At 63.1% G+C, this 113518-nt stretch carries 103 protein-coding genes, 1 tRNA gene, 2 rRNA genes and 2 pseudogenes (2 of these 108 cut by a window edge); 39 read left to right on the top strand and 69 right to left on the bottom strand.

The annotated features are described in order from the left end of the window. Window positions 1–187: the 3' end of an aryl-sulfate sulfotransferase gene (locus tag E5E97_RS06385; RefSeq protein WP_162902051.1), read on the top strand. The gene continues 1343 nt to the left of window position 1, outside the view; 187 of the gene's 1530 nt are visible here — the last part of the coding sequence; its start codon lies off the left edge, out of view; its stop codon occupies window positions 185–187. Between the two features lie 32 nt (window positions 188–219). Here the strand turns inward: E5E97_RS06385 and E5E97_RS06380 are convergent, their stop codons facing one another. Together E5E97_RS06380 and E5E97_RS06375 are read right to left on the bottom strand one after the other, a co-directional pair. Further along, a complete protein-coding gene (locus E5E97_RS06380; RefSeq protein WP_045528837.1) occupies window positions 220–693 on the bottom strand; it encodes a hypothetical protein in 474 nt (157 codons plus the stop codon). Window positions 694–778: 85 nt separating this feature from the next. Then, entirely contained in the window at window positions 779–1195 is a 417-nt protein-coding gene (locus E5E97_RS06375; RefSeq protein ID WP_162902052.1) for a hypothetical protein, read from the bottom strand. 90 nt (window positions 1196–1285) lie between these two features. Between E5E97_RS06375 and E5E97_RS06370 the strand changes: the two genes are divergently transcribed. Beyond that, window positions 1286–1954, top strand: a complete 669-nt coding sequence (locus E5E97_RS06370; protein WP_162902053.1) for a response regulator transcription factor — start codon at window positions 1286–1288, stop codon at window positions 1952–1954. A gap of 43 nt (window positions 1955–1997) precedes the next feature. Beyond that, the gene (locus tag E5E97_RS06365) at window positions 1998–3209 is read left to right on the top strand and encodes a HAMP domain-containing sensor histidine kinase (RefSeq protein WP_016349214.1); all 1212 of its coding nucleotides are present in this window, start codon (window positions 1998–2000) and stop codon (window positions 3207–3209) included. A gap of 74 nt (window positions 3210–3283) precedes the next feature. Here E5E97_RS06365 and brnQ read toward each other — a convergent pair whose 3' ends face one another. From brnQ to metH, 3 genes are all read right to left on the bottom strand, one after another. Beyond that, a complete protein-coding gene (brnQ, locus tag E5E97_RS06360) occupies window positions 3284–4618 on the bottom strand; it encodes a branched-chain amino acid transport system II carrier protein (RefSeq protein ID WP_171279998.1) in 1335 nt (444 codons plus the stop codon). Window positions 4619–5006: 388 nt separating this feature from the next. Next, on the bottom strand, window positions 5007–5903 hold the full coding sequence (gene rimK / locus E5E97_RS06355; protein WP_016349212.1) for a 30S ribosomal protein S6--L-glutamate ligase: 897 nt from the start codon (window positions 5901–5903) through the stop codon (window positions 5007–5009). 239 nt (window positions 5904–6142) lie between these two features. Further along, a complete protein-coding gene (gene metH, locus E5E97_RS06350) occupies window positions 6143–9826 on the bottom strand; it encodes a methionine synthase (protein ID WP_171279997.1) in 3684 nt (1227 codons plus the stop codon). A gap of 203 nt (window positions 9827–10029) precedes the next feature. Between metH and E5E97_RS06345 the strand changes: the two genes are divergently transcribed. Both E5E97_RS06345 and E5E97_RS06340 read left to right on the top strand, forming a co-directional pair. After that, complete coding sequence (locus tag E5E97_RS06345; protein ID WP_024945658.1) at window positions 10030–11307, top strand: sodium:proton antiporter; 1278 nt, start codon at window positions 10030–10032, stop codon at window positions 11305–11307. Window positions 11308–11778: 471 nt separating this feature from the next. After that, window positions 11779–11955 carry a hypothetical protein gene (locus E5E97_RS06340; RefSeq protein WP_017408838.1) on the top strand — a complete coding sequence of 59 codons (177 nt, stop codon included), beginning with the start codon at window positions 11779–11781 and terminating at the stop codon, window positions 11953–11955. 123 nt (window positions 11956–12078) lie between these two features. Here the strand turns inward: E5E97_RS06340 and E5E97_RS06335 are convergent, their stop codons facing one another. Continuing rightward, entirely contained in the window at window positions 12079–12600 is a 522-nt protein-coding gene (locus tag E5E97_RS06335; RefSeq protein ID WP_118882051.1) for a GNAT family N-acetyltransferase, read from the bottom strand. A gap of 117 nt (window positions 12601–12717) precedes the next feature. Next, a complete protein-coding gene (locus E5E97_RS06330; RefSeq protein ID WP_024945656.1) occupies window positions 12718–13539 on the bottom strand; it encodes an HDOD domain-containing protein in 822 nt (273 codons plus the stop codon). A 173-nt stretch (window positions 13540–13712) separates the two neighbouring features. Here E5E97_RS06330 and E5E97_RS06325 point away from each other — a divergent pair, with 173 nt between their 5' ends. Next, a complete protein-coding gene (locus E5E97_RS06325; RefSeq protein ID WP_118882052.1) occupies window positions 13713–13976 on the top strand; it encodes a hypothetical protein in 264 nt (87 codons plus the stop codon). A 107-nt stretch (window positions 13977–14083) separates the two neighbouring features. After that, window positions 14084–14929 carry a neutral zinc metallopeptidase gene (locus E5E97_RS06320; RefSeq protein WP_118882053.1) on the top strand — a complete coding sequence of 282 codons (846 nt, stop codon included), beginning with the start codon at window positions 14084–14086 and terminating at the stop codon, window positions 14927–14929. A gap of 64 nt (window positions 14930–14993) precedes the next feature. On the opposite strand, the gene aphA is transcribed toward E5E97_RS06320, so the two are convergent. Beyond that, window positions 14994–15704, bottom strand: coding sequence for an acid phosphatase AphA (aphA, locus tag E5E97_RS06315; RefSeq protein ID WP_162902054.1), 711 nt, complete (start codon window positions 15702–15704; stop codon window positions 14994–14996). A gap of 221 nt (window positions 15705–15925) precedes the next feature. Here aphA and E5E97_RS06310 point away from each other — a divergent pair, with 221 nt between their 5' ends. Next, the gene (locus E5E97_RS06310; protein WP_118882055.1) at window positions 15926–16345 is read left to right on the top strand and encodes a nuclear transport factor 2 family protein; all 420 of its coding nucleotides are present in this window, start codon (window positions 15926–15928) and stop codon (window positions 16343–16345) included. Here the strand turns inward: E5E97_RS06310 and E5E97_RS06305 are convergent. Further along, window positions 16311–17003: an AraC family transcriptional regulator gene (locus tag E5E97_RS06305; protein WP_118882056.1), complete on the bottom strand. Its 693-nt coding sequence runs from the start codon at window positions 17001–17003 to the stop codon at window positions 16311–16313. The genes E5E97_RS06310 and E5E97_RS06305 overlap by 35 nt on opposite strands. A 148-nt stretch (window positions 17004–17151) precedes the next feature. Between E5E97_RS06305 and E5E97_RS06300 the strand changes: the two genes are divergently transcribed. The 5 genes from E5E97_RS06300 to E5E97_RS06280 are packed head-to-tail and all read left to right on the top strand — an operon-like array spanning window position 17152 to window position 23641. Beyond that, window positions 17152–18372, top strand: a complete 1221-nt coding sequence (locus E5E97_RS06300) for a PAS domain S-box protein (protein WP_171279996.1) — start codon at window positions 17152–17154, stop codon at window positions 18370–18372. Window positions 18373–18381: 9 nt separating this feature from the next. Further along, window positions 18382–18756 carry a sigma-B regulator RsbS gene (locus E5E97_RS06295; RefSeq protein WP_011704395.1) on the top strand — a complete coding sequence of 125 codons (375 nt, stop codon included), beginning with the start codon at window positions 18382–18384 and terminating at the stop codon, window positions 18754–18756. A 6-nt stretch (window positions 18757–18762) separates the two neighbouring features. Beyond that, window positions 18763–19833, top strand: a complete 1071-nt coding sequence (locus tag E5E97_RS06290; protein WP_171279995.1) for an ATP-binding SpoIIE family protein phosphatase — start codon at window positions 18763–18765, stop codon at window positions 19831–19833. After that, entirely contained in the window at window positions 19834–22500 is a 2667-nt protein-coding gene (locus E5E97_RS06285) for a response regulator (RefSeq protein ID WP_171279994.1), read from the top strand. Then, a complete protein-coding gene (locus tag E5E97_RS06280; RefSeq protein WP_171279993.1) occupies window positions 22439–23641 on the top strand; it encodes an HD-GYP domain-containing protein in 1203 nt (400 codons plus the stop codon). The genes E5E97_RS06285 and E5E97_RS06280 overlap by 62 nt, the downstream gene beginning before the upstream one ends. Here the strand turns inward: E5E97_RS06280 and E5E97_RS06275 are convergent. Further along, the gene (locus tag E5E97_RS06275; RefSeq protein WP_171279992.1) at window positions 23638–24309 is read right to left on the bottom strand and encodes an adenine nucleotide alpha hydrolase; all 672 of its coding nucleotides are present in this window, start codon (window positions 24307–24309) and stop codon (window positions 23638–23640) included. The genes E5E97_RS06280 and E5E97_RS06275 overlap by 4 nt on opposite strands. Window positions 24310–24557: 248 nt before the next feature. Between E5E97_RS06275 and E5E97_RS06270 the strand changes: the two genes are divergently transcribed. The 7 genes from E5E97_RS06270 (at window position 24558) to E5E97_RS06240 (ending at window position 31634) form a co-directional block, all read left to right on the top strand. Then, entirely contained in the window at window positions 24558–25874 is a 1317-nt protein-coding gene (locus E5E97_RS06270; RefSeq protein WP_043160913.1) for an MFS transporter, read from the top strand. Window positions 25875–26009: 135 nt separating this feature from the next. After that, entirely contained in the window at window positions 26010–26726 is a 717-nt protein-coding gene (locus E5E97_RS06265) for a MarC family NAAT transporter (protein ID WP_016349179.1), read from the top strand. A gap of 160 nt (window positions 26727–26886) precedes the next feature. After that, a complete protein-coding gene (locus tag E5E97_RS06260) occupies window positions 26887–27090 on the top strand; it encodes a hypothetical protein (protein ID WP_005308127.1) in 204 nt (67 codons plus the stop codon). 264 nt (window positions 27091–27354) lie between these two features. Then, entirely contained in the window at window positions 27355–28251 is an 897-nt protein-coding gene (gene murQ / locus E5E97_RS06255) for an N-acetylmuramic acid 6-phosphate etherase (RefSeq protein ID WP_171279991.1), read from the top strand. Between the two features lie 99 nt (window positions 28252–28350). Then, window positions 28351–29805 (top strand): PTS N-acetylmuramic acid transporter subunit IIBC, encoded by a 1455-nt coding sequence (gene murP / locus E5E97_RS06250; protein ID WP_042066887.1) that lies wholly within the window; start codon window positions 28351–28353, stop codon window positions 29803–29805. A 101-nt stretch (window positions 29806–29906) separates the two neighbouring features. After that, a complete protein-coding gene (locus E5E97_RS06245) occupies window positions 29907–30980 on the top strand; it encodes a porin (RefSeq protein ID WP_041216656.1) in 1074 nt (357 codons plus the stop codon). Window positions 30981–31028: 48 nt separating this feature from the next. Then, on the top strand, window positions 31029–31634 hold the full coding sequence (locus E5E97_RS06240) for a DUF2057 domain-containing protein (RefSeq protein WP_171279990.1): 606 nt from the start codon (window positions 31029–31031) through the stop codon (window positions 31632–31634). 88 nt (window positions 31635–31722) lie between these two features. Here E5E97_RS06240 and E5E97_RS06235 read toward each other — a convergent pair whose 3' ends face one another. The 28 genes and pseudogenes from E5E97_RS06235 to mshI all read right to left on the bottom strand — a co-directional run bounded on the left by E5E97_RS06235 (window position 31723) and on the right by mshI (window position 62096). After that, window positions 31723–32583 carry an SIS domain-containing protein gene (locus E5E97_RS06235; RefSeq protein WP_011704383.1) on the bottom strand — a complete coding sequence of 287 codons (861 nt, stop codon included), beginning with the start codon at window positions 32581–32583 and terminating at the stop codon, window positions 31723–31725. 32 nt (window positions 32584–32615) lie between these two features. Then, entirely contained in the window at window positions 32616–34064 is a 1449-nt protein-coding gene (tldD, locus tag E5E97_RS06230) for a metalloprotease TldD (RefSeq protein WP_171279989.1), read from the bottom strand. Window positions 34065–34214: 150 nt separating this feature from the next. Then, window positions 34215–35021, bottom strand: coding sequence for a carbon-nitrogen hydrolase family protein (locus tag E5E97_RS06225; protein ID WP_118882065.1), 807 nt, complete (start codon window positions 35019–35021; stop codon window positions 34215–34217). 19 nt (window positions 35022–35040) lie between these two features. Continuing rightward, complete coding sequence (locus E5E97_RS06220) at window positions 35041–35628, bottom strand: nucleotidyltransferase domain-containing protein (protein WP_171279988.1); 588 nt, start codon at window positions 35626–35628, stop codon at window positions 35041–35043. Next, complete coding sequence (locus E5E97_RS06215; protein ID WP_171279987.1) at window positions 35625–35957, bottom strand: Dabb family protein; 333 nt, start codon at window positions 35955–35957, stop codon at window positions 35625–35627. Before E5E97_RS06215 ends, E5E97_RS06220 begins: the two co-directional genes overlap by 4 nt. A 34-nt stretch (window positions 35958–35991) precedes the next feature. Further along, entirely contained in the window at window positions 35992–39891 is a 3900-nt protein-coding gene (locus tag E5E97_RS06210) for a YhdP family protein (protein WP_171279986.1), read from the bottom strand. Beyond that, window positions 39892–41361: a ribonuclease G gene (gene rng, locus E5E97_RS06205; protein ID WP_011704378.1), complete on the bottom strand. Its 1470-nt coding sequence runs from the start codon at window positions 41359–41361 to the stop codon at window positions 39892–39894. Window positions 41362–41547: 186 nt separating this feature from the next. After that, the gene (locus tag E5E97_RS06200; protein WP_043160924.1) at window positions 41548–42135 is read right to left on the bottom strand and encodes a nucleoside triphosphate pyrophosphatase; all 588 of its coding nucleotides are present in this window, start codon (window positions 42133–42135) and stop codon (window positions 41548–41550) included. Window positions 42136–42186: 51 nt separating this feature from the next. Next, window positions 42187–42672, bottom strand: a complete 486-nt coding sequence (mreD, locus tag E5E97_RS06195; RefSeq protein ID WP_005308115.1) for a rod shape-determining protein MreD — start codon at window positions 42670–42672, stop codon at window positions 42187–42189. Next, entirely contained in the window at window positions 42672–43577 is a 906-nt protein-coding gene (gene mreC, locus E5E97_RS06190) for a rod shape-determining protein MreC (protein ID WP_011704376.1), read from the bottom strand. The genes mreD and mreC overlap by 1 nt, the downstream gene beginning before the upstream one ends. 42 nt (window positions 43578–43619) lie before the next feature. Continuing rightward, the gene (locus E5E97_RS06185; protein ID WP_005308111.1) at window positions 43620–44660 is read right to left on the bottom strand and encodes a rod shape-determining protein; all 1041 of its coding nucleotides are present in this window, start codon (window positions 44658–44660) and stop codon (window positions 43620–43622) included. Window positions 44661–44864: 204 nt separating this feature from the next. Beyond that, entirely contained in the window at window positions 44865–48575 is a 3711-nt protein-coding gene (locus E5E97_RS06180; RefSeq protein WP_118882066.1) for a DUF6701 domain-containing protein, read from the bottom strand. A gap of 2 nt (window positions 48576–48577) precedes the next feature. Beyond that, window positions 48578–49045, bottom strand: coding sequence for an MSHA biogenesis protein MshP (locus E5E97_RS06175; RefSeq protein WP_171279985.1), 468 nt, complete (start codon window positions 49043–49045; stop codon window positions 48578–48580). Then, window positions 49035–49856 (bottom strand): MSHA fimbrial biogenesis protein MshO, encoded by an 822-nt coding sequence (mshO, locus tag E5E97_RS06170; RefSeq protein WP_118882068.1) that lies wholly within the window; start codon window positions 49854–49856, stop codon window positions 49035–49037. Before mshO ends, E5E97_RS06175 begins: the two co-directional genes overlap by 11 nt. After that, window positions 49856–50418 (bottom strand): annotated as a pseudogene (gene mshD, locus E5E97_RS06165) (MSHA fimbrial minor subunit MshD). Before mshD ends, mshO begins: the two are co-directional and overlap by 1 nt. Next, window positions 50405–50896, bottom strand: coding sequence for an MSHA fimbrial minor subunit MshC (gene mshC, locus E5E97_RS06160; RefSeq protein WP_118882329.1), 492 nt, complete (start codon window positions 50894–50896; stop codon window positions 50405–50407). The pseudogene mshD and the gene mshC overlap by 14 nt, the downstream one beginning before the upstream one ends. 63 nt (window positions 50897–50959) lie before the next feature. Beyond that, a complete protein-coding gene (locus E5E97_RS06155) occupies window positions 50960–51397 on the bottom strand; it encodes a prepilin-type N-terminal cleavage/methylation domain-containing protein (protein WP_042066868.1) in 438 nt (145 codons plus the stop codon). A 14-nt stretch (window positions 51398–51411) separates the two neighbouring features. Continuing rightward, window positions 51412–52083 carry an MSHA fimbrial major subunit MshB gene (gene mshB, locus E5E97_RS06150; RefSeq protein WP_113995438.1) on the bottom strand — a complete coding sequence of 224 codons (672 nt, stop codon included), beginning with the start codon at window positions 52081–52083 and terminating at the stop codon, window positions 51412–51414. 77 nt (window positions 52084–52160) lie between these two features. Beyond that, complete coding sequence (locus E5E97_RS06145) at window positions 52161–52622, bottom strand: hypothetical protein (RefSeq protein ID WP_043125773.1); 462 nt, start codon at window positions 52620–52622, stop codon at window positions 52161–52163. 110 nt (window positions 52623–52732) lie between these two features. Next, window positions 52733–53953 (bottom strand): MSHA fimbrial biogenesis protein MshG, encoded by a 1221-nt coding sequence (gene mshG / locus E5E97_RS06140; RefSeq protein WP_171279984.1) that lies wholly within the window; start codon window positions 53951–53953, stop codon window positions 52733–52735. Between the two features lie 53 nt (window positions 53954–54006). Continuing rightward, on the bottom strand, window positions 54007–55716 hold the full coding sequence (mshE, locus tag E5E97_RS06135; protein WP_011704368.1) for an MSHA fimbrial ATPase MshE: 1710 nt from the start codon (window positions 55714–55716) through the stop codon (window positions 54007–54009). Window positions 55717–55748: 32 nt separating this feature from the next. Next, on the bottom strand, window positions 55749–56864 hold the full coding sequence (gene mshN, locus E5E97_RS06130; protein WP_171279983.1) for an MSHA fimbrial biogenesis protein MshN: 1116 nt from the start codon (window positions 56862–56864) through the stop codon (window positions 55749–55751). Beyond that, window positions 56861–57751, bottom strand: coding sequence for an MSHA fimbrial biogenesis protein MshM (gene mshM / locus E5E97_RS06125; RefSeq protein ID WP_041216125.1), 891 nt, complete (start codon window positions 57749–57751; stop codon window positions 56861–56863). Before mshM ends, mshN begins: the two co-directional genes overlap by 4 nt. 77 nt (window positions 57752–57828) lie before the next feature. Beyond that, complete coding sequence (gene mshL, locus E5E97_RS06120; RefSeq protein ID WP_118882071.1) at window positions 57829–59502, bottom strand: pilus (MSHA type) biogenesis protein MshL; 1674 nt, start codon at window positions 59500–59502, stop codon at window positions 57829–57831. A gap of 70 nt (window positions 59503–59572) precedes the next feature. Next, window positions 59573–59899: an MSHA fimbrial biogenesis protein MshK gene (gene mshK, locus E5E97_RS06115; protein WP_118882072.1), complete on the bottom strand. Its 327-nt coding sequence runs from the start codon at window positions 59897–59899 to the stop codon at window positions 59573–59575. Continuing rightward, complete coding sequence (mshJ, locus tag E5E97_RS06110) at window positions 59892–60539, bottom strand: MSHA fimbrial biogenesis protein MshJ (RefSeq protein WP_118882073.1); 648 nt, start codon at window positions 60537–60539, stop codon at window positions 59892–59894. The genes mshK and mshJ overlap by 8 nt, the downstream gene beginning before the upstream one ends. Beyond that, window positions 60539–61132: an MSHA fimbrial biogenesis protein MshI1 gene (gene mshI1 / locus E5E97_RS06105; RefSeq protein ID WP_016349153.1), complete on the bottom strand. Its 594-nt coding sequence runs from the start codon at window positions 61130–61132 to the stop codon at window positions 60539–60541. The genes mshJ and mshI1 overlap by 1 nt, the downstream gene beginning before the upstream one ends. 100 nt (window positions 61133–61232) lie before the next feature. Further along, on the bottom strand, window positions 61233–62096 hold the full coding sequence (gene mshI / locus E5E97_RS06100; protein ID WP_118882075.1) for an MSHA fimbrial biogenesis protein MshI: 864 nt from the start codon (window positions 62094–62096) through the stop codon (window positions 61233–61235). 105 nt (window positions 62097–62201) lie between these two features. Here mshI and E5E97_RS06095 point away from each other — a divergent pair, with 105 nt between their 5' ends. Then, window positions 62202–63113, top strand: a complete 912-nt coding sequence (locus E5E97_RS06095; RefSeq protein WP_162902106.1) for a 1-aminocyclopropane-1-carboxylate deaminase/D-cysteine desulfhydrase — start codon at window positions 62202–62204, stop codon at window positions 63111–63113. Between the two features lie 87 nt (window positions 63114–63200). On the opposite strand, the gene E5E97_RS06090 is transcribed toward E5E97_RS06095, so the two are convergent. Then, the gene (locus tag E5E97_RS06090) at window positions 63201–65129 is read right to left on the bottom strand and encodes an RNase E specificity factor CsrD (RefSeq protein ID WP_171279982.1); all 1929 of its coding nucleotides are present in this window, start codon (window positions 65127–65129) and stop codon (window positions 63201–63203) included. 546 nt (window positions 65130–65675) lie between these two features. Here E5E97_RS06090 and E5E97_RS06085 point away from each other — a divergent pair. Beyond that, window positions 65676–67205 carry an EAL domain-containing protein gene (locus tag E5E97_RS06085; RefSeq protein WP_171279981.1) on the top strand — a complete coding sequence of 510 codons (1530 nt, stop codon included), beginning with the start codon at window positions 65676–65678 and terminating at the stop codon, window positions 67203–67205. A gap of 161 nt (window positions 67206–67366) precedes the next feature. Next, on the top strand, window positions 67367–68464 hold the full coding sequence (locus E5E97_RS06080) for a calcium:proton antiporter (protein WP_017408799.1): 1098 nt from the start codon (window positions 67367–67369) through the stop codon (window positions 68462–68464). A 141-nt stretch (window positions 68465–68605) separates the two neighbouring features. Here E5E97_RS06080 and hutH read toward each other — a convergent pair whose 3' ends face one another. The 10 genes from hutH to ftsY all read right to left on the bottom strand — a co-directional run bounded on the left by hutH (window position 68606) and on the right by ftsY (window position 80731). Further along, window positions 68606–70138: a histidine ammonia-lyase gene (gene hutH, locus E5E97_RS06075; RefSeq protein ID WP_011704356.1), complete on the bottom strand. Its 1533-nt coding sequence runs from the start codon at window positions 70136–70138 to the stop codon at window positions 68606–68608. A 4-nt stretch (window positions 70139–70142) separates the two neighbouring features. Next, window positions 70143–71852, bottom strand: a complete 1710-nt coding sequence (gene hutU, locus E5E97_RS06070) for a urocanate hydratase (protein WP_118882077.1) — start codon at window positions 71850–71852, stop codon at window positions 70143–70145. A 54-nt stretch (window positions 71853–71906) separates the two neighbouring features. Then, a complete protein-coding gene (gene hutG / locus E5E97_RS06065; RefSeq protein WP_171279980.1) occupies window positions 71907–72851 on the bottom strand; it encodes a formimidoylglutamase in 945 nt (314 codons plus the stop codon). Next, window positions 72844–74079, bottom strand: coding sequence for an imidazolonepropionase (hutI, locus tag E5E97_RS06060; protein WP_162902060.1), 1236 nt, complete (start codon window positions 74077–74079; stop codon window positions 72844–72846). Before hutI ends, hutG begins: the two co-directional genes overlap by 8 nt. Before the next feature lie 155 nt (window positions 74080–74234). Beyond that, window positions 74235–74939 carry a histidine utilization repressor gene (gene hutC / locus E5E97_RS06055; protein ID WP_118882080.1) on the bottom strand — a complete coding sequence of 235 codons (705 nt, stop codon included), beginning with the start codon at window positions 74937–74939 and terminating at the stop codon, window positions 74235–74237. A gap of 11 nt (window positions 74940–74950) precedes the next feature. Next, a complete protein-coding gene (gene can, locus E5E97_RS06050) occupies window positions 74951–75610 on the bottom strand; it encodes a carbonate dehydratase (protein ID WP_005308055.1) in 660 nt (219 codons plus the stop codon). A gap of 200 nt (window positions 75611–75810) precedes the next feature. Then, complete coding sequence (gene rpoH, locus E5E97_RS06045; RefSeq protein ID WP_016349143.1) at window positions 75811–76665, bottom strand: RNA polymerase sigma factor RpoH; 855 nt, start codon at window positions 76663–76665, stop codon at window positions 75811–75813. Between the two features lie 452 nt (window positions 76666–77117). Then, complete coding sequence (ftsX, locus tag E5E97_RS06040) at window positions 77118–78071, bottom strand: permease-like cell division protein FtsX (RefSeq protein ID WP_011704350.1); 954 nt, start codon at window positions 78069–78071, stop codon at window positions 77118–77120. Continuing rightward, a complete protein-coding gene (ftsE, locus tag E5E97_RS06035; RefSeq protein WP_011704349.1) occupies window positions 78071–78739 on the bottom strand; it encodes a cell division ATP-binding protein FtsE in 669 nt (222 codons plus the stop codon). Before ftsE ends, ftsX begins: the two co-directional genes overlap by 1 nt. Window positions 78740–78829: 90 nt before the next feature. Next, window positions 78830–80731 (bottom strand): signal recognition particle-docking protein FtsY, encoded by a 1902-nt coding sequence (gene ftsY, locus E5E97_RS06030; RefSeq protein ID WP_118882081.1) that lies wholly within the window; start codon window positions 80729–80731, stop codon window positions 78830–78832. Window positions 80732–80841: 110 nt separating this feature from the next. Here ftsY and rsmD point away from each other — a divergent pair, with 110 nt between their 5' ends. Together rsmD and E5E97_RS06020 are read left to right on the top strand one after the other, a co-directional pair. Then, entirely contained in the window at window positions 80842–81471 is a 630-nt protein-coding gene (gene rsmD, locus E5E97_RS06025) for a 16S rRNA (guanine(966)-N(2))-methyltransferase RsmD (protein WP_016349138.1), read from the top strand. Further along, on the top strand, window positions 81455–81766 hold the full coding sequence (locus tag E5E97_RS06020; RefSeq protein WP_171279979.1) for a DUF1145 domain-containing protein: 312 nt from the start codon (window positions 81455–81457) through the stop codon (window positions 81764–81766). Before rsmD ends, E5E97_RS06020 begins: the two co-directional genes overlap by 17 nt. Window positions 81767–81804: 38 nt before the next feature. Here the strand turns inward: E5E97_RS06020 and E5E97_RS06015 are convergent, their stop codons facing one another. Together E5E97_RS06015 and fabR are read right to left on the bottom strand one after the other, a co-directional pair. Continuing rightward, entirely contained in the window at window positions 81805–82170 is a 366-nt protein-coding gene (locus E5E97_RS06015) for a YijD family membrane protein (RefSeq protein WP_171279978.1), read from the bottom strand. Between the two features lie 20 nt (window positions 82171–82190). Next, window positions 82191–82811 (bottom strand): HTH-type transcriptional repressor FabR, encoded by a 621-nt coding sequence (fabR, locus tag E5E97_RS06010; protein ID WP_005308043.1) that lies wholly within the window; start codon window positions 82809–82811, stop codon window positions 82191–82193. Window positions 82812–82960: 149 nt separating this feature from the next. Between fabR and E5E97_RS06005 the strand changes: the two genes are divergently transcribed. Beyond that, entirely contained in the window at window positions 82961–84079 is a 1119-nt protein-coding gene (locus E5E97_RS06005) for a fatty acid desaturase (RefSeq protein ID WP_171279977.1), read from the top strand. Between the two features lie 479 nt (window positions 84080–84558). Here E5E97_RS06005 and E5E97_RS06000 read toward each other — a convergent pair whose 3' ends face one another. After that, window positions 84559–85812: a phospholipase D family protein gene (locus tag E5E97_RS06000; protein ID WP_171279976.1), complete on the bottom strand. Its 1254-nt coding sequence runs from the start codon at window positions 85810–85812 to the stop codon at window positions 84559–84561. A gap of 77 nt (window positions 85813–85889) precedes the next feature. Here E5E97_RS06000 and E5E97_RS05995 point away from each other — a divergent pair, with 77 nt between their 5' ends. Then, entirely contained in the window at window positions 85890–86036 is a 147-nt protein-coding gene (locus E5E97_RS05995; RefSeq protein ID WP_168755950.1) for a hypothetical protein, read from the top strand. A gap of 7 nt (window positions 86037–86043) precedes the next feature. Here E5E97_RS05995 and E5E97_RS05990 read toward each other — a convergent pair whose 3' ends face one another. The 3 genes from E5E97_RS05990 to tatA all read right to left on the bottom strand — a co-directional run bounded on the left by E5E97_RS05990 (window position 86044) and on the right by tatA (window position 88172). Continuing rightward, entirely contained in the window at window positions 86044–87468 is a 1425-nt protein-coding gene (locus tag E5E97_RS05990) for a lytic transglycosylase F (RefSeq protein ID WP_171279975.1), read from the bottom strand. A gap of 225 nt (window positions 87469–87693) precedes the next feature. Next, the gene (locus E5E97_RS05985) at window positions 87694–87996 is read right to left on the bottom strand and encodes a YfcZ/YiiS family protein (protein WP_171281197.1); all 303 of its coding nucleotides are present in this window, start codon (window positions 87994–87996) and stop codon (window positions 87694–87696) included. A gap of 14 nt (window positions 87997–88010) precedes the next feature. Continuing rightward, window positions 88011–88172, bottom strand: coding sequence for a twin-arginine translocase TatA/TatE family subunit (gene tatA, locus E5E97_RS05980; RefSeq protein WP_041217014.1), 162 nt, complete (start codon window positions 88170–88172; stop codon window positions 88011–88013). A 273-nt stretch (window positions 88173–88445) separates the two neighbouring features. Here tatA and E5E97_RS05975 point away from each other — a divergent pair, with 273 nt between their 5' ends. Continuing rightward, window positions 88446–89414: a LysR substrate-binding domain-containing protein gene (locus tag E5E97_RS05975; protein WP_011704340.1), complete on the top strand. Its 969-nt coding sequence runs from the start codon at window positions 88446–88448 to the stop codon at window positions 89412–89414. A 100-nt stretch (window positions 89415–89514) separates the two neighbouring features. Here the strand turns inward: E5E97_RS05975 and E5E97_RS05970 are convergent, their stop codons facing one another. Beyond that, window positions 89515–90114, bottom strand: coding sequence for a YhgN family NAAT transporter (locus E5E97_RS05970; RefSeq protein WP_010635400.1), 600 nt, complete (start codon window positions 90112–90114; stop codon window positions 89515–89517). A gap of 102 nt (window positions 90115–90216) precedes the next feature. Further along, window positions 90217–90462 carry a YecH family metal-binding protein gene (locus E5E97_RS05965; RefSeq protein ID WP_016349130.1) on the bottom strand — a complete coding sequence of 82 codons (246 nt, stop codon included), beginning with the start codon at window positions 90460–90462 and terminating at the stop codon, window positions 90217–90219. Window positions 90463–90670: 208 nt separating this feature from the next. Between E5E97_RS05965 and E5E97_RS05960 the strand changes: the two genes are divergently transcribed. Continuing rightward, on the top strand, window positions 90671–91954 hold the full coding sequence (locus tag E5E97_RS05960; protein WP_026080178.1) for a dicarboxylate/amino acid:cation symporter: 1284 nt from the start codon (window positions 90671–90673) through the stop codon (window positions 91952–91954). A 14-nt stretch (window positions 91955–91968) separates the two neighbouring features. Here E5E97_RS05960 and E5E97_RS05955 read toward each other — a convergent pair whose 3' ends face one another. Both E5E97_RS05955 and E5E97_RS05950 read right to left on the bottom strand, forming a co-directional pair. Next, window positions 91969–92283, bottom strand: a complete 315-nt coding sequence (locus E5E97_RS05955) for a DUF2007 domain-containing protein (RefSeq protein WP_011704337.1) — start codon at window positions 92281–92283, stop codon at window positions 91969–91971. A gap of 56 nt (window positions 92284–92339) precedes the next feature. Then, window positions 92340–93242, bottom strand: a complete 903-nt coding sequence (locus E5E97_RS05950) for a LysR family transcriptional regulator (RefSeq protein WP_011704336.1) — start codon at window positions 93240–93242, stop codon at window positions 92340–92342. A gap of 96 nt (window positions 93243–93338) precedes the next feature. Between E5E97_RS05950 and E5E97_RS05945 the strand changes: the two genes are divergently transcribed. Both E5E97_RS05945 and E5E97_RS05940 read left to right on the top strand, forming a co-directional pair. Beyond that, window positions 93339–94391: an HlyD family secretion protein gene (locus E5E97_RS05945; RefSeq protein ID WP_011704335.1), complete on the top strand. Its 1053-nt coding sequence runs from the start codon at window positions 93339–93341 to the stop codon at window positions 94389–94391. Continuing rightward, on the top strand, window positions 94391–95938 hold the full coding sequence (locus E5E97_RS05940; RefSeq protein ID WP_171279974.1) for a DHA2 family efflux MFS transporter permease subunit: 1548 nt from the start codon (window positions 94391–94393) through the stop codon (window positions 95936–95938). The genes E5E97_RS05945 and E5E97_RS05940 overlap by 1 nt, the downstream gene beginning before the upstream one ends. 90 nt (window positions 95939–96028) lie before the next feature. Here E5E97_RS05940 and E5E97_RS05935 read toward each other — a convergent pair whose 3' ends face one another. Beyond that, window positions 96029–96655, bottom strand: coding sequence for a lysoplasmalogenase (locus E5E97_RS05935; protein WP_011704333.1), 627 nt, complete (start codon window positions 96653–96655; stop codon window positions 96029–96031). Between the two features lie 188 nt (window positions 96656–96843). On the opposite strand from E5E97_RS05935, the gene E5E97_RS05930 reads away from it, so the two are divergent. Beyond that, window positions 96844–96984 (top strand): hypothetical protein, encoded by a 141-nt coding sequence (locus E5E97_RS05930; protein WP_016349126.1) that lies wholly within the window; start codon window positions 96844–96846, stop codon window positions 96982–96984. A 9-nt stretch (window positions 96985–96993) separates the two neighbouring features. Next, window positions 96994–97116 (top strand): hypothetical protein, encoded by a 123-nt coding sequence (locus E5E97_RS23670; protein WP_257620799.1) that lies wholly within the window; start codon window positions 96994–96996, stop codon window positions 97114–97116. Window positions 97117–97175: 59 nt separating this feature from the next. On the opposite strand, the gene E5E97_RS05925 is transcribed toward E5E97_RS23670, so the two are convergent. The 6 genes from E5E97_RS05925 to E5E97_RS05900 form a co-directional block, all read right to left on the bottom strand. Beyond that, window positions 97176–99728, bottom strand: coding sequence for a TRAP transporter permease (locus E5E97_RS05925; RefSeq protein ID WP_118882087.1), 2553 nt, complete (start codon window positions 99726–99728; stop codon window positions 97176–97178). 102 nt (window positions 99729–99830) lie between these two features. Continuing rightward, complete coding sequence (locus E5E97_RS05920) at window positions 99831–100802, bottom strand: TAXI family TRAP transporter solute-binding subunit (RefSeq protein WP_016349123.1); 972 nt, start codon at window positions 100800–100802, stop codon at window positions 99831–99833. A 415-nt stretch (window positions 100803–101217) separates the two neighbouring features. Beyond that, window positions 101218–103371, bottom strand: coding sequence for a S9 family peptidase (locus E5E97_RS05915; RefSeq protein WP_162902061.1), 2154 nt, complete (start codon window positions 103369–103371; stop codon window positions 101218–101220). 224 nt (window positions 103372–103595) lie between these two features. After that, a complete protein-coding gene (locus E5E97_RS05910; protein ID WP_011704327.1) occupies window positions 103596–104027 on the bottom strand; it encodes a DUF411 domain-containing protein in 432 nt (143 codons plus the stop codon). 49 nt (window positions 104028–104076) lie between these two features. Then, the gene (locus E5E97_RS05905; RefSeq protein WP_011704326.1) at window positions 104077–104400 is read right to left on the bottom strand and encodes a hypothetical protein; all 324 of its coding nucleotides are present in this window, start codon (window positions 104398–104400) and stop codon (window positions 104077–104079) included. Window positions 104401–104487: 87 nt separating this feature from the next. Further along, window positions 104488–105210 carry an SDR family oxidoreductase gene (locus tag E5E97_RS05900; RefSeq protein WP_162902062.1) on the bottom strand — a complete coding sequence of 241 codons (723 nt, stop codon included), beginning with the start codon at window positions 105208–105210 and terminating at the stop codon, window positions 104488–104490. A 143-nt stretch (window positions 105211–105353) separates the two neighbouring features. Between E5E97_RS05900 and E5E97_RS05895 the strand changes: the two genes are divergently transcribed. The 6 genes and pseudogenes from E5E97_RS05895 to E5E97_RS23750 form a co-directional block, all read left to right on the top strand. Next, window positions 105354–106196 carry a LysR family transcriptional regulator gene (locus E5E97_RS05895; protein WP_024946235.1) on the top strand — a complete coding sequence of 281 codons (843 nt, stop codon included), beginning with the start codon at window positions 105354–105356 and terminating at the stop codon, window positions 106194–106196. Window positions 106197–106274: 78 nt separating this feature from the next. Further along, window positions 106275–106874 (top strand): NAD(P)H-dependent oxidoreductase, encoded by a 600-nt coding sequence (locus E5E97_RS05890; protein ID WP_016349118.1) that lies wholly within the window; start codon window positions 106275–106277, stop codon window positions 106872–106874. 70 nt (window positions 106875–106944) lie between these two features. Next, entirely contained in the window at window positions 106945–108801 is a 1857-nt protein-coding gene (locus E5E97_RS05885; protein ID WP_118882091.1) for a monovalent cation:proton antiporter-2 (CPA2) family protein, read from the top strand. Further along, window positions 108798–109184: a SirB2 family protein gene (locus E5E97_RS05880; protein ID WP_016349116.1), complete on the top strand. Its 387-nt coding sequence runs from the start codon at window positions 108798–108800 to the stop codon at window positions 109182–109184. Before E5E97_RS05885 ends, E5E97_RS05880 begins: the two co-directional genes overlap by 4 nt. 303 nt (window positions 109185–109487) lie before the next feature. Continuing rightward, the gene (locus tag E5E97_RS05875) at window positions 109488–110474 is read left to right on the top strand and encodes a YafY family protein (protein ID WP_005308002.1); all 987 of its coding nucleotides are present in this window, start codon (window positions 109488–109490) and stop codon (window positions 110472–110474) included. 1085 nt (window positions 110475–111559) lie between these two features. Then, window positions 111560–111685, top strand: a pseudogene (locus E5E97_RS23750) (phosphoribosylaminoimidazole carboxylase); the annotation flags it as partial. A gap of 91 nt (window positions 111686–111776) precedes the next feature. On the opposite strand, the gene E5E97_RS05870 reads toward E5E97_RS23750, so the two are convergent. From E5E97_RS05870 to E5E97_RS05860, 3 genes are all read right to left on the bottom strand, one after another. Then, window positions 111777–111853: transfer RNA gene (locus E5E97_RS05870), tRNA-Asp, on the bottom strand. Window positions 111854–111950: 97 nt separating this feature from the next. After that, a 5S ribosomal RNA gene (gene rrf / locus E5E97_RS05865) occupies window positions 111951–112065 on the bottom strand. 78 nt (window positions 112066–112143) lie between these two features. Next, a 23S ribosomal RNA gene (locus E5E97_RS05860) occupies window positions 112144–113518 on the bottom strand (it continues 1514 nt past the right edge of the window).

Raw genomic sequence — 113518 nt, 5'->3', positions numbered from 1 at the left:
CAGGCTGGCAACTCAAGGGGATCTTCTTATCAACTATGCGGCTGCAGATAACAGATCCCGTGCCATCATTCAGGGAATAAACAAGGACAAGCAAAAACTCTTCGAGTTTACCTATCCAAGTACAAAGCCCTGTTATACCTCCTGGAACGCCATCCAGATCCCCCTCGAAAACATCCACTTTCAATAAACAGCAGAGCAGCGCCCCCGTGGCGCTGCTTTTTATTCATCTTCCGGATTGGCGATCAGGATCTCGGTCAGGCGGCCCTGCTCGTTACGACTGAGCACCAGCTTGCGGCCTGGTTGCAGGTCGGCCGGGCTGCCATTCAGCCAGCGGGTATCGTCATCGAAGGCCAGCACGCCGAGCCCCTGCAGCCGCAGGGCGCGGCCCGTGACCGCCAGCAGGGAGGCTTCGGCCCGGCGCCACTGGCTGGTCGGCAAGAATCCGGCGATGGCGTCGGCCATGCCGATCCGCTCGGCGACTCCGTCACGGCTGAGGATGGCCAGACGCATGCCGGGTCTGAGCTCATCGTTGCCAGCCACCCCGCTCAGCGCGGCGTTGCCGAGCTCGAGTTCGGCGCCCTGAAACTGCAGGCGCAGGCCATCGTTGTGTTCCAGCTCCACCAGCCAGAGCTCGCCATCGGCGGCCAGAGCGCAGAGCGGCAGTGTCAGCAACAGCAGGGAAGTACGTGTCATAACAAAGGGCCCATGGTCAAACCGTGCGAGGTTTAACTATGGACCCAGCTGTACCATTTTTCCGCCAGCGCCACGCCGGCCTGGCTCAGTCATCCTCGCGGCAGCGGCTCAGACGCATGCCGTCAAACTTGCACTCCAGCTCCAGCCAGCGTCCTTCGAACGGGGCCAAGCTGTCGTCCGAGGTAACATAACCCCAGATCCGCCCCCGCTCCACCGGCCCTTCCAGATCCATCTCGTCATCCTCCTCCAGCTTCTCGACCTCCCGGATCAGCCGCAGCTCGCCCTCGACCACCCCTTCCAGGTCAACCCAGGTACCGCCGAGATCGTCCTCTCTCAGCCCGTCCTTGAAGCGGGTCTGTTCGTCGAGCACAAAGGGAATGCCGTTGACCATCAGCTGGCCCAGCTGCCAGGTGGTGCGGCCGGTCAATTTGAACTCTGCCGACTGCGCAGCGCCGAATGGCAGCAAGATCAGCAGCAGGAGAGTGCAGAGAGACTTCTTCATCGGGGATCCTCGGGGTTACACTGCCACACAGGATGCCTCATCCGGTGTGAGATGACCGTGAAATGCCGGTCAAGACCAGGAGATCAAAGCATGAAAATACTGGTGGTGGAAGACAATCCCCAGGTCACGGAAACCATCATGGATTATCTGGAGCTGGCGGGCCATAGGCTGGACTGTGCCTACCACGGCCAGGCGGCCCTGCAACTGCTGGCCGAGCAGCGCTTCGACGTCATCATCATGGACGTCATGATGCCGCGCCTCGACGGCCTCAGCACGGTGGCCCGCCTGCGGGAGCAGGGGATCCCGACTCCCGTGCTGTTTCTCACCGCCCGCGACAGCCTGGACGACAAGCTGGCGGGCTTCAAGGCCGGCGGTGACGACTATCTGGTCAAGCCGTTCGCCATGGAGGAGCTGGAAGTGCGGTTGCAGGCGCTGGCCCTGCGCGGCCCCCGCAGCGACATGGGGGCGCTGTGCGTGGGCGAGCTGACCCTGGATCCCGCCAGCGGCCGCGCCACCCGGGCCGGGGTCGAACTCAAGCTCGGCAAGATCCCGTTCCAGATCCTCACCCTGCTGGCCCGCCGGGCCCCCGCCCTGGTCACCCGCCAGGAGGTGCTCGACATCGTCTGGGGCGACGAGGAGCCGGACTCCGACGCCCTGCGCAGCCACATCTATGCCCTGCGCAATGCGCTCGACAAGCCCTTCCCCGCCCCCATGCTGGAAACCCTGCACGGTCAGGGCTATCGGCTGGTGACCCCATGATGAGCCGCCAGCGCTGCCTGACTTCGCCAACAGGGAGGCCATCATGAGCCTGCCCAGCCTGCGCCGTCGCCTGATCCTCACCCTGAGCGGCGCCGGCCTGCTGCTGCTGGTCATCATCAGCCTGCTGATGGTGGTGGCCGAGGACAAGATGGAGGAGCTCAGCCTGCGCCACTGGCTGGAGGCCGAGGTGACCCGCTACAGCGACGACTGGCTGCGGCTCGGCATGGCGGCCCCCGCCCCCAGCCCACGTCAGTTCTCCAGCTACTGGACCGAGGCCGGCCGCCTGCCGGTCTGGCTCAAGCCCTACCAGCGCCCGGGCTTCTACGAACACGTGCTGGGGGACGAGGACAAGCACTTCCTGGTGCGGCCCCACCCGTCCGGTGAGGGGCTGCTCTACCTGGTGTTCAACGACGACGCCGACGACTACCTGGATCCTTACGAGGATCAGCTGCACCTGGCGACCCGGCTGATCGGGCTGGCCCTGCTGCTCGGCTGCATCGGCTTCGGCATTTGGCTGGTGCGCCACATCACCCGGCCGCTGCAGCGGCTGCAGCAGCGGGTCGCCCATCTCACCCCGGATCAGGCGGACTTCGTGCCCGACGCCCCCTGGCAGGAGCTCAGGGACATCGAGCTGGCGCTGCTGGCCGGCAAGCAGGAGGTGGCCGCCGTGTTTGCCCGCGAGCAGGAGTTCAGCCGCTTCGCCAGCCACGAGCTGCGCACCCCCAACATGGTGATCCAGGGCTCGGCCGCCCTGCTCGGCAAGGTGAGCGATCTGCCCGCACCCGCCGCCCGCGCCACCACCCGCATCCGCGCCGCCGCTGACGAGATGGCGCTGCTCACCGAGACCTTTCTGCTGCTGGGCCGCAAGGAGCCGGTGGAGCGCCCGCCCCAGCAGGTGGCGCCGCTCATTCGTCAGGAACTGGCTCGCCTCGCCCCGCTGCTGCAGCGAGAGGAGCTGGATATCCGGTTGCAGCTGGACGATGAGAGCGAGGCGCTGGCCCCCCTCTCCCTGCTCGCCATTGCGCTCGGCAACCTGCTGAAGAATGCCCTCAGCTACGCCGAGGGGCACATCGACATCGAGCTGGCCGGCCCCGTGCTCACCATCAGCAACCCCACCGCGGCCGCGCCGGATCAGATCCTCGGCTACGGCTGCGGCCTCACCATTATCCAGCGCATCTGCGAGAAGCTGGGCTGGCAGATAGAGACCCGGCTGGAGGGCGGCATCTTCAGCGCCAGACTGGCGATGCGGGAGTAAAAACGACAAGGCGCCCGAGGGCGCCTTGTGCATTGTTTCAATCACCAAAACCGGCCAAAAGGCCGGTTTTGCATTCAGACCGCGCTCTTACTGACAGACGCCACCTGTGGACGACCCTGCAGGCGATCCCAGAGGGCCGCCAGCAGCAGGGCACACAGCGAGGGCGGCAGCCAGGCCAGCCCCTGCTCGTTCAGGGGCAGGGCGAGGCTCCATGCCGGCAGCAGGCCGGCCAGGGCCGAGGCCTTGAGCCCGTCGATCAGACCGAACAGCAGGCTGATCAGCATGACAGGCCCCACCACCCGGGTGCCGTTGCCCCACCAGCGCAGGGTGAAGCTCAGCACCACCAGCACGATGCAGGGGGGGTAGATGGCGGTCAGTACCGGCACCGAGAGCTGGATCAGGTGGCTCAGTCCCAGGTTCGAAACCAGCATGGAGAAGCCGCCCAGCAGCAACACCAGGGTACGGTAGGAGAGCGGCAAATACTGGGCGAAGAACTCGGCACAGGCGCAGGTCAGGCCGACGGCCGTCACCAGACAGGCGATGAAGATGAGCAGTGCCAGGAAGCCGCTGCCCATGCTGCCGAAGGTGTGCTGGACGTAGGCGTGCAGGATCTCGGCGCCATTCTGGGCGTGGGGCACCAGTTCACCGCTCACCGAGCCCAAGCGGAACAGGCTGAGATAGACCAGCGTCAGACCCATCCCGGCGATAAGGCCGGCCAGTACGGTGTAACGGGTCAGCAACTTGGCACTGCTCACCCCGCGCGAGCGGGCCGCATTGACGATGACGATGCCAAACACCATGGCACCCAGCGTGTCCATGGTGAGGTAGCCATTGACGAAACCGTTGGAGAAAGGCTGATGCTGGTAGCTTTCGACGGCAGGGATGGCAGAACCGGCAGGCCACAGCAGAACCGCAAGACCCAGCGCCGCCAGCGCCAGGATCTTGATCGGTGCCAGCACGTGGCCCACGGTGTCGAGCAGCCGGCCCGGATAGAGGGAGATGCCGATCACCAGGCTGAAGTAGACCAGGCTGTAGATCAGCAGGGCCGAACCATCGTCACCAAACAGCGGCGCCAGCCCCACCTCGTAGGAGACGGTCGCCGTACGCGGGGTGGCAAACAGCGGCCCCACGGCCAGATAGCAGACGGTGGCGAGCAGCAACCCGGCCTTGCGGCCGATGGGCGCACTCAGGGCATCCACACCGCCCCCGACCTTGGCCAGCGCCACCACGGTGAGCACCGGCAGGCCGACCGCCGTCAGCAGGAAGCCGGCGGCGGCGCCCCACACCTGTTCACCGGCCTGCAACCCCACCATGGGCGGGAAGATGATGTTGCCGGCACCGACGAAGAGCGCGAAGGTCATGAAACCCAACGCGACTATGTCTCTGGATGTTAATTTTTGGTTATTCATGCTGCGTAATCTGCCTATGACAATGTCAAATCATGACGGAAGTCGGCACGAATGGTTTATTCGTGCAAAAAATCCGCAGATAGTTTTATTAAATTTTTATGTTTCGCGACCTGCGAAGGGCGACAAGTAGAGCGTTTGTGCCAACTGGAGGCAAGTGCGGCACGGCAATCCAGTCACTTCATCCAGAAAATAATTAAGCAATGGTGTTTGATATTGGTGTGGTGCAATTTTGCAACAGATGATAACGCCACAACCAGCGTCATTTGTTACCTGTCTTGCCGTTCGCGGCACCCGCAGGTTCAAGCCACCCGCCCAGCCGAGCGATGAGCCCAAAAACAACAGGGCGCCCGAAGGCGCCCTGTGTGATGGAGTGGCGGCAAGCCCGGCGTCACTCCGCCGGCTTGTGCTTGCGACTCGCCTTGAGCTCGAGAAACTCGATGATCTTGCCGGCTACGTCCTTGCCGGAGGCCGCTTCCACCCCCTGCAGGCCGGGGGAGGAGTTCACCTCCAGCACCAGCGGGCCGCGGGCACTGCGCAGGATATCCACCCCGGCCACGTCCAGCCCCATGATCTTGGCGGCCTGCACCGCGGTGGCCCGCTCTTCCGGGCTTATCTTGATCGCCTCGGCGGTGCCGCCCCGATGCAGGTTGGAGCGAAACTCTCCCGGCTGGGCCTGGCGGCGCATGGCGGCCACCACCTTGCCGTTGACCACCAGACAGCGGATGTCGGCGCCGTTGGCCTCGCGGATGTACTCCTGCACCAGGATGTTGTTGTTGGTCTGGATGAAGGCCTCGATCACGCTCTCGGCGGCCTTCTGGGTCTCGCACAGCACCACGCCGATCCCCTGGGTTCCCTCCAGCAGCTTCACCACCAGCGGCGCACCGCCCACCATGGTGATGAGGTCGGGCACGTCGTGGGTGCTGTGGGCATAGCCGGTCACCGGCAGGCCGATGCCGTGGCGGGAGAGCAGCTGCATCGCCCGCAGCTTGTCGCGGGAGCGGGAAATGGCCACCGAGCTGTTGAGCGCCATGGTGTTCATCATCTCGAACTGGCGCAGCACGGCGGTGCCGTAGAAGGTGATGCTGGCCCCGATGCGCGGGATCACCGCATCATAGCTCTCCAGTTCCCGTCCTTCGTAGTGGATGGAGGGGTTGTGGGAGGCGATGTTCATGTAACAGCGCAGGGTGTCGAGCACCTCGACCTGATGACCGCGCGCCTGCGCCACCTCGACCAGACGGCGGGTGGAGTAGTTGTTGGGCTCACGGGATAAAATGGCGATCTTCATGACAATTCCGCTAGAAGGCAGTGCCTGGGCAGGATGGGGCGGGAGAGTATAAGGTGCCACAGCGCCAAGACAACGCCAATTGTTTCTCCTGACAACAAGACAAACCACACAGAAACCTGCGCTGCCATCCCGCTGTCACCAGATTGTCAAACGGCGGCACCAGACTGGTCTGTCCCCCAGTACAGGATGCCGCCGTTGTTCATCCAGGATCAATCGGGATTGACCCGGTTGCCACCCCTTTAATGCAGGTTCGGCCCCAGCCAGCGCTCGGCTTCGGCCAGCGTCATCCCCTTGCGCTGGGCATAATCTTCCACCTGATCCTGCTGGATCTGCGCCACCGCGAAATACTTGCTGTCGGGGTGGGAGAAATACCAGCCCGACACGGCCGCCCCCGGCCACATGGCGTAGGATTCCGTCAGCTTCATGCCGATGGCCTGCTCCACCCCCAGCAGCTCCCAGATGCTGCCCTTCTCGGTGTGCTCGGGGCAGGCGGGGTAGCCGGGGGCCGGGCGGATGCCACGGTAGTTCTCGCGGATCAGCTCCTCGTTGCTGAGCGCCTCCTCGGGGGCATAGCCCCAGTGCACTTTACGCACCTGCTCGTGCAGATACTCGGCGAAGGCCTCGGCCAGGCGATCGCATACCGCCTGAATGAGGATGGCGTTGTAGTCGTCGTGCTCCGCCTTGTAGGCCTTGGCGATAGCCTCCTCGCCGATGCCGCCGGTCACCGCGAAGGCACCGACCCAGTCGGGCTTGCCGCTCTCCTTCGGCGCCACATAGTCTGCCAGACAGTAGTTGGGGAAGCCCTGCTTCTCGCTCTGCTGACGCAGATGGTGCAGCACCTTGCGCACCTCGCTGCGCGACTCGTCGGTATAGACCTCGATGCTGTCGCCCACGGCGTTGGCGGGGAACAGACCTATGATGCCGGCGCAGCGCACGCTCCGATCTTTTTCCAGCTGATCCAGCATAGCGTTGGCATCGGCGTAGAGGCGCGTGGCCTCCTCCCCCACTACCTCATCTTCCAGGATGCGGGGGAACTTGCCCGCCAGCTCCCAGCTCAGGAAGAACGGCGTCCAGTCGATGTAGGGGCGCAGCACCGAGACCGGCACATCCTCGAAGATCTGCACGCCGGGTTCGCGGGGCTTGGGTGGCTCATAGCCAGCCCAGTCCAGCTGATGGCGGTTGGCACGGGCGTGGGCCAGGCTGACCGGCTTGGAACGCGGCTGCTTGCGAGCGTGCTGCTCGCGGGCAATCTCGTACTCCTTGTCGATGCGGGCCACGAAGGCGGGCTTGAGCTCCGGGCTCAGCAGACTCTGGGCCACCCCCACCGCGCGCGACGCGTTGGAGACATAGACCACGGGTTCGGAGTAGTTCTGCTCTATCTTCACCGCGGTGTGGGCCTTGGAGGTGGTAGCGCCGCCGATGAGCAGCGGCAACTTGAAGCCCTGGCGCTCCATCTCTTTCGCCACGTGCACCATCTCGTCCAGCGACGGAGTGATCAGGCCCGACAGGCCGATGATGTCGGCATTGACCTCCCGCGCCGTCTTGAGAATGGTCTCGCAAGAGACCATGACCCCGAGATCGACGATCTCGTAGTTGTTGCACTGCAGCACCACCCCGACGATGTTCTTCCCGATGTCGTGCACGTCCCCTTTCACGGTAGCCATCACGATTTTGCCGTTGCTGGAACCGCCGGACTTCTCCGCCTCGATATAGGGCTGCAGGTAGGCGACTGCCCGCTTCATCACCCGCGCCGACTTCACCACCTGGGGCAGGAACATCTTGCCGGCGCCGAACAGATCGCCCACCACGTTCATGCCGTCCATCAGCGGCCCCTCGATCACGTGCAGCGGCTTCTCGGCCTGGCTGCGCGCCTCCTCGGTATCCTCCTCGATGAAATCGGTGATCCCCTTGACCAGCGCGTGCTCCAGCCGCTTGCCCACCGGCCAGCTGCGCCACGCCTGATCCCGCGGATCCTCCGCCTGGGCACCACCACCGCGATAGCGCTCGGCGATGGCCAGCAGCGCCTCGGTGGCGTCCGGATTGAGGTTCAGCACCACCGCCTCGACCTTCTCTTTCAGATCGCTCGGGATGTCTTCGTAGATGGCCAGCTGGCCGGCGTTGACGATCCCCATGTCCATGCCGTTCTGGATGGCGTGATAGAGGAACACCGCGTGGATCGCCTCGCGCACCGGCTCGTTGCCGCGAAACGAAAACGAGACGTTGGAGACGCCGCCGGAGATCATGGCGTGGGGCAGGTTCTGCTTGATGTCCTTCACCGCGTCGATGAAGTCCACCGCGTAGTTGTTGTGCTCGTCGATGCCAGTCGCCACCGCGAAGATATTGGGGTCGAAGATGATGTCTTCCGGCGGGAAGCCCACCCGGTCCACCAGAATGCGGTAGGCGCGCTGGCAGATCTCGAACTTGCGCTCCCGGGTATCGGCCTGGCCCACCTCATCGAACGCCATCACGATGACGGCTGCGCCGTAGCGGCGCAGCAGCTTGGCCTGCTGGATGAATTTCTCCTCCCCCTCCTTCATGGAAATGGAGTTGACCACCGGCTTGCCCTGCACGCACTTGAGGCCGGCCTCCAGCACTTCCCACTTGGAGGAGTCGATCATCACCGGCACCCGGGCGATGTCCGGCTCGCCGGCAATCAGGTTCAAGAAGCGCACCATGGCCGCCTCGGCGTCCAGCATCCCCTCGTCCATGTTGATGTCGATGATCTGGGCGCCGCTCTCCACCTGCTGCTTGGCGACGTCGAGGGCCTCGTCGTAGAGCCCCTCCTTGATCAGCCGCTTGAACTTGGCCGAGCCGGTGACGTTGGTGCGCTCCCCCACGTTCACGAACATGGATTCGGGGGTGATGATGAGAGGCTCGAGGCCCGACAGCCGGCAGGCTACCGGTAGCTCGGGCAGGGCGCGCGGCTTGATGCCCGCCACGGCGTCCGCCATGGCGCGAATATGGGTCGGGGTGGTGCCGCAGCAGCCGCCCACCAGGTTGAGAAAGCCGCTCTGGGCCCACTCGCGGATATACTCGGCCATCTCATGCGCGTCTAGATCGTACTCGCCGAACGCATTAGGCAACCCGGCGTTGGGGTGGGCGCTGACATGGGTCTCGCTGATGCGCGACAGCTCCTCCACGTACTGGCGCAGCTCATCCGGCCCGAGCGCGCAGTTGAGACCGAACGAAACGGGTTTGACGTGGCGCAGCGAGTGGTAGAAGGCTTCGGTGGTCTGGCCCGAGAGGGTACGGCCGGAGGCGTCCGTGATGGTGCCCGAGATCATCACCGGCAGGCTGTATCCCAGCGCCTCGAACACCCCTTCCACCGCGAAGGCGGCGGCCTTGGCGTTGAGGGTATCGAAGATGGTCTCGATCAGAATGATGTCGGCGCCGCCCTCGATCAGAGCGTGGGTCGATTCGGTGTAGGCGGCCACCAGCTGGTCATAGGTGACGTTGCGCTTGCCGGGATCGTTCACGTCCGGCGAGATGGAGGCAGTGCGGTTGGTCGGGCCCAAGACCCCTGCCACGAAGCGCGGCTTGTGGGGCTCTTTCGCCGTCCACTCGTCGGCCACTGCGCGCGCCAGCCGGGCAGCCTCGCGGTTGATCTCGGCCGAGAACTCTTCCATCTCGTAGTCGGCCATGGCGATGCGGGTGGCGTTGAAGGTGTTGGTCTCGAGGATGTCGGCGCCGGCGGCGCAGTACTGCTCGTGGATCTCGCGAATCACGGCGGGACGGGTCAGCACCAGCAGGTCATTGTTGCCCTTGATGTCGGTATGCCAGTCGGCGAAGCGCGCGCCGCGATAATCGGCCTCACCGAGCTTGTACCCCTGGATCATGGTGCCCATGGCGCCATCGATGATCAGGATCCGCTCCTTGAGACAGGCTTCCAGTTTGTTTGTCACATCCGACTTTTTGTTCGACACCGCTCGTTCCTCTTACATCCATGCAACTGCGTAAACAGCATCCTAACAGCAAACAAATCAAATGGAAATCTAGCCGTCTATCTGTCTATATCAGCGACCTATATACTCATAAATAGGTAATGAGTAACATGTGACCCAAGAGTACCCTATGCCCGTCCTCAATCCGGACACGTGCTTGCTGTTTACTAAAGAGAAAAATAACTATGAGCGTCTACTACACACTCTGCTTCCTGGCAGCGTTGGCGATCTTTATCGCCTTTGCCAATCAGTATGTTGTGAAGATCCAGACCACCATCGCCATCACCGCGGGCTCCATGCTGATCTCCGCGCTGCTGGTGCTGTTCGGTAAGCTGGGCTGGTTCAATCTGGAACCCCTGGCCGTCAAGACCATGGAGAGCATCGACTTCCAGAATTTCCTGCTGAAGGGGATCCTGGGCTTCCTGCTGTTCGCCGGCGGTCTCGGGATCAATCTGAAAGCCCTGCGCAGCCAGAAGTGGGAGATCACCATTCTCTCCATCGTGGCGACCCTGCTCTCCACCTTCATGGTCGGCTACGGCTTCTGGTTCATCGCCAAGCTGCTGGGCTGGGAGCTGCCGCTGGTCTATTGCATGCTGTTCGGTGCCCTGATCTCCCCCACCGACCCCATCGCCGTACTGGCCATCGTCAAGAAGATGAAGGCACCGCCCCAGATCGCCATCCAGATCGAAGGGGAATCGCTGTTCAACGACGGTGTCGGCCTGGTGATCTTCGCCACCGTGTTCGCCGTGGCGTTCGGCGGCGTCGAGCCCACCTTCGGCAGCGTGGCTGGCCTGTTCCTGCATGAGGCCCTCGGCGGCATCCTGTTCGGCGCCGTGCTGGGCCTCATCGCCCACGTGATGATCAGCGCCACCGACGACGGTTCGCTGGAGCTGCTGTTGACCCTCTGCATCCCCACCGCCGGCTTCGCCTTCGCCAACATGATCGGCGTCTCCGGCGCCCTGGCCATGGTGGTGACCGGCATCATGATCGGCAACTGGACCCGTCATTCCGGCTTCTCCGAGCAGAGCAGCCATCACCTGGATCACTTCTGGGAGTTGATGGACCAGTTCCTCAACGCCCTGCTGTTCCTGCTGATCGGTCTGGCGCTGGTGCTGCTGGATCTGGCCTGGCGTGACTGGATCCTGCTGGTCATCGCGGTACCGCTCTGCCTCGCCTCCCGCTTCATCAGCGTGTCGCTGCCCTATATGGCCTTCCGCCGCTATCGCAGCTACAACAAGTTCTCGGTGCGGATCCTCACCTGGGGCGGCCTGCGCGGCGGTCTGGCCATGGCCATGGCGCTGGCGCTCCCCTCCGGCGTCATGATGCTGCCGGAACACGGCGTCGACCTGCGGGAAGTGATCCTGGTGATGACCTACTCGGTGGTGATGTTCTCCATCGTGGTACAAGGCATGACCATCACTCCGATGATCACCGCCGCCAAGAAGGCCAGCGGCCACTATTGAGTCACCGGCTGACGTCACCTGGTGATGAAAAAGGGCTCCCTCGGGAGCCCTTTTTGTGGCCGACAGACGACCCTCAAGGAAAAACTGCAAATAATTGTTTGCTTTTTACTCATGTCGAGGAGAGAATGCGCGCCGGCTAGTTAATCAGCCCTGATTATGTTTACCCTGAAATGCTTCACCTCACGATGAATCCTGCCAGTACCCGCATAACCTTCTTCTGATTTACTCGCCTTGAGAACCGTTCAGGCTGTCTGCCTGCGTTGCCCGGCTCTCACGGTGCAGACCCGATCTGCCCACTCCCAAGTAGCATCATGCATCCGCGTGGTCCTTGGCGCATTCCTTGAAAGTGCAGACGCCCCTGAACCGGGCTGGGTATTCCTGCGCGCTCGTCCGCAATCGTGCTGACCGCGCCCATTGACCTGACATTTGCCAATACAAGGAGCAAACACCTAATTGATATAGAGAAATACCATGATGAAAGCAGTACAAACACACAAACCCCTGCGTCGCAGCAAACCCATCAACCTGCCCGTGCAAGAGCACGATGACGACGGGTTCCTGATCCAGTTCAGCACCCGCTTCAGCGGCGGTTTTGCCATCTCCTGTGACGGCATCGCTGGCGAGTTCTCCATCGAAGACCTCAACTGATCCTGCCTGCCCAACGGCAGCGACTGATGCAGACAGGCCGCAACTCACGGCGGCCTCTTTGTCTCACTCCCACAAATTTTCCCTACATCACCTAGCCAACACCCGCACTCTTGGCCGGTACTCTCAGACCCGGCAGGCCTGCGCTCCTTCCGCCTCCAGCAGCAGACACTCATCCGCATCCTCGGCCAGCTTGACCAGCCTGCTCTGCACCAGCCCCAGCTTGGCCAGCAGCGCCACCGAGCGCTCGTTGCCCGGGGTGACGATGGCGACCACCCGCTTGATGCCGAGCCGCTCCCGACCATCCTGCAGCGCCGCCTGCGCCGCTTCGATGCCATAACCCTGAGCGCGATAGGCGGGCAGGAAGGCGTAGCCGATGTCTTCACAAGGCAGGGTATCGCGCTTGATCAGCCCGCAGATGCCGAGCTTGGCGCCGTCGCTGCGCCGGGCCACCAGATAGAGGCCGTGACCGTGGCGGGCATAGCTGACCGCCGGCCCCTGCTGGATGTAGTTTTCGGCATCCTGCAGAGTGCGGATGCCCCGATCGCCGATGTAGCGGTGAAAGTCGGGGTCGTTGAGCAGTTCGACAATGAAGGGGGCATCGGCAACGGTCAGTTCGCGCAGTTCCAGGCGCTCGGAGAGAATCATGACAAGGGCTCGCATAGAAGAGACAGGCCCCAAGACTGCCCCCGCCACCGGCTATTGGCAAGGCCGTCACCATGAAAAAGGGCCGCAGCGCGGCCCCGGTCAATGAAATCAGCCGCGTCAGGCCGCCAGCAGCCCGGCGTAGCCATTGCCCTGCTCGCGCAGCGCCACGAACACAGCCGCGCAGTCGGACCAGGAAAGACCGAGCCGCTCGGCCACCTGGGCGGGCCACTCGGGCGGTGCCTCATCCCCCACGTCGGACTGCGCCGCCAGGGCGATGGCCAGATGGATGAGGGCAGCCTCGACAGAGAACTCCTTGGCCAGCAAGGGGTTGTAGTGATACTCCACCGCATGGCAGATGCTCAACGGGAATTGCCAGCGCCTGGCCATCTCGGCCCCGGTCTGGGCATAGTTGAAGCCGACCACCAGCTCCTCGGCCTTGGCGCGCCCCTTGCTGGGCTCCAGATCCTTGATGTGGTTCACCATGTTCTCCGGCAACCCTACGTGCATGATAAGCCGCCCCATGTCGTAGAGCAGGGCGCAGGTGAACACCTCCTCCCCCTTCATGCCCTTGAGCTTGGCCAGCCGTCTGGCCAGTTCGGCCACGTCGAATACCTTGCCCCAGAAATGCTTGAGATCGATGCCGGGCACCGCATTGATAGAGCCGGTCAGGCCGCAGGCGAGCACCATGTTGCGCACCACGTCGACCCCGAGCCGCACCACAGCTTCGTTGACGGTGGCGACCTGGCGACTGCCGCCAAACTTGGCGGAGTTGGCCAGCCGCAGCAGCTTGGCGGAGATCACCGGATCCTTGTTGATCTTCTTGGCAATCAGCAGGATATCCGGCTCTTTCTCGTTGAAGGTCTGCACCAGTTCGCGCATGACTTCCGGCACGTTGGGCAGGTTCTGGGGCTTGGATAACAGCGAGTCTATGGTGGGCATATTGATATCCGTCCATGCGATTTTATGATGGTTGTTGTTTGCCGACAGCAAACCCACATTAATTATGGGTAACAAAAACCGCCCCTACCGAAATGTTTTTATCGAAATATTTCAATGTGTTAATAGCTATCTCGCTATACTGGCATCCTTTATGACATGACGAGGCACAGCACATGAACGAACCCACCGAGTTCTTCGACGAACAAACCCTGCTGGAGATGGTCGACAACCAGCTGAGCGACGGCCACCCGCTGCAGGTCAAGGCGACCCTGATGCGGCTGGTAATGAAGGGCACCCCCCGTGAAGAGGCGCTGCAATATATCGCCTGTGCCCTGGGGGCCGAACTGATGGCGATGGAAGCGGATCAGGGCCCCTTCAACCTCGAGCGTTACGGCCAGTTTCTGGACTCCCTGCCCGAGATGCCCTGGGCCGAATAAACGCCCACTCCCGCCGCCGGCGACCCGGTCGCCGGCCTGCTCCCGTTAGGCAAGCCACCCCGCCAGCCATTATCATTACTGCCACCGGACAGCAGGGGAGCAAGCATATGCGCTGGCAAGATCGCCGTGAGAGCAACAATGTGGAAGACAGGCGCCAGCAGAGCGGCGGGGGCGGCATCCCCATCGGCGGCAAGGGGCGCCTGATCCTGCTGGTGGTAGTCATGGTGGCCGGCTACTACGGGGTGGACCTCTCCCCCCTGCTCAGCGAGCCGACCACCCAGAACCAGCCCCAGCGTCAGGAGATGTCTCAGCCGGCCAAGGATCCCCTCGCCAGGTTCACCTCGGTGATGCTCGCCTCCACCGAGGATGCCTGGGGCGAAATCTTCCAGCAGAGCGGCAGCCGCTATCAGGCCCCCAAACTGGTGCTTTATCGCGGCTCAACCCGTACCGGCTGCGGCCAGGGCCAGTCGGTGATGGGCCCCTTCTACTGCCCGGCGGATCGCACCGTCTACATCGATCTCTCCTTCTATCAGGAGATGCGCGACAAGCTGGGGGCCGACGGCGACTTCGCCCAGGGCTACGTGGTGGCACACGAGGTGGGCCACCACGTGCAGAACCTGCTCGGCATCGAGCGCAAGATGCGTGAGCAACAGCAGGGGTTGAGCCGGGCCGAGCAGAACAAGCTGTCGGTCAAACTCGAGTTGCAGGCTGACTGCTTTGCCGGCGTCTGGGGCCACTACATGGAGCGGGAGCAGGTGCTGGAGCATGGCGATCTGGAAGAGGCGCTCAACGCCGCCCAGGCCATCGGCGACGACCGTCTGCAGCAGCAGAGCCAGGGCCGGGTGATCCCGGACAGCTTCACCCACGGCAGTTCGGCCCAGCGCTACGCCTGGTTCAAACGCGGCTTCGACAGCGGCAAGCCCGCCAGCTGCAACACCTTCGCCGCCCGCTAGACGCCCAAAAGAAGGGCCGGATCCTGACAGGATCCGGCCCTTTTTCCATTCATCATGAGGAACGTCAGTACTGGGAGTTGACGATCACCTCCTCCCCCAACGCGCCAGCCAGCGGCAGCGGCCGGTAGGTGGAGTTGGCCGAGCGCAGCAACCGGATGCCGCGAATGCCGAGCTCCTGCGCCGCCTTGATGTCGCCATCGGCATCGCCGTAGAAGATCTTCATCTGCTTCTCCTTAAGCCACTGCACCTTGGTGTTCTGGCCCGGCTGATCGCCGGCGAAGATCACCGGGTTGAGCTGGTCGGCTGGAATATTCATGGTCTGCTGCAGGGTCTTGCTGACGGTTTCGGTCTTGGTGGCCGAACGGCCAGTGACGAAATAGATGTGATCGCCGCGCTCAAGGTGCATGGCGATGAGCGCCTTGCCCACCTCTTTCGGCACGCTGAACGCGTCCCAGCCGTTGTTCATCTTCTCCCAGAAGGCCGGGTTCTTCAGGTAGCTCTCGTCGTTGGGGGAGAACTCCTGCTTGCCGCGATAGAACCCCGGGCTGGAGAAGAGCAGGGTGTCGTCGATGTCGAAACCTACCGCCATCGGCGGCAGCCCATCCAGGCTCTTGGCAATCTGCGTCACCGACACCCAGTGAATGGGGGCCTGCTGGGCCAGGGTCACCGCAGTGACACCGGCGGCACTGGCCGGGGCTTCGACCGCCACAGCGGGCAGGGTCAGGCTGGCGGCGACCAGGGAGGCAAGCAGGGCAAAACGGGGAGATAAGGACATGATACGGCTCGTGACATGAAGGAAACAGGGGGCCGATCCTGCCCCATACCGGCACCGGAAACCGTGAAACCCGCCACAAAACAGGGCCAAGTGGCACGCATCGCCACGGCAAGCCCCCATCTTGATCTTGGCGCAATCGCCAAACAGGATGGCGTGGGCACCAAGGCCGGAGCCGACGATGCGCCCCATACTGGCCACTCCCATCCACTCAGGAACTCATCATGGATTACAAGCAACGGCTGCAAGCCTGCCTCAACCGGATCATCTGCGATCCCGATTTCACCCCGGCCGAACTCGATCACTGGTTCTGCCCGGACTATGTCCAGCTGGTGGATGACCAGCAGCTGGATCGCGCCGCCTTCGAGCAACATCTGCTGGTCCTGCGCCAAAGCCTGGCCCGCAGCGAGATCCGCTTTGTCTCGCTGCTGGCCGAGGGAAACCGGGTGCACTCCCTGCATCGGGTGCGGGCCTGGCGTCACGACGGCGCCCAGATCGAGTGCAAGGTGAGCGCCCTGTTCACCTTTCAGGGCGAACGCCTGAGTCACACCGACGAGCTGACCTGCCTGCTGGCGGGGGAGCCGGCCGACCGGGATCTCGGCTCCCGCCTCACGGCCCCGCCGGTTCCCGCAAGAAGCGATTGAAGGCGTGAGAAAAAGCGCTGAAATCCCCGTAACCCAGTTCGAGGGCTATCCGCGACAGCGGCTGGCCCTGTTGCTGCAACTGGCGGGCCCGTCCCATCACCACCTGTTGCCGCCATTGCCGAAAGCTGCAGCCCAGCTGCTGGCTGAACAGCCGGTTGAGGGTGCGCACCGAGGCACCTGAATCGGCCGCCAGCTCCGCCAACCCGTATTCGATGGAAGGGTGCCGGCAGACCCGTTCCAGCACCCGCAGCAGCCGCACGTCCAGCGCCGCGCTCAGCATGAATCCAGCCGCCACCGGCGCCTGTCGCAACTCGGCCGCCAACACCGTCAGATAGGCATCCCTGAGCCCCGGCTCCGCCATGTCCGCCAGTCGCTCGAACAGGCCGGCCAGCAGCGGGCTCACCTGGTGGGTCGTCAGTTCGCTCCCCCCATCCGGGTCATCCAGATAGATCAGACTGAGCCGGGAGTGACGCAGCACCCTGAACTCATGGGCCAGCCCGGCCGGGATCAGGCAGAGCTGGCCCGCCACCAGCAGCACGCCTGCCGCCTCACTGCTGATCACGCCACCACCCCGATGCAGGTAGCAAAACTGTGAGCCGCCGTGACAGTGGAGGGCGGTGAGGGCGCCTTGCGGGTAGTCGCGATACAAGAGGTTCATGACGAACTCCCCAGGCCCAAGGCCCAAGGCCCACCCACCAGCAGGCTCTTTCGGCACTTCTTGTCCCCCGCTCTCGCCCCGGTGGGCTATAACTGCTGTACGCCTTCTAATGACATTCAAATCAATTGCACCATTTATTGGAGATGCCATGGACGTGCACACCGCAGCTGCCCATTCGAACACCACCACTCCCGCTTCACCCCAGGCCAGACTGGAGGCCGTCGACCAGCTGATGGCACGGCTCGAGCTCGCGCCAGACGGCTTGATTCTGGATGCCAATCCCCGTTTTCTCGCCATCATGGGATATCAGCTGGCCGAGCTCAAGGGTCAGCACTACAGCATGCTGCTCCCCGCTGAGGCAGAAGAATCCGCCGACGAGGCCGCCCGTTGGCAGGCGCTGCGGACGGGGCAGGCACAGGAGGGCGAGTTTCACCGGCTCGATCGCCAGGGCCGGGACATATGGCTGCGAGGCAGTTGCAGCCCACAGCTGGATGAACAGGGCGCGCTGGTCCAGGTCATCGAATACACCATGGATCTGACCGAGCAGAAGCAGCTGAACGCCAACTTCGAAGGGCAGCTCAACGCCCTCAGCCGGGTCATGGGCAAGGTGGAGTTTTCACTGGATGGCATCATCCTCGATGCCAATGCCCGCTTTCTGGAGACGGTGGGCTATCAGCTGGAGGAGCTGAAGGGCCAGCACCACCGGCTGCTGGTCGATCCTGACTACGCCCAGTCGGCCGACTATCGCAGCTTCTGGGAAACCCTGCGCCGCGGTGAATACCTGGCGGGAGAGTTCTGCCGGCTCGGCAAACAGGGGGAAGAGATCTGGATCCAGGGCTCCTACAACCCGGTGCTGGATCTCACCGGCAAGCCTAGCAAGATCGTCAAGTTTGCCACCGACATCACGGCCCAGGTGGCGCAGCATCGCCAGCTCAAGCGCGCCATGGAGGAGGCCGAAGAAGCCGCCAGGGTGCGCGAGGAGCTGCACAAGTCGCTGCAGGAGATGTCGACCCCGGTCACCCCCATCTGGGACGGGATCCTGCTGCTGCCCCTGGTGGGGATCATCGATTCCATGCGCACCGCCGACGTGATGAACAAGTCGCTCACCAAGATTGCCGAGACCCGGGCCCGGGTCTTCGTGCTGGACATCGCCGGGGTCGCCACCGTGGATACCGGCGTCGCCAACCAGCTGATCAAGATCACCAAGGCGACCCAGTTCATGGGGTGCGAGGCCATCATCTCCGGCGTCTCGCCGGCCATCGCCCGCACCATGGTGGAGCTGGGGGTCTCTGTTGGCGACATCCGTACCACGGCGACCCTGCGGGATGCCTTCGAGATCGCCCTCAAGCGGGTCGGATCCACCCTCTAGGAGAGATGCATGCTGCTCAACAATGATCTGGGCATCGCCGACGTGGCCGACTGCATCGTGGTCAGCATGCGCCCCGACCTCGGTGACGAGGGCATGCAGCAACTGATGCAGGCCCTCTCCCAGCGGCTGATGCTGGGCCGCCAGCACGCGGTATTGCTCGACTTCTCCGGGGTCATGCTGCTCGATCACCACGAATTCAGGCAGGTACGCAAACTGGCCGAGGTGTGCCGCCTGCTCGGCGCCGTCTGCCTGCTGGTGGGGCTGAATGCGGGGATCGCAGCCTTTCTGGCGTTGGCCGATGCCGAGCCCGGGCCGCTGCGCTGCTTTCTCGACATGGACGATGCCTTCGCCCATGTTCGCACGACGCTCAAGGATGAGGAGTAGCGCAGCATGCAGTTGGAACAGAGCGTGCAAGAGGCCAGCTACCCGCTGCGCCACGACATCGACCTGCACCTGACGGTGATGGCGGTACGCCGCCTCCCCTTCATCGCCAACCTGTCCGAGGTGGACCGTGCCATGCTCTCCACCGTGGTCTCCGAGCTTGGCAGCAACATCCTGAAATACGCGCAGCGGGGGGAGATCACCCTCACCCTCCACCATCCCAGAGGGCGCCCCTGCATCGACATCGTCGCCCGCGATCAGGGCCCCGGCATTGGGGACGTGCATCAGGCCATGCAGGATCACTACAGCACCTCGGGCACCCTGGGCCTGGGCCTGCCCGGCGTGCGCCGCATGATGTCGGAACTCACCATCAGTACCCCGCCGGAAGGGGGGACTCTGGTGCAGGCCCGCAAGTGGCTGGGCGCGGCGCCTCTGGTATCCAGGCCAATCGCCCCCCTCGCCTGTGCCGGCCAGCTGCACGCCGGCCTGCAGCTGGCATGGGCCAGCGAGAACCGCCCCTGCTATCCGGAACGGGTCTCCGGCGATCTGGCCTTCATCCGGCCAGGGCCTGAGGGGGTGTCGCTGATCCTGATCGACGTGAGCGGCCACGGCGCCTCGGCCAACAAGCTGGTACAGGTGCTGGAGGCGGCGCTGCAGCAGACCCGCGAGCAGGAGCCGGCCCGCCTGTTGCAACTGTTGCACCAGCACTGCATCGGCACCCGGGGCGCCGCCGCCGGCGTGGCCCTGGTCAACGGCGAACGGGGTGAGCTGAGCTATGCCGGCATCGGCAATACCCGCATCTGCCTGCGCGGCCGCGAGCCCTGGCGCGGCATCTCCCGCGATGGGGTGCTGGGAGAGCGCTTCCCCACCCCCTTGCTGCAGCGCCAGCCACTCGTCGCGGGGGACGTGGTGATGCTCTATTCGGACGGTATCAGCGAATCCCTCAACCTGCGCGACGGTGCGCTGGATCTGGCCGCCGAGCCCGCCCAGCTGGCACGCCAGGTGATCGCCCACAGTGGCCGCAGCACCGACGATGCCAGTTGCATCGTGCTGCGGGTGCTGGCAGGAGAGGAGGACTAGATGCGGCAACTGATCGGTGAAACCCTGCTGTCAGGGCCGGCGGCGGCACTCACCGCCCGGCGCAAGGTGATCCAGGTACTCACCTGCCTCGACAGAAGTCCCACCTTCGTGGCACCGCTGGCAGGCGCCACCTCCGAGCTGGTACGCCAGCTGGTGGCGAACGCTGAGCCGCTGCAACTGCAAGTGTGGCTGGAGCCACACGCGCAGGAGTTGTGGCTCTCGCTCTTGTCTGATGCCCCCATCTCCCCCGAGCCGGATGGCCGCCATTCACGTGGCATCCGGCTGGTAGCCCACGCGGACAACGCCATCGCCCTGGTCTACCGCCTGCCCCGCTGGCCCGATGAACCGCTGCTGCAACAGATGCAGCGGCAGTTCGCCGAACCGACCAGGGACGAGCTGTTTGCGGTGATGCAGGCCAAGAACCAGGAGCTGGAAGTGGCCTATGAGCTGGCGGAGAGCGCGACCCGGGCCAAGAGCGATTTTCTCGCCAACATGAGCCACGAGATCCGCACCCCCATGAACGCCATCCTCGGCATGTCCCATCTCGCCCTGCAGACCCGGCTCGATCCGCAGCAGTTCGACTACGTCAGCAAGATCCAGCGTTCGGCCCAGCATCTGCTCGGCATCATCAACGACATCCTCGACTTCTCCAAGATCGAGGCCGGCAAACTGGATCTGGAGCGGATCGAATTCGATCTCGACCATGTGCTGGAAAATCTGGCCACTCTGGTGGGCGAAAAGGCAGAGGCCAAGGGTATAGAGCTGCTGTTCGAGGTCGACCACCAGCTCGACACCCTGCTCTATGGCGATCCCCTTCGCCTCGGCCAGATCCTGATCAACTACGCCAACAATGCCGTCAAGTTCACCGAGCAGGGGGAGATCCTGGTCAAGGTCAGCTGCCTGGAGAAACAACCCCAGGAGGTGTTGCTGCACTGCTCGGTACAGGACACCGGGATCGGCATGAGTCAGGAGCAGCAGCAGCGGCTGTTCCAGTCATTCCAGCAGGCGGACAGCTCCACCACCCGCAAGTACGGCGGCACCGGCCTCGGCCTCGCCATCTCCCGCAAGCTGGCGGAGCTGATGGGCGGCGAGGTGGGGGTACAGAGCGAACCGGGCCAGGGCAGCACCTTCTGGTTTACCGCCCGACTTGGCCGGGGCAGGCGCAGATCCCGCTATCTGCCGAGCCTGGATCTGCGCGGGCGCCGCATGCTGGTGGCCGACGACAGTGCCAGCGCCCGTACCATCATGGCCGCCCTGCTGCGCAGCATGAGCTTTGTGGTGGACACCGCCGAATCGGGCCAGCAGGCACTGCAGATGATCGCCGGCGCCGAGCAGGAGGGGCAGCCCTACGAAGTGGTATTGCTGGACTGGCACATGCCGGGGCTGGATGGCATCGAGACCGGTCGCCGCCTCATCGCCCGCGGCATGGGCCAGCGTCCCTACCGGGTCATGGTGACCGGCTACGGACGGGAGGAGGTCTTTCGCCAGGCCGATACCGCCGGCTTTGATCGGGTGCTGGTCAAGCCGGTATGTGCCTCCGTGCTGTTCGATACCGTCATCGGCCTGTTCGGTCAGCAAGCAAGCCCTCTCATCTTCAAGCCACCCCAGGCGACCCACCACTACCGCTTCGACGGGCTCAGGATCCTGCTGGCGGAGGACAACGAGCTCAATCAGCAGGTGGCGCTGGAGCTGCTGCGGGCGGTCGGCGCCGATGTCAGCATCGCCGGCAATGGCGCCATCGCGCTGGAGATGGTGGCCCAGACCCACTACGACCTGATCCTGATGGACATGCAGATGCCGGTGATGGATGGCCTGGCCGCCACCCGGCTGTTGCGCGAGCGGGAAGACGTCGGACAACACACCCCGATCCTGGCAATGACGGCCAACGTCATGGCTGGTGACCGCGAACGCTGCCTCGCTGCTGGGATGGACGATCACATCGCCAAGCCCATCGACCCCGACAGGCTGTATGCGGCCCTGCAGCGCTGGGCAACCTCCTTCAGCCGCGAGGTCAGCAGCAGACTCACTGTCTCGCGCGCATCCCCCGCCACCGCCTTGCTGCCACAGCTGCGGGCGCTCGGGCTCAACGCCGAAACCGCCCTGCAACGCTTGATGCACAACTGGGAGTGGTATCGGGATCTGCTGCAACGTTTCGCCCGCCAGGGGAGTCAGCCGATGGAAACCCTGCTGGCCGCCCTGCAGGCGAATGACCGGGAAGAAGCGCATCGCCAGGCCCATACCCTCAAGGGCATAGCCGCAACGCTGGGGGCCGGGTCGCTGCAGGAAGTCTCGGCCCGGCTGGAGAGTGCCCTCGCCCGGGGAGACGATGCCGCCAGCCTGCTGCCGCTGGCCGAATTGGGGCTGCAACAGCAGCAGGAACTGGCCGCCGGCCTGCTGACACTGCTGCCGGCCCCTGCCGCCCCCGGCTTGCCGGAGGCTACCCCCGCCGAGCTGGCCCCCCTGCTGCACCAGCTGACCGGGCTGCTGCTGGAAGACGATGCGGAAGCCTTCATCCTGTTCCAGCGCAATCAGGCCAGGCTCACCCCCTTGCTGGGCGAGGCGGCACCGGCCATGCACGATGCCATGACCCGTTTTCGCTTCGCCGATGCCCTGGCACATCTGCAACAAGTCCGGGCCCTCAGACCCGATCTGTTCAACCAAGAGTGAGGCCACCATCATGCTCAACTTGCTGGATCCCGATACCAAACCCACCCTGTTGGTGGTCGATGACACACCGGAGAACCTCTCCCTGCTCAGCGCCCTGCTCAGCCCCCACTACCGGGTCAAGGTCGCCATCAGCGGCCAGCGGGCGCTGGAGATCCTCTCGGCCGGCACCCGGGTGGACCTGATCCTGCTCGACGTGGTGATGCCCCAGATGGATGGCTATCAAGTGATGCAGGCGCTGCAGGAGATGCCGCAGGCGCGGGAGATCCCGGTGATCTTCCTGACCGCCAAGGTGGAGGAGAGTGCAGAGGCGCACGGCCTGGCACTGGGGGCCGTCGACTACATCCACAAACCGATCACCCCCGCCATCGTGCTGGCCCGGGTTAGAAACCACCTGGAGCTAAAAGCGGCGCGAGATCTGCTGCACGACCAGAACGCCTTCCTGGAGCAAGAGGTGGAGCGCCGTACCCGGGAGAACGAACTGATCCAGAACATCACCATCCACTCCCTCGCCTCGCTTGCCGAAACCCGCGACAACGAGACCGGCAACCATATCCTGCGCACCCAGCACTATGTGCGGCTGCTGGCGGAGACCCTCTGCGAGCACCCCCGTTTTCGTGCCGAGCTGACCCCCAAGACCATCGATCTGCTGTTCAAATCGGCCCCGCTGCACGACATCGGCAAGGTTGGTGTGCCGGACCGGATCCTGCTCAAGCCCGGCAAGCTGGATGCGGACGAGTTTGCCCAGATGAAGCATCACTCCATTCTCGGCAAGGAGGCCATCGTCCATGCCGAGGAGGCGCTGGGGGTAGAGGTGGAGTTTCTGCGACTGGCCAAGGAGATCGCCTGCTACCACCACGAGAAGTGGGACGGCACCGGCTACCCCTATGGCCTGATCGGCGACGAGATCCCCCTCTCGGCCCGTTTGATGGCGCTGGCCGACGTGTACGACGCCCTTATCAGCAAGCGCTGCTACAAGGCCGCCATGTCCCACCAGGAAGTGGTGCCCATCATACTGGCGGGGCGGGGCAATCACTTCGATCCCGACATCACGGACGCCTTTGCCCGCATCCACCAGCAATTCCACGAGATCGCCCTGCGCTACAACGACGACAAGGGCGAGCGGGAGCCCAACCGCGACTAGGCGGTGGCGGGCAGCAGGTCGGTAAAGACGAAGCCGTCCCGCTCCACCGTCTCCCCCACCCGGATGGCCAGCGGCCGCTGGAACATGGGGCCGTCCCAGGCCAGGGTATGAAACTCGCCGTTCTCGCCGCAGGGGTCCACCCCGGCGGGCAGGGCCGCCAGCAAGGCCGCGTCAAACTCATGCCCGCCGAGGGTGGCGGGCAGTTTGCGCGGATCCAGGGTGCTGATCCTGGCCCTGAGCCCTGCCGCCATCATCTCGCCTGCCAGCTCGTCGGTCTTGCTGCCCCACAGCGGAAACAGCGGCGTGATCCCCGTCCCCGCCAGCTGCCGCTCCCGATAGGCACGCACATCCTCGAGGAAGAGATCACCAAACGCCATGTGGCGGATCCCCTGCGCCACCACGTCCGCGATCAAGTCGGTCATGATGCGGGCGTAATCTTCATTGCTGCAGGGCCAGGGCAGGTCGATGGTAGTCAGCGGCAAGCCCACGCACTCGGCCTGTGCCAGCAGCAACTGCTTGCGTACTCCGTGCATGGCCACCCGTTCGAACGCCTGGTTGAGGGTGGTGAACAGTCCCACCACCTCGATGGCCGGATCCTGCCGCAGTGCGTGCAGCGCCCAGGCGCTGTCCTTGCCGCTGCTCCAGGAGAGCAGCACCTTGGTCTTCATATGATTTCTCCAGCTATCTTGAGGTCGGAGCCAGCAAGGCGCCGGCCATCGTCCTGATTATTCGCCCCGAGAGATGAGCCCGGCGCTTGAGCGTGTCGCTCCGTCTCACTGCACCAAAAAGCTGCAAGACAGTGTTGCGAATTGTGCGATTTACATCACGGGATGCAAAAGCATACCCTCGGTAATGAGCGTGTCCCCTGCAAGGATGGGGGAACAATAACTAAAAAAACTATGGGAAACATAAGGATATGACGACAGTCACACCAGCTTACGACCACAGCCGTCCCCTCAACCGACAGGATTACAAGACCCTGAGCCTGGCCGCCCTCGGCGGAGCCCTCGAGTTTTACGACTTTATCATCTTCGTCTTCTTCGCCGTGGTGATCGGCGAGCTGTTCTTCCCGGCCGACATTCCCGAGTGGCTGCGCCAGTTCCAGACCTTCGGCATCTTCGCCGCCGGCTATCTGGCCCGCCCGCTGGGCGGCATCATCATGGCCCACTTCGGCGATCTCATCGGCCGCAAGCGGATGTTCACCCTCAGCATATTGCTGATGGCACTGCCGACCCTGCTGATCGGTCTGTTGCCCACTTACGCCACCCTCGGCATCGCCGCGCCCCTGCTGTTGCTGCTGTTGCGGATCCTGCAAGGGGCCGCCATCGGCGGTGAAGTGCCCGGTGCCTGGGTATTCGTGGCAGAGCATGTGCCGGCCCGCCGGGTCGGTGTCGCCTGCGGCACCCTCACCGCCGGGTTGACGGCCGGCATCCTGCTCGGCTCCCTGGTGGCCACCGCCATCAACCGCGGCATGAGCCCAGGCGAGGTGAGTGACTGGGGCTGGCGGCTGGCCTTCGTGCTCGGCGGGGCGTTCGGCATTGTCGCCATGTACCTGCGCCGCTGGCTGCACGAGACCCCGGTCTTTGCCGAGATGCAGGCCAACAAGGCGCTGGCGGAAGAGCTGCCGCTCAAGACGGTGCTGCGCAGCCACAAGGGCAGCGTCGTGGTCTCCATGCTGCTCACCTGGCTGCTCTCCGCCGGCATAGTGGTGGTGATCCTGATGACCCCCACCTACCTGCAGAAGGTGCACGGCATCAGCCCGGCCGATGCGCTGACCGCCAACTCGCTGGCCATTCTGGCGCTCACCTTCGGCTGCATCGTCTATGGCCGGCTGATCGACGCCCTCGGCAGCGGTCCCACCTTCATGCTGGGCTCCTTGCTGCTGGCCGGCGCCAGCTACGCCTTCTATCACGGGCTGGCGACCGACACCAGCCAGCTGGTGCCGCTCTATGCGCTGGCCGGTTTCTCGGTGGGGATCGTCGGTGCCGTGCCCTACGTCATGGTCAACGCCTTCCCGGCGGTGGTGCGCTTCTCTGGGCTGTCGTTCTCCTACAACGTGGCCTACGCCATCTTCGGTGGCCTGACGCCCATGCTGGTCACGCTCTGGATGAAGGAGGACGTGCTGGCCCCCTCCCACTACGTAGTCAGCCTGGCTGCGCTCGGCTTCGTGCTCGGCCTGCTGCTCTGGCTGCAGCAGCGCAGCCAGCGCCAGAGCGCGCCGCAGGCCGCCTGAACCATTCCGAGCCCCGCCCAGTGCGGGGCTTTTTTCATATGGCTGGTGTTCAGCCAGGCCGACATAAGATAGCCTCCCTCTCGGGCCCCTCGACGGCCCGGGACACTCCTCCACCCTAGTCATCCGAGGTTCATGATGTTCTTTCAGGTCGTATTTCTCGCCTTGCTGGCGCTGCTGCCCATGGTCAACCCGCCCACCACGGCCACCCTGTTGCTGGGGCTGAGCAAGGGCATGTCGCGCGAGCACGTGCGCCGCCAGATCAACCTGGCCGCCATCTATCTGTTCTGCACCCTCTGCGTCAGCTTCTTCATCGGCTCCTCCATCCTGGATCTGTTCGGGATCTCCATTCCCGGCCTGCGTCTGGCCGGCGGTCTCATCATCGCCTTCATCGGCTTTCGCATGCTGTTCCCGGCACCGAGCCAGGCGGCCGGGGTCGACATCAACCAGAGCATCGCCTTCGTGCCGCTCACCATGCCCAGCATGTGCGGGCCGGGCACCATGGCGCTGGTGATCAGCGGCGCCGCCCAGATCGCCGAGCTGCCGGACGAATACAACCGCTTCACCATCTATGCCGCCATGGTCACCGCCTTCGCCCTGATGAGCCTGCTCAGCTGGGGGGTGCTCAAGCTGGCGGATCCGGTCTGCAAGATCCTCGGCGCCACTGGCATCGATGCAATGACCCGGATCATGGGCTTCTTGCTGGTCTGCATGGGTATGCAGTTCTGCATCAACGGCATCAAGGAAGTGGCGCAGGATCCGGTGTTCCACGGTGCGCCGGCGGCACAAACGGCCCCCGCGTTGCCACACGTATCCGGCGCCCTTGATCAATTGCCGGACCCGCGCCAGCCCTGACTGAAAACGGTGTCATAAAAGCGCAGGAATCGTCGCTGATCTTGCGCCTGATCATGTTGTTGACACATAAATGAGTTAGTGTGTTTTTCATACAGATTCGATTCAGAGAGTGCTTGGTAGGTTTATGGATGGACACCCACTCACTTCAGGAGATGTGCAAATGGAAAAGATGCTGACCGAGATTGGAAGCTACAGCCTGTTTCATGAATATCTGAACGTGGTCGGTGCCGCCAGCCCCGCTCTGACCCGGATCAAGAGCCGGTGGGAGTACAAGCAGAGCGATCGTCTGGTTGCCCAGATCAGGGTCGATCAACAAGGCAACGCGCGCTTCTTCATCGACGCCCGCGCCATTTCGGTCAACTGACCGAGCCCCGTATCTGCAGCCCCGGCCCTTGCCGGGGCTTTTTATTGGCTGGCGCTCACCCCCTCCTCGGCGCAATCAGCACCACCCAGCTCCCCCCATGGATGTCACCGTGTAGGAATTTTCATAACTTAAAAACAAAAATAAATGGAATAATTAATTATGCGACATTGATCTCATCATAGAAATCAAAAATCGATAATCATGCCTGTCATCAAGAGGGATGTTTTACGCCGGGAGTGGCGATGACCTTAAGCAGAGGAAACGATGACCATTGACCTATCAAGCATGATTACCGAGACCCGCAACCCGGCCAGCGTCGAGATCGACCAGTTGCCGACCCTGGAGATGCTGCGCGTCATCAATCAGGAGGATCAGCAGGTCGCGCTGGCGGTCAGCCAGTTGCTGCCCGAGATCACCCGGGCGGTCGATGCCATCGCGGCAGCGTTCGGCAAGGGAGGCCGGCTGGTCTACATCGGCGCCGGCACCTCGGGCCGGCTCGGCATTCTGGATGCCAGCGAGTGCCCGCCGACCTACGGCGTCTCTGCCGAGCAGGTGGTCGGCCTGATTGCCGGCGGCCACAAGGCCATCTTGCAGGCGGTCGAGAACGCCGAAGATGACGCCGAACTCGGCGCCCAGGATCTGAAAAACATCCAGTTCTGTGCCAACGACGTGCTGGTGGGCATCGCCGCCAGCGGCAGAACCCCCTACGTACTGGGTGCCATGGCCCACGCCAGAGCGGTGGGCGCCACGGTCTGCAGCATCAGCTGCAACCCGGGCAGCCCGCTGGCCCAGGCGGCCGACATCAGCATGGTGGCGGTGGTCGGCCCCGAGATCGTCACCGGATCTTCCCGCATGAAGGCGGGCACCGCGCAGAAGCTGATCCTCAACATGCTCTCCACCGGCGCCATGATCCGCACCGGCAAGGTCTACGGCAACCTGATGGTGGACGTGGAAGCCACCAACGCCAAGCTGGTGGAGCGGCAAAAACGCATCGTGATGGAGGCCACCGACTGTGAGCGCGCCGTGGCGGAGCGGGCGCTGGCACAGGCGGACAACCACTGCAAGACCGCCATCGTGATGATCCTGGCAGGACTCACGGCCGACGAAGCCCGCACCCGCCTGCAAAGCAGAAACGGCTTCATCAGCCAGTGCACCCACTGATCGGCCAACCGCACATTGGCCGGGCCAGGGACGGCAATACCACAACAAGAACGGGGTGCCCAGGCACCCTCATGACACAACAGACTGACTGGGTTCTTTATGGCAAAAATAACTGACACCATGGTTGGCCAGCTCATCCAGGCCATCGGTGGCCGCGACAACATCACCCACTGCGGCCACTGCATGACCCGGCTGCGGCTAAGCCTGGCGGACAGCCTGCATGCCGACCGGGATACCATCAAGCGCATCGCCGGCGTGATGGGGGTCATCGAGAGCGACGACCAGTTCCAGATCGTGCTGGGGCCGGGCAAGGCCCAGACCGCCTGCGAGTTGATGAACGGCATGCTGAGCGCGGGGCTCGGCGCACTGGAGGCGCCAGCCGCCCAATCCGCCGATCTGGGCGAGATCGCCGCCGCCAAGAAACAGGCGCTGAAGCAGAAACAGACCAGTGCGGCCCACCGCTTCCTGGCCAAGTTTGCCACCATCTTCACTCCGCTGATCCCCGGCTTCATCGCCGCCGGCCTGCTGCTCGGCTTCGCCACCCTGATCGAGCAGACCCTGCTGCTGGAAGGCCAGCAGGCGGGCGGCATGCTGGCCGAATTCGTCGGCTACATGAAGCTGTTCAGCAAGGGCTTGTTCAGCTTCCTCAGCATCCTCATCGGCTACAACGCCCAGAAGGCGTTCGGCGGCTCCGGGGTCAATGGTGCCATCCTCGCCTCGCTGTTCGTGATGGGCTATGACCCGCAGGCCACCAGCGGCATCTATGCCGGGGTCAGCGACTTCTTCGGCCACCAGATAGATCCGCGCGGCAACATCATCGGGGTGCTGATCGCCTGCATCATCGGCGCCTCGGTGGAGCGTCAGGTACGCCGCTTCATACCCGACAGCCTCGACATGATACTCACCTCCGGCATCACCTTGCTGATCATGGGAGCCGTCACCTTCGTCCTGATCATGCCCCTCGGCGTGCAGCTCTACAACGGCATGTCCTGGCTCTTCATCCACCTCAACGGCAATCCGTTCGGCACCGCCATCCTGGCCGGCCTGTTCCTCATCTCGGTGATGTTCGGCATCCACCAGGGATTCGTGCCCGTCTACTTCGCGCTGATGGATGCCCAGGGCTTCAACTCCCTGTTCCCCATCCTGGCGCTGGCAGGGGCCGGCCAGGTCGGCGCCGCCCTGGCACTCTACAGCCGCGCCGGCAAGGACTCCCTGCTGCGCACCCAGGTCAAGGGCACCATCATTCCCGGCATCCTGGGAGTCGGCGAGCCGCTCATCTACGGCGTCACCCTGCCGCGGGTCAAACCCTTCATCACCGCCTGCTGCGGCGGCGCCCTCGGCGGCTTCCTGGTCGGCCTCATCTCCTGGCTGGGCCTGCCGGTCGGTCTCAATACCGTGTTCGGCCCCTCCGGCATCGTCGCGCTGCCGCTGATGACCTCGGCCCAGGGGATCTTCCCCGGCATGCTGGTCTACGCCGCCGGCCTCGCCGTCGCCTACCTCGGCGGCTACCTCATCACCCTGATGTTCGGCTGCAAGAACGTCGATCTGAGTTAATCCCCCCTCCGGATTTATCGCCAAGGTCTGGCCCCGAGCAATCGGGGTCACGGCCAAACTCACCCCGGCTCTGGCACAGAGCCCACACAGGAAAGACAACAATGAAACAGTCCATGCTTGCCCTGGCCATTCCTGCCCTGCTTGCCGTCGGTACGGCGCAGGCCGCCGTCATCTATCAGGCCGATGACGGCTCCAACGTCGATCTCTACGGTCGCCTCGGCTTCAACATCTCGGACAAGAAGAGCGGCAACGATCAGGGCGACTTCGACGGCCGCATCGGCTTCACCGCCCGCCAGACCGTCAACGAGCAGGTAGCCGTGATCGGCATGGCCCAGTACCAGGTCAATGCCGCCGAATACGCCAACAACGTGCAGAAGAACAGCAGCGATCTCACCGCCCGTTACGTCTGGGCCGGGCTCGATGGCGGCCAGTGGGGCAAGCTGACCGGTGGCCGGGTCTCCTCCGGTCTCATCATGTTCACCGATATCGGCGACGTGTTTGCCGCCTCCGATGTCTCCATGGCGCGCCAGGCCAGCAAGGTGGACTCCACCGCCGTGCAGGTGTTCCGTCAGGACGGCACCCTGCAATACCAGAACACCCTCGGCAATCTGGACTTGTCGCTGGCCTACATCCTCGGCAACGGCACCTCGGATCTCGACTACGGCTACAACGGCGCCCTGCGCTACACCTTCGATCTCGGGGCGGCGGGCAAGCTGGCGCCGGTCATCGCCTACCAGCAGAGCAAGGCGGCCCAGACCGGGGCCGGCAAGGTCGACCCCAATGCCGACGAGTACCGCTTCAGCGGCATCGGCACCCGCTACACCCTGGGCCCGCTGATGCTGGGGGCCCTCTATGCCAAGGATCAGGTGAGCTATCGCAACGGCCAGGCGGACAGCGAAGACAAGGTGTGGGAGCTGACCGCCGTCTACGACATCAACCAGAAGTGGGCCGCCCGCGCCGGCTACCGCCACCTCGACAACGACGGGGGAGACGGCATGAGCCTGCGCGACACCACCCTGGAGCTGCAGTACAAGCTCACTCCGCGCTCCTCCCTCTACAGCGCCTACGTGTTCCGAGGCGGTGAAGACGGGCTGGCCGGCAGCACGGTCACCAGTTTTGGCGGCAGCAGCAACAGCGAGGATTTCTACCACCTCGGACTGCGCTACGAGTTCTGATCCCCTGCCGGCCAGTCGGCCGGCTTTTGCTTTCTGCTGGAGCCCCCCATGATCCGCCTCCCACTGCTCACCACCCTACTGCTGTTGCTGGCCCTGCCAACCCAGGCCGCCCGGCTGGAGCTGGCAGACAACCTCACCCTGCTGGCCTCATCCCGGGGCAAGGCCTCCCCCTTCGAGCGCGCCCTCACGCTGCCCGCCGGTGAGACCCGGCTGCTGGTACGCTTCGACAGCCCGCTCGATCCCGGCTCCACCAACGAGAGCCAGGGGCGCGCCCGCTCCGCCCCGCTGCTGCTGACACTGACCCTGCCGGCCAACGGCACCCTGCGGCTGGTCACCCCGCCACTGCCCACCCCGCAGGCCATTCGCCGCTTTGCAACCAGCCCGGCTCTGCAACTGGCGACCGCTGACGGCACCCGCCCCTTGCTGACCACTGCGCTGCCGCGCAGCCAGGACAGTCTGCTGACCGACTATCAGGCGCTGCTGGCCCGTTACGACGGGTCGGCCAGCGCAGCCACCGCCCTGCCCGCCGTCACGCCCGTGCTGCCCGCAGTCACCCCGGGCGCCGTGCCCGTCGACCCTGAACTGCAACGGCGCTACCTCGCCGCCGACGAGGCCCAGCGCAAGGCCTTCCTGCGCTGGGCCCTCGCCCTCTGAACCGGCACTGGCCCATAAAAAAACCACCCGCAGGCGGGTGGTTTTTCTTTCTCGGCAGGTCTCGGCGTCTGTTGCAGCCAGCCCTGCTTCACTCCTTGTTGAGCCGGTCGATGGCACCCCGGGTGCCGTCGATCAGCGCCCAGGCCTCGTCGCGGCGCTGCACCAGGCCGAGGAACAGGATATCGGTGATGGTGTTCTGGGCGGTACGCGACGAGATGGAGGAGATGCGCAGCTCGTTCTCGTCGGCCACCGTGTCCAGCACCATGTCGGCCATCTGCCGCAGAGGGGTGTTGCGAAACGAGGTGACCGCGATCAGGGTGGCGCCGTTGCGCTTGGCCAGCTCGGCCGCCGCCAGCACGTCCCGGCTGGCGCCGGAATAGGAGACCACCAGCTGCACGTCCCCCGGGCCCAAGGTCTGGGCGATGGAGATCTGCACGTGGCTGTCCTGGGCGAACAGAGTGGTGACCCCGATCTTGAGCAGCTTGTACCAGAGATCCTTGGCGGTCAGCGCCGAGCCACCGATCCCCACCAGCTGGACCCGGCCAGCCTGGTTGATGACGTCCAGCACCCGCGCCAAAGTGGCATTGTCGAGGGCCTGGGTGGTCTCCACGATGGAGTTGATCTTCTCCTGGGCCAGCTTCTTGGCCATGGTCTCCAGATCGTCGTCGCGGCCGATGCCGTTGTAGAGATCCCCTACGTTGTCGGTCTTGATGGCGTGCTTGCGCCCCAGATCCTCGCTGACCGCCAGCTTGAAGGCAGTGAAGCCCTTGAACCCGATCTTCTGGGTGAACTTCACTATGCTCGACTGGCTGACGTCAGCCTGCTGCGCCAACTCCTGGGAGGAGAAGTGGGTCACCTGCTCCGGGCAAGCCAGGATGTAATCGGCGATCTTGAGCTCGCTGGGGGAGAGCTGACTGCGGATATTGGAAATTTTCGACAGGGTAAGCATGGGTTCTCTCTGCTGCTTGTTCTGCGGCGCCCTTACTGGGTGCCGCCCACGGTGAGCTGATCCAGCTTGAGGGTGGGCTGGCCGACACCGACCGGCACGCTCTGCCCCTCCTTGCCACAGACCCCGACCCCGCGATCCAGCGCGAGATCCTTGCCCACCATGGAAACCTGGCTCATCGCCTCGGGGCCGTTGCCGATCAGGGTCGCCCCCTTGATGGGTGCGGTGATCTTGCCATCCTCGATGAGGTAGGCCTCGGAGGCGGAGAAGACGAACTTGCCGGAGGTGATATCCACCTGACCGCCGCCGAAGTTGGGGGCGTAGATCCCCTTCTTCACCGAGGCGATGATCTCGGCCGGATCATACTGACCCGCCAGCATGTAGGTGTTGGTCATGCGCGGCATCGGCAGGGCGGCGTAGGATTCGCGGCGGCCGTTGCCGGTGAGCGGCACGCCCATCAGACGGGCATTCTGCTTGTCCTGCAGGTAACCCTTGAGGATGCCGTTCTCGATCAGCACGTTGTAGCCGCCCGGCGTCCCCTCGTCGTCGATGGAGACGGAGCCGCGCCGACCCGGCAGGGTGCCGTCATCGACGATGGTGCAGTGCTTGGAGGCCACCTGCTCGCCAATGCGGCCGGCAAAGGCCGAGGAGCCCTTGCGGTTGAAATCCCCCTCCAGACCGTGGCCCACCGCCTCGTGCAGCAGCACACCGGGCCAGCCGGCACCGAGCACCACCGGCATGGTGCCGGCCGGGGCATCGATGGCGTCGAGGTTGACCAGCGCCTGACGCACCGCCTCACGCACATAGCCAAATGCCCGGCTCTCCAGCCCGTCCAGCTCGAGGAAATAGTCGTAGCCGAAGCGGCCACCGCCACCGGCGCTGCCGCGCTCGCGACGCTCGCCCTTCTCGGCGATGACGGTCACCGAGAGGCGCACCAACGGCCGCACGTCGGCGGCCAGGGTGCCGTCGGTGGCGGCTACCAGCACCTCTTCATAGACGCCGCTGATGGAGGCCATCACCTGATTGATGGCGGGATCCAGACTTCTGGCGAACTTGTCCATCTGCTCCAGCAGGGCGATCTTCTGCTGCTTGTCGAGGGTCTGCAGCGGATCCAGCGCCGGGTAGAGCAGGTTTGCTTCGGTGCGAGCCCACGCCTTCACCTTGCCCTGCGCACCGGCGGCCGCGATGCCACGGGCGGCGGTCACCGACTGTTGCAGCGCCAGCAGGCTCAGCTCGTCAGAGTAGGCGAAACCGGTCTTCTCGCCGCTGACGGCGCGCACCCCCACCCCCTGATCGATGTTGTAGCTGCCATCCTTGACGATGCCGTCCTCCAGCATCCAGGACTCGTGCCAGCTGCGCTGGAAATAGAGGTCGCCGAACTCCACCTGATGGCTCATCAGGCTGCCGAGCAGCTGCTGCAGCCGCCCTTCGTCGAGGTCGTGGGGGGCCAACAGGGAGGCACTAACCTGGCTCAATAGACTCAATCTTTCTCTCCACTCTCGATGCGAGATGTCGTAACGGTTAAATCCCAGACCGTGGGTTCGCTTGGCGAAACGTCAGCGGACGTCCAACCCACCATCGGGTTTGCAAGCGTCCGACTCCCCCACCACAGGGCGAATCGAACCTGCACATGTTCATAGCAGACGGGCATGGCCCAGCACCGGCATGGTGCGTTGCAGTTCGTCGACAAGACCGGGGTCCAGCGGCGCCAGCACGGTGCCGCGCCCGCTGTCCAGGCTGGCCAGCACCCGACCCCAGGGGTCGATCACCATGCTGTGGCCCCAGGTCTGGCGCCCCGTCTCGTGGGTGCCGCCCTGGTTGGCGGCTACCAGGTAACACTGGTTCTCGATGGCGCGGGCCCGCAGCAGCGGCTCCCAGTGCGCCTCGCCGGTCACGGCGGTGAAGGCGGCAGGCACCAGCAGCACACGGGCGCCGGCGCGGGCCAGCCGGCGGTACAGCTCGGGAAAGCGCAGATCATAACAGATCGAGAGGCCGAGGGGACCAAACGGGGAGTCCACCAGCACAGGCTCCTCACCGGGGCTGAAGGTTTCCGATTCCCGGTAACGGCCGTGATTGTCCGCCACGTCCACGTCGAACAGGTGGATCTTGTGGTAGTGGCCCTTGCGCTCGCCGCTGGGGTCGAACACCAGGGTACTGGTGTGGATATGGTCGGAACCGGCGATGGTGGTCGGCATGGCCCCCGCCACCAGCCAGATGCCGTAGTCACGGGCCCATTCGGCCAGTTGCTGCTGGATCGGGCCCTCACCGATGGTCTCGGCCCCGTCCAGATAACCCTGCCGCTCGCCAAACAGGGCGAAATTCTCCGGCAGCAGCACCAGCAGTGGCCGCTCACTCGGCAACAGGGCCAGCTCGGCGGCGATCTGCTCCCGGTTATCCTGCCAGTTGCGGCCCGATACCAGCTGTATTGCGGCTAACCACATGGTTCTCTCCTTGTCCGCGTTACTCGCGATCCACAATATCCGGGTCTTTATCCATCTCTGCCAACAGTTTACGCAGATGATGCCTGACTAATCCCCGTTGGCCCCGCTCCGCCCATTTGAGGCAATCGAACAGCTCCCACACCAGACCATTACCGTCCCCCATGTAGGCAGGGAAATCCCAATGGCTGGGCGCGGGCCCCGCGACCTCCAGCGCAGATAGCGAATGGGTTTTATCAAAAAGAGTCATGTAAGGCTTGGCAAGCGGGAAACCGGCATCGCGATCAAGGATATGGATCTCGATGCTGGACATATCCAGGAAGATATAACGCCAGTAGGAACAGACATCTTCATGTTTTCCTTGCCAACAGTGGAACACCGCACGTTCACCGACAATGGAACGAACCAGCGCTTCCCCATGCTGATGAAAACCCGGCTCGGCCAGCAACAAGACATCGACATCAGAGACCCGGTCCGCCTTTCCTTTGGCAAGCGAACCAACCACCACCCCGGCACCAATGGCTGGATGGGCTTTACCATGTTCCACCACGGCTCGCAACAACGCCAATTGCAGCGGTGGAATCTTGCCCCAGCGCTCATCCTCCATCATGACAGCGTCCCAACAGCAACCGCATCGCCGGCCTGCAGGGTGTAATCCAGCACTATGATACGTTCCAGCACCGGGCGGAAGATGGCCTTGAGGGCATCGTGATCCGGGTGGGGCAGATAGTGCTGGCGGGCCGCCTCGTCGGCAAAGGTCATCAGCACGCTGTGGGTGAAGCCCTCGGCCCGCCCTTCCGGGCTGTCATCCCGCCCCCACTCCACCGCCAGCACGCCGCTGACCTGATGGGGGATGGCGAGAAAGGCCGCGCGCACCGCGTCTATCTGTGCGGGCAGAGTGCCCGGCTTGAAGGCGATCAGCAGGATATGTCGGATCATGGCTCACTCCTTGTGATGGTGCCGGGCCGCTCGTTCAGCGCTGGGCGGGCCCCGCGTGTTTGGGGGTCAGCAGGAAGGGGGTCACCTCCTGCGTCGGCAGGTTGGGGGCCACCGCGTCGACCGCCTCCTTCTGCTGCTGATTAAGCTTGATACGGGCCCGATCCCGTCCCGCTTCGATCAGCTTGGGATCGTCGAGCGGGCCGGAGACCCGGAAATCGATACGGGTGACCACATCCACCACCGGCTCCAGCAGTTTGGAGAGCGCCAGCACGTAGAGCCCGGTGATCGGGGTCAGCGAGAAGGCCGCCACCACCGGCAAGGTGCCGCCCAGGTTGGGGGAGAAGCTCAGCTCGTAGTCGAGCCGCCAGCGCACCAAATCGGCGATGCCCTCGCCGCGCAGGTTGCCGGCCGCCCCCTTCATGTAGAAGTCGCGGTTGTCCACCACCCCCTGCTTGATCTTGGCGGAGGCCGACATGGACTCGAAGTAGAAGCCCTTGTCGAACACGTCGCGAAAATCGAGGCGCAGCTTGCGCAACAATGAATCCAGGCTGAGCAGGGAGAGCAATCGCGCCCCCTTGTCGTTCACCTCGCGCAGGGTGCCGCCTTCCAGCTGGTAGTCGGCGGTGCCGCTCAGGGTCGGCACGTTCGGCCGATAGGGCACATCGCGCCAACTCAGATCCAGCGCCATCTTGCCGGGCGCATCGCCGATGGGCGAGGTGTAGCCGAGCCGCTTGAGCAGCAGCTCGCTGTTGTTGCTGCTGATGTGGGCGCGGGCGCGGGTCTGCATGCCATCCGCCCCGGCCAGCCACTCGGCGCTACCGTTCAGCTGGCTGCCCGCCAGCCGCATCTCCAGCCCCTTGAGGCTCAGCTTGTCAGCCCCCGGGATCAGCTCCCCCTTCACCTCCCCCAGCGGCAACTCGCCGAAGCGGCAGTCCACGCAGCTGAAGGTGAGCCAGGGGATGGCATCCATGATGGCTCTGTCCTGTCTGGCATCGGGATCCGGACTCAGATCCGAACTCTTGCCGGACCAGTGGATGCGGGCAAATTTGGCGTCGATGGGCTGACGCTCGGACACCGGCAGGCGCACCACCCCCATCACGTCCGGGCTGTCAATCATCACCTCGGTGGCCTGATTGACCGGCCCCACGGTGAAATGCACCGCCTTGAGGTTGGCGCTGCCGATGTCGGCGCGGGCCAGGCGGCCGTCCACCCACCACTCCTGCGGCAAGAAGGAGGGGCCCACCACCGCATTGCCACTCGGCGCCGTGCTGGCTGGCAGCCACTGCTTGAGACGAGCCAGCCAGCCGGCCACGTCGGCCTGCTGCTGGTTGATGGCGAGTAGCATGGGCCGATCGCGCAGCACCCGGGCGCCGGGCTGCCCCACATCCACCCGCACCCGGCTGAGGTAGGGCACGCCATCGCCGTACACCAGCCGGCTCTGCATATCCACGTCGGCCCCCAGCACGGCGCGGATGTCGGCACTGCCGTCGCGGCCACGGGCGGTCACCTTGAGTGGTAGCCGGCTGCCGGCCGCCTTGGCGAGCGGCGCGGGCAGATCCAGCCCCATGCCCTGCAGGTTGGAGTCGAGCGCCAGCTGGAAGCTGAACGGCTGATCGCTCGGCAGCGTCAGCCCCAGGCTGCCGGCCCAGTTGCCGCGCCCCTTGAGGATGTCCAGCGCCGGGATGTCCTGCCGCTGGCGGCGGCTGTCCCACTGCCCCTTGAACTTGAGATCGACCTGATAGCGATTGGGCTGCTGGCGGCCCTGATAGTCGAGGGTGAGCGGCTGGTTCCACAGGCTCGCCTTGAGGTTGCTGAAGCGGGTCTGCTCGTTGTCATACTCGAGCCGTCCCTGCACCTGCTCCAGCGGCAGATCCAGGCTGGTCACCCGCACCTTGTTGTTGCTGAACAGGGCGTCGCCGCTGGCCTTGACCTCGCTCTCGCCATCCAGCGGAATATCCAGCTTCACCGAGCCCTTCATGGGGCCGCGGATCTCCACCTCCCGCAGCGCCTGGCCGACCGAGCCGCCGAGCGGCGAGTCCTGCAGGTAGTCGCTGATGGCCTTGCCCTCGCCCTCAACCTTGGCGTCCACGTAGAGGTGGGCCCCCGGATAGAGATCAGGGATCCAGGCGTGCACCGAGTCGGAGCTGGCCTTGCCGAGCTGGGTGGCACGGCTGTTCATGTCGAGGCTGGCGTTCTGGAACAACAGATCGATCTGCAGGTCGGTAAGCGGTTGCCAACCGGGGAAGAATTCGTAGGAGGCCTGCTGCAGCGGCACCGCCACTTGGAAGATGCCCTCGCCCTTGCGGTAGGGGAAGTCGCGGAACTCGCCATACCAGAGCAGGTCAGCCCCCTTGGCCTTGCCCCCCTTGATGGCCCCGCTCAGGTAATCCACCAGGCTCTTGTCCATCACCTGCAGCGGATAGTAGCGATCGGCGTTGGCCGCATTCTTGACGTCGATGCGGCCGGTCAGAGCGAGGAAGGGGTGCTCGAACAGATCGAGCCGAAAGCGGCTGGCGAGGCTCAGATCCGGGTTGTCCAGCACCAGATCCTGGCCATAGAGCACCCAGCCCTGCGGCACCTGCCACCAGTCGAGCCGCGCCGAGAAGCTGCCGATGGGGATCGGCTCCTTGAAGTGACGGGCCGGATCTATGGCATCGTTTGCCAGTTGCAGCCGGGCGCTGCCACCGGTCGGGGTGAGCCAGAACTCGCCGTTGAGGTCACGCACGCCGGGCACGTCGTTCCAGGCGTTGACCCGGATGTGGGACAGCTGGCCGCTGACGGAGAGCCCCTGCCAGCCGGCATCCGCCTGCAGGATTAGATCCTCTATCTTGCCGGTCGGGCGGGTGCGTTTGAGGGTCTCGGTCAGCTCGGGATAGATCCCCGACACCAGCTGGCTCAGGTTGGCGATCTGGTCCAGATCGATGGCCGGTACATAACCCTGAATGCGATCGCCGACCCGCTCGAGCTGCAACCGGCTGTGCAGCCAGGGCTTGCCGTCGAGCTTGAAGGTGACGTCGTGGCTGGCAAACTGCCACTCCTTGCCGTCCCGGCGCAGCTGGATCTTGCCCCCCTGCAGCCCAAGCCGGTGCAGATCACCCTGTTTCTCATCCTGCCAGATCAGATAGTTGTCGCCGAACGCCAGCAGCGAATCCCCCAGCTGACCGGCCTTGAACTCGCTCCAGAGCTGGAAGTCGAGCTGGCCGCTCACCTTGGGCTCCCCTGAGTGGGTGCGGGCCAGCATGGGGCTGATGTCGAGCTGGCGGGCCCCCAGGTAGAGCTGACCCTTGAGCCGATCGAGCCGCACCTGGGGGGCATCTACGTCGACGATGAGATCTAGGGTGCTCTCGCCCACCCCGTTGATGAGATAGGCCTTGCCGACCCCCTGATGACGCTTGCCGCGGTTCTGCCAGCGCAGCTGGGCGATGTCGAGGGCGCGCACCTCCCCCAGCGCCGTGGTGAGGCTGAGGCGGGTGTCATGGATATCGAAGGTGGAGAGCTGGGTCAGCAGAAAGCGCAGCAGAGCCTGCTGCTGGTCGCTGCCGTTGCCGCTTTCCGGCTCCGCAGGCTGGCCCAGATCCAGCGCGATGTCGCCATCGCTCAGGATCAGCTGGCCAAATACCGGCTTGAGTTCGTTGAGGGAGCGCCAGAAGTCGAGGTGGGCCCACACCTTGCCAAGCCGCAGGGCGAAGCGACCCGAATTCGGCGCGATCACCAGTTGCTGCAGTTCGAGGGCCGGGCCACGCTGAGTCCAGTCCAGCCCGATGCGATCGACGCTGGCCTCCAGCTTGCTGTCGGCCAGCAGGGTATTGAGCAGCGCCTGTCGGTGCTGATTGAGCAAGGGGCCGCCAAAGCGCACCAGACTGACCAGGATGGCCAGCAGCACGAAGAAGACCCCGAGGGCCAACCAGCCCCGACTCAGCCAGCGATAGACCAATTACATCATCACCACGTCGAACTGCTCCTGCCCGCAGAGGGGCTCGCTCACCACCCTGACCTGCTTGCCGATGAACACTTCCAGTTCGGCCAGGCTGTGAGACTCCTCGCCCCGCAGGTAGTCGGCCACCGCCGGGGCGGCGTAGACGGTGAACTGATCCGCGTCGTAAGCCCGGTTGACCCGGATGATCTCCCGCAGGATCTCGAAGCAGACCGACTCCACCGTCTTGACCCGACCGCGCCCCTTGCACTCGGGGCACTCGGAGCAGAGCACGTGCTCCAGGCTCTCGCGGGTGCGCTTGCGGGTCATCTCCACCAGGCCGAGCTGGGAGAAGCCGTTGACGTTGGTCTTGGCGCGGTCCTTCGACAGCGCCTGCTCCAGGCTGTGCAGCACCCGCCGGCGGTGATCCTCCGACTGCATGTCGATGAAGTCGATGATGATGATGCCGCCGAGGTTGCGCAGGCGCAGGTGGCGGGCGATGGCCGCCGTCGCCTCGACGTTGGTGTTGAAGATGGTCTCTTCCAGGTTGCGATGGCCGACGAAGGCCCCAGTGTTGATGTCCACCGTGGTCATGGCTTCGGTCTGGTCGATGATGAGGTAACCGCCGGATTTGAGCTCCACCTTGCGCTCCAGCGCGCGCTGGATCTCGTTTTCCACATCGTAGAGATCGAAGATCGGCGACTCGCCGGAGTAGTACTCCAGCTTGTTGGCAAGCTCAGGCACGTACTCCTCGGTGAAGCGCTTGAGCTGATCGAAGCTCTGGCGCGAGTCGACCCGGATCTTGTCGAGCTCGGCCCCGACGAAGTCGCGCACCACCCGAAAAGCCAGGCTGGGATCCTCGTAGAGGATCTTGCAGGGGGGGTACTTCTGCTTGCGTTCCAGGATCTTGCGCCACAGGCGCTTGAGGAAAGCAGCATCCTGCTCCAGCTCCTGCTCACCCACCCCTTCGGCGGCGGTGCGGATGATGTAGCCGCCCAGCTCGTCCACATAGCCGGCCACGGTGCGTTTGAGGCGCTCGCGCTCCGCCTCGGACTCGATGCGCTGGGAAACGCCGACGTGGGCACTGCCCGGCATGAACACCAGATAGCGGGACGGCAGGGTGATGTCGGTGGTGAGGCGGGCGCCCTTGGTACCCAGCGGATCTTTCACCACCTGCACCATGATGTCCTGCCCCTGGCGCACCAGCTCGGCGATGTTGCCGGCCTGGAACTGCTCTTTCTCCTTCACCGCCACGCACTCGGTATGCGGCACTATGTCGGAGGCGTGCAGGAAGGCCGCCTTGTCCATGCCGATATCGACGAAAGCCGCCTGCATGCCGGGCAGTACCCGGCTGATCTTGCCTTTGTAGATGTTGCCCACGATGCCGCGCTTGGCCTGACGCTCCACGTGCACTTCCTGCAGCAGACCGTTTTCGACCAGGGCAACCCGGGTTTCGGAGGGGGTGACGTTTACCAGCAGTTCTACCGACATAAGTTACCTTGCCTTTCTAGTTTTAAATTCTGGCAGCCAAACCGGCACGTGCCCGGTGAGTAACGCAGTAAGAAACAGCCGGTGCATGTCACCGACCTATGCCTTGCCTGTGATGGCTTCAAATTCTGATCGCCTTGCTGCGAGCGGTTCGCGGAACCGGCCCTGCGCAACAAGGCAGCGGTTGGATTACCGGGACTGTTCCAGATGATGCTTGATCAGCAGGTCTGTTTCCAGCAGGGGCAGGCCGACCACGGCGCTGTAGCTCCCCTCGATGCGGCTGACGAACTTGCCGGCAATGCCTTGAATCGCATAGGCACCGGCCTTGTCACAGGGCTCACCCGTGCGCCAGTAAGCCTCGATCTCGGCCTCGTCCAGCTTGCGAAACGCCACGTTGGTGGTGACCAGCCGCACATCGCAGCGCTCCGGGGTGGCCAGCGCCACCGCCGTCATCACCTGATGTACCTTGCCGGAGAGCGCCTCCAGCATGTCCTTGGCGTCGAGCAGGTCGGACGGCTTCTCCAGCACCCGATCACCCAGCACCACTATGGTGTCGGCGCCCAGCACCGGCAGCGCCGTGGGCGCGGCGGCCACGCCGGCCGTGGCCTTGTCGCGGGCCAGCCGGCAGACATAGTCCTGGGGCTTCTCGCCCTCTTCCCGCTGTTCCGGCACATCCAGCCTGAGTACCTCGAAGCGGTAGCCCAGCTGGGTCAGCAGTTCGTGACGGCGGGGCGAGCCCGAGGCGAGATAGAGTTGCAGTTCGTTGTGCTTGTTCATAATCACTTCGCGAGCCAGGGTACGGTTACAATGAGTTGTTTTTACTCATATTCACTTGATATTGAAGCGCCGGCGCACCTTGCGCAAGACCAGGAAAACCCAGGGCCATATTAGCATCGTGCTCAGGGTCGACCAAAAGTAGGCGAAATTGAGGCTGGCGCGGCTGAACAGGTGCTCGGCCCAGAAGATGGTCACCTTGCCCACCAGCGAGAGGCAGCCGATGATCAGCGCCTGTTGCCAGAGGGAGAAGTTGCGGATCTTCTGGAACTGGAACGCCGCCAGATAGGTGGTGATGGCCATCGCCATGGCCCGCACGCCGAGGGTGCTGCCGAGCAGCACGTCCAGCAGCAGGCCCGCCACCCAGGCGGTGCCGACGTTGGTCCGGTGTGGCAGCGCCAGCGCCCAGTAGATAAGCACCATGGCGAGCCAGTCCGGCCGGAAGGGTTCGAGTTGGAAAGGAAGCGGCAGGATCGACAGACTAAGGGCCAGCAGGATCGAGATCCAGATCCAGATCCTGCCGCTGGCGGGTTGCAACATCAGCGCGTCGCTCCCGCAGCCGAAGGCGCCGCAGCCGGGGCTGCCGCAGGGGTCGGCGCCTCTTCATCGTCATGCACTTCCGGTTTCTTGTCGGTCCACAGCAGCAGCAGATAGCGCAAGCGATCCAGCGCCACCAGCGGCTTGGCCTCGACCTGGGCGAAGGGCTTGCCCTCCACGTAGTCGGAGCGGGTCACGGTCGCCACCGGATAACCTTCCGGGAAGCGGCCGCCGAGGCCCGAGGTGACCAGCAGATCGCCAACCTGGACGTCGGTGTTGCGCGGCAGGTTGCGCAGCTCCAGCTTGTCGAGCTCGCCGCTGCCGGAGGCAATGGCGCGCAAGTCGTTGCGCAGCACCCGCACCGGGATGCCGTGGCTGGAGTCGGTGATCAGCAGGACGCGGCTGGTGGTGGAACCCACGTGCAGCACCTGACCGATCACCCCCTGATCGTTGATCACCGGCTGACCGTTGTAGACACCGTCCAGCGCCCCCTTGTTGATCAGCACCTGATGGCTGAAGGGGTCGGAATCCACCGACAGCAGCTCGGCCACCATCTTGCGGGACTCCTTGTGCACCGGCGAACCCAGCAGCTCGCGCAGGCGCTGGTTCTCGTGCTCCAGATGATCCATCTTGAGCAGGCGCGAGCGCAGGGTGAACAGCTGTTGTTCCTGCTGCTTGGTCTGCTCGATGAGGCCGGCCCGGGTCTGCACCTGGGTCGACATGGTATCGAGCATGATCCCCGGCGCATTGGCCATGTATTGCAGCGGGCTGACGAGCGAACTGAGGTAGACGCGGACGTGGCTGAACACACCGAAGCGGGAGTCCGCTACGATGGCAGCAATGGAGATGATGACGGCGAGAAACAACCGTAACTGAAGCGAAGGGCCTCTACCAAAAATGGGTTTCATGGGTCGTCAAAAAAGAGCCGGCACGCTGGCCGGCTTTGGGTCTTATTCGTAGTGGAACAGATCGCCACCGTGCATATCGATCAGCTCCAGTGCCTTGCCGCCACCACGGGCCACGCAAGTCAGCGGATCTTCGGCAACCACCACCGGGATACCGGTCTCTTCCATCAGCAGACGGTCGATATCTTTCAGCAGGGCACCACCACCGGTCAGCACCATGCCGCGCTCGGAGATGTCGGAGGCCAGCTCGGGCGGAGACTGCTCCAGCGCCACCATCACGGCGGAAACGATACCGGACAGCGGCTCTTGCAGCGCTTCCAGGATCTCGTTGGAGTTGAGGGTGAAGCTGCGCGGCACACCTTCGGCCAGGTTGCGACCACGCACTTCGATCTCGCGCACCTCTTCGCCCGGATAGGCGGAGCCGATCTCGTGCTTGATGCGCTCGGCGGTGGCTTCCCCGATCAGGCTGCCGTAGTTGCGACGTACGTAACTGATGATGGCTTCGTCGAACTTGTCGCCGCCGATACGGACGGACTGGGAGTAAACCACACCGTTCAGGGAGATGATGGCCACTTCGGTGGTACCACCACCGATATCGACCACCATGGAACCGGTCGCTTCGGAGACCGGCAGGCCGGCACCGATGGCGGCAGCCATGGGTTCATCGATCAGGTAGACCTCGCGGGCACCGGCACCCAGAGCGGATTCCTTGATGGCGCGACGTTCCACCTGGGTGGAGCCGCACGGCACGCACACCAGCACGCGCGGGCTGGGGCGGAAATAGTTGTTGTCGTGAACCTGCTTGATGAAGTGCTGCAGCATCTTCTCGGTCACGTAGAAATCGGCGATCACGCCGTCTTTCATCGGGCGAATGGCGGAGATGTTACCAGGGGTACGACCCAGCATCTGCTTGGCGGCATGACCGACGGCAGCGACCGATTTGGCGTTCCCGCGCTCTTGGCGAATGGCGACAACTGAGGGTTCGTTAAGGACGATCCCTTGATCTTTTACATAGATCAGGGTGTTGGCAGTTCCCAAGTCGATCGACAGATCGTTGGAAAAGACGCCTCTGAGCTTTTTGAACATGGCTACGGGAAATCCTAAGAATTTGGAGGTGCAGAAAACCGGCTAACTTTACCAATGCCCACCCCAATCGGCAAGCGCTCAAACTGTCGCCAACCCATCAGGCGCGACAAAAATGCGAGTCATCACTCACCCGCACAAGCCGACAAACGCTAATAAACAAGGGGATAGGGGGGCGAAGGTGACAGATCCGCCCCGACTCCCCGCTCAGTGCATCACTTCGCGCCGATAAATAATTCTGTCATTACCCCGGCTGGAGCCGAAAATGGCCTCACCCAGCAGGCTGTTCGGGTTCCCCGGATCGGCCAGCCAGCGCGGCTGTTGCGGTTGTTTTTCCAGCACGATGTGATATGGCACGCGGACAGCGAACTGAGGAGCGCCAAAGTGGAACAGCAACTCTCCCTTGTCGGCCTTCCCTACGACGGCCCCTGGCGAAGGGGCTCCCAGACCCACCGTGATCCTGGTCGCCGTTCCCAACACCAGATCGCCACTGGCCACATCATAATGCTGGGTATCATCGGTAAAGAGCACACCGTCATTGGCCAGCGAGAGCGTGCTGCACACATCTGCCTTATTGCTGCTCCAGGCGCCGTTCTGGTAGTGCTGCATCAGCAAGGAGAGCGACAGCGGCTCGCTGGCGGCGCCACGATCCGTGCCGGCCAGCACCCTGCCGTAGTAGGCAACCATGGTGTCATCAACCACTGCCGGGATGCTCAGCTGCTTCGCATTGCAGGTCACTCCGACTTGGCAGTCACCCGACACGCCTGTGTTCATGTTCATTCCGGTCAGGGTCGTGATCGACGGGTTTTCACCATCGATGACGCGCAACCCGAACCGTAGCTTGAAAAAGGGCTCTTCCGGCGTGGTGAGCGACGGCGTCCGCTCTGCCAGACGGGCAAACCGGCTGCTGCCATCGAAAATGACCTCGCCAGCCTGCCAGTTGGTCGCCAGGCTGCCGATCCGATCGGTTCGATCGATGCCGTCCTTGTTGTCGGCACCGACCAGATAGACCAGCCCTCTGGCAAAGGCATCGCGGTAATTGAGAGTCACCCCGCCCTGCTTGTTGCGAGCCTGCAGACGCATCTTCACGCCAAACGGCTGACTCATATAGCTGAAACCGCCACAGGCGGGGGTCACAGTCCCGCTGAACAGATTAAAGTCCCAGGGTACGAAGCGGCCCACCGGCACGCTGCTGGCGGGAGGGATGGTGTAGCCGAAATAACCCGTAGATACAGTGCTTCCCTCTGGCTGCATTGCCACCGGTGGCGTCGCCGTCATCCGGAATACCCCGACCTCGTTGACCGACTGGCCGACACTGTTGAGGCTATTGCTCGCGGGAACATGGTTATAGGTAGCCGTTCCCACCGCTGCATTGGTGCCCGGGCTGGGTGCTACCAAGGTGCTGCCCAGGGCAATATTGGGCAGGACGAAGTTGGGCGTGGTCTGGTTCCCGACACAAATATCCCCATCATTGGCCGATTCCCAGGCCATCGCCTTGATGTCTATCTGGAAGCTATCTCCCGCCTTCTTGAACACCGGGCAACTGCTGTCACCTGCCGCGCAGACTCCTTGCGGGGGCGTAATGCACAAGCCGACCGGACGCGCCACAAACTGGTCGGCGCCGGTCATCACCAGCCCCGCCTCAATGCCCGTGCCGTCGTAGCGGGCATCCAGCTGAACCTTGCCGGCATCCGGATACTTGACCGTGATGGTCGACTGGCCTTGCGCGTCGAAAGCGAGCGGCACCAGGGTAGCGCTGCCCAGATCGGTACCGATCACACTGCTGTTGACGCTTATCTTGCTGTTGTAGTTATTGCTGGTCGGCAAAACGTAGCTGCTCCAGAACTTGACGCTCTTGCTCTGATTGGCAAAACCCGGCACGCACTGCTTGGTCACGTCGCTCTTCTTGACCGCCTTGATGGCCACTGTCTGCGGCTGGTTCGAGTAGGTGTCGGGCACGTCAAAGACGAAGCCACTGTCGGCAAAGGTGAGAGTACAGGCGGCGCTGCTGAGCGCCCCGCCGCCCGACCGGCAGAGGGTGGTGCTGAGCGGTTTGGTCGAGGGCGTCGAGCCGCTGACCCCCACGGTAACCGATCCGGCCGTGTTGTTTCTGAGCTGCAGCGTAGTGGTGCCGCCGCTGAAGCTGACCACATTGCCCCCGATCCAGCCACCACTGGTACTGCTGGCAGGAAGCAGGCTGGCGCTGACCTGATCGGTGATCAACTGGCTGCAGTCCGGATTGGCGCAGGCCCGGATGGTAAGGGTTTCCGGGTTGCAGGTCAGCGCATTGCCACTGTGGTCAAATTCGAAGTGATCGATCTGGGTACCCACCGGGTTGGAGCGCAGGGCACAGATCCGCACATTGTCTATCTCGTGGAAGTTGGTCACCGAGCCGGTGGAGCCGGTCAGGGAGAGCAGGAAATTGGCCGGCACCGCCGCCTGACCGCTCTGGCTCGTCATGTTGATGGGGCCAACCAGGGTGCTGTACCCCGCGCCGGTATCCCGCTCGACGGTGGCCAGCGAGTTGCCTGCGGAGCGGGAGTCGACCGTGATGCGATAGCGATGGGGGCGATTGCTATTGGTTCCGCTGTCGACGGGCGGATTCAGGTTGCTGGCCGTCCCCGTCAGATAGCGATAACCCGAGGTGCCCGACCCCGAACCACGGATGGAGACCGCCTGCGGCCGCGACCCCAGGTTGGTACTTCCCCCCTCGTTGGCATAGTTGCCGTACTCGTCGAGCCCCACCCCGAGCCAACCGCCGGCAAAGCCGCTGATCCCTGTCTTGTAGCCATAGCCCAGCGGGCCGCCAAACGCCCCCGGTTGCGGCGTCAGGGTGGCATCCGAAAGCACCACCGCCATGCCGTCCGCCCCGCTCGTACCGGAAGTCTTGTAGGCGTATTGATCGAATTCGACCGTCACCAGGTTGCCAGCCCCCGGGAAGAGGCGCTGGAAGGTGGCCGAAGTGGCCTGATCGGTAATGTTCTGGGTGAGGCGCAGACGGCCGTTCTGTACCGATGGCAGGGTGCTGTTGTTGCGCTGGGCCACCACCCAGCTGTCCGGATTGATCTGGGCGCTGTCGAAGCCATCGGCAAAACAGGTCAGCATGGGCGGCAACACCGCCGTATTGATGCTGGATTGGGCATCCATCTTCAAGTAGCCGGCCGTCACCTTGCCATAGACGGTGGCATTGTTGTTCATGTTGAGCAGCCCGTCGGTATAGAGGTAACCATAAAACGTGGTGCTGTTGTCGATCACCATGTTGTTGTAGTTCACCCAGATGAGGCTGCCCTGATTGTTGGCGTTGATGCTGACCGTATTGACCAGCTTCACGTCCTGGTTGACGAAGATCCGGGTGGTCCCGCTACCGGAGAGACGGATGGTGCCGTTGTCCAGGTTCAGGCGGTCGATGAAATAATCCCCCTCGCCCAGCACCAGGGTCGCGTTGTTGCGCACCGTCAGCGTTTTGAACTGATAGGTGCTGCGGCTGGGGAAAGTCATGGTGCAGCTTTCCACCGTCATGGTGTCATAAGCCGCGCTGGAAGCACTCTGCGAGCCGGACGAGCAGGACTGGGTCGTATTGGCATTGTTGGAGGGGAAGGCGTTGTTGCCGTTCAGCGCCAGCCCGCGAATGTCACTGCCGGTGACGGTACAGACCTTGTAGCCGCCAGCACCATCGTCGCAGCGCCGCGTGTTGTTCTGATCCGGCTGGATGGAGCAGAAGTTGAGTGGCAGCCCGTCGCTACCATTGATCTTGGCGTTGTTGAGCTGGATCAGCTGGTATCCGTTGATCTGGTGGCAGGCATCGTTGTTGTTGCCATGATGGCCCTGCACCACGGCCGGGAAGAGCGAGCCGGTATCGATGGGATCGAACGCCCAGACCTGGCTAGTGAAGAGGGCCAGCGCCCACAACCATTTCATCATCAGCCTCCGTCATACGCTTCGACCATCAGGGTGCGGCTCACCCTGAAGTCTGGACTGGCGCCATCAAGATTGTCGTTGCCACAGCTGCCGACGCTCTCGAGCCGATAACCGGTGCTCGTCACGCCGTTATAGGTAGTGGTCACGGTGCTGCACTGCACCACCGCCTGACAGTCAACCAGCCCCGAATTGCCGGTGAAGCTGATCGGCTTGCTGGGCTCGCACACCGCAGGTGGCTGGGGCTGGGCGGCCGTCCGGTTGGGGAATAGCCGATAGAGCGCTACTTCCAGCCCGCTCTGGGCCGCCAGCAAGGCACGCACGCTACGCACCTCCACCGTATTCTTCTCGCTGCTGTCGAGCAAAAAGCGCCCCATGACCGCCGCCAACATGGCCATCACCACGATCACGAACAGGGCGATCATCAGGGCACTGCCCCCCATCTTCTTGCTCTGGCGCCGCTCAGGGAACATTGAAGACCCCCAGCTTGTGGTTGAAGGTGACCGCTTCGCCCTGGCGTTCGAACACCAGCCGCACGCCAAACGCCCCTTCGGCATTGAAGGCCGAGACCTCCCGATAGAAGTTGCCGGCACGAAGCGACTCAGCCATCAGCACACCCGCTGCAACAGGGGTATCGATCGCGGCACTGGATCGCGTCATCGTGCTGCCTTCCACGCAGTAGCGTACCTGCTGATTGGCAAAATAGACCCGGCTGCCGGGCGAGATCCCGGCCAGGGTCTCGCCACTGGTATAGCGAACGGTCTGCGCCCCCGATACCGGTGCCAGCACCTCGGTGACCCTGGCGACACAGCGGCCATATTCACAGCCATTGACCAGTGAGCCGGCCGCTGACGTCGGCATCGGGAAGACCACCATCAGGTCCCCCGCCTTGACCGCACCGGCATCCGGACTCATGGGATCGACGGCCGAGGCAGGGGTCGCCATCACCAGTTCCAGGGTGGATGTGCTGCCGGACTGGGCACGGTTGAGTGCAAGATAGCGGCTGGAGGTGCTGATGGGCCAGAAACGCAGGCAGGGACCGCTGTCATCCCAGCTGCCATCCAGGGCTTCAATCCGCTCGGAGCCCGGCAGCGCATCGCGCACCTCGCGGTTGAGCCGCTCCATGGCGAAGCGGGCATCGCTCATCAGCTGCTCGCGGCTGCTGGCATCGCCGTAGATCTGGGTGCCGATGCCGATGAACTGGCTGGCGAAGGTGGCCATGATCCCCAGCAGCAGGATCACCATCACCAGTTCGATCAGGGTAAAACCGCTCGCCGTCCGCATCAGTAGTTGCCCCGATAGAAGGAGAAGTCGAGCACGCTCTCGTCAGGCAGGCGCACCTGCAGATCGATGCGCTTGCCCACCGAACAGGGGCAGTACAGGTGTTTTTGAATGTTCCATCGCTGAAGTCGACCGGGCTCACCGCAATCCGGACTTGATAGTTGCGATACTCGTCGCTGGCGATGATGCCGCCGCTCTGGGTGTAGAAGCTGGCATCTTTCCAGCTGCCAGCAGTATCGAAATCGTCCACGTCGTTGAACATGTAGGGGGCAGGCTCACCGTCCGGGCCATAGTGGGTCGAGCAGGCCTGAATGGTGACGCCGGCCACCACCTCACCACAGCGATAACGGCCACCGTTGTGATCCGACTGTTCATCGAACGATGTTTGCTGGATCTCGCCGGCCAGGCGCTGGGCCAGCTGGGCGGCCCGCACCTGCTGCACCGGATCCACCGCCTGGGGAGCCTGATTGATCAACAGCCCCAGAATGCCGGTCAGCGCCACCGCCAGCAGCACTATGCCGACGATCAGCTCGATCAGGGTAAAACCGCGCTCAGGGGCTCTCATGGATATAGCCCTCGGATTCGATATTGATGCGGCCGGTTTCCCGGCCATCGCTCACCAGCAGGGTACAACCCGTGGCACAGCTGCCGAGCGGCCTGCCCATCTGATCAAAGCGGATCACGAAACTGCTGGCGTTATTGAGGGAGACCGCCATACCGGCGGAAGGGGTCACAAGGCGGCCACGGGTGCGCTGATTGTCGCTCCAGCCGGTCATGGGGCCGGGAGCCGGACATGCCGCACCGGCAACCGCCAGCGTGATATGGGCAAAACGGGAAGCCTCCACCACCAGCTGGGTACAGCGGTCGGCGGGCTCATGCATGTTGATGGTCTGCACCAGCCGCAGCCGGGTCAACAGCTCATCACGAAGGGTTTGGGTTTCAAAGCCGCCTTTGCCCAGCAATTTGGGCACGGCAAAGGCGGCCAGAATCCCTAGTAACAGGATCACGATAACCAGTTCAATCAGGGTAAAGCCCTTGGTTATGGGCATGCCTGTTCTCATTAGGGGCATAGAGAAAGCGAGGCCGAAACCTCGCCTTCCTAGTCATTACTGACCGCAGTCAGTGCTGACGGCGATGGAGGGGACACCGCCCACTGCCGTGATGGCATTACTGTAAGTCACGGCACATTTGCTGTTGGGCTCGTTGCTCGGTTTGAAAGTACCAGCAGAGCCAGACACCTCGCTCCAACCGTCCAGTGCGACTGTCTTGCCGGCATCGGCAGTCACCGGATAGCCAAACTTGGTATTAATGGTTGTACCGGCGACAGAAACGGCACCGGAAGTGCTCTCGATGCCCTGAATGGCTGCCTTGCTGTATACCATCTGGGAGGCACTCTGCAGGGATGCCTTCACGCCATTGGCTGCGGCCAGACGCGCATCATCCTGCAGATTCAGGAACTTGGGAGCAGCGGTCACTGCCAGGATACCCAGAATGATGATCACGATGACCAGTTCGATCAGGGTAAAACCCGCCTGTTTTTTCATATTGCTTTCCTCTGTCAATTGATATTGGTGGTCACCTGACCGGAAGCCGGACGGTAACTGAAACTCATGAATGCATCAGTACTGCCTTGCGGATCCTGATACTTGCCATCACTACCCTTACTCAAACTATTGACCAGATAGTAGCGGCAGACCGAGTCCAGGCCGTTATTGGTCACACTGACATAGTATTTCAGGTCATTGCCGCTACCACGCACCTCGCTGAAGCTGGCGGTAGCCTTGGGCGGATTCTGCAGCAGACCCTCCCAAATCTTGAGACAGCGCGGGGCCGTCAGGTTGGCCGGATCCACGTCGATGCCGCCACCGGCCGAGGTATCCATGGGATAGCCGGGTGACAGCTCGCCGTTGCTGACCTGGGTGTCGGTCGGCGTGGTCAGATAAAAGCGTGAACCGTCATAGAGTACGGTGTTGAGGCTGTCCTGCTTGGCGCGCCCTTCGGCCTCCCATTGAGCCCGCACCAGCGACACGCCGGTGGCAAATCCGCCGGAGACCCCCTCCACACTGGCTTTCTTGGCTTCGTCCGTGACATCGAGAAAACGGGGCAAGGCGGTGACCGCCAGGATCCCCAGGATGACGATGACGATCACCAGCTCGATCAACGAGAAACCCGCCACCCGATGGGGACTCGCCACACCGGAATATCTTGGTACCAGTCGCGTTGTTGTCATGGACCCTCCGTAATAACCCGCATTATTTCATGCAGATATAAAAAAATCATTTAGCTGAATCGCAAAATAAGCCTCATTCAGGGCTTTTGTTGCACTCTGCCGTCAGAAAATTGATAAATCAGCCAATTATTCTCCCAGCCGAACTGGCACCCTTCACCATCCAGGCTCGCCAAGGCCTGCACCGGCGGCTGGGTCGACGCTGCCGTACCGATGAGTTGCTCCCACAGCCAACGGCAGTTTTCCGACGGCGTCATCACTGTACCGGCACCCAGTGGCCAGCCACGTTCATCAAACTGCCAGGCCATTCCATCGGCATGCAGCACGGCGGGACGCCGCTGATCGAGCCAGAGCCCATGCAACCTTTGTGCGCGCTCGGCAAATTGCTCCCCCAGCAGGGTCAGGCTGACGGCCAGCGCCTCCTCCCGGTGGACAAGATAGCTTCGGGCCAGGGTCGCCACCATGATCAGCAACAGGATCCCCACGGCCAGCCGCCGATAGCTCCCCAGCCAGTGCTCATCCTGTTGTGACTGTCGACTCACCCATCTCGCTCCACTCTCTGCCGCTTACCCATACCGCCCGCCTCATTGCCCGGTTACTTGCCACGCACGGCCCCCATCATGTACCGCCTCAGTGACGGTAAAGATACCGGTTATTTGCCGCGCACGGCCCGCATCATGTCCCACATGGGCGTGAAGATGCCCAGCGCCAGGATCAATACCATGACCGCCACGATCCCGATCAGGATCGGCTCGATCCGGGCGGTAAGGCTCTTGAGGTCATAATCCACCTCCCGCTCGTAATACTCTGCTGCCTCGTGCAGCAGATCATCCACCTGGCCGGTCTCTTCCCCCACCGCGATCATCTGCATCACCAGCGGGGTGAACAGGCCGCTGCTACCAGCGGTGCGCAGCAGGCTCTCGCCCCGCTCGATGCCGGCCCGCATGTCGCGGATCCGGCCCGCCATCCAGGCGTTGTCCACCGCATCGGCCACCAGGCTCAGCGCCGTGTTGAGCGGCACCCCGGCCTTGAGCATCATGGAGAAGCTGCGGGCAAAGCGGGCCAGCAGGGAGCGCTCTATGATGGTGCCGACGATCGGCAACTTGAGCTGCCATCTGTGCCAGGTCAGCTTGCCCTTGACCGTGCTCACCCAGCGCCGCCAGCCAAACACCATGGCCAGCAACACGCCGAGCATCACCCACCAGTAGTGCACGAAGAAGTGGGAGGTGGCGAGCAGGATCCGGGTCGCCAGCGGCAGCTCGACGCCAAACTTGGCGAACATGCCGGCAAAGACCGGGATCACCATGATGTTGAGGATCACCATGGCGATGCCGATGGCAATCAGCACGAAGCTGGGGTAGCGCATGGCGGTCTTGATCCGCTTGCGGGTTTCCAGCTCCAGCTCGAAATAGTTGGCAAGCTGCAAGAACGCCTCTTCCAGCTGACCCGTGTTCTCCCCCACGTGGATGATGGCCACGAACAGGCTGCTGAACACCCTGGGATGGGCCTGCATCGAGCTCGACAGCGGCCGGCCGTTGCCCAGATCCTCTCCCAGCGCGTGCAGCGCCCGCTTGAGCGGCTTGCTGTGGGCACTCTCCTCCAGCCCGGCGATGGCGCGCAGGATGGGGATGCCGGCCCGGGTCAGGGCATACATCTGGCGGCTGAACACCACCAGCTCGTCCAGCCGCACGCCCCGCTCCAGCAAGAGCGACCAGTCGAGGGCGGCCGCCTTCGCCTTGCCGGGTTTCAACTCGGTCGGCATCACGCCGCGGCGCATCAACTGCTCGGCCGCAGCCATCTCGGTGGTCGCTTCCATCACCCCGCTGACGGCATTCCCCTGGCTGTCGCGCCCCTTGTAGGCGAAGCTGCTCATGGGGTGCCTCGCGCCAGCCGGCCGTGTTCATTGCCGATGAAGTTGGTCATCACTTACCCCAGGTCCTCCGCCAGCCGCAGCACCTCGTCCACCGAGGTGATCCCCTGGCGGGCGTAATCGAGTGCGGTCAGCGCCAGCGGCCGGTAGTGCGGGTGCTGGCGGGCCGCCTTGGCAAACCCTTCGGCGTCGTTGCGGCGCAGGGAGTCCATCATGGGCTGATCCAGCTCCAGCAGCTCGTACACCCCGATCCGGCCGGCATAGCCGGTGAAGTTGCAGCTCTGGCAGCCGCGCCCCTTGTGATAGACGTGCTGGCCCGGCGCTTCGCCGGAGAGCACGGTCAGCCAGGTGGCCTGGCCTTCATCCGGCGCCTTCTCCTCGACGCAGTGCTCGCACACCCGCCGCACCAGCCGCTGGGCCACCACGGCCCGCAGCGCGCTCGCCACCAGATAGCCCGGGGCCCCCATGTCGATGAGACGCAGGGCGCTGGTAACCGCATCGTTGGTGTGCAGCGTGGTCAGCACCAGGTGACCGGTGATGGCGCCGCGCAGGCCGATCTCCACCGTTTCGTTGTCCCGCATCTCGCCCACCAGCAGGATGTCCGGGTCCTGACGCAAAGTGGAGCGCAGCACGTGGGAGAAGGTGAGCCCGATCTTGGGATTGACCTGTACCTGATTGACCCTGGGCAGCCGGTATTCCACCGGATCTTCCACCGTGATGATCTTCTGGCTGGCCTGGTTGAGCTCGGAGAGGGCGCCATAGAGGGTGGTAGTCTTGCCGCTGCCGGTCGGCCCCGTCACCAGGATCATGCCGTGGGGTCGCTTGAGCTGGCGCCGGAAGCGGGTCAGGATCTCCGGCGGCATGCCGGTCTCGGTCAGCGACAGGATGCCGGAGGATTGGTCCAGCAGTCGCATCACCACGGATTCACCGTACTGCACCGGCATGGTCGACATCCGCACATCCACGTCGCGGCCGCGCACCTTCATGTTGAAGCGGCCATCCTGCGGCAACCGCTTCTCGGAGATGTCGAGGCCGGCCACCAGCTTGAGGCGCAGCACCAGCGCCTGGGCGATACGCACCTCGCTCAGGATGTTCTCGTGCAGGATGCCGTCGATGCGCTGGCGAATGCGCAGCACCTTCTCATCCGGTTCGATGTGAATATCGGAGGCTCCCACCTGCACCGCATCCTCGAACAGGGAGCGCAGCAGCTTGGCCACCGTCGCCTCCCCCTCGTCACCGGCCCCCAGATTGCTGGAGCCCAGCTCGAAGCCGGCGTCCTGATACTCCTCATGCAACTGTTCGGCGAAGCTCTCGATCTCACGGGTGCGGCGATAGAGGCGATCGAAATACTCCAGCAGCTGACCTTCCCGCGCCACCGCCAGCCCCATCTCCCGCGGGCGCAGCAGCGCCGCGATGGCGTCGAGGGCGCTCAAGTCGGCCGGATCCGACATGGCCACCGTCACCTTGTTGTCGGTGAGGTTGACCGCCAGCGCGCGGTAGCGGCGCGCCTGCACTTCTGGCAGCAGCGGTACCGCCGACGCATCTATGGTGAGGTTGTTGAGATCGAAGAAGGGTACATCCAGCTGGCGGGCGAGAAACTGCAGCAGTTGCACCTCGCTGATGAAGCCGAGATCGATCAGGGTGGTGCCCAGCTTGCGGCCGGTCTGACGCTGCTGCTGCAGGGCGAGCTGCAGCTGATCATCCGAGATGATCTGCTCTTGTACCAGCAGGTCGCCGAGGCGCATTTTCAGTCTGGGTTGTGCCATGCAAACTCCAAAAAAGTGATCCCGGCCGCCCGTCAGGGGGCAAGCTGGGCAATCCGCTGTTCGAGCCAGCTGGTCGACGCCTCGCCCAGGTTGCCGTGCAACTGGGCATTGCGATAGGCATCCAGCGCCCGCTGGCTATGGCCCTGGCCATCTTCGGCCACACCGAGCCCGAGCCACCAGCGGCCCTGATCCGGCTGCTGGCGCAACAATTTCACGTAAAGATCCGCCGCCTCGGCATGCTGACCCAGCTCCTGGCTGAGCCCGGCCCAGGTGGCGTAATAATCCAGATTGCTGGCCAGATCCGGTCGATGGCCGGTTAGCCACCCGAGCGCCTTGAGCTGATCGCCACCGCTGATGGCGAGCCGCGCCAGCAGCAGCCGGAAATCGGCCTGTTCGGGATCGAATCTGAGCCCCTCTTCCAGCAACTGGCTCGCCTCGCTCAAACGACCCTCGCCGTAGAGCAGGCCCGCCAGTTGCTCGCGCGCCCCCTGATTGCGGGGATCGTGGGCCAGCACCTGATAGTAGTTGTCCTGGGCATCGCGCAGTTGCCCCTTGGCCATGGCGGTGGTGGCCTTGCGCTCGGCCAGGGTGGCCAGTTCGGCCTCGGAGAGGTTGACCGTCTCTATCTTGAGCACGCCGGGCTTGCGCGGCGCGGCCGCGGGGGCCTCCTGCTCCGCCGCGAGCTCGGCATAGAGATCGGGTTGCAGCTCCTCATCGCTCGGCCCCTCCTCATCGATGGCGGCCACGTCGGCGTCATCGGCAGCGCGCTCCTCCGCCTCCTCCGCCTCCTCCGCCTCCTGCGGCTCGGCGGTCGGCGGTGCGGCAAGGTGGCGCGGGGTTGGCAGCGCCACCACCTGATCCACCGGCTCTTGTTCTGTACTGGCCGGCACCGCTGCGGGAACCGCACGGGCGATGGCGTCCGGTGTGGGCTCGCCGGCCGCCTGCAGCTGGCGGGCCTCGACGACCCGCTGGCTCTGCTGCCAGTAGATCCAGGTGCGCCAGCCCAGAATGCCGAGCGCCAGCCCGCAAATCAGGGTCAGCAGCAGCATCCACCAGCCCTGCTGGCGCACGGGTGGCACATAGACGGCCCCCTCGCCCCCCTGCTGGCGCTGTTCCAGATCCTTGAGCATCTGATTGATCACGCTCATTGCCAGACTCCATAGGCGAGGGCACAACCCAGCAGCAGCACAAGAGGCCACCAGCGCCGTGGCACGAAGCGGCGGGCATCGTCGGTGTCGCGCACGGCCAACCGCACCAGCCGGCTGTCGATCTGGCGCGCCCCCTGGCCATAGGCCAGCATCAGGCACTTCTGCGCCAGTATGTTGATGAGTCGCGGAATGCCGCGCGAAGCGCGCCACAGCTGGCGCAGCGCCCGGCCGCCAAACAGCGGGGCCCCGCGGTAACCGGAAATCTGCAATCTGTGCTCCAGGTAGGCCCGGGTTTCATCGAAACGCAGCGGCCGCAGGCAGTAGGAGAAGCCGATCCGCTGGCGCAGCTGGCGCAGATGGGGCTTCGCCAGCCTCGCATCCAGCTCCGGCTGGCCGAACAGCACTATCTGCAGCAGCTTGCTCGATTCGGTCTCCAGGTTGCCAAACAGCCGGATCGCCTCCAGCGTCTCGTCCGGCAGCGCCTGTGCCTCGTCGATCAGCACCACCACCCGGCTCCCCTGCTGGTGCAAAGCGATGAGGTGGCGATGGATACGATCAGTCAGGTCCAGCTCGCTCTGATCCCGCACCGCCAGTCCCAGCTCCAGCGCCAGGGCGATGCGCAGCTCGGCCGGGTTGAGATGGGGGTTGGGCAGCCAGGCCAGACGCACCGGCCGCTCCTCGGAACCCAGTTCGCTCAGCAGCTTGCGGCAGAGCAGGGTCTTGCCGGTGCCGACCTCGCCGGTCACCTTGATGAAGCCCTCCCCCTGCGCCAGCGCCCAGTTGAGCACCTGCAGCGCCTCCTCGTGCGGGGGCAGCCCGTAATAGAAACCGGTGTTGGGGGTGAGGCCGAAGGGAGCCTCCTGCAAACCGAAGTGGTTCAGGTACATGGGCAATCACCTGCCCTCTCTGCCAGGGAGCCCGTGATGGCCCCCGGCACGTGATCAAACCGGTCCAGGATCATGACTCAGCCCTTGGGCGGATACCATTTGTCGAGCAGCTCGGAGGAGCGCTGCAGTTCGTTCTGCCAGGTGTCCTTCTCCACCACGGTTGGCTTGAGCAGGATCACCAGCTCCACCTTCTTGGTGCTTTCGCGACGATTGGTGAAGGCCTCGCCGACCCAGGGAATGTCCCCCAGCAGCGGCACCTTGCTGACGATCTCCTGCTTGTCGGTCTTCATCAGGCCGCCGATGACGATGATGTCGCCGTTGTTGGCCTGCACCACGGTATCGGACTCGCGGATCGAGCTCTTGGCCAGCGGCAGTTCAAGCTTGCCGCCTGTGGTGCCCATGTCGATCACCTTGTTCTGCTCTTCGGTGTCGATGACGGAGGGGTGGATATGCAGCAGCACCTTGCCCTCTTCGTCGATCTGCGGCGTCACGTCCAGCGCGATGCCGGAGAAGAAGGGGGTCAGCTCCACATTGGGGGTCTTGTCGGACACCCCGGACGAGTTGGTGGTGATGGTGGTGGAGGCGTTGGTGACGAAGTACTCGTCGGTCCCCACCTTGATCACCGCCTTCTGGTTGTTGGTCGCCGTCACCCGCGGGCTGGAGAGGGTATTCACATCCCCCTGGGTCTTGAGCAGGTTGACCGCCACGTTGAAGTTGCCGTCAGAAATCTTGAAGCCGGCCCCGCCGCCCAACGCGCTGAAGATCTGGTTCGGGGTGGTGGGCAGTTGGGAAGGTGCTGCCGAACCACCGCCGGTAATGCCCTTGTTGCCATCCCAGCTGGCGGAGAGACCACTCCAGTCCACCCCCTGCTCGTAACCCTCGTTGAGGGCCACCTCCAGGATCCGCGCCTCCAGCACCACCTGACGCTTCAAGTGGCTCTCTGACTGATTGAGGAACTCGCGCACCGCCTTGAGCTCCTTCGGATAGGCCCGGATGGTCACCAGGCCCGCCTGCGGGCTGGTGATGACGGCGCGGCCGTCACCGCTGCCGATCAGGGTCTGCAGGGTGTCACGCAGATCGGTCCAGTAGTCGCTGTTGGTGTCGGTCTCGATGCGGGTGCCGTTGCTGTCGCTGTTCGAGCTGCCGTTGGACGAGCGGTTGCTGGTACTGTTGTTGGTGTTGTTAGAGTTATCAAAGTTGTTGTTATTACTGCTGTTGTTGTCGTTAGAGGCCACCCCGCCGGTGCTGACCGAGGTACGGGAGAGACCGCGCCGGGACATCATCAGGTAGTTGACCGGGATGGTCTCGGTACGCAGCCCGGCCGGATAGACGTGGAACACGTTGCCCTTGCGCTGCACGTCGAAGCCGTACATGTCGCCCACCACCGCCAGCACTTCGGTCAGGGTCACATCCTTGAGCTCGACCGAGATCTGGCCGGCCACCCCGGGGTGCACCGCCACGCTGTAGCGGGAGCCCTTGAACAGGGAGCCGAAAAACTCCACCGCATCCACGTCGTGGGCGGCAATGCGCAGCCGCGGTTCCGGCATGCTGATGGCCTGGGGTGGACGATTGAGCTGCAGCAGTTCGCTCTGTACCGACTTGGGTACGCTGGTCAGCGCCCCGCCCTTGTTCTGCTCGGTCATGGCATGCCTGAGTGCGTCCTTGGCCTGCACGGGTTCGGGGTGCCGGTAGCTGGTACAGCCTGCCGTCAACACGGCGGCGGAGATCAGGCAGAGATGATGTTTTTTCATGTAATAAGTGCACCCTGACTTGCAATTAAACTCGACAAACCTGGCTCTACCCATCCCGGGTGGAGCGCGTTCAGATCCGGACCTTGCTGGCAAACAGGGTCAGCGACTGGTGCTTGCCCCCCTTCTCCAGCACCACGGCATCTGCACCTATGGCTACCACGCGATAACCGTCGACCTGCTGGCCGACCCGATAACTGCTGCCGTTGAGCACCGCCAGTGCCGGGCCGTTGCCCAGCATGATGCTCTGCAGCCTGGGCAGACCGGCCTCGCGCTGGCCGGTTGCACTGGCGCCGCTGGTCGCGCCGCTCAGTGGTGCGGTGGGGTCCTGCAACAGCTCGGGCTGCGCCTGGGCCAGCAGACTGAACAGACACGCCCACAGGGGAAACCATCTAGCCACGGATAAACTCCTTGCTGGTGCTGAGGGTGTAGATCTCCATCTCCACCACCGCCTTGGGATACTCCTGCACCTGGTAGTCAAACTGCTTCCAGTAGAAGTGGCGCGGCAGCCCCTCCAGCGCCTTGAGATACTGATACACATCGAAATAGCCGCCCTCTAGCTTGAGCCGGATGCCGTGCTTGAACAGGTTGATGCGCTGCTCGCCCGCCATCAGCGGCTCCGGCGTCAGCGAAGTGAGTGCCACCATGTGCAGATTGGCGGAGCGCGACAGCAGGGCCTCCAGCACGGCCGGCATCTCGTGGGCCTGGATCAGATCCACCGTCTGGGCCTTCAGTTCGGCGTCCAGCTTGCCCAGCTCGTCATCCAGCTGTGCCAGCTGGGTACGCACGTGCAGATCCGGATCCCGCGCCAGTTTGGCCTGCTTGCCCTGGTTCTCGAGATCCATGATCTCCAGATCCCGCTGGGCAGTGCTCAGCGCCAGCCGCTCCTGCTCCAGCCGCACCGCCGCCCCATCCAGCCAGCCATAGATGGCAACGGCGCCAACCACGACCACCCCGGTCAGCAGGATCAGTACCCGCTCGCGCTGGCTGAGGGCGGCGATCTTGTCGGCCCAGGCCTGCCACTGCTCTTTCAGGCTCATCAGGGCTTCTCCCGCTCGATGCCGCTGAGCTGGAAGGCCAGCCGACCCTCCTTGTCACGGCTTAACGTCAGCTCACCAAACTGCTTGCCCGCCAGCGACGGGGTCTGCTTGAAACGGTTGACCCAGGCCGGCACATCCTGGCTGCGCCCGGCGAAGCCGGACAGGTTGACGTAGCCGTCGGCGATCTCGATCCGCTGCAAGGAGAGCTGCGGATCGCGGATGCGGGACAGATCGGCCATCAGCCCGGCATAGCCCTGGGATTTTTGCAGCGCCAGGCTGCCCAGCTGCCGCATCAAGCCCTGCTTGGCGGTCAGCTCCTCCTGCTTGGTGGCAAGCTGCTGTTGCAGCAGGCCATCGGCCTGGTGACGGGCCAGCTCGGCGTCCAGCCGCTGCGCTTCGCCGCGCTTGATCTCCAGCGCCGCCCGCACCTGCACCAGCTCGCGCCCGACAACGTGCTGCTGCCAGGCGATAACACCGGCGGCGCACAGCAGCAACAGCACGCTGCCGCCCCATACCAGTGCCATCTGGTTGAGGCTGGCCCACTGTCGTCTGGGCCGAAACTCGGCGCCGTAGAGGTTGATCTGGCGTTTCATCAGGCATCCTCCCCCAGGACAGTTTCATAGGCCGAGAGATACTCGATGCCAGACAGTAACTCGGACTTGCTGGCCTTGGCAGTCGACATGGCAAGCACGCTCATTGCTCACCTCCCAGGGCGGCTGCATAAGCCGAGAGATATTCTACGCCGGAGAGGATCGCCTTGTTGGCCATGGCAGAGACGGCAAAGCCGAAGGTCTGCTCCATGTGGCGCACCAGAGTACCGATGAAGGGCGAGGCGATGGCGAGCTGCATCTGGCCGAGTTCCGGCAGCTTGAGCTGGCCCACCAGATAGTCGAGGGAGCGCTGGATCTCCAGCGCCAGCGAATCGAGCAGCATGGCGTCAGGCTCGTGCTCGCCGGTGAGGGCACCAAAACCGCGCAACTGGCGGGAAAAGCAGAGCCCCCCCTGATGGAACACCAGCAGTTGCAGATCCTGCCCCTTCGGCTGCCACAGCAGCATGCGCACCGTCTGATCCGGCTCGTACAGCGCGGTCATCGCCAGCTCGTCGCTGACGATGGCGTCCAGGCTGGCGATGCCGTTGACCGCATCCGCCAGCTGCTGTACTCGCGCCTTGGGCACGCAGATCACGTTGATGCGCGGCCGGCCCGCCGGCGGGGTGGGCAGATCCACATAATCCATGGCGAGCTGCAGCACGGATTCGCTGACGTAATCCTTGATTGCCCAGGGCAGGGCACCGGCCATTTCGGCATCGGGAACGGCGGGCTTGTCGATCTGGACCTGTTGATAAAGGCTGGCCGCGAGGGCGACTCGCACCTTAGACTTGGCGAGGCCGTGGCGGCTGAACAGCTCGGCCATGGCCTGGGGCCACTCTTGCGGGCCATTGATGGTGCGGGTGGCGAAGATGGGCGGGTTGCCGAGCGAAGCCAGCATGATCCGATCGCTGGCCAGCAGGAGTCCTACCTGACGGCTGGGGGTCGAACGTCTGAAAAGTTGTTTCATTGAAACCCGCACCTGGCTGCCCAAAACGGATTAAACCTTAGCATAAACAGAGCATTAGCCTCCAGATAAATGACCGATTACTCATTGTCACCCCAATCGCCCCCGATGCTGCTGCCGACTCTGCAGCCCGCCTTGGTGCCTTCGCCGCTGCAAGCTGTCTCGCACCCACTGTTGAGCGCCTATGGAGTCCAGCTCTGGTGCAAACGGGACGATCTGATCCACCCCGCCATCTCGGGCAACAAGTGGCGCAAGCTCAAGTACCACCTGCTGCATGCCAGGGAGCAGGGCAAACGCCATCTGCTCTCGTTTGGCGGGGCCTACTCCAATCACATCCATGCCCTGGCGGCGGCGGGGTGCCAATCTGGCCTGCGCACTACCGGCATCATACGCGGGGAGCCGGAAGCCGTCAGCAACTGCACTCTGAGCGCGGCAAAAGGCTGGGGCATGGATCTCGTTTTTGTCGACCGCCAAAGCTACCGGCTGCGGCAGGATCCCGCCTGGCTGGCCCAATTCGAGGATGAAGAGACCCTGATAGTGCCGGAAGGGGGCAGCAGCCCGCTGGCCATTCCCGGGGTGGCCGAGCTGGTCGATGAAGTGCCCTTCTCGCCGGATCTCTGGGTGCTGCCCTGCGCCAGCGGTGGCACCCTGGCCGGGCTCATCGCCGGCACGCGGGCACCACAGCAGATCCTCGCCATCGCGGTGCTCAAGGGGGGGAGCTTCATCGCCGACGAGGTGCGCCGGCTCCATCCTGCCGCCGCTGACACGCCCGGCTGGCGGATCGCGCTGGATCACCACGACGGTGGCTATGCCAAATTCAGTCCGGCGCTCTGGCAGTGGGTGCAGGCCTTCAGCGCCGAGACGGGCCTGCCGCTGGAGCCCATCTACAGTGGCAAGGCGATGTGGGGGCTGTTTCGCGAACTGGCGGCAGGCCGTATCCCGCGCGGCAGCAAGATCGTCTTCATCCACACCGGTGGCATGCAGGGGCTGGCGGGGCTGAGGGAGCAGGGGCGCCTGTGACGGCGTGCCGGGCGCAATACCAACTCTGAACCACCACGCTGAACCACAAAAAGAGAGGGTCGCCCAGGCGACCCTCTCTTGCATCCATCAGGCGCCGGCCGGCTCCAACACCAGCCGTTCCGGCTCGGCAAACCAGGGGCCCTGCCCGGCGTGCACCCCGAGGTGGCGCAGCATCTTCCACTCGTCGCCGCTCTCCACCCCCACGGCGATGACCCGGGTGCGGGTGTTGGCACAGCCCCCCACCAGGCTGCGCACCGCCATCTGGTTGACCTGGCGGGTATGGATCTCGCGCACCAGGCTGGGGTGCAGCTTGAGGAAGTTGATCTCGAACTCCTTGATGTACTGGGTGCTCACCACATCCTGGCCGGCATGATCGATGGCCAGCTGGCAGCCCAGCATGCGCAGCGCCCGCAGCGGCCGCTTGAGCGCCTCGTAGTGGCGGGTGACCTGAGCCTCGGAGAGTTGCAGGATCAAGCGCTCGTTGGTGCTGCGCGGCAGCTGGAACAGATCGAAGAACAGCCAGCGCTGAAACTCCCGGTGCAGCAGGCTCTGGGCGCAGAGGGTCAGGCTGATGGGGTAGCTCTGTTCGGAGCGCTGGCGCAGCAGGCCGAGGGTCTGCTCCGCCACCAGCCGATCCAGCGGCAGCAACAGCCCCGCCTTCTCCGCCATCGGCATGAAGACGCCGGCCTGCAGCTCCCGCCCCTGCTCGTCGTGGATCCGGATCAGCAGATCCTGCTGCAACACCACCTGATCCCGCTCCTGCTGCACCGGTTGCACATAAAAATCGATGCCGTGCTCTTCGATGCGCCGGCCGATCAGGGTACGCCAGCGCACCGTGCCCTTGCTGCTCTGCTCCTCGTCCAGCTGTTTCTCGTAGAGGAACCAGCCGGTGTGGCCCTGCAGCCGCGCGCTCTTGAGCGCCAGCTCCGCCTCCTCCTGCACCTTGAGCAAGGAGTCCTCGGCCTGATAGCAAACCGCGCCGAGATAGACGGCGGTGTCTGGATTGACCGCCTCGGGCCAGTGCAGCCGCTGCAGGCTCTTGTGCAGCTGGCCGGCGCCATCCACCATCTCGCTTTCCGACATGTTGGGCAGCAGCACGGCAAAAACCTGGCCGGCATAGCGGGCCTGCAGGGCACCGTTGTGCTTGCGCACGAAGGCGGCGATGGAGGCACTCGCCTCCATCAGTAGATCCTGGCTCTGACGGCCGTTCAGCTCGGGATCCAGCTCCTCCAGGCCGGCCAGCTCGATCAGCAGCACGCCGCCGCTCATCACGCTCGCCTCCATGATGGCGCTCTCCAGCCGGTTGTCGAAAAACAGCCGGTTGCCGATGCCGGTCATCTTGTCGACGAAGGCGTTGCTGCGGATGAAGTTGTCGAAGCGGCTGCGCTCCTTGCGGGCATCCGCCAGCTCGGCCAGCAGATAGTCGAGGGCCTGGCTGGCCGGCTGCGGCCACTCGTCGGCCGGATCATGGGCCAGCTTGGTGAGTTTGTTGTCGAGGATCAGCTGGGCGCGCTCGGCCAGCAGCTCGGCACCCCGCAACTGCAATCGCAGCCAGCGGATGGAGTACCAGAGGCCGAATACCACGATGAAGACGCCGAGGGAGATGCCGGACATCGCCTTGATGGAGTACTCGAACTCCTTGAACGGCCGCTCCAGCTTGAAGTCGGCCTGCATGCCCGGCTGATGGGGCATGGGCTGGTGATAGGGGATCAGCAGGCTCTCGTCGGTCGGCTGCTGTACGTCGCGAAACCAGTAGATCCGCTGCTTGTCCTGGCGGATCTCCAGCTCCACCACGTGGGCCGAGCGCAGCAGGGTCGGCAGCCAGCGGGTGAGATCCTGATGATCGTCGGCCACCTCCAGTTGCTTGTCGATGATCTCGACCAGCGAGTTGACCTTCTTCTGTTGCATCTCCATGCCCAGCTCACGAAAGCTGAACACCCCGCCAAGCAGCACCATGGCCATGGCCGCAATGACACACAGGGTAATAAACGAGACAAGCTGAGTGGTCAGTTTCATGTGCCTTTCCGTATGCCCGACAACATCCATGTGGCTTCATCGTATCAGCCAACCTCGAAGCGCGCCTATGGACGAAGATCCCGCTTCTGGAATTAAGCGGGCGAGCATACCCAAACCGGTACGAGAACACCAAGCCCCGGGCGGGGTGACGGCCAAAAAATGACGGATGACAGGAAGAAACGGGAGGGAACTCAGCGCACTGGCTGAACGGCGGGCAGAAAAATGGTCCCACAAAGGGGACCAAAAGAAACACTCATATCAAAACTAACACTCTGTGCTACTGACAAAAAAACAGATACAGGAGTATTGAACACACGGTGAGTCAAACCGCACGGCTACTCTAGCCACTTCAGATAAGCTGGACAATTGTCATTTATGACAGGTCAGCGATTGAATCTTCAGCAGTCGATTTTATAAAACCATTATTTATCAGCAGATTATAAATCTGCTGCACAAGTGTGATCGCCTCCGCTCAAATCGATGCAGCTAATGCACTATGATGATGCCACCCATATGCATCCCACCCACACATCAGGCAGGTATCCCTTGCGACCCATCTCCCCCCTCTGGCTCAGTTTGTTGCTGTTCTGCCTGCCCCTGCTGGCCAGCCTGCCCCTCAGCCAGCTGCTTGGCAGCCCGCTGGCCCACCAGCTATTGCAGGAGAAGAAGACGGAGATCGAAGCCGCCCTGGCGGAACGCCATCGGGCGCTGGATGAGAGCATCCGCAGCCAGCTGACCCAGTTTCACTTCGACTGCGGCGAGCAGGACATGGCGCTGCTGCGGGATCCCCGCTTCTACAACAGCCACATCCGCATCCAGGGGATCCTGCTCGCCGCCGGTGGCGGCTGCTCCAGCCTGGGACAGGATCAGCCGTTCACCCCGGCCGAGCTGCCACCCTATCCCAGCCAGGAACAGTTCGGGCTCGCCGCTACCCAGGCCCGCTTCCACACCGAGCAGGAGCTGGTCGCCTACTACCGCACCGGCGGCAACATCGTCTACTGGGTGCTGAACAACAGCTGGAGCCACGCCCTGCTGCAGTACCCCTGCCGCAACTGCTTCTATCTGGAGTTCAGCCAGCAGCAGCCGGGAGTCGCCAGCCCGATCTTTCCGCGCGGTGACAGCACCATCAAGCAGGAGGAGGGCAGCCAGAGTTTGAGCTTTTTAGGTGCCAATCAGGAGATCAGGCAGACCCTGTGGACAGGTCGGGCGCTCGAGCTCTACGCCCAGCAGCAGGCCCGCCACTACGGACTCTGGGGCGGCGCGGCGGTCGGAGCCCTGCTGGTCGCCGCCTACTGGGGGCTGCGCAACTACCGGCGCTCGCTCAAGGGGTTGCTGCAGGCAGGGCTGGCACGGCGGGAGTTCGTGCCCTTCTATCAGCCCGTGGTCGACAGCCGCAGTCAGCAGGTGGTGGGCTTCGAGGCGCTGCTGCGCTGGCAGCGGGGTGGCGACCTGATCCCGCCCGGCGCCTTCATCGACTATGCAGAGGAGCAGCAGCTGATCCTGCCGATGACCAGCCAGCTGCTGGAAAAGGTGATCGCGGACCTGCCCAGACTCGCCCCCGGCCAGTGGGTCAGCGTCAACATAGTGGCCGCCCACCTCGAGCACCCACATCTGCGCAACCTGCTGCTGCTGCACGGCTGGCCCTCCCCCGCCCAGCTCACCTTCGAGCTGACCGAGCGCAAGCCCATCACCGACATCGAGACCGCGATCGCCGAAATCAGCGCCCTGCAGCAGCAGGGCTACCACTTCAAGCTGGATGACTTCGGCACCGGTTACGGCGGCTTCGCCTACCTGCAGCGGCTCGGCATCCGTCAGATCAAGATCGACAAAATGTTCGTCGACACCATAGGCACCGACGACCTCAAGCGCAGCGTACTGGATGCCACCATCGCCTTCGGCCGCGAATCGGGCATGGAGATGATCGCCGAAGGGGTCGAGCGTCAGTCTCAAGTGGATTACCTGGGCCAACGCGGCGTGCACCTGATCCAGGGCTATGTCTATGCACAGCCCATGGCGCTGACCAAGCTGAAGATCTGGCTGCTGGCCTGGTATCAGAACCACACGGGCGAGCGATGAGCCACACTGCCGAGGCCGGTCGATCATATCTTGCAACAAAATGATTTTCCCTTGAGCGGACAACTCCCTTTATCATGAACAGGCGCGCTACCTTGCGTGGCGCCGCCACCCTGTTCCTTACCCGTCGGCTCACGCCGCCCTGATGATGAGAACCATTGCCTATGAAGTCATTTATCCGGCAAGAGATTGCCCTGCCCGTTGGCCTGCTCACCCTGCTCTTTTTCAAGACGCTCGGCAGCGACCTGCTGACAGAGGCCACTCCGCTCGGGATTTATCTTCCTGTCTCGGCGGTGCTGCTTGCCATCGTCACCTGGGCCATCTTCTCGGTGGTGCGCCACTCGGATGCCCTTGCCATCAAGCTTGGCGAGCCTTTTGGCACCCTTATCCTCACCCTGTCGGTCATCTCGCTGGAAGTGGTGATGATCTCCTCGGTCATGCTGACCGGCGAACCCAATCCAGTGATGGCCCGCGACACCATGTTTGCCGTGGTAATGCTGGTGACCAACGGCCTGGTGGGCTTCACTCTGCTGTTCGGCGGCTGGCGCTACCACACCCAGAGCTTCAATCTGGACGGGGTCAAATCCTATCTGGTGGCCATCATCCCGCTGGCCCTGCTCTGCCTGGTGCTGCCCAACTTCACCGAAGGGGGCAACATCGGCAGCATGTCGAGCGCCATGTCCTGGATGCTCATCATCATTTCGGTGCTGCTCTACGGCGTCTTCCTGCTGATCCAGACCCGCAGCCACAGCCACTTCTTCATCGACAGCGATCACGAAGATTACGAAGAACACCACGGCCCGCTGCAGAGCAACGTCTACCACACCCTGTTGCTGCTCGCCTATCTGGTGGTGGTGATCCTGCTGGCCAAGACCCTCGCCATTCCCATCAACCACGGGGTCAAGGTACTGGCGGCACCGCCGGCGCTGGGTGGCTTTATCGTCGCCTGTATCGTGCTGGCCCCCGAGGCGGTCGGCGCCATCAAGGCGGCCTTCAACAATCAGCTGCAGCGGGCCATGAACCTCTACTTCGGCTCTGTGCTGGCCACCATCGCCCTCACCGTGCCTGCGGTGCTGTTCATCGGCGCCATGCTGGGGCAGGAGGTACGCCTGGGCCTCTCCGCCGCCGACATGGTGCTGCTGTTCACCACCCTCATGGTGTGCAAGGTGACCTTCAGCAGCGGCCGCACCAATGTGCTGCACGGCGCCACTCACCTGGTGCTGTTCGTGGTGTACCTGTTCCTGATGTTCGAACACGAATAACCGCGTACCAACGCCAGCAATGAAAAGACCGCCCGATGGGCGGTCTTTTGTTATCTACTCCGGGATCTCATGGACGCCAAAGAAACGGCTTCCCCCTCATCCCCTACCCTTCTCCCGCCAGGGGAGAAGGGGGAGCAAGGCTTACAGGCTCGGCAACACGCCGGCCGGGAGCAGGTCGTTGTAGCTGGCGCGGCCCAGCAGGGCGGCGGCCGCCTCGATGTCCGGCGCGAAGTACCTGTCCTTGTCGTAGAAGCTGACCTCTTCCCGCAGCCGGCCCTTGGCCAGCTCGATGAGCTCGGTGCTGCGCAGGGGGGCACGAAAATCCAGCCCTTGCGCTGCCGCCAGCAGTTCCACCGCCAGAATGCCGCGGGTGTTCTCGGCCATGTCCGCCAGTCGACGGCCGGCGAAGGTGGCCATGGAGACGTGATCCTCCTGGTTGGCAGACGTCGGCAGGCTGTCCACCGAAGCCGGATGGGCCAGCGTCTTGTTCTCGGAGGCGAGCGCCGCCGAGGTGACCTGAGCGATCATGAAGCCCGAATTCACCCCGCCGTTGTTGACCAGGAAGGCCGGCAGACCGGACATCCGCGAATCGATCAGCAGCGCCATGCGCCGCTCGGACAGCGACCCTATCTCGGCGATGGCCAGCGCCAGGTTGTCGGCGGCGAAGGCCACGGGTTCGGCGTGGAAGTTGCCGCCGGAGAGAATGTCTTCATCCTCGGCAAACACCAGCGGGTTGTCGGAGACCGCGTTGGCCTCGCACACCAGCACCTCGGCCGCCTGACGGATCTGGGTCAGGCAGGCGCCCATCACCTGCGGCTGGCAGCGCAGGGAATAGGGATCCTGCACCTTCTCGCAGTTGTGATGGGACATGCCGATCTCGCTGCCATCCACCAGCAGGTGGCGGTAGCAGGCGGCCGCGTCGATCTGGCCACGCTGACCGCGCACCGCGTGGATGCGGGCATCGAACGGCCGGCGGCTGCCAAGGGCGGCCTCCACGCTCATGGCGCCGATGGTGATGGCACCGGCGTAGAGATCCTCGGCGTGGAACAAGCCTTCCAGCGCAAAGGCGGTGCTCGCCTGGGTGCCGTTGAGCAGGGCCAGCCCCTCTTTCGGTGCCAGCGCGATGGGCTCCAGCCCGGCAATCTTCAGGGCCGTGGCGGCGTCGATCAGCTCGCCAGCGTGGCGGGCCTTGCCCTCCCCGATCAGCAGACAGCTCATGTGGGCCAGCGGCGCCAGATCGCCGGAGGCGCCGACGGAGCCCTTCTTCGGCACCACCGGGTAGACTTCGGCGTTGATCAGCCGCATCAGTGCCTCCAGCACCACCAGCCGGATGCCGGAGAAGCCGCGCGCCAGCGAGTTGAGCTTGAGCACCATCATCAGCCGCACGGTGGCGTCATCCATGTACTCGCCAATCCCTGCCGCATGAGAGAGCACGATGGAGCGCTGCAGCTCGTCCAGCTGCTCCACCGGAATGCGGGTGTTGGCCAGCAAGCCAAAGCCGGTGTTGATGCCGTACACCACCCGGTTTTGCTCGATCACCTTGGTGACCACGGCGGCGGAGGCGTGGATCCCCGCCAGGGCGGCGGGATCCAGTGAAACGTGTACCGGCTCGCGGCTGACGCGGCGCAGGGTGGCAAGATCCAGCTCGCCTGGGGTAATAGTCAATTCAAACATGGTGTTACACCTTTCCTTTGACACCGTTGGCGCCGTCAATCATCGGTAGATCCAGTTTCGCCTCGTGGGCACAGTTGATGGCAATCTCGTAGCCGGCATCGGCGTGACGCATCACCCCGGTGGCCGGGTCGTTGCGCAGCACCCGACCGACCCGCTTGGCGGCGTCATCGGAGCCGTCACAGACGATCACTACGCCGGAATGCTGGGAGAAGCCCATGCCGACCCCGCCACCGTGGTGCAGGGAGACCCAGGTCGCGCCGCCGGCCGTGTTGAGCAGGGCGTTGAGCAGCGGCCAGTCGGAGACGGCATCGGAGCCATCCATCATCGACTCGGTCTCGCGGTTCGGGCTCGCCACCGAGCCGGAATCCAGGTGATCGCGGCCGATGACGATAGGGGCTTTCAGCTCGCCATTCTTGACCATCTCGTTGAAGGCCAGACCGAGGCGTACCCGATCCTTGACCCCGACCCAGCAGATCCGCGCCGGCAGGCCCTGGAAGGCGATGCGCTCGCGAGCCATGTCGAGCCAGTTGTGCAGGTGAGGATCATCGGGGATCAACTCCTTCACTTTCTGGTCGGTCTTGTAGATATCTTCCGGATCGCCGGAGAGCGCCACCCAGCGGAACGGGCCAATGCCCTCGCAGAACAGCGGGCGAATGTAGGCCGGGACGAAGCCGGGGAAGTCGAAGGCGTTTTTCACCCCCTCCTCCAGCGCCATCTGGCGGATGTTGTTGCCGTAATCCAGGGTGGCGGCACCGCGGCTTTGCAGGGTCAGCATGGCTTCGACCTGACGAGCCATGGAGTGGCGAGCGGCGACGTTCACCTCCTGGGGCGCGGATTTTTGCAGCGCGCGCCACTGGGCCACGCTCCAGCCCTGCGGCAAGTAGCCGTGCACCGGGTCGTGGGCGGAGGTCTGGTCGGTCACCACGTCCGGGGTGATGCCACGGGCCACCAGCTCGGCGAACACGTCGGCGGCGTTGCCGAGCAGGCCGACGGAGACAGCGCTGCCGCTCTGTTTGGCCTCTTCGATCATGGCCAGCGCCTCATCCAGGCTGTGGGCCTTCTTGTCGACGTAGCGGGTACGCAGACGAAAATCGATGCGGGTCTCGTCGCACTCAACGGCGATCATCGAGAAGCCGGCCATAGTAGCGGCCAGCGGCTGGGCGCCGCCCATGCCGCCGAGCCCGCCGGTCAGGATCCAGCGCCCCTTGGGCTCGCCGTTGAAGTGCTGGTTGGCCACCGCGAAGAAGGTCTCGTAGGTGCCCTGCACGATCCCCTGAGTACCTATGTAGATCCAAGAGCCGGCGGTCATCTGGCCGTACATCATCAGGCCCTTCTTATCGAGCTCGTTGAAGTGCTCCCAGTTGGCCCAGTGCGGCACCAGGTTGGAGTTGGCGATCAGCACTCGGGGCGCGTCCTTGTGGGTCTGGAACACCCCGACCGGCTTGCCGGATTGCACAAGCAGAGTCTCGTTTTCCTCGAGCCGGGTCAGCACCTCGACGATCTTGTCGAAGCAGGCCCAGTTGCGGGCGGCCCGGCCGATGCCGCCATACACCACCAGCGACTGGGGATGCTCGGCCACCTCGGGATCCAGGTTGTTCATCAGCATCCGCAACGGCGCTTCGGTGAGCCAGCTCTTGGCGGTCAGCGTGGTGCCACGCGGGGCGCGGATCACGCGATTGGGATCGTGACGGGGATCCTGGTGTTGCTGGGACATATACACTCCTTGTTTATCGATGCAGCAGGGTGGCGGCCGGCCGGTGGCAGGCCGCTACTTGGTTAACTGGTGGACCAGCCGCGCAGCCACGCGGGCACTGCGGTTGTCCTGATCCAGACTCGGGTTGTATTCGGCCAGATCGGCGAGCCGGAGCTTGCCGCTGGCCCGGATATGGGCGATCAGGGGTTCGATGACCGCCAGCTCCACGCCGCGGGCGGCGGGCGCGCTCACTCCCGGCATCACGGCCGCCGGCAGCACGTCGAGATCGATGGTCAGATAGAGGTGATCGCAGCGGGCGATGAAGGCATCCAGCCCGCTGAGCAAGACCGGCAGCTCGGCCGGCGTCATCGCCTCGTCCAGCACGTGCCACACCCCCAGCTCCTCGGCGCGGGCGAACAGCGCCCGGGTATTGGCGGTCTCGGCCACCCCGAGGCAGGCATAGGTAAACGGCGTGCCCTGGGCGGCGCACTGCTCGGCAATCTGGAAGAAGGGAGTGCCGGAGCTCGCCTGCTCCAGCTTCATGCGCAGGTCAAAGTGGGCGTCGAAGTTGATGATGCCGATCCGGCCACGACCGGCCAGATGCAGGTTGAGGCCGCTCCAGCTGCCGAAGGCCACCTCGTGGCCACCGCCCAGCACCAGTGGGAAGTGTCCCTCATCCAGCAGGCTAGCTACCCGTTCGGCCAACCGGCCGTGGGCGGCATCGAGATCGCCATCCTCGCAGTGCACGTCACCGCTGTCGTAGACGGGCCGACCCAGATGCCAGGCAGTGTTGGCCAGCAGCTTGCGCACCGCCAGCGGCGCACCGGCGGCCCCGACCCGCCCCTTGTTGCGGCGCACCCCCTCGTCACAGGCAAAGCCCACCAGGGCTACGCCCGGGGCGGTGCTGCCGGCTTGTGGCCAGGGTTGCACCTTGTCGTGCCAGCGCAGGGCCAGCTCGCCATCTTCCGGATCCTGGCGCCCCTGCCAGACCGACATGTCGACCGGGTTGAACTTATCCATGGAGGGTCTCCTCGCCGTTGACCACTCGACTCACCAGCTGATCGACGCCGATGAGGTAGCTGAGCTCGGCCGGATGGCCGCAGTTCCAGACCAGAAAGTCCGCCAGCATGCCGACCCTGAGCTGCCCCAGCTGCTCCTGCTCGCCAAGCGCGCGGGCGGCGTGGCGGGTCACTCCGGCCATGGCCTCCACCGGGGTCAGGCCGAACAGGGTGCAGGCCATGTTCATGGCCATCCGCAACGAGACGATGGGAGCCGTGCCCGGGTTGATGTCGGAGGAGACCGCCATCGGCACCCCCGCCTTGCGCAGCGCGGCGACCGGCGGCAGCTTGGTCTCCTTGAGGAAGTAGAAGGCGGTGGGCAGCAGAGTGGCCACCACGCCGCGATGGGCCAGCGCCTGGATCCCTTCCGGATCCAGGTACTCCAGGTGATCCACCGAGAGGGCGCCGAAGTTGGCGGCCAGGGTACTGCCACCCAGGTTGGAGAGCTGATCCATATGCCCTTTCACCGCCAGACCGTATTGATCCGCCGCCAGATAAACCTGCTCGGTCTGGGCCAGCGAGAAGCCGATGTGTTCACAGAAGACGTCCACCGCATCGGCCAGGCCCGCCTCGGCGGCGGCCGGGATGATCTCCTGGCAGATGGTCTCGACCCAGGAGTCGGGATCGTCGCGATACTCCGGCGGCACCGCATGAGCCGCCAGCAGGGTGGTCTTGACCCGGATCGGCAGCGCCTCCCCCAGTCGGCGGGCGACTCGCAGCATCTTGAGCTCGTCCGCCAGGGTGAGGCCGTAGCCGGATTTGATCTCCACCGTGGTGACCCCTTCCCGGATCAGGGATTTCACCCTCGGCAGTGCCAGCTCAAACAGCTGATCCTCGCTGGCCGCGCGGGTAGCGCGCACCGTGCTGATGATGCCGCCGCCCTTGCGGGCGATCTCCGCATAGGGCACACCCTTCTGGCGCAGTTCGAACTCTTCGGCGCGGCTGCCGGCGAAGATGAGGTGGGTGTGGCAATCGATGAGGCCGGGGGTGACCAGCTTGCCCTTCATATCCTGCCAATGGGCGGGATAGGGGCCCTTGAGATCCTGCATCGGCACCAGGGCGTGGATCCGCCCCTCGTGAACGCCGAGGGCATGGGGTTCCAGCAGACCGTAGTCGGCCAGATCGGAGCGCTGGGTGGCGGGTGTCACGTTGAGCCAGACCCGCTCGCAGTTCAACAGTTCCTTGTTCATACCGACCTCTAAATGTATATACATTAACTTATATCCGATCTCTGATGGGAAAGAAAGGATCAAGTTCACATCTTGATAACAGCGTGTTCATTAGAGCTTAAACACAAAAAAGCCCGCTAGAGGCGGGCTTTCTCGAAAATAATATGTATATACAATTAACTGAGACTGGTCTTGGAGCTCAACTTGTAACGGGAGCCCGGCGACAGCAAACGGGCATAGGAGACCAGGTAACCTTCCGACCAGGTACGCCGATGCAGCAGCAGGCAGGGGGTGTCGACCCGCACCTGCAACAAGCCGGCCTCGCCGGCACTCGGCAGCACCGCCTCTACCACGTGCTCCATCTCGGAGAGGGGGCAGACCTCCATCAGATAGCGGTTGGGGGTCTGGCTGGCAAAATCCTGCTCACCATACTCCGGCAGCCGCTCGGCATCGACGAAGCGCTCTTCCAGCTGCAGCGGCTCGCCATCGGCCTGATGGACGATGAGACTGTGGAAGATGGGGGCGCCGACCCGCAGGCCCAGCTGCACCGCCACCTTCTCGTCGGCGGCCTGACGCTGCAGCCGGATCACCCGGCCGCTGTACTCGCTGCCCCGCTCGGCGATCTCGTCGGCGATGTTGCGAATGGCCAGCAGCGGCGATTCAGTGCGCCTGTCCGCCACGAAGCTGCCGGAGCCGGCGGTGCGCACCAGCCAGCCCTCGGCCACCAGCTCGCGCAGTGCCTTGTTGACCGTCATCCGGCTCACGGCGAACTGCTCGCACAGGGCGGCCTCGGTCGGGATCCGGTCGCCCGCCTGATAGTGGCGTTCGCGGATCCCGTCCAGGATATGCTGCTTGATCTGCAGATAGAGGGCCGGTGCCAACGGGATGCTCCTCAGCGACGGCGGTGGGGCGGACGCATGTCCGGCCAGGCGCGATAGACGTCCGGGATCTGCTCGGGCCCGCTGATGCAGAGATCGAGATCGTGCAGCAGACCGTCCTTGATGCCGTAGATCCAACCGTGTACCGCCAGCTCCTGCCCCTTGCGCCAGGCGTTCTGGATGATGGTGGTGTGGCAGACGTTGGCCACCTGCTCGGCCACGTTCAGCTCGCACAGGTAGTCGAAGCGCTCGTGCTCATCCTCGATGGCATCCAGCTGCTCGCGATACTTGAAGTAGACATCCTTGATGTTGCGCAGCCAGTTGTCGATGAGCCCCAGCTCCTGGTTCTGCATCGCCGCCTTGACGCCGCCACAACCGTAGTGGCCGCAGACGATGATGTGCTTCACCTTGAGCACCTCAACCGCGTATTGCAGCACCGAGAGGCAGTTGAAGTCGGTGTGTACCACCAGGTTGGCGACGTTGCGGTGGACGAACACGTCCCCCGGCAGCAGCCCCATCAGCTGGTTGGCGGGTACCCGGCTGTCGGAGCAGCCGATCCAGAGGTATTCGGGGGCCTGCTGGGCGGAGAGGGTAGCAAAGAATTCGGGATCCTCGGCCTTGATCCGTTCCGCCCACTCGCGGTTGTTGGTAAACAAGTCGTTCAAGAGTTTCACTATCTGCTCTCCCTACTGTGGCAGTGGCGGCAACATACCATACACAAGGGTAACCAAGGCAAGGCCGACCAGATCCCCGTCAAACAAAAACAGGGCCATCAGGCCCTGTTTTTATGAGAGGAAGCATCAGGCTTCCATGGCATCTTTCAGCTTCTTGAGCGCGTTCTTCTCAAGTTGACGAACCCGCTCGGCGCACAGGCTTATGCTTCCATCGCATCCTTCAGCTTCTTGAGGGCGTTTTTCTCAAGCTGACGCACCCGCTCGGCGGAAACGCCGTAGGTATCGGCCAGCTCCTGCAGGGTGGTCTTGCTGTCATCGTCGAGCCAGCGGGCACGGATGATGTGCTGGCTGCGCTCGTCCAGGGTCGCCAGGGCCGAGCTCAGGCGACGGGTCGCGTGATCGTCCCAGTTGTCGTTCTCGATGGTAGCCGCCAGATCGGAGGATTTGTCCTCCAGATAGTGAACCGGCGCGAAACCGCCCTCTTCTTCGTCATCACCGACCAGATCGAAGGCCTGATCGTAGTTGCTCATGCGCGCTTCCATCTCGGTGACGTCGGCGGCGGAGACGCCGAGGTCGGCAGCCACGGCCTGCACCTCTTCGTGGTTCAGCCAGCCCAGACGTTTCTTGGATTTGCGCAGATTGAAGAACAGCTTGCGCTGGGCCTTGGTGGTCGCCACCTTGACCATGCGCCAGTTGCGCAGAACGTATTCGTGAATTTCGGCCTTGATCCAGTGCACGGCAAAGGAGACCAGGCGCACGCCGACACTCGGGTCGAAGCGCTTGACCGCCTTCATCAGGCCGATGTTGCCTTCCTGCACCAGGTCGGCCTGGGGCAGACCGTAACCGGCATAACTCTTGGCGACATGAACGACAAAGCGCAGGTGCGACATAACGAGCTGACGGGCAGCCTCGAGATCGCCACCCTGCTGCAAACGCTCAGCCAGTTCACGCTCTTCCTCTGCGCTCAGCACCGGAATCGAGTTTACTGCCTGGATATAGCCTTCCAGACTACCTTGCGGAATCAGAGCCATAGTGCGCTGCAATGAAGTTCCCATGTTCTACCTCTTACTTTTCAATCGAATCAGTCTAACACCCTGAGAGGGCCTGTCTACTGACCGGACGCCATTCTGCGGCCTGCATCAAACATGCTGAACATGTTTGAACCGGGGTTATCTTAGGCCGGCAGGATGAATCATGAATGAACAGTCAAAAAAAGGGGGTCACAATAAAGGACCCCCGAAAAGTAGCATGCTAAGTCCATTGTTGCGGAGCTCGCAACCTTCACATGCTTGCCAAGTCAGACGAGCAAGGCATAGGGGCCACACCCGTATAAATTCTTCAGCATTTGTAGACTGCTTATAAATCAGAAGGTTCACAGGATCCAGAGAAGATCCCGAAGATCGGCAATGTTCAGATTACTCCCAGAACGGCGGCCGTGCCAGAAACGGCCACTCTTTTACTTGATCCAGGTCGCAAAATCCAGCGCTTTAAAACGCTGATAAATTAATCAGGACGGTTCGATGTCGCGAATGTGACGATGGACCGAAAACCAGGAGGCGATCAGCCCCAACAAGGCGCCCAGCAGGATCAGGTTGATCCCGTCCACCGCCCCCATCCCCACCAGCCGGAAGTTGCTGTTGTAGAGACCGGCTAGCTCCTTCACCACCCCCTCGCTCCAGATCACCATCACCTCGGTCAACCACCAGGCCAGCATGCCACCGATAACCCCGAACCAGATGCCGGTATAAAGGAAGGGACGATGGATGAAAGCATCGGTCGCCCCCACCAGCTTGAGCACTTCGATCTCGGAGCGCTGGTTGAGAATATTCAGCCTGAGCGTGTTGCCGACGATCAGCAGTACCGCGGAGAGCAGCAGCACCGCGATGCCGGTGATGGTGTGGCGCAGCAGGTTCATGATCCCCTGCAGCCGGGTCAGCCACTGCAGATCCAGCTTGCCCTGTTCCACCCCATCTTCGTTGTTGAGCTTGTTGAGCAGCTCGGCCGCCCCTTCCGGGTTCTGCCAGCGCGGATCCGGGATCACGCTCAGCACCGGCGGCAGCGGGTTGCTGTCGAGGTAGTCGAGCGCATCGCCAAACCCGGAGATCTCGCGAAACTCCTTGAGCGCCTCATCCCGGCTCATGTAGGTGACCGACTCCACCTCCGGGTAGAGCAGGATCCGCTGCTTCATGTCGAGGATGTTCTGCTCAGGCAGATCCTTGCGCAGATAGAGGGAGATCTGGGAGCTGGTCTGCCAGCTGCCCTCTACCACCTCGGCGTTTTTCAGCAGCACGTGGAAGCAGGAGGGCAGCGCCAGACTGACCCCCAGCACCGCCAGCGTCATCAGTGAGGCAAGCGGGTTGCGCCACAGCTCCCCCAGGCTGGAAAAAGCCTGCCGGGCGTGGTCGACCCAGTACATCATGAAGCGCCGTAGCGGCGGCTGTTTATGACGAACGATAGCCATCAGAGCTCCTCCCCTGCCGAATACATGCGACCCGCCTTGAGGGTCAGGGTGCGATAGCGCATGCGGGCGATCAGCCCCAGATCGTGGGTGGCAATCAGCACGGAGACACCGAAGCGGTTGAACTCCTCGAACAGCCGCATGATGTCCATGGAGAGCTGGGGATCCAGGTTGCCGGTCGGTTCATCCGCCAGCAGCAGTGGCGGCTTGTTGACGATGGCCCGGGCGATGCCGACCCGCTGCTGTTCGCCGCCGGAGAGCATGCGCGGCTGGTAGCGTTCCTTGCCAAGCAGCCCCACCTTGTCGAGCGCCGCCGCCACCCGTTTGTTGATGTCCGCATGGCTGTAGCCGTCGATCACCAGCGGCAGCGCCACGTTGTCGAACACGGTGCGGTCCATCAGCAACCGGTGATCCTGGAAGATCATGCCGATCTGGCGGCGTACGTAGGGGATCTCCCCCCGCTTGATATGGCTGACGTCGTCGCCATGAAAGAACACACGGCCGTCGGTGGGCCGTTCCATCACACTGATGAGTTTGAGGAGGGTACTCTTGCCTGCACCCGAGTGTCCGGTCAGGAAGGCCATCTCCCCCTTGCGCAGGTGAAAACTGACCTTCTGCAGCGCCTGATGGCCGCCGCTGTAGACCTTGCTGACCTTGTCAAAACGGATCATAACGGTTCCCTGACAGTGACCAACCCCGACCTGGGTCGGGGTTGGGGGCGCACGACTCGCGGCGCCCGAGCTTGCTCATCGCGAAGGAGATTACTCCTCGCGACTGAAAAGCGCCTCGATGAAGTCGTTGGCGACGAACGGACGCAGATCGTCGATCCCCTCGCCCACCCCGATGTAGCGGATCGGGATCTGGAACTTGTCGGCCACCGCGAAGATGACGCCGCCCTTGGCGGTGCCGTCCAGCTTGGTAAGGGTGATACCGGTCAGGCCCACTGCCTCGCTGAACAGCTTGGCCTGGCTCAGGGCGTTCTGGCCGGTGCCGGCATCCAGAGTCAGCATGATCTCGTGGGGCGCATCTTCATCCAGCTTCTTCATCACCCGCACTACCTTCTTGAGCTCTTCCATCAGGTTGCTCTTGTTCTGCAGGCGGCCGGCGGTATCGGCGATCAGCACGTCAGCCCCGCGGGAGCGGGCAGCCTCGATAGCGTCATAAATGACGGAAGCGGAGTCGGCACCGGTATGCTGGGCAATCACCGGAATATTGTTGCGCTGACCCCACACCTGCAGCTGCTCGACCGCAGCGGCACGGAAGGTGTCGCCCGCCGCCAGCATCACGCTCTTGCCCTCGGCCTGGAACTGCTTGGCCAGCTTGCCGATGGTGGTGGTCTTGCCGACGCCGTTCACGCCGACCATCAGGATCACGTAAGGCTTTTTGCTGGTGTCGATCACCAGAGGCTGCTCCACCTTGGCCAGCATCTCGCCCATGTCCTGCTTGAGCAGGCCATAGAGCGCCTCGGCATCCTTGAGCTGCTTGCGGTCCGCGTGCTGCACCAGCCCCTCGATGATGCGGGTGGTGGTGTCGACGCCAAGATCGGCGGTCAGCAGCTGGGTCTCCAGCTCTTCAAACAGCTCATCGTCGATCTTCTTGCCACGGAACAGGCCGAAGAAACCGGAACCGATATTCTCCTTGGTGCGCACCAGACTGCGCTTGAGGCGAGCAAAGAAGCCCTCCCGCTGAGGCTTGTCCTGAGTGTCGTCGTCCACCTTGGCGGCCAGCGGCAGAGCGGCCAGGGCGGCGGCCTCAGCCTCCATCGCGGCGACCAGGCGCAGATCTTCCGCTCGCTGGGCCTCTTTGGCGAGACGGGCCTCCTCGGCAGCCTGCGCTTCGGCAGCAATACGGGCCTCTTCTACGGCACGAGCTTCGGCAGCAATACGGGCTTCTTCTGCGGCGCGGGCTTCGGCAGCAATACGCGCCTCTTCCGCAGCGTGAGCTTCAGCAGCAATGCGAGCCTCTTCTGCGGCACGGACCTTGGCGGCAATACGAGCCTCTTCCGCCGCAAGGGCTTCAGCGGCAATACGCGCCTCTTCCGCAGCGTGAGCTTCAGCAGCAATACGCGCTTCTTCTGCGGCACGGGCCTCGGCAGCAAGACGAGCCTCTTCTGCGGCGCGGGCCTCGGCAGCAAGACGAGCCTCTTCTGCGGCGCGGGCTTCGGCGGCAATACGCGCTTCTTCTGCAGTACGGGCCTCGGCAGCAATACGGGCCTCTTCTGCGGCGCGGGCCTCAGCGGCAATGCGAGTCTCTTCTGCAGAGCGAGCCTCGGCGGCAATACGAACTTCTTGCGCAGCCTTGAGCTCGGCAGCAACACGGGCAGCCTCTTGCGCCTGTGCCTCGGCAGCGGCACGCTCCTCTTCGGCCAGCAGGGCTTCATTGACGATCACCGGCTCCAGATCGGAGGCACACTCCTCCACCACCAGCGGACCATGGTCATCCAGCTCGGCAGGTGGGCAGCAATCATCGTGCAAAACGGAATTCTGTGCGCTGGCGGGCACTTCAGCCGCCACGGCTGGCGTAGGATCGGAAACGGGAGCGGGGGCAGCAGCGACCTCGGGCTCAGCGGTAATCGGGGTGGCTTGCAGTGTCTGTGGTTGGACAGCCTCAGCCTCTTCTTTCTTGCGGCCGAAACCCAGCCAGGAAAACAAACCTTTTGCCATCTAAAAATACTCACATCAAAGGCTGACTGCTAAGATAGCCGTCCCTCGGCGGGTCGGCATAAAAATGAACCGCCTTATACTACCACTTTATTTTCTGACGACGAAACGCGATGCCCAGAGTGAAATCCAGCCGTAACGGCCCGAGCAAGAGCCCAGCCCCGCAGGGGAAATCGGGCTTTGTAAGAATCATCAGCGGCCAGTGGCGAGGCCGCAAACTGCCGGTCAGAGATGTGGAAGGACTCAGACCCACCACGGATCGCGTCAAGGAGACCATCTTCAACTGGCTGGCTCCGCATGTCCGTGGCACCCGCTGTCTGGATCTGTTCGCCGGCAGCGGCGGCCTGGGGCTCGAGGCGCTGTCGCGCTATGCCGAGCAGGTCACCCTGATCGAGATGGACAAGGGCGCCGCAGACCAGATCAAGAAGAACCTGACCACCCTCGGCAGCAGCCAGGGTCAGGTGATCCAGTCCGATGCCGTCAGCTGGCTGCAGGGGCCGGCCACGCCGTTCGATCTGGTGTTTCTCGACCCCCCCTTTCGCCGCGAACTGCTGCCTCAGGTGTGCGAGCTGCTGGAGCAACGCGGCTGGCTGGCACCAGATGCCCTCATCTATCTGGAGCGGGAGAAGGAGATGGCCGATCTGCCGCTGCCGGCCAGCTGGCAACTACTCAAGGACAAACAGGCAGGCCAGGTCTGCTATCAACTCTATCTGCGGGAGGTAAACGATGAAGCGGGTGTTTAATCTGTTGGCGATGGGCCTCATCCTGTTCTTCTGGTTCGGCGTGCTGGTCAGCCTGATCGCCCCGCTGCCGGGCAAGCTCAACGGCTTTCTGCCGGTGTGCGGCGTGATCGTGGCCCTGATGCACTGGGTGCAGGCCAGTATGGTCAAGGCGGCCTGCAAGCCCTACTTCGCGGTGAGCCGGCTCGAGTTCACCCAGGTGCTGGTGTTCGGGGTGTTCGGCATGGTGGAGATCCGTGCCAGGCTGCAAGCCATCATCGACGCCAAACAGCACGGCACAGACAACAAAGCCGGGTGATCCCGGCTCTGTCATAGTGGTTCTGGAAGGAGTGCTGGTCACTCCTTCTCTTTTTTCCCCACGCTGATGCCGAGCTTGATGGAGAGCACCGCCAGCAGCAGCAACATCATGATCAGCGAGAAGAAGTTGCTGCCAAGCTCGGGGTACTGCACCTTGACCAGCGCCGAGTGGCCGAACACGCCGATGAAGAAGCAGAGCAGCATGCAAACGGGTGTGTTGCCCTCCAGCGAGACATGACTGTAGTGCTGGTAGAGCTGATAGGCAGCCAGTACCAGGGCGATCATCGGGAAGAAGGAGAAGGGCACCACCGACTCCGACAAGACCGTCAGAGAGGCATCACCACAGATGCCGATGAGCAGGGCCAGCAGCAGGGGTTTCTTCGGGATCGGGTTCTGATCATGCATGGAGCTGTCCATCCTTTGACTTAAGAGAGAGGTTCACGGCGCTTCTGGTTCTGGACCTCGGCGCCCATGGCGATCATGCGCAGCTGGCGGATGGTGCGATCGGACAGGGCCCGGCACTCCTCGCTGGTCATGTCGAGGGCATCGGCACCGGCGCTGAAGACGATGGTCACCATGGCTTCGGCCTGGATGTAGGCCTCTTCCCGCGGTGCTCCCGTGGTGGCCTCGAGGTAATCGGTCAGCTCGGCGATGAAGTGCTGGATCTCCCGCGCCACCGCCTGCCGGAATGCAGCCGAGGTGCCTGAGCGCTCGCGCAGCAGCAACCGGAAGATGTTCGGATTGTTCTCGACGAATTCCATGAAAGTCTGCACCGAAGTGCTGATGACGCTGCCGCCCCCGGCGATGCGCTGGCGCGCCTGGCGCATCAGCTGGCGCAGGGTCAGGCCGCCTTCATCCACCAGGGTCAGGCCCAGCTCCTCCATGTCGCGAAAGTGACGATAGAAGGAGGTGGGCGCGATGCCGGCCTCCCGCGCCACTTCCCGCAGGCTGAGGTTGGAAAAACTGCGGTTGGCGCACAGTTGGCTGAACGCCGCCTCGATCAGAGTACGCCGGGTTTTTTCTTTTTGTTGCGCGCGAATACCCACGAAAACAGTCACCTTCAGGTTATCGAGGCCAAATGATAACCCGAAGGCTGCGCTAGGATCAGGTTTGTCTCCTACTTTTTTACCATTGACCCGAATTCTGGCTGCATGGAGAATGGCGCACAGCTGTTCGCTGAAAGGAACCGAGTGAGATGGAACGCCCCCCGATCATCATGACCAACACCCTGCTGTTTGCCCTCTCCGGGCTGACCGCACTGATCGCCGTGCCCTGGTACGGCATGACCCATGGCTATGACCTCTGGCAGTGGGGCAGCTTCCTGCTGCTGTTCTGCTATTGCGGCATCTCCATCACCGCCGGCTACCACCGGCTCTGGTCCCACAAGGCCTACAAGGCACACCCGATCCTGCAGTGGATCTTCGCCATCGGCGGTGCCCTCGCCCTGCAAAACTCGGCCCTGCACTGGTCTTCCGACCATCGCCGCCACCATCGCCACGTGGATGACAACCAGCAGGATCCCTACAGCGCGGGACGCGGTTTCTGGTACTCCCACATCGGCTGGATGCTGCGCGAATACCAAGGCGACACCTATCACGACTACAGCAATGTGCGGGATCTGCAGAACAACCCCATCGTCGTTTTCCAGCACAAGCACTATCTGGCGCTGACCCTGGCCACCAACATCGGCATCCCACTGCTGCTGGGGCTCGTCCACGGCGATCTGCTCGGCATGTTGCTGCTGGCCGGGGTGCTGCGCATGGTGATGACTCATCACACCACCTTCTTCATCAACTCGCTGGCCCACATCTGGGGCAGCCAGCCCTTCACCGACCGCAACAGCGCACGGGACAACGGCATCCTGGCCTTCTTCACCTTCGGCGAGGGTTACCACAACTTCCACCACCTGTTCGAGAACGACTATCGCAACGGCATCCACTGGTGGCAGTTCGATCCCACCAAGTGGCTGATCCGCAGCGCCTCCTGGTGCGGGCTGACCCGGGATCTGCGCGCCTGTCCGGAAGAGCGGATCGAACAGGCCAGGCTGGAGATGCAGCTGAAACGGGCCCAGGCCAAGCTGCGCAAGCAGGATGACAGGGAGCTGTGGCAGGCCCTGCTGCAGGAGGAGTACGACAAGCTGAACCAGCAGTTGCAGCACTACTACGCCAGCCGCAAACGCCTGCTGGAGCAGCGCAAGCGCAAGGCGCTGGCCCGCTACGACCAACTGAAGCTGCAGCTGGAGTATCGCAACCTGCACGATGCCTTCATCTCCGCCAAACGCAACTGGAGCCGACTGCTGGTAGGTATCGCCTGACCCTAGAACGTCGGACTGAACAAAGAAAAAGACCGCCAATCGGCGGTCTTTTTCTGGGCACGACTCAGCCAGCGAGCCATAAAAAATGGGGTGACACTCGCATGTCACCCCCTCGCAAATAGCATGTTCCATATTGGAATCCGGTCCTGTCGGGTGCTGCCCCTGTTTCCTGAGTTTCCGCTACCCATCTGAAGCAGGTGCCTGCTGGAGCAATCCAGTCGGCCAGTTCCCTTCACGACCCTCTTCCGCACGGCGGCAAGCCACCGTGTTGTCCTTGCAGTTGAAATATTACGCAGATAAATAAAATAAAAAACCGTTTTATGCGCCCATGTATGCAAGCCGCAACCCTTCATGGAACTTCAGTCAGAAAACAATCCGATTAAAAACAATACGATAAGCCAGTTCATCGCCATAGGATGGCAAACGTTATCCTCGAAGGCGCACAAGGCTTTGCGAGATCTCGCACACGCTCGGCCCACTCACAACCAGCGCTGCAGCGGCAACCAGTCACTGACCCTGGCCAGCAGGCGGCGCAGGGTGGAGGGCGGGGCCGCCACCGAGTGGGAAGAGCGTTGCTGCCAGGTCGCCAGCCACTGCTGCAACTCGGCACACAACGCGGGACAGGCCAGATGCAGCACCAGCTCGGTGTTGAGCAGCAGAGAGCGCGGATCCAGATTGAAGCTGCCGAGCAGCGCCTCCTCCTCCCCCACTAAGATCAGCTTGGCATGCAGACTGAGCGACTCCCCCTCCAGCTCCGACAGCGCTATGCCCTGCCGTATCAGCCAGGGACGGTGACGGCGATAGGCGCCGTATACCAGCGGCACATCCGTGCTGGCCAGGGAGTTGGTCAGAATGTCAATGCTCACCCCCGCCTGCCGCTGCTGCCTGAGCCGGCGGCGCAGCCCCCGGGTCAGGATGAGATAAGGGGTGACCAGACTCAGGGTGCCTTGGTTGTCGGCCAGCTTGCGCCAGAGCAGGCGTGCGGTGGTGGGTCGAGACACCAGCCCCTTGCCGGGTCGATCAAACCACACTTCTGCCTCTCCACCATGCCAGCGCAGGGGAACGGGTTCGGGATCGAACAGGCTGGCGGGCAGGTCATAGACGGCCGCTACCTGCGGCTCGTTCATCGTCAGCAGAAAGTCGTTCACCACCTGCACCTCGGCCCGCTGCAGTGGGCGCCGCAGCAGACGGCGGATCGGGTGGCTCCAGCGGCTGCGCCAGAATTGATCGAAACCCTGCTCGGCCTGCTGGCAAAGCGGGCCGCGACAGGCAAGATCCAGATCGACGAACTGGGGCGCCCCACCGAGCCCGAAGTAACGGTCCCCGATGTTGCGACCGCCGATCACCGCCTGACTGCCATCCACCAGCAGCAGCTTGTTGTGCATGCGGTGATTGATGCGGCGAAAGCTGAGCAGCCCTTCCAGCAGCAGGGTCAGTGGCCGCCAGCCGCGCAACCAGAAGGGATTGAACAGGCGCACCTCGATACCCGGCTGATGGGCCACCATCTCCAGGAAACGGTTGTCGCCAGCATAGAGGTCATCGATGAGCAGCTGCACCCGCACCCCGCGCCGGGCGGCATGCAGCAGCTCCGCCAGCAACAGCTTGCCGCTGCTGTCCTCCTCCCAGCTGTAGTACTGGGCCTGGATCCGGCTTCTGGCGCCGCGGATCAGCTGGCAGCGCAGTTTGAGTGCCAGCTCGGGCTGGTCTATCAGGGCGAATTCAGCGGGGATCATGGCGTCATCCGCCTGTCATGAGGAAATGGCATAACGCTGGCTAAGGGCCTCGTAGCAACAGGATGAAGGAATTTACCATGGAACTCACGGATCGCCCCGCCATCAGTCACAGACCGCAGGCCAGTGAGCCGGATCCCTCGCCAAGCGGCCAGCTGGCCCCCTGGTATTTGCAGCATAAGGATCAGGCCTGGCAGCCCTTCGCCCCGCCCGCCCAACCGCACTAGCAGGACGTCAGGGCTGGGCCACTGCCTCGATGGCGGCCGCCTTGCCCTCCAGCTGGGGCAGGCTGAAGCGGTAGGCCACATAGTACTTGTAGATGGTGCTGACATAGTTGATAGGCCCCTGGCCCACCTCGTTGGCCACCAGCTGCTCCACGTTGCCGAACCAGACATTGGGATCCAGCCCGGCGGCCTCGGCCTTGGCCCTGAGCGCCTGCACCCGGTTCGGGCCGGCATTGTAGGCCGCCAGCGCAAACAGGTGGCGGTTGAGCACATCCAGCTTGGGATCATTGAAATAGGTGTCGAGGATCAACCGCATATAACGGCAGGCCGCCTCCACGTTGCCCTCCAGACTGGCAAGCCGGGCACCGCGAATGCCCACCTCGCCGCCGGTACTCGGCAACAGCTGCATGATCCCCACCGCCCCCCGTTCGGAACGGATATTGGCATTGAGGCCAGACTCCTTGTAAGCCAGCGCCGCCAGCATCAGCCAGTCCAGCCGGTACTTGTCGGCCTGCTGCTCCAGCACCTTGCGGATGGTCGACAGCCTGCCCAGCGGATCCGGCGCCAGTATGTTGCTCATCTGGTCGTTGCGCGCCAGCAGACGGCGCAGAGCCATGTCGCTGTAAAGGGTGCGCTTGCCGGCATCGGCCAGATAGTCGTTCACCGCCTTGAGCAGTTCGGGACTGTTGTTGCGCAGGGCCCAGGCGCTGCGGCCATTGTCCCGCAGCGGGATCAGCTTGTGGGCCCGCAGCCCGCTGATCATGCCGAGCCAGATCCGCCCCTTGAAGCTGTCGGTCACGGTGAGCGGTATGATGCCGGCCGCCACCATCTCCAGCAGATCCCCGTCCTGCAGATATTCAGGCACTGTCTCGATATAGATGGGCGGCAGCCCCAACTCGCGAAACAGCCAGTTGAGCTGGCGCAGGCTCTCGTAATAGCTGGAGCTGGCCCGCACCCAGACCCGCCGACCGGAGAGCTGGGTGATGCGGTTGAAGGTCGGCAGGCTGTGCTGGCTCACCACCCACTCTTCGATGGGGGCGATCACCGGGCTGGAGAAGGTCACCTGTTCGCGCCGGGTCGGCGTCACCGTCATGTTGGCGGCCACCAGATCCCCCCGCCCCTCGGTGAGGTAGTCCAGCAGCTTGTCCTGGCGCACCGGGATGTAGATGATCTTGAGCTTGATCTTCTCCTTGGCCAGGTAGGTCTGATTCAGCCAGCGCTCGAACCCCTGCAGCTGGTTGACCAGGATGCCGTGCTGGGCCCCCTTGTCGAAGAAGAAGAAACCCCGCTCATAGACCACCAGGGCCCTGAGCTCTTTCTTCTGCAATATGCTGGCGAGATCCCCGGGCTGGGGCAGCCGTTGCGGCTTGAGATCCGCAGCCAGCAGAGGCAGCGCACACAGAGCGAGCAGGCCCCAAAGCCAGCGCCGTCTCATGATGAGAGCGCCTGCGGTTGCTTCGCCGCGAGCGGGAGCCCGTCAAACGGGTGGCGAACAAAGGTGGGGAAAATGGCGAAGAGCCAGCGCTGAACCATGATGAGATCGCCTTCTGTTGGCCGACTCGCGTCGGGCAAAACCGTCTGTGGGATAACTAACTATAGAACGCGGACCCACAGCAGAAGGGTCAACACGGCAGGCAAGCCTGCCGTGTCATCAGCAGGCTCAGATAGAGCGGGCACGCATCTCGAAAATGAGTTTTTCGGCGGTGCAGGTGAATTGCAGGCGGGCTTTCAGGATCACGCCGTTGGCGCCCTGGCTCAGTTCGCTGCTGCTTGTGGCTTCGGCAGTGACCTGCTTGGCCAGCGCCTCGTAGGCGGCCAGCTTGGCGCGCGCGTCGGCTTCTGCAGCGGCCTCGATCACCAGTTCCATCACATCGTCACCCTCACCGATGATGGTACCAATTTCGGCGAAGCAGCCGCAGCTGTCACAGGTCTCGTTCAATTCCACTTTCTCTTCTACGAACATCATTCAACTCCCACTTATTTCGGCTGTGATTCATCGTCACGCAAGGCTTTGCGAAAATCCTTGATGGCGGTGCCCAGATCCTCTCCGGCACTCGCCAGGCGTTTGCTGCCAAACACCACGACGACCACCACGAGCAGGATCAACAAATGCCAGATATGAATTCCACCGAGTCCCATAGGGATACTCCTGACTGATAGATACCGATTGTTTGTATCAAAAGAAGGCGCAAAGATTGTTGGGCAAAATCAAGACAGGTGCAAGTTTGCAAATAAATCACTCAAAAAATACGGCGACCCAAGGTCGCCGTATTGCTTGATGCTACTTGTCCCCTCAACCACTACATCCTGTACCAGCCGCCATCGAAGGCGAGAGACGTTTCGAGCATAAATTCGCCTAGATATGAAAACAAATGGTATAAATTCATCTAAGAATTGAAGAGGATTCATATCATGTTGCTGGAACAGTTGGGGCGTATCGACCTCAATTTATTGATTATCCTGCAAGTATTGCTGGAAGAGCGGAACGGCAGCCGGGCGGCCCGTCGGCTGCACCTGAGCCAGTCTGCCGTCAGCAAGGCGCTCGGCCGGCTGCGGGAAACCTTCGACGACCCCCTGTTCGTGCGCTCGGCCTACGGGCTGGAACCCACTGCCCGCGCCCTCAGCCTGCAGCAGCAACTGCAGCCCATCCTGCTGTCGCTCGACAACCTGATCCAGCCGCCGGATTTTGACCCGACCACCACCGAGCGGGAGTTTGTCATCGCCAGCATGGACAGTGCCTTCACCCTGTTCGCCCCGCTCTACCTGAGCGAGCTGAAACGACAGGCACCCGGCATCCGGCTGCGCTACGAGGAGTGGACCGAGAACAGCCTGACCGAGATGAGCCAGGGCCAGGTGGACATCGCCTTCACGGTGCGGGAGAACTGCATCAACTCGGACTTTCGGCTCGACACCCTGCCCAACGCCATCTGCCAGCGGCTGCTCGCCATCGACGATCTGACCTGCCTGGTGCAGCACGACCACCCCGCCCTGCACGAACCCGAGTGGGATCTCACCCGCTACCTGGCCTATCCCCACGTGCAGACCTATTGCGAGGGGCGCGATCGCTGGATGCTGGATCACAAGCTGGCGGAGCAGGATCTCTATCGTCGCATCGAGGCGACCGTGCCCTCCTTCGAGGCGGCGCTGCGGATGGGCATGCACTCGGACATGATAGTGACCCTCTCCCGGCTCTACGCCCGCCACGCCACCCAGGTCTATCCGCTGGTACCGCTGCCGCTGCCTATCGCCCTCGACAGCATCTCCCACCTGCTGATCTGGCATCAGCGCCACGAGGAAGATCCTGGCCACCGCTGGCTGCGGGAAACCCTGCTGACCCTCATCATGGGCAAGCTGGAGCCCACTGCTGCCGAACCGTCCTGATATCAGTACCGGGCCGAAAGACCCTGACGGTCACCACGCCGGATCACAGGCAAAAAAACGGGGCTCATCGAGCCCCGTGTCTTTTCTGTTGGCCGGCCGGTCAGTTCTGACCGGTCACCGCCAGGTAGTGATGCACCCCGTCGAGCAGCATCTGCACCGAGATCATCACCAGCAGCATGCCCATCAGACGCTCCACCGCGGTGAGTCCTCGCTCACCCAGCAGCTTGTTGAATACCTCGTAGAACATCAGGATCACCGCGCTGGCGCCCCAGGCCATCAACAACGCCAGCGACCAGTCCGCCATCCGGGTCGGCTCCTGGTTGGCCAGCAGCAGCAAGGACGCCAGGATCGAGGGGCCGGCAATCATGGGGATGGCCATGGGCACCAGGAAGGGCTCCTCACCCGCGGCCAGCCCGGTTACCCCACCCTCACTCGGGAAAATCATCTTGATGGCGATAAGGAACAGGATGATGCCGCCGGCGATGCTGACCGCCTCCTGCCGCAGATTGAGGAAATTGAGGATCTGCTGGCCGACGAACAAGAAGGCCATCATGATCACCAGGGAAAACAGCAGCTCCCGCATCATCACCTTGCGGCGTCGCTTGGGATCGATATGACGCAGGATCGACAGGAAGACCGGCAGGTTGCCCAGCGGATCCATGATCAGAAACAACATGACGGCAGCGGAGAAAGTGTCCATACAACGCCCAGGCTAAGCCTTCAACAAAAGGAGGGGAAAGAGGGCGAAATATAACAAAGGCGGCGGGATTCGGCGAGCGCGGCGGGCGCTCGCCGGCGGGGATCAACCGTGGTTGCAGATCTTGTCGGCGTGAGTCTGGAAACCCTGCTCCGATTCGATGAACTTGCCGCGCTTGGCCAGGAAGTCGATCAGCGCCTCGGCATCCATCTCGCTGGCGCTGCAGGTGTGGAAACGGGCCTCGGCACCGAAGCGCTCGTCGATGGCCTGCTTGAGGCTGGCCCGGGTAAACTGGCCGCCTTGCGCCAGCATCATCTCCATCACTTCGTGACCATGTACCGATTGAGTCATTGCAAACCTCTTTAATAGACATATTTGATGCCTATTAAATCCTGCCCCACCGCCGACGACCTTGATATAGGCCAACAAATTGCCGATTTCCCTGCGTCCGTGCTGGTGATGGCCGCGGCTTTGTCGATAATGTGGCAACCTGAGCAGGGGATGGCTACACTAACGCCCCTTTTTGCCACCGCAGACCGAATATAAGGACATTGGCGTCATGCTGTTCCATGGACTGGCTTTCAAGCCCTGGCGGATCTGGACCCGCCGCCCGCTCTGGTTGAAGACCCTGCTCGGCATGCTGACGGGGATCGGGCTCGGCGCCGGTTTCAGCGAGCAGGCGTTGCTGCTCAAGCCCATCGGCGTGCTGTTCGTCAACACCATCCAGATGCTGATGGTGCCCCTCATCTTCTGTTCGGTCATCGCCGGCCTCACCTCGCTGCTCAAGGGCAAGACCCTCGATCGGATCGCCGGCAAGGCCATCGGCCTCTACCTTTGTTCCACCGCGGTCGCCATCTGTATCGGCCTGATGATGGGCTGGCTGCTGGAGCCCGGCATGGGCGCCAACATGGGGCCCTATGAGCGGGTCGGCATGGCGGAATCCCCCACCCTGGCCAGCGTGCTGAGCCACCTGGTGCCGCGCAACCCGGTGCAGGCCATGGTGGACGGCAAGATCCTGCAGGTGATCGTGTTCGCGGTGGCCCTCGCCCTCGCCCTCAACGCCACCGGTCGGCGCGGTCGCCCCGCCATCCTGTTCTTCACCTCGCTGGCGGAGGGGATGTTCAAGCTGACCCAGATGGTGATGGCACTGGCCCCTTATGGTGTCTGCGCCCTGATGGCCTGGATGACCGGCAAGTACGGCATGAGCCTGCTGCTGCCGCTGCTCAAGGTGATCGGCGCCGTCTACCTCGGCTGTCTGCTGCACGTGCTCGGCGTCTACAGCAGCCTGCTGATCCTGCTGGCCCGCCTCAATCCGCTGCACTACTTCAAGAGCATCGTCGATGCCCAGGCGGTGGCCTTCACCAGCAGCTCCAGCAACAGCACCCTGCCCATCAGCCTGGCCTGCGCCGAGCGCCGGCTCGGGGTCTCTCCCGCCATCACCGCCAAGGTGCTGCCCATCGGCGCCACCATCAACATGGACGGCACCGCGCTCTATCAGGGGGTAACGGCCCTGTTCGTGGCCCAGGCCTTCGGGGTGGATCTGCACATGGTGGATTACCTGACCATCATCAGCATCGCGACCCTGGCCAGCATCGGCACGGCGGGTACGCCGGGCACCGGCCTGATGCTGCTGACGCTGACGCTGACCGCGGTGGGACTGCCGCTGGAAGGGGTGGCACTGATCGCCGGGATCGACCGGATCCTCGACATGGCGCGCACCACGGTCAACGTCTCCGGCGATATTCTGGTATCCGTGTTGATTGCCCGCAGCGAGCGGGAGCTGGATCTGGCGACCTATCACGACGCCAGCGCGGGCGAGGACATCGACTTCACCCTGCGCTGAGGCAGGGCGAGCGATTAATTTTCGTGGGGATCGTGGTGGCAGCGCCAGCAGACATCGAAGTTGGCGCCGTTCTCCTCCCCGCATTGACCACACAGCCAGCCGTTGCCCTGGCGCTGCTGATAGCGCTCGATGACCCGCCCAGCCTTGCTGCGATCCTGTTCGCGCACCATCAGGGTCACCTGCAGCAGGTCCACCGGCAGTTCGCCCAGGGCGCCCGACAGCGCCTCGCCATTGAGCCGCACCGGCACCCCCTCCACTTCCAGCGCCCCTTTCAGGGCATGGGCCTCCAGCGAATGGGAAGCCCGATACAGATTGATCCAGTGATCCATGTCTTCCCCCTCAGATCCACTCACGATGCCGTGACCACGGCACCGCCTCTGACCGGCTACAGCAGAGTATCGATGCCGTAGTCGGCCCCCTTGGCCACGATGAAGTCGATGAACACCCGCAATTTTCGCGGCATCAACCGCCGTTCCGGAAACAGCAGGTAAATCGGCACCCTGGGCTGCTGCCACTCGGGCAGCACGGACACCAGGGTCCCGCTCGCCAGCTCCTCGTGGCAGAGCATGGCGGGCAGGGAGGCGAGCCCCAGCCCGGCCTTCGCCGCCTCTCTGGCACAGGTTATATTATTAACCCGAAAGCGGGAGGGAGGGTCAACCAGCACCTCCTTGTCATCCCGCTCGAAGCACCAGTGCGACGCCAGAAAGCCGCTGGTCACCGCCACCCGCTCATGATGCACCAGATCCTCGGGATGGGTGATGGCGGGGCTGCGCGCCAGGTACGCCGGACTGGCACAGATCAGGCGGGCGTTGCTCCACAGCCGCCGCGCCGCCAGGTTCGAATCGCTCATGTCGCCGATCCGCACGATCGCATCCAGCCCCTCGTTGATGGGATCCACGATGCGATTGGTCAGCTCCAGCTCCACCTGCAGGCCGGGATAGGCCTGCAAAAACTCCGCCACCAGCCTGCCCACCACCAGCTGCCCTGCCTCGATGGGTACCGCCAGCTTGAGGGTGCCGGTCACCTCCTGCTGGCTGGCACTCACCATCAGCTCGGCCTGGGCCAGCTCGTCCACTGCCTTGCTGCAGCGCAGATAGTACTGCTCGCCGGCCTCGGTCAGGGTGAGCTGGCGGGTCGAACGGTAGAGCAGCCGCACGCCGAGGCGCTGCTCCAGCTCGGCGATGCGCCGGCTCACCGTCGCCTTGGTCATGCCCAGCTCCTGGGCGGCCGCCGTGAAGGAACCCTTGTCGACGATCCGCACTAGAATCAATGCAGCGTTCAGATCCATTGTTGCACCAGTGAAACTGTATATCTCATAAATGGATACTAATCGAAACAGTCGGCCAGTGTTAGCCTGCCTCTCTTAAGTTCAGGAATCCCCCACATGAGTCAACACAAGAAGATCCCCCTGCTGGCAGCCATGATCCTGGCCCTGCTCGGCCTGCTGTTTGCCGGTTACTGGTATCTGCACGGCCGCTATTTCGAGAGCACCGACAACGCCTACCTGCAGAGCGAGGTCACCGGCATCGGTTCCAAGCTGTCCGGCTACATCAGCGAAGTGCTGGTGACCGACAACCAGCCGGTGAAGGCCGGCCAGCTCATCGCCCGCCTCGACGACCGGGAGTACAAGACCAAGGTGGCCGAGGCCGAAGCCGACCTGCGCCTCAATCAGGCGACGGCGGAAAATCTCGCCGCCACCCGCACCCAGCAGCTGAGCCTCATTCGCCAGGCCGAAGCCAAGGTCAGCTCGGCCAATGCCGAACAGGTGCGGGCCCAGCAACAGGTGCGCCGCGTCAGCCAGCTCAACCAGCGCCACTACAGCTCCCAGGACAGCCTGGACGAGGTGCGGGCCGGCCTGCAGGTCAACCAGGCCCAGGAGCAGGAGGCCAAAGCCGCCCTGCAGGCCGCCCGCGAGCGGCTGCTGGTGCTGGATGCCGAGGCCAAGCAGAACCAGGCCAAGCTGGCATTGAGCGCCGCCCAGCTGGAGCAGGCCAAGCTGGAGCTGGCCTATACCGAGCTGCGGGCACCGGCCGACGGCATCATCGGCAAGCGCAGTCTGCGGGCGGGGCTCTACGTCCAGTCCGGCATGCAGGTGGCCAGCCTGGTGCCGCTGCAGCAGGTGTGGGTCGAGGCCAACTTCAAGGAGACCCAGCTGCTCCACATGCAGCCCGGCCAGAAGGTGGAGGTGATCCTGGATGCCTATCCGGATCAGCCGGTCGAGGGGATCATCGACAGCCTGGCCCCCGCCACCGGCGCCAAGTTCGCCCTGCTGCCGCCGGAGAACGCCACCGGCAACTTCACCAAGATCGTGCAACGGGTGCCGGTCAAGATCCGCATTCCGGAGCCGGGGCCGCTGGCGGGCAAGCTGCTGCCGGGCCTATCCACCGAGGTGATCGTCGACACCCGCAGCCCTGATCCCGTGGTCGCGGCCCACTGATGGAACCCATCCCGCGTCGCAACTGGATCGCGGTCATGGGGGGCCTCATCGGCGCCTTCATGGCCATCCTCGACATCCAGATCACCAACGCCTCCCTGAAGGACATTCAGGGGGCCCTGTCGGCTACCTTGAGCGAAAGCTCCTGGATCTCCACCTCCTATCTGGTGGCGGAGATGATCGCCATCCCGCTGAGCGGCTGGCTGAGCCGGGGGCTGAGCGTGCGGCGCTACCTGCTGTGGACCACCGGCGCCTTCATCGTCGCCTCCGTGCTCTGCTCATTCAGCTGGAACCTCACCAGCATGATCGTCTTTCGGGCGCTGCAGGGCTTCACCGGCGGGGCGCTGATCCCGATGGCCTTCTCCCTCATCGTCAGTCTGCTGCCGCTGCACAAGCGGGCCACCGGCATGGCGTTGTTCGGCCTGTGCGCCACCTTCGCCCCCGCCATCGGGCCGACCCTGGGCGGCTGGCTGACCGAGCAGATGTCCTGGCACTACATCTTCTACATGAACGTGCCGCCGGGACTGCTGGTGATGGCCATGCTGGCCCATGGGCTCGACAAGAAGCCGGTGGACTGGGAGGTGATCAAGCGGGTGGATCTCATCGGCATCCTTACCATGGCGGTGGGGCTGGGCCTGTTGGAAGTGGTGCTGGAAGAGGGCAACCGGGAGGACTGGTTCGGTTCCAGCTTCATCGTGCGGCTCACCGTCATCTCGGTGGTGGCTCTGGTCTTCTTCGTCATCAGCCAGCTGCTGCGGCGCCACCCGCTGGTCAACCTGCGGCTGCTGCACAACCCGCGCTTCGCGCTGGCCTGCTTCGCCTATCTGGTGCTCGGCATGGCGCTGATGGGGTCCATCTATGTACTGCCGCTCTACATGACCCAGATCCACAACTACAACGCGCTGGAAATCGGCGAGGTGTTGATGTGGATGGGGCTGCCGCAATTGCTGGTACTACCGCTGGTGCCCAGACTGACCCACAAGATAGATCCGCGCTATCTGGTGAGCTTCGGCTTTCTGGTGTTCGCCGTCAGCTGCTTCATGAACATGAGTGCCGACTACGCCGGGCCCCAGCTGATCCAGTCGCTCATCGTGCGGGCGCTGGGCCAGCCCTTCATCATGGTGCCGCTCTCCCTGGTGGCGACAGCCAGCCTGACCCACGACGAGATCCCCTCCTCCTCGACCCTGCTCAACGTGCTGCGCAACCTGGGCGGCGCCTTCGGCATCGCCATCATCGCCACCCTGATCGACAACGACACCCGCATCCATGTCAGCCAGATCAGCAGCACCCTGGCCGCCAGCAGCATAGAGGGACAGAGCTACCTGCTGCAGCTGGCCCAGACCATGATGGCGCAGGGCTCCGGCCCCGAACTGGCCCGTCAGCAGGCCCAGGCCATGCTGTCGAACACCATCAGCCGGGAGGCGGCCATCATGGCCTACAACCAGGTGTTCTTCGTGATGGGCATCTTCCTGCTGCTCGCCAGCGGCCTGATGCTGCTACTCAAGCAGCCCGCCCCCAGGGCAGCGGATGCCGAACCGCTCGAGGCGTGAAAAACGGTGAGAATGGAATAGCAAAACGGGCCTGAGGGCCCGTTTTTTTGTCTGCACACGCCCCTTGGCGAGGAGACAACTCAGGTACAGTCATCCCGCCAGCGAGGCGGCAATCAGAAACTGGGCGGCGAAGTAGCTGGTCATCACCCAGGCGGTGGCATGGGGGAAGGGGCGGCGGAATCTGTCCAGCGCCAGCATGCTGTCGGAGAAGAGGAACATTAGCGCCCCCACCAGGGCGGCGGCACTGCCGGCGGTGAGGGAGGCATGCCAGGCGCCGGCGGCCACCCAGGCCATGCCGATGATCACCAGCATGTAGCAGAACACGGGCACCTTCATCTCCCCGAGCTTGCCCCACAGCAGGCCAAACACCATGCCGGCCACCAGCAGCAACAGCAGGCCATCCACCAGATTCAGCACCAGCGGCCCCTGGGCGAAGCCGACGATGTAGCAGAGGTGCGCGACAAAAAACGCCGCCAGCCCCTGGATGAAGCGATCGCTCGGCAACATCAGCAGCACGTCGCCGGCCAGCGACAGGCAGAGACCGAGCAGGATCCAGGCGTGGGAACCGTCGTGGTCATAGCTCTGATAGCCGAAGGCCAGCGCTATGATGAGCAGCATGGTCAACGGCTTGCTGATGTAGAACTGACGGGAGTCTGAGCCATAGGCCGCACGAATGTGCCACCAGCCCGATGCGATGATCAAGAAACTCAATAACATGCCCTGCTCCTCACGTGTTGCTCGCAGTCATACGGCAACATCTTCTTGCTGACAAGCAGAGTAACAAATTCCCCCGCCCAGTGGCAGAGGCGCTCAGCAAACGAGCAGTCTACGCCTAAAGTCTAATTGTCCCGCCCACCCTGTTCGGGCATAAGGGACGGGTCCGGAGGATCACCATGGAAGACGCAATGAAAAACTATCTGCCCGCTATCGATATCATGATGTGCCACCTTGGCATCAGCTTCGAGCAAGCCTGTGAACAGCTGGGCCTGAGCCAGGTGGAACAACAGACCCTGAGCCTGCTGCAGGAGCAGGATCCGCAGGAATAATCCCTCCCGGTGATGGATATCATGATGTGCCGCCTTGGCATCAGCGTCGAGCAAGCCTGCGAGCAGCTTGGCCTGAGCCAGGTGGAACAACAGACCCTGAGCCTGCTGCAGGAGCAGGATCCGCAAAAATAACCCCCCCAGCGGGGAGCATGAAAACGGCGCCATGATGGCGCCGTTTTTATTGACCCTGGTTATGCTCGCACCACCCGGCGCCGCTGCAGCCAGACGATCAACGCAAACAGCAGGAAGCCGGGCAGCCACATCAGCTCCTTGCGCCAGCGCTCGGTGGGGGCCTTGACCACCAGGATCTCCTGATCAAACTCCATGCCGGCTGCCGCCGCCGGACTGCCGAAGGTGACGCTGTCGATCAGGGTCTTGCCATCCTGCTCATAGAGCGCGAGCCCCAGGCTGGCGAGGCGGGCTGCCCCGTCCTCCCCTGCCGGCACCGCCAGCAGCACGGTCGACTGACGCAGCTTGCCCACCGCATCCTCACCCTGGATCCGCAGCCGCAAGGTGCTCTCCGCCTCCACCTCGCCCAGGGTCTGGGCCAGCTGGGCCGGCGGCGTCTCGCGATAGGGATCGTGCACCATGTCCATCCAGAAACCGGGGCGGAACAGGGTGAAGGCCACCAGCAACAGCAGCACGCTTTCGTACCAGCGACTCTTCACCAGGAAATGACCCTGGGTGGCGGCGGCGAAGATCAGCATGGCAACGGTGGCCACCATGAAGATCAGCACCCCGTGGGCAAAGTCCACGTCGATCAGCAGCAGGTCGGTGTTGAAGATGAACAGGAACGGCAGCGCCGCGGTCCGCAGGCTGTAGTAGAAGGCGGTGATGCCGGTCTTGATGGGATCGCCCTTGGAGACGGCCGCCGCCGCGAACGAGGCAAGCCCCACCGGCGGCGTCACGTCGGCCATGATGCCGAAGTAGAAGACGAACAGGTGCACCGCGATGAGCGGCACGATCAGCCCGTTCTGCTGCCCGAGCGTCACCACCACCGGCGCCAGCAGGCTGGAGACCACGATGTAGTTGGCCGTGGTGGGCAGCCCCATGCCGAGGATGAGGCTCAGCAGGGCGGTCAGCAGCAGCATCAGCAGCAGGTTGCCCATGGAGAGCATCTCCACCAGATCCGCCAGCACCAGGCCAACCCCGGTCTGGGAGACGGCACCGACGATGATCCCCGCCGTGGCGGTGGCGATGCCGATGCCGATCATGTTGCGGGCACCGGCCACCAGCCCCTCCCGCAGATCGATCAAGCCGTCCTGCAGGGAGCCGTAATCGTGCCGGCCATCGCTGCGCAGCCAGTTGAGCAGCGGCCGCTGGGTCAGCAGTATGATCACCAGCATGACGGTGCCCCAGAAGGCCGACAACCCGGGCGAGAGGCGCTCCACCATCAGGCACCACACCAGTACCACCACCGGCAGCAGGAAGTGCAGGCCGGAGAGCAGCACGGTACGGGTGTTGGGCAGCTCGGTCAGCGGCTTGTCCGGATCCTCCGCCGCCAGCGGCTCGTTGCTGGCGGCAATCTTCAGCAGCCCCAGATAGGTGGCGGCCAGCAGCAGGGCGATACCGGGCAGGGCATAGTCGCCCAGCGCCGGCTTGAGCCAGCCCAGGCCGTAGTAGACCGCCATCGACAGCCCGCTGATCAGGGCGGCGCCAAAGGCAAAGCCGGTCAAGCGGTGCAGCCAGGGCTTGGGCTGATGGTCGCCGATGGGCTGCATGCCGAGCTTGAGCGCCTCCAGATGGACGATGTAGAGCAGCGCTATGTAGGAGATGGTCGCCGGCAGGAAGGCGTGCTTGATGATCTCGACGTAGGGAATGCCCACGTACTCCACCATCAGGAAGGCCGCAGCCCCCATCACCGGCGGCATGATCTGGCCGTTGACCGAGGAGGCCACTTCCACCGCCCCCGCCTTCTCGGCGCTGAACCCCACCTTCTTCATCATGGGAATGGTAAAGGTGCCGGTGGTGACCACGTTGGCGATGGAGGAGCCGGAGATGAGGCCGGTCAGGCCGGAGGCCACCACCGCCGCCTTGGCCGGGCCACCGCGCAGGTGACCGAGCAGGCTGAAGGCGAGCTGGATGAAGTAGTGGCCGGCACCGGCCCGCTCCAGCAGGGCACCGAACAGCACGAACAGGAACACGAAGCTGGTGGAGACGCCGAGGGCGATGCCGAACACCCCCTCGGTAGTGATCCACTGGTGATTGGCCAGCGCGGTAAAGCTCACCCCGCGGTGGGCCAGCAGGCCCGGCATCCAGGGCCCCGCCAGGCTGTAGGCGAGAAACACCAGGGCGATCACCGCCAGGGCCGGCCCCAAGGCGCGGCGGGCGGCTTCCAGCAGCAGCGGGATGCCGATGCAGGCAGTCACCAGATCGGCGGTGGTGAGGTTGCCTGGCCGCTGGGCCAGCGCCTCGTACATCACGAACAGATAGGAGGCGGCGCCGGCGGCCACCAGCCCGAGCGCCAGATCGCCGAGCGGCACCCGGTCGCGCGGCGAGCGGCGAAAGGCCGGGAACACCAGGTAGGCCAGCAGCAGGGCGAAGGTGAGGTGAATGGCACGGGTCTCGGTGTCATTGAGCACGCCGAAGCCCAGCATGAAGGGCAGCGGCGAAGCGATCCAGAGCTGGAACAGCGACCAGGCGAGCGCCAGGGTGGTGATGCACCCACCCATGATGCCGAGCGGCAGACGCGCCCCCACATCCTGGGCGATCAGTTCCTCGGTAGAGAGTTGTTTATCTTGCATAGGGGTTAACTTGTGCCAACGAGTACAACGACACGACACCCGCTGCCACGGGCTGCGGCAGGCGGGTGTCGAAGAGAGTGACAGCGGCCCTTGGGCCCGCTATCAGAGCCAGCCGCGCTCTTTGTAGTAGCGGGCAGCCCCTTCATGCAGCGGGGCGGAGAGACCCACCTTGATCATGTCGGCCTCTTTCAGGTCGGCGAAGGCCGGGTGCAGGCGCTTGAAACGATCCAGGTTGTCGAACACCGACTTCACCAGTTGATAGACCACTTCCGGATCCGCCTTGGCACTGGTGGAGAGTACCGCCTTGCCGCCGATGGACGGGGTCGGCTGGTCGCTGCCCTTGTAGATGCCGCCCGGGATCTCGGCCTTGCTGTAGTAGCTCTTCTCGGCCAGCAGCTTGTCGATGTCGGCGCCGGTGACCGGGACCAGCACGGCATCGGTGGTGGTGGAGGCTTCCTGGATGGCGCCATTGGGGTGACCGACGAAGTAGCTCATGGCGTCGATGTTGTTGTCACCCAATGCCGAGGCCTGCTCGGCCGGCTTGAGCTCGGAGACCAGGCCGAAGTCGCCCTTCTTCCAGCCCTTCACCGCCATGATCTCTTCAAAGGTGTCGCGCTGGCCGGAGCCCGGGTTGCCGATGTTGACCCGCTTGCCCTTGAGATCGTCAAAGCCGGCGATCTTGGCGTCCTTGCGGGCCAGGATGGTGAACACCTCGCTCTGCAGGGAGAAGACGGCGCGCATGTCGTCCATGGCCCCCTCGGCCTGGAACGGCGGCAGCCCCTTCATCGCCTTGTACTGATGGTCGGACTGCATGATGCCGAAGTTGAATTCACCGCTGCGGATGCCGTTGACGTTGGCCACCCCGCCACCGCTGGCCGGGGCGTTGCACTTGATCTGGTGATCGGCGGCGCCGCGATTGAGGAAGCGGCAGATGGACTGGCCCGCCACGTAGTAGACACCGGTCTGACCACCGGTGCCTATGGTCACGAAGCGCTCCTGCGCCTGCACCGGGCCACCGAACGAGACGCCGGCCAGGACAGCCGACAGGGCACACGCCAGGGATAATCCTTTCATGTTGTTCATCCTTTTTGATTGATTCAGCTCGCCCGTTCCACGGGCGAATGCCGGACAAACCACCGTTCTGCGTCGGCGGTTGCCCATGACCTCGATATGAGGAATCGGGTGAACGGCGAACGTTCCCCAAAAAGCCACCAGCATCCTGTGGTGAGACAGTCGGCTTCATGCCAACCGAAGATAATTGGCCCCGAGGGGGCCAATTAAAGAGTCATAACGGCTTCGATTAAGCACACGGCGCCAACATAAATCAAACAAAAACACAAAATGATGGATATGGATGACGAGAAATTTGAAGCCGATCATTAATTTGCTGATCGGAGATTAATTGAATGTGCTACCGGTCGGCAGACAGAGCGGGAGGAGGGAGATTCTTTTGCAGCCCTTGACTGGCAAGGGCTGCAACTGTGGTGACTTATGCTTGTGGCTTGGCCAGATCCAGAATAAACGCGAACTCCAGCGCGATATCCTCGTAAGCTTTGAAGCGACCCGACTTGCCGCCGTGGCCGGCGTCCATGTCGGTGCTCAGCAACAACTTGTTATCATCCGTCTTCAGCTCACGCAGCTTGGCGACCCACTTGGCCGGCTCCCAGTACTGCACCTGGGAATCGTGCAAGCCGGTGGTCACCAGCAGATTGGGATAGGCCTGTGCCTTGACCTGATCGTAGGGGCTGTAGGCCTTCATGTAGTCGTAGTAGCGCTTCTGGTTCGGGTTGCCCCACTCGTCGTACTCCCCGGTGGTGAGGGGAATGGACTCGTCCAGCATGGTGGTGACCACGTCGACGAACGGCACCTGGGCCACCACGCCGCGATAGAGCTGGGGCGCCTGATTGATGACGGCCCCCATCAGCAGGCCGCCGGCGCTGCCGCCCATGGCGTAGACCTGATCCTTGGCGCCGTAGCCCTGTGCCACCAGCGCCTCGGTCACGTCGATGAAGTCGTTGAAGGTGTTCTGCTTTTTCAGCAGCTTGCCATCTTCGTACCAGTGGCGCCCCAGCTCCTCGCCGCCACGAATGTGGGCGATGGCGTAGACGAAGCCGCGGTCCAGCAGGCTCAACCGGGCGCTGCTGAAATCCGGGTCCATGCTGGCACCGTAGGAGCCGTAGCCGTAGACCAGCAGCGGATTGGTGTGCGCGCTGGCCCCCGCTTGCTTGAACTTGTCCTTGCGATAGACCAGCGACACCGGCACGGCCACGCCGTCACGGGCGGTGATCCAGAGCCGCTCGCTGGCATATTGGTCGGCCTTGAAGCCCGCCACCGGCTGCTGCTTGAGCAGGGTGCGCTTGCCGCTGTTCAGATCGAGCTCGTAGGTGGACGAGGGGGTGGTCATGGAGGAGTAACCATAGCGCAGCGCGCTGGTATCCGGCTCCGGGTTGTAGGCGAGCCAGGTGACATAGGCCGGATCGTCGAAGGCGATCTCCTTCTGCTCGCCACTCTGCCAGTTGACCTGGCGCAGCCGGGTCAGCCCCTGACTGCGCTCCTCCAGCACCAGCCACTCCTTGAACAGGGCATAGCTCTCCAGCAGCACGTCCGGATTGGGGGCGATCACCGCCTTCCAGCGATCCACCGGGCTCTCCTTGGTCTCGTAAAGGCCGAAGTTCTTGCCGTCCTTGTTGGAGCGCACATAGAAGCGGCCACGGTAGTGATCCAGGCTGTATTCGTGATCCACCTGGCGCGGCAGGAACAGCCGCGGCGCCTGGGTCGGCACGTTGGCATCGATGAGGCGCGCCTCGCCTGAGGTGGTGCTGGAGAGGGCGATGACGATGAAATCTTCCGAGGTGGTGGCGTAGAGGCTCACATAGAAGGAGTCGTCCTTCTCCTCATAGACCAGCTGATCCTTGGCTGGATCCGTGCCCAGCTCGTGGCGATAGACCTGGTAGGGCAGCAGCGTCTTGGGGTGCTTGCGCACGTAGAACACCGTCTTGCTGTCGTTGGCCCAGACCAGATTGCCGGAGGTGTTCTCCAGCGTGTCGGCGGCCCATTTGCCGCTCTCCAGATCGAGGAACTGGATCTGGTACTGACGGCGGGAGAGAAAATCTTCCGCCACCGCCAGCCAGCGATTGTTGCGGCTCACCTCGAGTGCCCCCAGGGCGTAGAACTCGTGGCCTTCGGCGCGCTGGTTGCCGTCCAGCAGCAAGCTCGCAGCCTCTTCACCCAGCTTGCTGCGCGAATAGATGGCGTACTCCTTGCCCGGCTCGTAGCGGGTCTGGTAGCGATAGCCGTTCTTCGCGTAGGGCACCGACTCGTCCTGCTGCGGAATGCGGGCCACCATCTCCTGATAGAGCTGGTCGCGCAGCGGCTTGATCGGTTTGAGCATGGCGTCGGTGTAGGCGTTTTCGGCCTCTAGGTAGGCCAGCACCTCGGGTTTCTGGCGCTCGTCATCGCGCAGCCAGTAGTAGTTGTCAACCCGGGTATCCCCGTGTTTCTTGATGGCGTGAGGGTGTTTGGCGGCCACGGGAGGCTGGATCAGGGTGTCGCTTGTGGGCATGGCGGACTCATCATTGGCATATGAACAGGGAACGGCGGCCAGACAAACCAGCAGCAGAAGCCCTCGGGAAAAGGTGAACATGTCGCATCCTTTGCGCTGTAAAAGGGTTGGCGGACCTGAGCCTTGGCTCCTTGGACAGGGGATCAATCTGCCCCTTGTCGCCTTCAGTTGCAAGTTCTCCCGCGCCCTGATGTAAAAGGGCCGCCATCTCGCGATGGCGGCCCCCATACCTGACCGTGAGCGACACGGGCTCGCTCAGGTGTGCCTCACATGATGGAAGTGTGTCTGCTCACGGCCAGTTTTCATCAGCCGGGGTAGCTCGACCAGACTTTGGTCGCGCCCTCGTTGCTGATGCTCAGCACCTGATAGGGCTGACCCGGAATATCCATGCCTGGCGCACTCTGGGGCATGCCCGGAATGGTCAGGCCGCGGATCGCCGGTTTTTCCTTGAGCAGCTTCTGCACGTCGGCGGCGGGTACATGCCCCTCCACCACATAGCCGTTCACCACCCCGGTGTGGCAGGAAGCCAGCTGCGGAGTGATGCCGTACTGCTGCTTGACCGGTTCAAGCTGCTCGGTTTCGACGACCTTGACCTCAAAGCCGTTCTCCTCCATGTGCTTGATCCAGGTCTTGCAGCAGCCGCAATACTGGGACTTGTAGACGGTCATCTGCTCGGTTGCCAGAGCAGAAAAACTGACGGTACCGGCCAGCACGGCCAATAACAGGGACTTGTACATAACTCACCTCGGATAAGAAGAAATGCCCAAAAAAACAGGGGGACTCGACTCAACCGAGATGACGGGGCGGACGCTCCAGCCGGTCGGTCGGAACATCCGGCATGAACTGGGAGGGGGAGATGAAATCCGGGGTATCGGGTTCCAGCATGGCAACCGTCAGGCTGTCGCCGGTGAGCACCGTCATGGCGAGCGCCGAGGTGAAGCTGCCGCAGGGCATTGCCTTCTCTAGGGTACGTTCGCTCTGGCTGCAATGAGGCGTCAAGGTACAGAGATCGGTCGCCGCCCGGCTGCCAAACGACATCAGCACCATCAGCAGACTCCACAGGGGGAGCCAGCGGCGGGCGCGAGCGAGTTGGCGACGGGTCAGAACCATGAGACGACTCATTGACGAAAGGTGGCCTATGGTAACCCTTGGCCCAGGGGGAGGGTCAAGCCCTCCCCCGCTTCCCGTCAGCCGCCATCAAGGTTGCTGACGGGTCGCCGCCAGCACGATCTCGCGCACGCAGACATTGGCCGGCTGGCTCCATGCATAGAGCACGGCGTCGGCGATCACCTCAGGCGCAATGACGCCTCCCATCTGATCCTTCCAGTCGTGGTAGCCGGCCTTGATGCTCTCGTCCGTGGTGTGGCTGAGCAGCTCGGTTTCCACCGCGCCCGGGGCTATGGTCACCATCCGCACGCCGACATCGGCCACCTCTTCCCGGATGTTCTCGGTCAGGGCGTGCACCGCGAACTTGGTGGCGCAGTAGGCGGCATGGTTCGGGAAGGTCTTGCGACCAGCGATGGAGCTGATGTTGATGATGGTGCCGCTGCGGCGGGCCTTCATGCCGGCCAGCACGGCGTGAACACCGTTCAACACCCCCATCACGTTGATGTTGAGCATCTGCTGCCACTCCGCCGGGTCCTGCACATCGGCCTGTCCCAGCAGCATGACGCCGGCATTGTTGACCAGACAGCCAACCGGGCCGAATTGCACCTCGGCCTGCTGGATGGCGGCCTTCATGGCGGCGGTGTCGGTCACATCGACCCCGATGCAGAGGGTATCGGGCAGCGCCAGCGCCTGCATGGGCTCGACCCGGCGGGCCAGCAGCAGCAGCGGATGGCCGGCGGCGGAGAAGGCGCGGGCGATGGCGGCACCGATCCCGGCGGAGGCGCCGGTGATCACGACGAGAGGCTTGGACATGATGTTTTCCTTCTGATTCAAGAGTCGGTTTGAGCAAACAAGCGGCTGGCCAGCACGGAACGGGATCACTATAGTCACTGCATCCATCAGTGATAAATATTGTTTTCTGCTGGTTATCATCTGAAAAAACTATGGTTGGGCTTATGCTGGATCTGAGACTGCTGCGCTTCTTCATCGCCATCTATGAAGAGAAGAACATCACGGCGGCGGCCGAACGCTGCCACGTCAGTCAGCCCTCCCTCTCGGCGGGGCTGCGTCAGCTGGAAGAGACCCTGGGTGACAGCCTGTTCATCCGGGGCAAGAAGGGGGTGGCGGCCAGGGATCAGGCCCATTACCTCTATCCCCACGCGGTCAAGCTGGTGGAAGAGGCGCGCCGGCTGCCGGCGCTGTTTCGCCAGAAGGCGACGCGTGCGCGGCTCAACATGGCCATCATGCCGGACCTGAGCCGGCGGCGGGTGGCGGAATTGCTGCAGCAGGTGCAGGCAGTGCTGCCCGAGCTGGATCTCACCCTCTCAGATTACGGAACGCCTGCCGACTGTCGGCTGACCCTGGATGCCCTGCGCCGCGAAGACGAGATCTTCCTGCCGCTGTGGGAGGAGGATTATGTCTTGTGCGTGCGAAGCGACCATCCCCTCGCCAGCCGCCAGCAACTCGAGTTGGCCGAGCTACAACATTATGATTTTATTGAGTGCCCTCCCTGCGAAGCCCATCAGCAGACCATAGGTCTGCTGGCCTGTGACCGGCTCACCCTCAATCTGGTGGCCAAGGCCGAGAGCAAGGGGCTGGTGATGGCGCTGGTGCTGGCCGGGGTCGGCATCAGCTTTCTGCCGGACGGCCTGGTGGAGGACGAAGCGGGTCTGTGCACCGTACCGGTGCGCGGGCCACGGATGTTCCGGCGCATCGGCCTCTGCTATCCCGCCCACCAGACCCTCAATCCGGCGCTGCGCGAGCTGATCCCGGAACTGGCGAGCCATGGCGCTTCTTGATAACGTCGCTGCTCAATGCATCTTTTTTTTCGCCGGTCGCTTGCACCGGTATTTGGCCCCTCTTCAGATCAGGAACCCATGAAACGCATTCTGGTTATCTTTTCACACCCGGCGCTGCAGAGCTCCCGGGCCAACAAACAGCTGCTGCAGGCCATCGACGGTCTGGAAGGCGTCACCCTGCACGACCTCTACCAGCACTACCCCAACATGTTCATCAACGTGAAGCGGGAGCAGGCCCTGCTGTCTGAACACGACATCATTGTCTTCCAGCACCCCTTCTACTGGTACTCCTGCCCCGCCATCATGAAGGAGTGGATGGATCTGGTGCTGGAGTATGGCTACGCCTACGGCCCGGAAGCCCACGCCCTCAACGGCAAGCAGTGGCTGTCGGCCATCACCACCGGCGGCGCCCCCGAGTCTTATTGCAGTGAAGGCTACAACCAGCGCCCGCTGCTCGACTTTCTGCTGCCGTTCCGGCAGACGGCCCAGTTGTGCGGCATGAGCTGGTTGCCGCCATTCGTGCTGCACTCCTTTCACAAGATCCGGGATCAGGAGGCGCTGCGCCGCTGCGGCCAGGACTATCGCCAGCTGCTGTGTGCCCTGCGCGACGAACAGCTGACCCCAGCCCAGCTTGCCGGCAGCCCCTACCTGCGCGATCTGCTGGAGGTACTCTCATGACCCGCTCTCGATCCGGGCGACGGCCCGGCCTGCCGACATCGGCCTCCACCACTGTGCGGAGGAGCCGCTGATGGGACATGGTTTGCTGTTCGATGCCTTCATCTACCTCTCCGCCGCGGTGAGCGCGGTGCCGCTGGCCAAACGCTGGGGGCTGGGATCTGTGCTCGGTTACCTGCTGGCAGGCATCATCATAGGTCCCTTCCTGCTGGGGCTGGTGGGTGAACAGAAGGATGTGATGCACTTCGCCGAGTTCGGGGTGGTGCTGATGCTGTTTCTGGTCGGGCTGGAGCTCAGGCCAGCGCTGCTGTGGCAGCTGAAAGGACCGATCCTCGGCACCGGTGGGCTGCAGGTGCTGCTGACCACGGCCGCCCTGACCGGCGTGGCCCACCTCATCGGCCTGCCGTGGCAGCAGGGGCTGGCCATCGGCCTCATCCTGGCGCTCTCCTCCACCGCCATCGTGCTGCAGAGCCTGCAGGAGCGCAAACTGATGCAGAGCGAGAGCGGCCGCGCCGCCTTCGCCGTGCTGCTATTCCAGGACATCGCCGTCATTCCCATCCTGGCGATCCTGCCGCTGCTGGCCATCGCGCCGGTGGCCAGCAGCGGCAGCTCGGAGCTGGCCGGCTGGCAACACGGCCTGCTGGTGGTGGCTGCCATCTCCGGCATAGTGCTGGGTGGTCATTACTTGATGCGACCGGTGTTCCGCGCCATCGCCCAGTCCCACATGCGGGAGATCTTCGTCGCCGCCGCCCTGCTGCTGGTGATCGCCATCGCCGTGCTGATGGAGTCGGTCGGCCTCTCCCCCGCTCTCGGCTCCTTCCTCGCCGGCGTGGTGCTGGCGGACAGCGAATATCGCCACGAGCTGGAGGCAGACATAGAGCCGTTCAAGGGGCTGCTGCTCGGTCTCTTCTTCATGTCGGTGGGCGCCGGCATCAACTTTGGGCTGTTTGCCGAGCACCCGCTGCTGATCCCGGCCCTGGTGGTCGGCCTGATGGTGCTCAAGTGGCTGGTACTGATGGCGCTCGGCTTCGCCATTCGCATCTCGCCGAGTCAGCGCTGGACCTTCGGGCTGGCGCTGGCCCAGGGCGGGGAGTTCGCCTTCGTGCTGTTCTCGTTCGCCGCCCAGAACAAGGTGCTGCCGGGGGATACCATCGCCCTGCTGACCCTGGTGGTGGCGCTCTCCATGGCGCTGACGCCGCTGCTGTTGATCCTCAACGATCGAGTGATCCAGCCCTGGTTCGACTATCGCAACCAGAGTGAATTGCCACAGCACGAGCAGCCGGAGCTGGTGGAGCACCCGGTCATCATCGCCGGCTTCGGCCGTTTCGGTCAGATCGTGGGGCGTCTGCTGCACGGCCACGGCATCGGCACCACCATCCTCGAGCAGGATGCAAGCCAGATCGAAATGCTGCGCAAGTATGGCTATCAGGTGTTCTACGGCGATGCCAGCCGGCTTGACCTGCTGCACGCCGCCGGCGCCCACAAGGCCAAGCTGCTGGTGCTTTCCATCAACGATCCGGCCACGTCACTCGAAGTGATTGAAATGGTGAAGAAACACTTCCCGCACCTTAAGATACTGGCGCGAGCCCAGGATCGTCCCCACGCTCACGAAATCCTGCGCCAGGGCGTGGGCAGCGTGTACCGGGAAACCCTGGGTTCTGCCGTGGATCTGGGGGTGGAAGCCCTGACCCAGCTCGGCTTTCGGGCCAACCAGGCCTGGCGGGCCGGCCAGACCTTCAAGCAGCACGACAACTGGCTGCTGCGGGAACAGGTCAACTACCTGGACGACGAACACACCTATATCAACAAGAGCCTGCAATACCGGGACATCCTCTCCGATCTGCTGCAAGACGATCAGGAAGGACAGGAGCGCATTCACGCTCACAACTGGAACAGCGGTCTGCCCGACAACGACAAGGAAGCAATATGATTGCCTATTACCCCATGCTCAAACACCTGCACATGACGCTGGCGCTGGTCAGCGTGCTGCTGTTCCTCTATCGCTGGCTGCTGGCCCTGGGTGGCAGTGCCCGCCTGCAGCAGAAGTGGCTGAAGATCCTGCCTCATGTCAACGACACCTTCCTGCTGCTGTTCGGAGTGCTGCTGGCGGTAACCCTGCAGATGAGCCCGGGCCAACAACCCTGGCTGATGGCCAAGCTGATCGCTCTGGTGGTTTACATCGGCCTCGGCGTCATGGCGCTCAAGCGCCCTGCGCGCAGCCAGAAGCTGGTGGCCGGCCTCGCTGCCCTGGCGGTATTTGGCTACATGGTGGGCGCCGCCATCACCAAATCCGCCTTGTCCTGGCTGGCCTGATCCTGCCAAAAAGTACCTGCCTGACGGAGGGGAGCCATCCCCTCCACATCATATTCTGCGTTTCCCCGTCATTTCTGTTTTTTCCTCTCCCCCAAATCCGTAAGGCAGCACTTTCATTTGGTGAATTTTCATCATTTTTAAGCCTCGATTGCTGCCCAAAATGATGGCAATTATGTTTAGGATCATGTGGTTAGCTTGGTTTGTATGAAAATGGCGACAGTTGTCGCAGCAAAACTTGCGACATAGACTGTCGCAAGGCATGGCTAGGATACACTCAACGCTAAACCAGTGAAGGCATGCACCATGAGTAAGAAGCTGTTACGACAACTGACCTTGGCGCGTTGCATCCCGCACCGCCCTTACAAGCTGACCGCCAGCCAACTCCAGGTAAAACTGGAAGAAGAAGGCATCCACGTCAGTCTGCGTACCGTGCAACGGGACCTGGAAGAGATGTCCGGCATGGGGTTGTTCGATCTCACCTCGGATGAACGCAGCAAACCACACGGCTGGTGCTTCGAGCGCCATGGCCTCAACGATTTTGCCAACATCATGCCGCTCTCCTTGGCAGTGGCGCTGAAAACCTGGAGCGATCAGGCCAGCCAGCTGCTGCCGGCCAGCGTACTGACCGAACTGAACCCCTTGGTCGACAAGGCCAGCCAGGTGATCCGCGACAGCCAGAGCGAACTCGCTGAACGCTGGCTCGAGAGCGTACACCAGTCACCGCGTCCGTTTGCCGGCAACCCGGAGATCCGCCGCAGCACCCTGATCCGCGATGCATTGTGGCGCGGTCGCAAGTTCAGTGCCGAGATCCAACGGGTCATCAAGGAGCGCACAGTATGGCTCTGCTACGACCGCATCAACCCGCTCGGCATCCTGAACCAGGCGGAAGGGCCGACCCTGCTCTGCACCCTGTCCGAGCTGGATCCCAAGGTCTACGGTATCCCGTTCGATCACATCAAGAACGTGGAGCTGACCAACTTCAGCGCGACCCAGCCAAAGGATTTCAATATCCAGAAGCTGATCCGCGATCAGGGCTATCAGGATGTCAGCGGGCCGATCCGCTTCGTCGGTCGCATCGATGCCAACTGTCCGACCCTGGTCGACGGCCAGATCCCCGGCCACAATCCGCGCATGACTCGCTACGACAAGCGCAGCGTGGTGGTAGAAACCGAGGTGCAGGACACCCCCGAGTTCCGTACTTGGCTCAACAACATGAGCGGGAACCTCGAAGTGCTGGCGCCTGAATCCTTGCGCAAGGCATATCCGACACCGGGTAGCCGCGTCAGCTGACCACCGCAGAAAAAAGCCGGGCCAAGCCCGGCTTTTTGTATTCTTTTTGAGCATATTTATTCAACTAATTTTTAAGTCTTGTCCACCGAATTGAACCTGTTTGTACCATCGTTTTCGCCCCGTTTTTGCGTGTAAGAGATCCGCCATGGCAGCTGTAAGAGGCCACTGTGTCGAACCGTACGCGAAGCCATCTTTGAATCCATATGCTTTCCAATGAAACGAACTAATACCATGATTTATATGATTTTATCTTCATATGGTTGGTCATTTATCCGTTATCACCACGCCAACAACGCCGGCGCCTCCCTTGTTCCGCCCCCTGGTTCCCTTAATATGGGTCTCACAAGGACGGAGCTGGTTCGGCAGGATGCGGAAACAGCGCATAAGCAGGGAATAAACCACAGGGTGTGGGCAGGGAACACCTCAGGATGAGGCCGGTAACCAGGACGGTTATCAAACGGATTGCAGGACACCACGGGACGTGGTTACGGACACCTCGGGATGAGGCAGAGCAAACAGGATGATTGCTCTTCAGGAAGAATATGGACCTCGCCGGAAGCGAGCAGGACAGCTTCAGGATGAAGCGAGACAACCCGGATGGTTGTCTGTCAGGATGACGCAAGGAACACCACGGGATGTGGTAACGGACACCTCCAGGATGGAGAGAGTGCAGCAATCAGGAGCGATTGCCAGGCTAGGATGGCCACAGGACACCTCAACGGATTGGGAAGGGGATATTCCGAAGGATCAGGATAAAGTCAGGGATTGCAGGGAGCGTTGCAGTTCATGGACTGGACTAGATGACTTGAGGGGACGGCAGCCGCCGTCCCCTTTTCTTTATGTGCATTTTGTACCAGAACGGGTCAATGACATGGGATTCTATTCGCTGCCACAGCGCATCCTGTGTGCTCTAGAACCCCCTCAATCTGGGTGCCCAATGTCAGCCAGAATACTCTCCCTCCCTCACCTCCTACACTTTGTGAACGCGGCTCTGGGTTGATGCTGCAGGGCGGTCAAGTAACCACCCGCAAAGCCCCCCCTCCATTCACTCAGACCTTCTTAAGGGTGTTTCAATCAAGGAAAGCTCCCAGTGCAAGTCATGTGTACAGCTGGGCCCGGGCGACCACATCAATATTCCAGCCCGCCAAAAACACAGGGTGGAATGGACCCATCCCGGCATGACCACCGTCTGGCTCTGCGTGTTTTACTGAGCCGCGTGAGGAAAAAAGAGGCAATTCGAGGCAATGAGTGCGGTATCGGAAACGAAAAAAAGCCCAGTCGCTAGACTGGGCTTCTTGTTAGTGGCGGAGCGGACGGGACTCGAACCCGCGACCCCCGGCGTGACAGGCCGGTATTCTAACCGACTGAACTACCGCTCCGCTGTCTGGTTAGCTTTTTGCTAAATTGTCTGCCGCTTCATTGAGGTGTCATCCTCTCGGCCAATTATGCAATGTGTGCATAACTGTTTAATTGGGTGCCTGGCAGTGTCCTACTCTCGCATGGCGAATGCCACACTACCATCGGCGCTACCGCGTTTCACTTCTGAGTTCGGCATGGGTTCAGGTGGTTCCACGGCGCTATGGCCGCCAGGCAAATTCTTCAATCTGTGAAAGCTGACGTAAGTAGTTTCGTATTTGTCACAAGGCCAGAAACACTTCTTGGGTGTTGTATGGTTAAGCCTCACGGGTAATTAGTATGGGTTAGCTCAACACGTCGCCGCGCTTACACACCCCACCTATCAACGTTGTGGTCTCCAACGGCCCTTTAGGACCCTCAAGGGGTCAGGGATGACTCATCTCAGGGCTCGCTTCCCGCTTAGATGCTTTCAGCGGTTATCGATTCCGAACTTAGCTACCGGGCAGTGCCACTGGCGTGACAACCCGAACACCAGAGGTTCGTTCACTCCGGTCCTCTCGTACTAGGAGCAACTCCCTTCAATCATCCAACGCCCACGGCAGATAGGGACCGAACTGTCTCACGACGTTCTGAACCCAGCTCGCGTACCACTTTAAATGGCGAACAGCCATACCCTTGGGACCGACTTCAGCCCCAGGATGTGATGAGCCGACATCGAGGTGCCAAACACCGCCGTCGATATGAACTCTTGGGCGGTATCAGCCTGTTATCCCCGGAGTACCTTTTATCCGTTGAGCGATGGCCCTTCCATTCAGAACCACCGGATCACTATGACCTACTTTCGTACCTGCTCGACCTGTCCGTCTCGCAGTTAAGCTGGCTTATGCCATTGCACTAACCTCCTGATGTCCGACCAGGATTAGCCAACCTTCGTGCTCCTCCGTTACTCTTTGGGAGGAGACCGCCCCAGTCAAACTACCCACCAGGCACTGTCCGCGACCCGGATTCACGGGCCTGCGTTAGAACATCAAACATACAAGGGTGGTATTTCAAGGACGGCTCCAGCGCAACTGGCGTCACGCCTTCAAAGCCTCCCACCTATCCTACACATGTAGGTTCAATGTTCAGTGCCAAGCTGTAGTAAAGGTTCACGGGGTCTTTCCGTCTAGCCGCGGGTACACCGCATCTTCACGGCGAATTCGATTTCACTGAGTCTCGGGTGGAGACAGCATGGCCATGGTTACACCATTCGTGCAGGTCGGAACTTACCCGACAAGGAATTTCGCTACCTTAGGACCGTTATAGTTACGGCCGCCGTTTACCGGGGCTTCGATCAAGAGCTTCGCTTGCGCTAACCCCATCAATTAACCTTCCGGCACCGGGCAGGTGTCACACCCTATACGTCCACTTTCGTGTTTGCAGAGTGCTGTGTTTTTGATAAACAGTCCCAGCCATCTGGTCACTGCGACTCCCAACTGCTCCATCCGCAAGGGACTTCACTGTCAAGAGCGAACCTTCTCCCGAAGTTACGGTTCTATTTTGCCTAGTTCCTTCACCCGAGTTCTCTCAAGCGCCTTGGTATTCTCTACCCGACCACCTGTGTCGGTTTGGGGTACGATGACTTGTAATCTGAAGCTTAGAGGCTTTTCCTGGAAGCAGGGCATCAATGGCTTCCGCACCGTAGTGCG

Source organism: Aeromonas sp. 2692-1 (genome assembly GCF_013085505.1).
Taxonomy (GTDB): domain Bacteria; phylum Pseudomonadota; class Gammaproteobacteria; order Enterobacterales; family Aeromonadaceae; genus Aeromonas; species Aeromonas hydrophila.
Note: the sequence above shows the minus strand (reverse complement) of the source record. Positions and strands in the feature narration are given on the sequence as shown.

What these genes read in the sequence shown, in the direction of transcription:
- E5E97_RS06380 (WP_045528837.1), bottom strand. Translation starts at nt 693, where the DNA reads ATGACACGTACTTCCCTGCTGTTGCTGACACTGCCGCTCTGCGCTCTG.
- E5E97_RS06375 (WP_162902052.1), bottom strand. Translation starts at nt 1,195, where the DNA reads ATGAAGAAGTCTCTCTGCACTCTCCTGCTGCTGATCTTGCTGCCATTC.
- E5E97_RS06370 (WP_162902053.1), top strand. Translation starts at nt 1,286, where the DNA reads ATGAAAATACTGGTGGTGGAAGACAATCCCCAGGTCACGGAAACCATC.
- E5E97_RS06365 (WP_016349214.1), top strand. Translation starts at nt 1,998, where the DNA reads ATGAGCCTGCCCAGCCTGCGCCGTCGCCTGATCCTCACCCTGAGCGGC.
- brnQ (WP_171279998.1), bottom strand. Translation starts at nt 4,618, where the DNA reads ATGAATAACCAAAAATTAACATCCAGAGACATAGTCGCGTTGGGTTTC.
- rimK (WP_016349212.1), bottom strand. Translation starts at nt 5,903, where the DNA reads ATGAAGATCGCCATTTTATCCCGTGAGCCCAACAACTACTCCACCCGC.
- E5E97_RS06345 (WP_024945658.1), top strand. Translation starts at nt 10,030, where the DNA reads ATGAGCGTCTACTACACACTCTGCTTCCTGGCAGCGTTGGCGATCTTT.
- E5E97_RS06340 (WP_017408838.1), top strand. Translation starts at nt 11,779, where the DNA reads ATGATGAAAGCAGTACAAACACACAAACCCCTGCGTCGCAGCAAACCC.
- E5E97_RS06335 (WP_118882051.1), bottom strand. Translation starts at nt 12,600, where the DNA reads ATGATTCTCTCCGAGCGCCTGGAACTGCGCGAACTGACCGTTGCCGAT.
- E5E97_RS06330 (WP_024945656.1), bottom strand. Translation starts at nt 13,539, where the DNA reads ATGCCCACCATAGACTCGCTGTTATCCAAGCCCCAGAACCTGCCCAAC.
- E5E97_RS06325 (WP_118882052.1), top strand. Translation starts at nt 13,713, where the DNA reads ATGAACGAACCCACCGAGTTCTTCGACGAACAAACCCTGCTGGAGATG.
- E5E97_RS06320 (WP_118882053.1), top strand. Translation starts at nt 14,084, where the DNA reads ATGCGCTGGCAAGATCGCCGTGAGAGCAACAATGTGGAAGACAGGCGC.
- aphA (WP_162902054.1), bottom strand. Translation starts at nt 15,704, where the DNA reads ATGTCCTTATCTCCCCGTTTTGCCCTGCTTGCCTCCCTGGTCGCCGCC.
- E5E97_RS06310 (WP_118882055.1), top strand. Translation starts at nt 15,926, where the DNA reads ATGGATTACAAGCAACGGCTGCAAGCCTGCCTCAACCGGATCATCTGC.
- E5E97_RS06305 (WP_118882056.1), bottom strand. Translation starts at nt 17,003, where the DNA reads ATGAACCTCTTGTATCGCGACTACCCGCAAGGCGCCCTCACCGCCCTC.
- E5E97_RS06300 (WP_171279996.1), top strand. Translation starts at nt 17,152, where the DNA reads ATGGACGTGCACACCGCAGCTGCCCATTCGAACACCACCACTCCCGCT.
- E5E97_RS06295 (WP_011704395.1), top strand. Translation starts at nt 18,382, where the DNA reads ATGCTGCTCAACAATGATCTGGGCATCGCCGACGTGGCCGACTGCATC.
- E5E97_RS06290 (WP_171279995.1), top strand. Translation starts at nt 18,763, where the DNA reads ATGCAGTTGGAACAGAGCGTGCAAGAGGCCAGCTACCCGCTGCGCCAC.
- E5E97_RS06285 (WP_171279994.1), top strand. Translation starts at nt 19,834, where the DNA reads ATGCGGCAACTGATCGGTGAAACCCTGCTGTCAGGGCCGGCGGCGGCA.
- E5E97_RS06280 (WP_171279993.1), top strand. Translation starts at nt 22,439, where the DNA reads ATGCCCTGGCACATCTGCAACAAGTCCGGGCCCTCAGACCCGATCTGT.
- E5E97_RS06275 (WP_171279992.1), bottom strand. Translation starts at nt 24,309, where the DNA reads ATGAAGACCAAGGTGCTGCTCTCCTGGAGCAGCGGCAAGGACAGCGCC.
- E5E97_RS06270 (WP_043160913.1), top strand. Translation starts at nt 24,558, where the DNA reads ATGACGACAGTCACACCAGCTTACGACCACAGCCGTCCCCTCAACCGA.
- E5E97_RS06265 (WP_016349179.1), top strand. Translation starts at nt 26,010, where the DNA reads ATGTTCTTTCAGGTCGTATTTCTCGCCTTGCTGGCGCTGCTGCCCATG.
- E5E97_RS06260 (WP_005308127.1), top strand. Translation starts at nt 26,887, where the DNA reads ATGGAAAAGATGCTGACCGAGATTGGAAGCTACAGCCTGTTTCATGAA.
- murQ (WP_171279991.1), top strand. Translation starts at nt 27,355, where the DNA reads ATGACCATTGACCTATCAAGCATGATTACCGAGACCCGCAACCCGGCC.
- murP (WP_042066887.1), top strand. Translation starts at nt 28,351, where the DNA reads ATGGCAAAAATAACTGACACCATGGTTGGCCAGCTCATCCAGGCCATC.
- E5E97_RS06245 (WP_041216656.1), top strand. Translation starts at nt 29,907, where the DNA reads ATGAAACAGTCCATGCTTGCCCTGGCCATTCCTGCCCTGCTTGCCGTC.
- E5E97_RS06240 (WP_171279990.1), top strand. Translation starts at nt 31,029, where the DNA reads ATGATCCGCCTCCCACTGCTCACCACCCTACTGCTGTTGCTGGCCCTG.
- E5E97_RS06235 (WP_011704383.1), bottom strand. Translation starts at nt 32,583, where the DNA reads ATGCTTACCCTGTCGAAAATTTCCAATATCCGCAGTCAGCTCTCCCCC.
- E5E97_RS06225 (WP_118882065.1), bottom strand. Translation starts at nt 35,021, where the DNA reads ATGTGGTTAGCCGCAATACAGCTGGTATCGGGCCGCAACTGGCAGGAT.
- E5E97_RS06220 (WP_171279988.1), bottom strand. Translation starts at nt 35,628, where the DNA reads ATGATGGAGGATGAGCGCTGGGGCAAGATTCCACCGCTGCAATTGGCG.
- E5E97_RS06215 (WP_171279987.1), bottom strand. Translation starts at nt 35,957, where the DNA reads ATGATCCGACATATCCTGCTGATCGCCTTCAAGCCGGGCACTCTGCCC.
- rng (WP_011704378.1), bottom strand. Translation starts at nt 41,361, where the DNA reads ATGTCGGTAGAACTGCTGGTAAACGTCACCCCCTCCGAAACCCGGGTT.
- E5E97_RS06200 (WP_043160924.1), bottom strand. Translation starts at nt 42,135, where the DNA reads ATGAACAAGCACAACGAACTGCAACTCTATCTCGCCTCGGGCTCGCCC.
- mreD (WP_005308115.1), bottom strand. Translation starts at nt 42,672, where the DNA reads ATGTTGCAACCCGCCAGCGGCAGGATCTGGATCTGGATCTCGATCCTG.
- mreC (WP_011704376.1), bottom strand. Translation starts at nt 43,577, where the DNA reads ATGAAACCCATTTTTGGTAGAGGCCCTTCGCTTCAGTTACGGTTGTTT.
- E5E97_RS06185 (WP_005308111.1), bottom strand. Translation starts at nt 44,660, where the DNA reads ATGTTCAAAAAGCTCAGAGGCGTCTTTTCCAACGATCTGTCGATCGAC.
- E5E97_RS06180 (WP_118882066.1), bottom strand. Translation starts at nt 48,575, where the DNA reads ATGAAATGGTTGTGGGCGCTGGCCCTCTTCACTAGCCAGGTCTGGGCG.
- E5E97_RS06175 (WP_171279985.1), bottom strand. Translation starts at nt 49,045, where the DNA reads ATGTTCCCTGAGCGGCGCCAGAGCAAGAAGATGGGGGGCAGTGCCCTG.
- mshO (WP_118882068.1), bottom strand. Translation starts at nt 49,856, where the DNA reads ATGCGGACGGCGAGCGGTTTTACCCTGATCGAACTGGTGATGGTGATC.
- E5E97_RS06155 (WP_042066868.1), bottom strand. Translation starts at nt 51,397, where the DNA reads ATGAAAAAACAGGCGGGTTTTACCCTGATCGAACTGGTCATCGTGATC.
- mshB (WP_113995438.1), bottom strand. Translation starts at nt 52,083, where the DNA reads ATGACAACAACGCGACTGGTACCAAGATATTCCGGTGTGGCGAGTCCC.
- mshG (WP_171279984.1), bottom strand. Translation starts at nt 53,953, where the DNA reads ATGAGCAGCTTCGCCTACAAGGGGCGCGACAGCCAGGGGAATGCCGTC.
- mshE (WP_011704368.1), bottom strand. Translation starts at nt 55,716, where the DNA reads ATGGCACAACCCAGACTGAAAATGCGCCTCGGCGACCTGCTGGTACAA.
- mshN (WP_171279983.1), bottom strand. Translation starts at nt 56,864, where the DNA reads ATGAGCGTGATCAATCAGATGCTCAAGGATCTGGAACAGCGCCAGCAG.
- mshM (WP_041216125.1), bottom strand. Translation starts at nt 57,751, where the DNA reads ATGTACCTGAACCACTTCGGTTTGCAGGAGGCTCCCTTCGGCCTCACC.
- mshL (WP_118882071.1), bottom strand. Translation starts at nt 59,502, where the DNA reads ATGAAAAAACATCATCTCTGCCTGATCTCCGCCGCCGTGTTGACGGCA.
- mshJ (WP_118882073.1), bottom strand. Translation starts at nt 60,539, where the DNA reads ATGAGCCTGAAAGAGCAGTGGCAGGCCTGGGCCGACAAGATCGCCGCC.
- mshI1 (WP_016349153.1), bottom strand. Translation starts at nt 61,132, where the DNA reads ATGAAACGCCAGATCAACCTCTACGGCGCCGAGTTTCGGCCCAGACGA.
- mshI (WP_118882075.1), bottom strand. Translation starts at nt 62,096, where the DNA reads ATGAAACAACTTTTCAGACGTTCGACCCCCAGCCGTCAGGTAGGACTC.
- E5E97_RS06095 (WP_162902106.1), top strand. Translation starts at nt 62,202, where the DNA reads ATGCTGCTGCCGACTCTGCAGCCCGCCTTGGTGCCTTCGCCGCTGCAA.
- E5E97_RS06090 (WP_171279982.1), bottom strand. Translation starts at nt 65,129, where the DNA reads ATGAAACTGACCACTCAGCTTGTCTCGTTTATTACCCTGTGTGTCATT.
- E5E97_RS06080 (WP_017408799.1), top strand. Translation starts at nt 67,367, where the DNA reads ATGAAGTCATTTATCCGGCAAGAGATTGCCCTGCCCGTTGGCCTGCTC.
- hutH (WP_011704356.1), bottom strand. Translation starts at nt 70,138, where the DNA reads ATGTTTGAATTGACTATTACCCCAGGCGAGCTGGATCTTGCCACCCTG.
- hutU (WP_118882077.1), bottom strand. Translation starts at nt 71,852, where the DNA reads ATGTCCCAGCAACACCAGGATCCCCGTCACGATCCCAATCGCGTGATC.
- hutG (WP_171279980.1), bottom strand. Translation starts at nt 72,851, where the DNA reads ATGGATAAGTTCAACCCGGTCGACATGTCGGTCTGGCAGGGGCGCCAG.
- hutI (WP_162902060.1), bottom strand. Translation starts at nt 74,079, where the DNA reads ATGAACAAGGAACTGTTGAACTGCGAGCGGGTCTGGCTCAACGTGACA.
- rpoH (WP_016349143.1), bottom strand. Translation starts at nt 76,665, where the DNA reads ATGGGAACTTCATTGCAGCGCACTATGGCTCTGATTCCGCAAGGTAGT.
- ftsX (WP_011704350.1), bottom strand. Translation starts at nt 78,071, where the DNA reads ATGGCTATCGTTCGTCATAAACAGCCGCCGCTACGGCGCTTCATGATG.
- ftsE (WP_011704349.1), bottom strand. Translation starts at nt 78,739, where the DNA reads ATGATCCGTTTTGACAAGGTCAGCAAGGTCTACAGCGGCGGCCATCAG.
- ftsY (WP_118882081.1), bottom strand. Translation starts at nt 80,731, where the DNA reads ATGGCAAAAGGTTTGTTTTCCTGGCTGGGTTTCGGCCGCAAGAAAGAA.
- rsmD (WP_016349138.1), top strand. Translation starts at nt 80,842, where the DNA reads ATGCCCAGAGTGAAATCCAGCCGTAACGGCCCGAGCAAGAGCCCAGCC.
- E5E97_RS06020 (WP_171279979.1), top strand. Translation starts at nt 81,455, where the DNA reads ATGAAGCGGGTGTTTAATCTGTTGGCGATGGGCCTCATCCTGTTCTTC.
- E5E97_RS06015 (WP_171279978.1), bottom strand. Translation starts at nt 82,170, where the DNA reads ATGCATGATCAGAACCCGATCCCGAAGAAACCCCTGCTGCTGGCCCTG.
- E5E97_RS06005 (WP_171279977.1), top strand. Translation starts at nt 82,961, where the DNA reads ATGGAACGCCCCCCGATCATCATGACCAACACCCTGCTGTTTGCCCTC.
- E5E97_RS06000 (WP_171279976.1), bottom strand. Translation starts at nt 85,812, where the DNA reads ATGATCCCCGCTGAATTCGCCCTGATAGACCAGCCCGAGCTGGCACTC.
- E5E97_RS05995 (WP_168755950.1), top strand. Translation starts at nt 85,890, where the DNA reads ATGGAACTCACGGATCGCCCCGCCATCAGTCACAGACCGCAGGCCAGT.
- E5E97_RS05990 (WP_171279975.1), bottom strand. Translation starts at nt 87,468, where the DNA reads ATGAGACGGCGCTGGCTTTGGGGCCTGCTCGCTCTGTGTGCGCTGCCT.
- E5E97_RS05985 (WP_171281197.1), bottom strand. Translation starts at nt 87,996, where the DNA reads ATGTTCGTAGAAGAGAAAGTGGAATTGAACGAGACCTGTGACAGCTGC.
- tatA (WP_041217014.1), bottom strand. Translation starts at nt 88,172, where the DNA reads ATGGGACTCGGTGGAATTCATATCTGGCATTTGTTGATCCTGCTCGTG.
- E5E97_RS05975 (WP_011704340.1), top strand. Translation starts at nt 88,446, where the DNA reads ATGTTGCTGGAACAGTTGGGGCGTATCGACCTCAATTTATTGATTATC.
- E5E97_RS05970 (WP_010635400.1), bottom strand. Translation starts at nt 90,114, where the DNA reads ATGGACACTTTCTCCGCTGCCGTCATGTTGTTTCTGATCATGGATCCG.
- E5E97_RS05965 (WP_016349130.1), bottom strand. Translation starts at nt 90,462, where the DNA reads ATGACTCAATCGGTACATGGTCACGAAGTGATGGAGATGATGCTGGCG.
- E5E97_RS05960 (WP_026080178.1), top strand. Translation starts at nt 90,671, where the DNA reads ATGCTGTTCCATGGACTGGCTTTCAAGCCCTGGCGGATCTGGACCCGC.
- E5E97_RS05955 (WP_011704337.1), bottom strand. Translation starts at nt 92,283, where the DNA reads ATGGATCACTGGATCAATCTGTATCGGGCTTCCCATTCGCTGGAGGCC.
- E5E97_RS05950 (WP_011704336.1), bottom strand. Translation starts at nt 93,242, where the DNA reads ATGGATCTGAACGCTGCATTGATTCTAGTGCGGATCGTCGACAAGGGT.
- E5E97_RS05945 (WP_011704335.1), top strand. Translation starts at nt 93,339, where the DNA reads ATGAGTCAACACAAGAAGATCCCCCTGCTGGCAGCCATGATCCTGGCC.
- E5E97_RS05940 (WP_171279974.1), top strand. Translation starts at nt 94,391, where the DNA reads ATGGAACCCATCCCGCGTCGCAACTGGATCGCGGTCATGGGGGGCCTC.
- E5E97_RS05935 (WP_011704333.1), bottom strand. Translation starts at nt 96,655, where the DNA reads ATGTTATTGAGTTTCTTGATCATCGCATCGGGCTGGTGGCACATTCGT.
- E5E97_RS05930 (WP_016349126.1), top strand. Translation starts at nt 96,844, where the DNA reads ATGAAAAACTATCTGCCCGCTATCGATATCATGATGTGCCACCTTGGC.
- E5E97_RS05925 (WP_118882087.1), bottom strand. Translation starts at nt 99,728, where the DNA reads ATGCAAGATAAACAACTCTCTACCGAGGAACTGATCGCCCAGGATGTG.
- E5E97_RS05920 (WP_016349123.1), bottom strand. Translation starts at nt 100,802, where the DNA reads ATGAAAGGATTATCCCTGGCGTGTGCCCTGTCGGCTGTCCTGGCCGGC.
- E5E97_RS05915 (WP_162902061.1), bottom strand. Translation starts at nt 103,371, where the DNA reads ATGTTCACCTTTTCCCGAGGGCTTCTGCTGCTGGTTTGTCTGGCCGCC.
- E5E97_RS05910 (WP_011704327.1), bottom strand. Translation starts at nt 104,027, where the DNA reads ATGTACAAGTCCCTGTTATTGGCCGTGCTGGCCGGTACCGTCAGTTTT.
- E5E97_RS05905 (WP_011704326.1), bottom strand. Translation starts at nt 104,400, where the DNA reads ATGGTTCTGACCCGTCGCCAACTCGCTCGCGCCCGCCGCTGGCTCCCC.
- E5E97_RS05900 (WP_162902062.1), bottom strand. Translation starts at nt 105,210, where the DNA reads ATGTCCAAGCCTCTCGTCGTGATCACCGGCGCCTCCGCCGGGATCGGT.
- E5E97_RS05895 (WP_024946235.1), top strand. Translation starts at nt 105,354, where the DNA reads ATGCTGGATCTGAGACTGCTGCGCTTCTTCATCGCCATCTATGAAGAG.
- E5E97_RS05890 (WP_016349118.1), top strand. Translation starts at nt 106,275, where the DNA reads ATGAAACGCATTCTGGTTATCTTTTCACACCCGGCGCTGCAGAGCTCC.
- E5E97_RS05885 (WP_118882091.1), top strand. Translation starts at nt 106,945, where the DNA reads ATGGGACATGGTTTGCTGTTCGATGCCTTCATCTACCTCTCCGCCGCG.
- E5E97_RS05880 (WP_016349116.1), top strand. Translation starts at nt 108,798, where the DNA reads ATGATTGCCTATTACCCCATGCTCAAACACCTGCACATGACGCTGGCG.
- E5E97_RS05875 (WP_005308002.1), top strand. Translation starts at nt 109,488, where the DNA reads ATGAGTAAGAAGCTGTTACGACAACTGACCTTGGCGCGTTGCATCCCG.